74 protein-coding genes and 1 tRNA gene are annotated in these 89725 nt (G+C 38.5%); 39 read left to right on the top strand and 36 right to left on the bottom strand.

Features of this window, described 5'->3' with window-relative positions; genetic code table 11:
* The 6 genes from BM107_RS22585 to BM107_RS22560 all read left to right on the top strand — a co-directional run.
* Nucleotides 1-1544 (top strand): thioesterase domain-containing protein (locus BM107_RS22585; protein ID WP_139222325.1); only part of this gene is annotated, 1544 nt, incomplete at its 5' end.
* 347 nt (nucleotides 1545-1891) lie between these two features.
* A complete protein-coding gene (locus BM107_RS22580) occupies nucleotides 1892-4990 on the top strand; it encodes a cyclic peptide export ABC transporter (protein ID WP_090987584.1) in 3099 nt (1032 codons plus the stop codon).
* A 41-nt stretch (nucleotides 4991-5031) separates the two neighbouring features.
* On the top strand, nucleotides 5032-6546 hold the full coding sequence (locus tag BM107_RS22575) for a serine hydrolase domain-containing protein (RefSeq protein ID WP_090987582.1): 1515 nt from the start codon (nucleotides 5032-5034) through the stop codon (nucleotides 6544-6546).
* A gap of 38 nt (nucleotides 6547-6584) precedes the next feature.
* Nucleotides 6585-7523 (top strand): TauD/TfdA family dioxygenase, encoded by a 939-nt coding sequence (locus BM107_RS22570; protein WP_090987580.1) that lies wholly within the window; start codon nucleotides 6585-6587, stop codon nucleotides 7521-7523.
* Nucleotides 7524-7545: 22 nt separating this feature from the next.
* Nucleotides 7546-8301: an aspartate/glutamate racemase family protein gene (locus BM107_RS22565; RefSeq protein ID WP_090987578.1), complete on the top strand. Its 756-nt coding sequence runs from the start codon at nucleotides 7546-7548 to the stop codon at nucleotides 8299-8301.
* 30 nt (nucleotides 8302-8331) lie between these two features.
* Complete coding sequence (locus BM107_RS22560; protein ID WP_090987576.1) at nucleotides 8332-9045, top strand: thioesterase II family protein; 714 nt, start codon at nucleotides 8332-8334, stop codon at nucleotides 9043-9045.
* 363 nt (nucleotides 9046-9408) lie between these two features.
* On the opposite strand, the gene BM107_RS22555 is transcribed toward BM107_RS22560, so the two are convergent.
* Nucleotides 9409-9480 (bottom strand) — tRNA-Arg (locus tag BM107_RS22555).
* A gap of 223 nt (nucleotides 9481-9703) precedes the next feature.
* Nucleotides 9704-10444 (bottom strand): LytR/AlgR family response regulator transcription factor, encoded by a 741-nt coding sequence (locus BM107_RS22550; protein ID WP_145860651.1) that lies wholly within the window; start codon nucleotides 10442-10444, stop codon nucleotides 9704-9706.
* 387 nt (nucleotides 10445-10831) lie between these two features.
* Between BM107_RS22550 and mgtE the strand changes: the two genes are divergently transcribed.
* Together mgtE and BM107_RS22540 are read left to right on the top strand one after the other, a co-directional pair.
* Nucleotides 10832-12208, top strand: a complete 1377-nt coding sequence (gene mgtE / locus BM107_RS22545) for a magnesium transporter (protein WP_090987572.1) — start codon at nucleotides 10832-10834, stop codon at nucleotides 12206-12208.
* Nucleotides 12209-12217: 9 nt separating this feature from the next.
* Nucleotides 12218-12832, top strand: a complete 615-nt coding sequence (locus BM107_RS22540; protein WP_090987571.1) for an HAD hydrolase-like protein — start codon at nucleotides 12218-12220, stop codon at nucleotides 12830-12832.
* Between the two features lie 514 nt (nucleotides 12833-13346).
* Here BM107_RS22540 and ychF read toward each other — a convergent pair.
* Nucleotides 13347-14447, bottom strand: coding sequence for a redox-regulated ATPase YchF (gene ychF / locus BM107_RS22535; protein WP_090987569.1), 1101 nt, complete (start codon nucleotides 14445-14447; stop codon nucleotides 13347-13349).
* Nucleotides 14448-14732: 285 nt separating this feature from the next.
* Between ychF and BM107_RS22530 the strand changes: the two genes are divergently transcribed.
* Nucleotides 14733-15197, top strand: a complete 465-nt coding sequence (locus BM107_RS22530; RefSeq protein ID WP_090987567.1) for a hypothetical protein — start codon at nucleotides 14733-14735, stop codon at nucleotides 15195-15197.
* Between the two features lie 69 nt (nucleotides 15198-15266).
* Here BM107_RS22530 and BM107_RS22525 read toward each other — a convergent pair whose 3' ends face one another.
* On the bottom strand, nucleotides 15267-15590 hold the full coding sequence (locus tag BM107_RS22525) for a DUF3276 family protein (protein WP_090987565.1): 324 nt from the start codon (nucleotides 15588-15590) through the stop codon (nucleotides 15267-15269).
* A 79-nt stretch (nucleotides 15591-15669) separates the two neighbouring features.
* The gene (locus BM107_RS22520) at nucleotides 15670-17460 is read right to left on the bottom strand and encodes an ABC transporter ATP-binding protein (RefSeq protein WP_090987562.1); all 1791 of its coding nucleotides are present in this window, start codon (nucleotides 17458-17460) and stop codon (nucleotides 15670-15672) included.
* A 676-nt stretch (nucleotides 17461-18136) separates the two neighbouring features.
* Here BM107_RS22520 and BM107_RS22515 point away from each other — a divergent pair.
* From BM107_RS22515 to BM107_RS24825, 8 genes are all read left to right on the top strand, one after another.
* Nucleotides 18137-19225 (top strand): Glu/Leu/Phe/Val family dehydrogenase, encoded by a 1089-nt coding sequence (locus BM107_RS22515; RefSeq protein ID WP_090987560.1) that lies wholly within the window; start codon nucleotides 18137-18139, stop codon nucleotides 19223-19225.
* Between the two features lie 49 nt (nucleotides 19226-19274).
* Nucleotides 19275-20225 carry a transcription antitermination factor NusB gene (gene nusB / locus BM107_RS22510; RefSeq protein ID WP_090987558.1) on the top strand — a complete coding sequence of 317 codons (951 nt, stop codon included), beginning with the start codon at nucleotides 19275-19277 and terminating at the stop codon, nucleotides 20223-20225.
* 2 nt (nucleotides 20226-20227) lie between these two features.
* Nucleotides 20228-20686, top strand: a complete 459-nt coding sequence (locus BM107_RS22505) for a DUF1573 domain-containing protein (protein ID WP_090987557.1) — start codon at nucleotides 20228-20230, stop codon at nucleotides 20684-20686.
* Nucleotides 20687-20751: 65 nt separating this feature from the next.
* Entirely contained in the window at nucleotides 20752-21069 is a 318-nt protein-coding gene (yajC, locus tag BM107_RS22500; RefSeq protein WP_090987555.1) for a preprotein translocase subunit YajC, read from the top strand.
* A gap of 121 nt (nucleotides 21070-21190) precedes the next feature.
* Nucleotides 21191-22138: a YbbR-like domain-containing protein gene (locus tag BM107_RS22495; protein WP_244278890.1), complete on the top strand. Its 948-nt coding sequence runs from the start codon at nucleotides 21191-21193 to the stop codon at nucleotides 22136-22138.
* Nucleotides 22138-22755: a dephospho-CoA kinase gene (coaE, locus tag BM107_RS22490; protein ID WP_090987554.1), complete on the top strand. Its 618-nt coding sequence runs from the start codon at nucleotides 22138-22140 to the stop codon at nucleotides 22753-22755. Before BM107_RS22495 ends, coaE begins: the two co-directional genes overlap by 1 nt.
* A gap of 44 nt (nucleotides 22756-22799) precedes the next feature.
* A complete protein-coding gene (locus BM107_RS22485; RefSeq protein WP_090987551.1) occupies nucleotides 22800-23741 on the top strand; it encodes an exonuclease in 942 nt (313 codons plus the stop codon).
* Between the two features lie 107 nt (nucleotides 23742-23848).
* Nucleotides 23849-23992, top strand: a complete 144-nt coding sequence (locus BM107_RS24825) for a C1orf53 family protein (protein ID WP_159435302.1) — start codon at nucleotides 23849-23851, stop codon at nucleotides 23990-23992.
* A 66-nt stretch (nucleotides 23993-24058) separates the two neighbouring features.
* Here the strand turns inward: BM107_RS24825 and BM107_RS22480 are convergent, their stop codons facing one another.
* From BM107_RS22480 to BM107_RS22465, 4 genes are all read right to left on the bottom strand, one after another.
* Nucleotides 24059-24658: a Uma2 family endonuclease gene (locus BM107_RS22480; protein WP_090987549.1), complete on the bottom strand. Its 600-nt coding sequence runs from the start codon at nucleotides 24656-24658 to the stop codon at nucleotides 24059-24061.
* A gap of 253 nt (nucleotides 24659-24911) precedes the next feature.
* Nucleotides 24912-25628, bottom strand: coding sequence for a ZIP family metal transporter (locus BM107_RS22475; protein WP_090987547.1), 717 nt, complete (start codon nucleotides 25626-25628; stop codon nucleotides 24912-24914).
* A 3-nt stretch (nucleotides 25629-25631) separates the two neighbouring features.
* Complete coding sequence (locus tag BM107_RS22470) at nucleotides 25632-26195, bottom strand: phosphatase PAP2 family protein (protein WP_090987545.1); 564 nt, start codon at nucleotides 26193-26195, stop codon at nucleotides 25632-25634.
* Nucleotides 26192-26923, bottom strand: coding sequence for a class I SAM-dependent methyltransferase (locus tag BM107_RS22465; protein ID WP_090987543.1), 732 nt, complete (start codon nucleotides 26921-26923; stop codon nucleotides 26192-26194). Before BM107_RS22465 ends, BM107_RS22470 begins: the two co-directional genes overlap by 4 nt.
* Before the next feature lie 332 nt (nucleotides 26924-27255).
* On the opposite strand from BM107_RS22465, the gene glmM reads away from it, so the two are divergent.
* Nucleotides 27256-28641, top strand: a complete 1386-nt coding sequence (gene glmM / locus BM107_RS22460; RefSeq protein ID WP_090987541.1) for a phosphoglucosamine mutase — start codon at nucleotides 27256-27258, stop codon at nucleotides 28639-28641.
* A 130-nt stretch (nucleotides 28642-28771) separates the two neighbouring features.
* Complete coding sequence (locus BM107_RS22455; RefSeq protein WP_090987539.1) at nucleotides 28772-29920, top strand: cysteine desulfurase family protein; 1149 nt, start codon at nucleotides 28772-28774, stop codon at nucleotides 29918-29920.
* 112 nt (nucleotides 29921-30032) lie between these two features.
* Here BM107_RS22455 and BM107_RS22450 read toward each other — a convergent pair whose 3' ends face one another.
* A complete protein-coding gene (locus BM107_RS22450; RefSeq protein ID WP_208864444.1) occupies nucleotides 30033-30449 on the bottom strand; it encodes a transposase in 417 nt (138 codons plus the stop codon).
* Nucleotides 30450-31567: 1118 nt separating this feature from the next.
* On the opposite strand from BM107_RS22450, the gene BM107_RS22440 reads away from it, so the two are divergent.
* From BM107_RS22440 to BM107_RS22425, 4 genes are all read left to right on the top strand, one after another.
* Entirely contained in the window at nucleotides 31568-31771 is a 204-nt protein-coding gene (locus tag BM107_RS22440; protein WP_090987535.1) for a hypothetical protein, read from the top strand.
* A 74-nt stretch (nucleotides 31772-31845) separates the two neighbouring features.
* Complete coding sequence (locus BM107_RS22435; protein ID WP_090987533.1) at nucleotides 31846-32745, top strand: MBL fold metallo-hydrolase; 900 nt, start codon at nucleotides 31846-31848, stop codon at nucleotides 32743-32745.
* 311 nt (nucleotides 32746-33056) lie between these two features.
* Nucleotides 33057-34391 (top strand): cytochrome ubiquinol oxidase subunit I, encoded by a 1335-nt coding sequence (locus tag BM107_RS22430; protein WP_090987531.1) that lies wholly within the window; start codon nucleotides 33057-33059, stop codon nucleotides 34389-34391.
* 67 nt (nucleotides 34392-34458) lie between these two features.
* On the top strand, nucleotides 34459-35463 hold the full coding sequence (locus tag BM107_RS22425) for a cytochrome d ubiquinol oxidase subunit II (protein ID WP_090987598.1): 1005 nt from the start codon (nucleotides 34459-34461) through the stop codon (nucleotides 35461-35463).
* A 124-nt stretch (nucleotides 35464-35587) separates the two neighbouring features.
* On the opposite strand, the gene BM107_RS22420 is transcribed toward BM107_RS22425, so the two are convergent.
* The 3 genes from BM107_RS22420 to accD all read right to left on the bottom strand — a co-directional run bounded on the left by BM107_RS22420 (nucleotide 35588) and on the right by accD (nucleotide 39776).
* On the bottom strand, nucleotides 35588-36802 hold the full coding sequence (locus BM107_RS22420) for a S41 family peptidase (RefSeq protein WP_134203275.1): 1215 nt from the start codon (nucleotides 36800-36802) through the stop codon (nucleotides 35588-35590).
* A gap of 120 nt (nucleotides 36803-36922) precedes the next feature.
* Entirely contained in the window at nucleotides 36923-38470 is a 1548-nt protein-coding gene (locus BM107_RS22415; protein WP_090987527.1) for a M20/M25/M40 family metallo-hydrolase, read from the bottom strand.
* 460 nt (nucleotides 38471-38930) lie between these two features.
* The gene (accD, locus tag BM107_RS22410) at nucleotides 38931-39776 is read right to left on the bottom strand and encodes an acetyl-CoA carboxylase, carboxyltransferase subunit beta (protein WP_090987525.1); all 846 of its coding nucleotides are present in this window, start codon (nucleotides 39774-39776) and stop codon (nucleotides 38931-38933) included.
* A 358-nt stretch (nucleotides 39777-40134) separates the two neighbouring features.
* Here accD and fbaA point away from each other — a divergent pair, with 358 nt between their 5' ends.
* From fbaA to BM107_RS22390, 4 genes are all read left to right on the top strand, one after another.
* A complete protein-coding gene (gene fbaA / locus BM107_RS22405) occupies nucleotides 40135-41214 on the top strand; it encodes a class II fructose-bisphosphate aldolase (RefSeq protein WP_090987523.1) in 1080 nt (359 codons plus the stop codon).
* Between the two features lie 135 nt (nucleotides 41215-41349).
* Nucleotides 41350-41856 carry a low affinity iron permease family protein gene (locus BM107_RS22400; RefSeq protein ID WP_090987596.1) on the top strand — a complete coding sequence of 169 codons (507 nt, stop codon included), beginning with the start codon at nucleotides 41350-41352 and terminating at the stop codon, nucleotides 41854-41856.
* A complete protein-coding gene (locus tag BM107_RS22395) occupies nucleotides 41831-42253 on the top strand; it encodes a GNAT family N-acetyltransferase (protein WP_090987521.1) in 423 nt (140 codons plus the stop codon). Before BM107_RS22400 ends, BM107_RS22395 begins: the two co-directional genes overlap by 26 nt.
* Before the next feature lie 84 nt (nucleotides 42254-42337).
* A complete protein-coding gene (locus BM107_RS22390) occupies nucleotides 42338-42634 on the top strand; it encodes a GIY-YIG nuclease family protein (protein ID WP_090987519.1) in 297 nt (98 codons plus the stop codon).
* Between the two features lie 164 nt (nucleotides 42635-42798).
* Here the strand turns inward: BM107_RS22390 and BM107_RS22385 are convergent, their stop codons facing one another.
* From BM107_RS22385 to BM107_RS22365, 5 genes are all read right to left on the bottom strand, one after another.
* Nucleotides 42799-43659: a hydroxymethylglutaryl-CoA lyase gene (locus tag BM107_RS22385; protein WP_090987517.1), complete on the bottom strand. Its 861-nt coding sequence runs from the start codon at nucleotides 43657-43659 to the stop codon at nucleotides 42799-42801.
* An 83-nt stretch (nucleotides 43660-43742) separates the two neighbouring features.
* On the bottom strand, nucleotides 43743-45077 hold the full coding sequence (locus tag BM107_RS22380; RefSeq protein ID WP_090987515.1) for an NAD(P)/FAD-dependent oxidoreductase: 1335 nt from the start codon (nucleotides 45075-45077) through the stop codon (nucleotides 43743-43745).
* A 466-nt stretch (nucleotides 45078-45543) separates the two neighbouring features.
* Nucleotides 45544-48525, bottom strand: a complete 2982-nt coding sequence (gene secDF, locus BM107_RS22375; protein ID WP_090987513.1) for a protein translocase subunit SecDF — start codon at nucleotides 48523-48525, stop codon at nucleotides 45544-45546.
* Between the two features lie 503 nt (nucleotides 48526-49028).
* Nucleotides 49029-49532, bottom strand: a complete 504-nt coding sequence (locus tag BM107_RS22370) for a dihydrofolate reductase (protein ID WP_090987511.1) — start codon at nucleotides 49530-49532, stop codon at nucleotides 49029-49031.
* Between the two features lie 167 nt (nucleotides 49533-49699).
* Nucleotides 49700-50494 (bottom strand): thymidylate synthase, encoded by a 795-nt coding sequence (locus BM107_RS22365; protein ID WP_090987509.1) that lies wholly within the window; start codon nucleotides 50492-50494, stop codon nucleotides 49700-49702.
* A gap of 226 nt (nucleotides 50495-50720) precedes the next feature.
* Between BM107_RS22365 and ispE the strand changes: the two genes are divergently transcribed.
* The 3 genes from ispE to BM107_RS22350 all read left to right on the top strand — a co-directional run bounded on the left by ispE (nucleotide 50721) and on the right by BM107_RS22350 (nucleotide 53270).
* The gene (ispE, locus tag BM107_RS22360) at nucleotides 50721-51524 is read left to right on the top strand and encodes a 4-(cytidine 5'-diphospho)-2-C-methyl-D-erythritol kinase (protein WP_090987507.1); all 804 of its coding nucleotides are present in this window, start codon (nucleotides 50721-50723) and stop codon (nucleotides 51522-51524) included.
* Nucleotides 51525-51603: 79 nt separating this feature from the next.
* Complete coding sequence (locus BM107_RS22355; protein WP_090987505.1) at nucleotides 51604-52023, top strand: OsmC family protein; 420 nt, start codon at nucleotides 51604-51606, stop codon at nucleotides 52021-52023.
* Between the two features lie 80 nt (nucleotides 52024-52103).
* Nucleotides 52104-53270 carry a trans-sulfuration enzyme family protein gene (locus tag BM107_RS22350; RefSeq protein WP_090987503.1) on the top strand — a complete coding sequence of 389 codons (1167 nt, stop codon included), beginning with the start codon at nucleotides 52104-52106 and terminating at the stop codon, nucleotides 53268-53270.
* 73 nt (nucleotides 53271-53343) lie between these two features.
* Here the strand turns inward: BM107_RS22350 and BM107_RS22345 are convergent, their stop codons facing one another.
* Nucleotides 53344-54600 carry a hypothetical protein gene (locus BM107_RS22345; RefSeq protein WP_090987501.1) on the bottom strand — a complete coding sequence of 419 codons (1257 nt, stop codon included), beginning with the start codon at nucleotides 54598-54600 and terminating at the stop codon, nucleotides 53344-53346.
* Nucleotides 54601-54913: 313 nt separating this feature from the next.
* On the opposite strand from BM107_RS22345, the gene BM107_RS22340 reads away from it, so the two are divergent.
* Complete coding sequence (locus BM107_RS22340) at nucleotides 54914-55636, top strand: pirin family protein (RefSeq protein ID WP_090987499.1); 723 nt, start codon at nucleotides 54914-54916, stop codon at nucleotides 55634-55636.
* 57 nt (nucleotides 55637-55693) lie between these two features.
* A complete protein-coding gene (locus tag BM107_RS22335; protein ID WP_090987497.1) occupies nucleotides 55694-55987 on the top strand; it encodes a response regulator in 294 nt (97 codons plus the stop codon).
* Between the two features lie 204 nt (nucleotides 55988-56191).
* Here the strand turns inward: BM107_RS22335 and BM107_RS22330 are convergent, their stop codons facing one another.
* From BM107_RS22330 to tgt, 5 genes are all read right to left on the bottom strand, one after another.
* A complete protein-coding gene (locus tag BM107_RS22330; protein ID WP_090987495.1) occupies nucleotides 56192-56476 on the bottom strand; it encodes a LapA family protein in 285 nt (94 codons plus the stop codon).
* 2 nt (nucleotides 56477-56478) lie between these two features.
* Nucleotides 56479-59283 carry a TolB family protein gene (locus BM107_RS22325; protein ID WP_090987493.1) on the bottom strand — a complete coding sequence of 935 codons (2805 nt, stop codon included), beginning with the start codon at nucleotides 59281-59283 and terminating at the stop codon, nucleotides 56479-56481.
* Nucleotides 59284-61480: 2197 nt separating this feature from the next.
* On the bottom strand, nucleotides 61481-62359 hold the full coding sequence (locus tag BM107_RS22320) for a DMT family transporter (RefSeq protein WP_090987491.1): 879 nt from the start codon (nucleotides 62357-62359) through the stop codon (nucleotides 61481-61483).
* A gap of 2 nt (nucleotides 62360-62361) precedes the next feature.
* On the bottom strand, nucleotides 62362-63465 hold the full coding sequence (locus BM107_RS22315) for an LptF/LptG family permease (protein ID WP_090987489.1): 1104 nt from the start codon (nucleotides 63463-63465) through the stop codon (nucleotides 62362-62364).
* A gap of 1 nt (nucleotide 63466) precedes the next feature.
* The gene (gene tgt / locus BM107_RS22310) at nucleotides 63467-64597 is read right to left on the bottom strand and encodes a tRNA guanosine(34) transglycosylase Tgt (protein WP_090987487.1); all 1131 of its coding nucleotides are present in this window, start codon (nucleotides 64595-64597) and stop codon (nucleotides 63467-63469) included.
* Between the two features lie 42 nt (nucleotides 64598-64639).
* On the opposite strand from tgt, the gene BM107_RS22305 reads away from it, so the two are divergent.
* Nucleotides 64640-65857, top strand: coding sequence for a glycosyltransferase (locus BM107_RS22305; RefSeq protein ID WP_244278889.1), 1218 nt, complete (start codon nucleotides 64640-64642; stop codon nucleotides 65855-65857).
* A 25-nt stretch (nucleotides 65858-65882) separates the two neighbouring features.
* Nucleotides 65883-66518, top strand: a complete 636-nt coding sequence (rsmG, locus tag BM107_RS22300) for a 16S rRNA (guanine(527)-N(7))-methyltransferase RsmG (RefSeq protein ID WP_090987485.1) — start codon at nucleotides 65883-65885, stop codon at nucleotides 66516-66518.
* Nucleotides 66519-66526: 8 nt separating this feature from the next.
* On the opposite strand, the gene BM107_RS24820 is transcribed toward rsmG, so the two are convergent.
* From BM107_RS24820 to BM107_RS22270, 7 genes are all read right to left on the bottom strand, one after another.
* Nucleotides 66527-67330 (bottom strand): M56 family metallopeptidase, encoded by an 804-nt coding sequence (locus tag BM107_RS24820; RefSeq protein ID WP_159435301.1) that lies wholly within the window; start codon nucleotides 67328-67330, stop codon nucleotides 66527-66529.
* Nucleotides 67331-67776: 446 nt separating this feature from the next.
* The gene (locus BM107_RS22290) at nucleotides 67777-68148 is read right to left on the bottom strand and encodes a BlaI/MecI/CopY family transcriptional regulator (protein ID WP_090987592.1); all 372 of its coding nucleotides are present in this window, start codon (nucleotides 68146-68148) and stop codon (nucleotides 67777-67779) included.
* Nucleotides 68149-68325: 177 nt separating this feature from the next.
* Complete coding sequence (locus tag BM107_RS22285; RefSeq protein WP_090987481.1) at nucleotides 68326-69420, bottom strand: TlpA disulfide reductase family protein; 1095 nt, start codon at nucleotides 69418-69420, stop codon at nucleotides 68326-68328.
* Between the two features lie 28 nt (nucleotides 69421-69448).
* Nucleotides 69449-69769: a M28 family peptidase gene (locus BM107_RS25250; protein WP_262987394.1), complete on the bottom strand. Its 321-nt coding sequence runs from the start codon at nucleotides 69767-69769 to the stop codon at nucleotides 69449-69451.
* On the bottom strand, nucleotides 69750-70463 hold the full coding sequence (locus BM107_RS25245) for a M28 family peptidase (RefSeq protein ID WP_262987393.1): 714 nt from the start codon (nucleotides 70461-70463) through the stop codon (nucleotides 69750-69752). Before BM107_RS25245 ends, BM107_RS25250 begins: the two co-directional genes overlap by 20 nt.
* Before the next feature lie 298 nt (nucleotides 70464-70761).
* Nucleotides 70762-74301 carry a chromosome segregation protein SMC gene (gene smc / locus BM107_RS22275; RefSeq protein WP_090987479.1) on the bottom strand — a complete coding sequence of 1180 codons (3540 nt, stop codon included), beginning with the start codon at nucleotides 74299-74301 and terminating at the stop codon, nucleotides 70762-70764.
* A gap of 457 nt (nucleotides 74302-74758) precedes the next feature.
* Nucleotides 74759-77062: an ATP-dependent helicase gene (locus BM107_RS22270; protein ID WP_090987590.1), complete on the bottom strand. Its 2304-nt coding sequence runs from the start codon at nucleotides 77060-77062 to the stop codon at nucleotides 74759-74761.
* A 93-nt stretch (nucleotides 77063-77155) separates the two neighbouring features.
* Here BM107_RS22270 and BM107_RS22265 point away from each other — a divergent pair, with 93 nt between their 5' ends.
* Together BM107_RS22265 and BM107_RS22260 are read left to right on the top strand one after the other, a co-directional pair.
* The gene (locus tag BM107_RS22265) at nucleotides 77156-77440 is read left to right on the top strand and encodes a hypothetical protein (protein ID WP_090987478.1); all 285 of its coding nucleotides are present in this window, start codon (nucleotides 77156-77158) and stop codon (nucleotides 77438-77440) included.
* Nucleotides 77441-78073: 633 nt separating this feature from the next.
* Nucleotides 78074-78397: a DUF493 family protein gene (locus BM107_RS22260; protein ID WP_090987476.1), complete on the top strand. Its 324-nt coding sequence runs from the start codon at nucleotides 78074-78076 to the stop codon at nucleotides 78395-78397.
* Between the two features lie 95 nt (nucleotides 78398-78492).
* On the opposite strand, the gene BM107_RS22255 is transcribed toward BM107_RS22260, so the two are convergent.
* A complete protein-coding gene (locus BM107_RS22255; protein WP_090987473.1) occupies nucleotides 78493-78846 on the bottom strand; it encodes a winged helix-turn-helix transcriptional regulator in 354 nt (117 codons plus the stop codon).
* 80 nt (nucleotides 78847-78926) lie between these two features.
* Here BM107_RS22255 and BM107_RS22250 point away from each other — a divergent pair, with 80 nt between their 5' ends.
* Entirely contained in the window at nucleotides 78927-79811 is an 885-nt protein-coding gene (locus tag BM107_RS22250; RefSeq protein ID WP_090987471.1) for an NmrA family NAD(P)-binding protein, read from the top strand.
* A 48-nt stretch (nucleotides 79812-79859) separates the two neighbouring features.
* Here BM107_RS22250 and BM107_RS22245 read toward each other — a convergent pair whose 3' ends face one another.
* From BM107_RS22245 to BM107_RS22235, 3 genes are read right to left on the bottom strand one after another with little or no spacing between them, the layout of a single operon-like run.
* Entirely contained in the window at nucleotides 79860-81365 is a 1506-nt protein-coding gene (locus tag BM107_RS22245) for a PH domain-containing protein (protein ID WP_090987469.1), read from the bottom strand.
* On the bottom strand, nucleotides 81358-81912 hold the full coding sequence (locus tag BM107_RS22240) for a PH domain-containing protein (protein WP_090987467.1): 555 nt from the start codon (nucleotides 81910-81912) through the stop codon (nucleotides 81358-81360). Before BM107_RS22240 ends, BM107_RS22245 begins: the two co-directional genes overlap by 8 nt.
* A 54-nt stretch (nucleotides 81913-81966) precedes the next feature.
* Nucleotides 81967-82944 (bottom strand): SGNH/GDSL hydrolase family protein, encoded by a 978-nt coding sequence (locus BM107_RS22235; RefSeq protein ID WP_159435300.1) that lies wholly within the window; start codon nucleotides 82942-82944, stop codon nucleotides 81967-81969.
* A 282-nt stretch (nucleotides 82945-83226) separates the two neighbouring features.
* Here BM107_RS22235 and BM107_RS22230 point away from each other — a divergent pair, with 282 nt between their 5' ends.
* Nucleotides 83227-84597: a dipeptidase gene (locus tag BM107_RS22230; RefSeq protein WP_090987588.1), complete on the top strand. Its 1371-nt coding sequence runs from the start codon at nucleotides 83227-83229 to the stop codon at nucleotides 84595-84597.
* Nucleotides 84598-85451: 854 nt separating this feature from the next.
* The gene (locus BM107_RS22220) at nucleotides 85452-86432 is read left to right on the top strand and encodes a glycoside hydrolase family 43 protein (RefSeq protein WP_090987460.1); all 981 of its coding nucleotides are present in this window, start codon (nucleotides 85452-85454) and stop codon (nucleotides 86430-86432) included.
* Nucleotides 86433-86485: 53 nt separating this feature from the next.
* Here the strand turns inward: BM107_RS22220 and BM107_RS22215 are convergent, their stop codons facing one another.
* On the bottom strand, nucleotides 86486-87712 hold the full coding sequence (locus BM107_RS22215; RefSeq protein ID WP_090987458.1) for an MFS transporter: 1227 nt from the start codon (nucleotides 87710-87712) through the stop codon (nucleotides 86486-86488).
* Nucleotides 87713-89725 lie beyond the last annotated feature (2013 nt).

The raw sequence follows: 89725 nt of genomic DNA, 5'->3' as shown, positions 1-89725 counted from the left end.
TAACCCGAGAGAAGTTTGTGGCGAATCCTTTCGAAGAAAACAGCCTGATGTACCGTACCGGTGACCTTGTTCGCTGGGGACCGGGCGGCAACCTGGAGTTTCTGGGCCGGGTTGATGACCAGGTAAAGATCCGCGGTTACCGGATCGAGCCCGGTGAGATCGAGGTGGTGATGGGTGGCCTGGAGGGTGTTGGCCAGGTGCTGGTTGTGGCAAGGGGTGATGGCGGGGAGAAGGCCCTTGTGGCTTATTATACCACCCAGAGCGGAGCGGCCGTTCCGGATTTAAAGGAGCGTGCGCAGGAGCTGCTTCCCGATTACATGCTTCCCTCGTATTATGTTCATCTGTCTTCTTTTCCTTTGACGGTAAACGGGAAGATCGACCGCAGGGGGCTCCCCGAAGTTGACCTTTCGGCGGAGGATCACTATGTTGCGGCCCGTGGAGCGATGGAGGAACTGTTGGTTTCGATCTGGTCCGATGTACTGAAGCTGCCGCCTGATCGGATCAGTGTGACGCGGAGTTTCTTCGACCTTGGCGGCCATTCGCTGAAAGCGATGAAGGTAATTGCCCAGATTAATAAAAAAATCGAAAAAGAAATAGGCTTAGTTGATCTATTTAGGTCGACAACAATAAGCGCACTTGCTGAAGTGATTACGCATAAGGAGCATCCGGAGGTTATTGGGGATGAAAATCTGGTTTTACTAAAAAAACATGAAAATGCTGTAGAAAACCTGTTTTTTATACATGAAGTTAGTGGCGATGTTAATAGCTATATCGAATTAGCTGAATTAATGGACCAATACAATTGCTGGGGGCTAAGAAGCGACTTGCTAAACCTGTTATATCCTCAAAATCCAGAGATTAAAGAAATAGCTTCCAAATACATCCATAAACTGAAGGTTGTTCAAAAAAACGGACCTTATAAAATTGCTGGTTGGAGTTTGGGTGGTGTTATTGCAATGGAAATGGTACGGCAACTGGAAACCAGGGGTGAAAAATGTACCACATTAATTATGATTGATTCACCTTTACCTCTATTCCAAAAGGGTAATTTTGAAGTCAATACAAATAAAATTGTCAATACGACATTCGACATAAATGAAGAAAAAAAACTGATCGGGGGAATTGAAGAAAAGCTAATCAATTCTTTAACTCATCTGCAAACCGTTAGCGAATGTTGGGAATTAGCTGCCAAATACTTCGAAAAGGAAGGAGATCCGGAATATATTGTAAGTAAATTACCAAAGGAAATGTTAATGCTTATTCCTGTTAAGGATGTTTTTGGTAGTGTAAGTGATATCATTAAATCAGTCAACACAACTAGGTCATTAAGTCAGGCACTTCAGACTTTTAATTACCAGGTCGATAAAAAACTCGCTACACAATTGCTTTACATAAAAGCGGAAACATCAGATATTGATTTCGATCAGTTTCAGGACGCTTTCGATAAAAAAATTACTACCGTTAAACTACCAGGAACCCATTTTGATCTTCTTAAAATACCAAACGTTATCACTGTAGTAAAGCAATTAAAAAAATACCTGTAATAATAGCCGGTAACTGAATAAGCTAAGCGAGGTTCTTGCTGTAGTATGTTTTGTAATACATTTTTATTTAATTTTTACCTGTTAATATTTTAAATATTTGATATTTTACCTGTGTGTAAAATGATTTAAATGATGTCGTTAAAAGAATACTTTAAGGTATTTTAATTGACTGTGTTAAATTATTTCAGGACATATAATATTTGTGTTTTATTAAAATAGGTTACCCTTGGTAAGGTGCTCAAGATTCTTTTCAATGAATTTAGCCTCAAATCATAAATTAAATTTAAAATCATACTAAAAGGATAAATGCCATTTGATTACTGTTAACACTATTTAAAGTACAATTAATGAGAAATAATAAGTTATATGTCCTTTTGATCTCAATTATTTTTGGTTTAGGTATCTACTCGCCATTGTTCGCACAATTGAGTGATAAAACCGCTGTAGATAAAATCAATAGCCAGGTATCTGAACTTACGGAAAAGGGAGATATTCCTGGTTTAAGTATAGTGGTAATTGAAAATAATCAGTCTTTAATAAAGAGTTATGGTTATGCCGATGCTGAACTTAAAAAGCCTGTAATTCCAAAAACCTTATTTCAAATTGGTTCATGTAGTAAAGCATTTACGGCACTTGCAATAGCGCAATTGATTCGTCAGGAGAAAATTAATCCTCAAGCATACGTTACTGACTATATTCCCTGGTTTCATCCTCTCTATAAGAAAAAAGCTGTTGGAATAACAGTGAATCAATTACTGCATCATACCAGTGGGATTGCCTGGAGTACCATTTCCAGTATTCCGCAGTCTGATGATAAAAACGCGCTTGAAAAAACAATTAGAATTGTTGCAGAACTTCCACTAAATAGATTGCCGGGAGAAAAATATGAATATGCAACAGTCAATTACGATGTATTGGCATTAATTATCGAAAAAGTAACCGGACAAACATTTGAGCACTATATGCAGCAAAACATCATCAACGAATTAAGGTTACAGTATACAACAGTTGGAAAGCCTGTAGATAATAAATTAATGTCTAAGGGATATAAAATAGGGTTTTTTAAGGCCAGGTTTTATGAAGCTCCCGTATTCAAGGGCAACAACGCAGCCGGGTATGTCACCACCAATGCAATTGATATGGCCGAATGGCTTAAGTTTCAGCTGGGGATGAAAGTTTCAAATCTTTATCCTTTAGCTAAAAATAACCATAACAGGGATGAAACAGTTCCGCTGCATGGAATGGATGCTTATGCAGAAGGCTGGGAGGTAGCGCTGAACGGAACCAGGGAGATATTTCATGGCGGGCTTAATCCAAATTTCAGTGCTCATATTTTATTAAGGCCTGACCGTAAACTTGCAGTAGCAGTAATTGCCAATTCAAACAGTACTTATACGCCGGTTATTGCAAAAAAAATAATGCAGTTGTTAACTGCTGAAAAGAAGGAAAATGAACCAGGACCAGGAGATAATAACGACACGATATATGCTATGATCTTTTTTGGTTTAATGTGTTATCTGTTCATAACGATCTTGTTTATCACTTCTCTGATTAAAGATCTGGTTAAAAAAGAACGTTCATATCGGAATATTTCATTTGCAATGATAGCTCATTTTTTACTCGCGATATGTTTTATACTACCTTTTCTATATGGCTTTTACTTCCTTCCCAAAGCATTTCTGGGCTTTAATTGGGAATCTATTTTTGTTTGGTCGCCCATAAGTCTCAGCTATTTAATTGCCGCAGGATCTGCTGTCATCATTTTAACTTACGTTGCCTATTTTCTGAACAGTTGTTTTCCTGCTGAGCATAAACAAAAAGAGGTGATTCCTGGCGTTGTATTATTCAGTTTGCTGTCAGGGTTAGCCAATGTGATTTTAATTGTCCTGGTTACCTCATTAGTGGGATCAAAAATTCCTTTGCATTATATACTTTCTTATTATGCGCTGATACTAATTGTTTATTTATTTGGAAGAAGATTCGTGCAGATGAATCTGACCAAACTAACAAGAGGTATAGTTTATGATTTGAAGGTAAAATTGCTTTCGAAGATTTTCACTACTTCTTATCAACATTTTGAAAAAATAGACAGGGGTAAAATTTATACGGCATTGAATGATGATGTAGATTTGATTGGCCAGTCGGCAAGTACCCTGGTATCATTGGTTACCAGCATTATTACAACAATAGGTGTTTTTGTTTACCTGGGTTCTATTTCCTTGGAGGTAACAATTGCTGTTATAGTGTTGTTTATAGTATTCTCACTGGCCTATTACCTTGTTGTACAGCGTACAAATGTCTATTTTAAAGAAGCACGCGAAGAACGTAACGTTTATATGCGCTTGATTAGTGGAATTGTTGATGGATTTAAAGAATTAAGCCTGCAGGTAAACAAAAAGATATTGTACAGAAACGAAGTCATTAACAGTGCCAAAGCCTACAGAAATAAAAGGTCAGTGGCAGATATCAGATTTATTAATGCTTTTTTAGTTGGCGAATCATTACTATTAGTGTTACTGGCAGTAGTGGCATTCTGTGTGCCAAAGCTCTATCCTGAAATTCCGGTATATACCGCACTTAATTTTGTAATCATCCTGTTGTATATGATCGGTCCGATCAATACCATTTTAGGTGCTGTTCCACAGCTGTTGCAATTTAAAATAGCCTGGCAAAAAATACAGACCTTTCTCGCCCAGATACCCGCCAATCAGGAGCTCAATAAAAAAGTTGAGGGAACAACAGCAAGCCGGGTAAAATCTATCAGACTTGAACAGGTGAGATTTCATTATAAAAACGCACAAAATACTGATTTCGGTATAGGCCCCATTAATCTGGAAATTAAAAGTGGCCAGATCATATTTATTATTGGCGGTAATGGAAGTGGAAAAACCACATTAGCAAAACTCATAACAGGTTTATACGCACCAGACGATGGTACGGTACTGATCAATAACGAGAAAATAGACAGCCATAATCTGGGAGAATATTTCTCAACCGTATTCAGTCCTTTTCATTTATTCGAAAAACTGTATAATATCGATTGTGCAGACAAAGGTGAATCCATTCAGAAATACCTGGAGTTACTGGATCTGGAGAAAAAAGTAACCATCAGCGACAACAAGTACAGCTCCATTAATTTATCGGCAGGACAGCGGAAAAGACTTGCACTCTTACAATGCTACCTGGAGGATTCGCCAATCTATTTATTCGATGAATGGGCAGCCGACCAGGATCCATCTTACCGGCTTTTCTTTTATAGAAAATTATTGCCAGAAATGAAAAAATCAGGAAAAATTGTAATTGCGATCACCCATGATGATCATTATTTTGATGTTGCCGATCATGTTTTCAAAATGGACGATGGCAAAATGTCAATAGTGGAAATAGGGACAGGAAATGAAAATCCAAAAGACCATTATGGATACAAAACCCCGTCACTGTCCTGAAATATCCCTTAAAACTTAACCAAATAACCCTATATCATGCCATGAAAAAACTAAAGTGCTTATTTCAGCGAAAATTATTAACCATACCAGTTACTTTATTTATATATATTACCGGAATATCTCTGTCTGTCACGCTCATTCTGCTGTCTTCTTCAGGTGTTTTCGCGCAGCCTCGTTCCTTTCTTTCGAAAGGTAAACCGGTTAATGTTAAATATTTTAATGCGCATATTAACAAGTTTATGGAGGAAACTGGAATACCCGGAGCTTCCATTGCAATTATTGAAGACAATAAAGTGATATTCTCTAATTTTTACGGTTACCGAAACACAGGAACAAAAACCAGGGTCGATTCTGCCACGCTGTTCGAAGCATGTTCTTTATCAAAAATATACCTGCTTGATCTCGTTTATAAATTGGTGGAAGAAGGCAGGTTAGATTTGAATAAACCCATGTATACCTATCTTGAAAATGAAAGATTGGCACATGACCCCAGATATAAGCGCATCACGCCAAAGATGATCATCAATCATACTTCAGGTATCGAAAATTGGCAAAGACTGAATAACAGGGATGTATTGGAAATACTCAGTAACCCTGGTGAAAAATATGTATACTCCGGAGAAGGGTACCATTACCTGGCCGAAGTAATTGCCACGAGACTGAATGAACCCTATCAAAGCTACATTTCCAGGCTGATACTTACTCCTGAAACACGCAGTAGCACCAGGCTTAACTATGTAGTTGCCGATTCAAGCAATAATATATCAAGGGGACATGACGATATGGGCAAAACATTGGATAAATGGATAACCAATGAACCATGGCCGGCATCCTCTGTCCATACCAATGCAAAACCATTTTCATCACTTCTCCTGGGAATGTTTAATGGTCAGTTTCTAACAGATAAGAGTGTGAAAGAAATGACAGCCGATATGAAACTGATCAGTAACGACAGTACATCCCAATACAGCATTGGGAATGGCTTTTTTGTACTTACAAGTAAGCATGACACTATTTTCAATTTTGCCGGGCAGAATACCGGATTCAGATGCGATATGTTTTATTCAAAAGTTAAAAAAAGAGGTTTTGTGTTTTTTACAAATAGCGATTTGGGACTTTTAATGGGGCCGATAATTAACGATTTAACCACCAAATTAGAACTTTCACTCTATTTTAATAACCCGGGATTCAAGTCTGATAATTATGTGTCTGCCCTTCTTAAAATAAAAAATAAAGCCGGGATTGAAGCAATGACCAAAGAAATCGATAAAAGGGCCGAAAAAGGAGAGTTATATATTGATGTATTAGTTGATCTGATGATTCAAATGTATAAAATTGATAAAGAAACAGGAGGGAAACTGGCGCTTAGTGTGGTTAAATATAAACCTGAATCCAGTATTGCCAACGCGATCCTGGGAACTGTAAACTTAAAAATATACCATGATTATGCCTTGGCTAAAAGCTACCTCATCAAAGCCAAGGCATTAAACTACGGCGGAATACAGATTGATGAGTTTATAAAAGAATGCAACGATAAGTTATCCGCAAATAAATAGCAAACCCTATCAATGAAAATCTTCTAGACATTGTTAAAATGGAAAAAAAAATAAATCTTCCGCTCATTTTAGAGTTAAGTGATGTTGATTCAGTAAATTTTGTTTCCTATTATCAGGCTAACAAAATTGAAATAGAAAAACAATTAACCCAGGTTGGAGCCATAAAATTTCAAAATATAAGTATTTCGTCCCTTCAGGATTTCCAGAACATTGTAAATGCCATATCGGATAAGTTTTTGAGTTACGTTGATGGAAATTCTCCGCGTACTAAGCTAACGGATAACGTGTATACCTCCACAGAATACGATAAAAACCAGAAAATTACAATGCATAATGAACTGTCTTATTCTGCGCAATGGCCAAATAAATTGTTTTTTTCCTGTTTAATTCCAAGTGAAACAGGTGGAGAAACTTTATTGGCAGATAGCAGGGAAATTGTAAAAGCGATGAACCCACAAATTGTGGAAGAGATACAAAGAAAAGGAATTACTTATATTAGAAACCTGCACGGAGGATTAGGATTAGGGCCATCCTGGCAAGATACATTCGAAACTTCTGATTCACATCAGGTTGAAACATACTGTAAAAATTATAACATTACTTACCAATGGAGCGAAAACGGAAGTTTGCGACTTTTGCAGCCCAGTAGAGGTATAATTTATCATAGAACAACAGGTGAATGTGTATGGTTCAATCAGATAGATCAATTTCATCCGGTACATCTAGGAGATGAATTATATGAGATTATGCAATCCATGTATGAATCTACTGAGGATTTTCCGATGAACGTTAAATTTGGCGATGACACACCTATAGAGGAGGCTATGGTTCATGAGATTCTGCATACAATAGAAGAAGTTACTGTTGCCCCCACATGGAGTATAAATGAATTTCTTGTTGTTGATAATGAGTTGATTAGTCATGGTAGAAACCAGTTTTCGGGTGAGCGGAAAGTTTTGGTTTCAATGAGTAAATAATAAACTTCTAAATATACTGCAAATGCATTTTAAAGAAGATAAAACAATTGGAATAGTAGGTGGAATGGGCCCTCATTCCGGACTCACACTATTTAACCATATTTTATCCAATACTAAAGCGAAGACAGACCAGGAGCACGCCTCTGTAATCATGATGTCTTTCCCTAAACATATTGTAGACCGAACCTCATTTCTGGAAGGTGATACAGAAATAAACCCAGGGTACAATATTGCACAGGTGATTTTAAACCTTGATAAGTCGGGGGCTAAAGTAGTTGGTATTGCTTGTAATACGGCACACTCTCAAATCATTTTCGATGTTATTGTTGATGAACTGGTGAAAGCGCAAAGCAAAGTCAAATTAATCAATATGCCTTTAGAAACTTGTCGTTATTTAAAATCAAATAGCGTTGGAATATCACGGGTTGGCCTGATGGCAACGAATGGGACATATAAATCAGGCGTGTACAAAGAAGCACTCGAAAATTCAGGTTATGAAGTAGTTATTCCCGATATGGTTTTCCAGAATGAAGTGATCCATAAAATGATCTACGATGATGAATTTGGAATAAAGGCATTTCCAAATAATCTGAATGCTAATGTTCAGCAATTGATGAATGAAGCCCTAGTATATTTTAAAGAAAATGATGTTGATGCTGTTATATTGGGTTGTACCGAGCTCTCTATGATTTTTAAAGAAAGAGAATTTGAAGGCATCCCAATTGTAGACCCTACAGAAATCCTGGCACTGGCATTACTACGTGAAATCGATATTTAATAGAAAAATAATTATAAATCAAATTTAGTTATGGAGAACCCTGTTTCCAAACCACAAATATTTTTAGTTCATTTTGCCGGTGGTAACGTATATTCATTTCAATTTATGAAACAATATTTCCATGAATATGACTTTATTCCTCTTGAACTCCCTGGCCGAGGCAATAGGATTAAAGAACGAATTTTGCAAAATTTTACAGCAGCAGCTAAGGATATTCATGAACAGATTGTATCTAAATTAAAATCCAAAAAATTTCTGCTTTATGGCCATAGCATGGGGGCATTACTTGTTCTAAGAGTTGCAGGTTTGCTAGAGTTAGATGGTCATATTCCGCACGCAATCGTTATCTCTGGTAATCCTGGCCCAGGAGTTTTCAGTTCAAAAATCAGGCATCTGCTTCCTGATGAACAATTCAAGGATGAGTTAAAAATATTGGGAGGTATGCCGGATGAAATTTTAAATAATAAAGAACTTTATGAATTCGTAGAACCCATCATTCGCGCAGATTTTAAGATTGCAGAAACGAGCCAACGGGAAGAAGTATTTATCCCAATAAAAAGTCCTATTTATGCATTGATGGGTGATCAGGAATCAAAATCAGATAAAATTGAGAATTGGAAAACATTTACAACTTCTACTTTTGGATATGAAGTTCTCCAAGGAGATCACTTCTTTATTTATAATCACGCTTTAGGACTTAGTAATTTAATGAAAAGGGCAATATCCACTAGTTGTTCAACATAACGGTGCTTATATCGTGTGTTTTTTTGAAAATGGTTTTTTCCTACACGTAATGGTAATTATCAAAAATATCAAGTAAATCCTTATTGAAATAGACCTCGCTGATATCACTATATTAAAGCAAATGTTTTCTCCCGATTGGCAATTCCATCACTATTTGTAATCTTAACTTTCCATTTTTGACAATAAGCAATATGAGTGAGAATTTTCCGAATGTATGGATAGTGTGGGTGTAGAATTCAATTTCTGGTATTGCTGCGCTGTGGCAGGGTAGACTTCGGGTGTTATTCGGGATGGGTGAATTATTAGCTTAGACAGTTTTCCAATATAAAAAAAGGAAGTAGCTGATATAGTTACTTCCTTAAGTGCTCCCGACGAGATTCGAACTCATATCGATGGTACCGGAAACCATAATTCTATCCATTGAACTACGGGAGCAAGGCTGCAAATATAGGATTTGAAAACATATTTTTTTTGCATTTTTAATAAAAAAATACAGTTATTCAGATCGACCCTTTGCTACAATTGTTCAGAGCGGAGAAAGGGTTTTAATTGCTTCGCAGTCCCTTAGGCCAACATCAAGCCCTGAATAGGCTCAGCCTGAGTTTACAAAGTAGATTGATCATCTCCATAACGAGCCATCCGACCTTCAAAACTCGGGTTAATTTCTGCCTGATAATAAAAAACGTTCTTCAATAAACTTGCTGAAAGCTGCCTTGTAATGGGCCGCCATCAATACCTCATACTTTCCGAGGTTTATCTTATTACCTTCAATTTTCTTTACGTAAGCCGAATTGATGATGTAAGATTTGTGTACCCTGAAAAAGCTTGTATTGTATTTAAGTTTTTCTTCCATCTCCTTAATGGTCATGTAAACAGAGTAATTTTCAGTAGGAGTGTATAGGTGGATATGATTATTTGAACCCTGGATATAAATAATGTCAGTTTTTTGCACGGTTAAGATTGTGCTTTTATCACTGGACTTTCTAAAATAGAAAACATCTTCACTATCTCCTTCAAAATTGTGGCTTCCGTAGCATTCTTTTAATACATCATTGACCACTTTTGCAAATTCTGAAAGATCAAATGGCTTAAGAAGATAATGCTTTGCCCTGACTTTGAAAGCATCTATCGCATATTGCGGGTAGGAGGTGATAAAAATAATATTGTGCGGTTCGCCCTTTAGATTTTCTGCCAGGTCAATGCCTGAAAGATTTGGCATATCGATATCTGTGAAGATGATGTGGCTTTGCTTCAGCATGGTGATATCGTTTAAAGCTGAAACTGATTTTGTGTAGGTGAATTCTAATCTTAGCCTTGGAAATGCCGAGATAAATTCTTGAAGAATGTCAATAGCTGACTGGTCATCATCGATAATGATGCAGGGGATTGTGTTATTCATGAGAGATATATTAGATATGACAAGATACAAAATATTCCTGATTAGAATCAAATACATTTGAAAGCTTTTTACGCGTTGGTTTTTGTCCCCTAGCCAATACATGTTCAGGAAAGATCTCAGTTGGATAATTCAATTACAGAGATTGTTGTTAATCCTACTACCATTTCTGCATCCCGACCCTCCTCTTTCAAGTTGATGATTTTGATGTTAACAAACGATTAAATCATTGCCTAAACATGCCCTTGTATTGACTTTATGCTTCTGTAATTTTAATTTAGGCTGTCTGCTATACTGATTTTAGGGGCTTAGGTTGGCTTTTTAAGAAATAAAATGCACCTTTGCGAACCGTTAAATAGGTTTAAGCATGTAACAAATAAATAGCTGTGTATGGAAGAAATGGTTGTGGAAGAAATTCAGGAACTACTTGAAAAAGAGAACGACAAAGCATTAAAACAATATCTGGATCAACTGAATATATCAGATGTTGAAGAACTGATAGATGAACTCCCACAACACGCAGCTAAATTTATTGAAACCTTATCCCTCAATAGGGCAGTAAATGTATTCAGGATCCTCGATTTTCCTACACAGGAACGGATCATTAAAAAACTTTCAGGCAATAAACTTAATCAGATCATTAAAGACCTGCCACCTGACGACCGTACCGCACTTTTCAGTGAGTTAAAAGGAGATGTGGTTAAAAAAATGATCACCCTTTTGCCGCCGGAAGAACGTAAAGAATCGCTTGCGCTTTTAGGCTATAAAGAGGATAGTATCGGTCGTTTAATGACGCCTGATTACATTGCTGTGAAACCCGAATGGTCTATCAGCAGGGTTTTGGCGCATATCAGGCGTTACGGGAAAAACTCAGAAACCATCGATGTGGTATATGTAATCAATAAGGATGGGGTGCTGTTGGATGATATCAGGATACGGGAAGTTTTGTTGGCCGATCCCGAAGCCATTATAGGCGAATTGACCGATAAACGTTTCATTGCCTTAAAAGCAAACGACCCCCAGGAAGATGCAATCAACATCTTTAGGATGAATAACCGCGTGGCTTTACCCGTGGTGGATGAGCATAATATCCTCCTGGGTATCGTTACCGTTGATGATATTTTGTGGATTGCCAATGAAGAATATACTGAAGATATGCACAAAATCGGGGGTACCGAGGCTTTGGACGAACCTTACCTGGATATTCCGATTTTTAAACTGGTAAAAAAACGTGCCGGTTGGCTAATTGTACTGTTTTTAGGCGAAATGTTAACCGCAACAGCCATGCAGCATTTCGAAATCGAACTTGAAAAAGCAGTGGTACTGTCTCTTTTTATTCCTTTGATTATGAGTAGTGGCGGTAATAGTGGTTCACAGGCATCTACCCTAATCATCCAGGCCATGGCCTTAGGTGAAGTAACCATTGCAGAATGGTGGAGGGTAATGCGCCGCGAACTTGTTTCAGGGGCTTTACTCGGCATCATTCTGGGAACTATTGGTTTTGTCCGTATTGTAACCTGGCAAGAGTTACACCTTTATAATTATGGGCCACATTGGTTTTTAATTGCTACTACTATATTCTTTACACTTGTTGGCATTGTACTTTGGGGCAGTTTAATCGGTTCGATGATGCCAATTATCCTGAAAAAACTGAGACTTGATCCTGCAACCTCATCGGCACCATTTGTAGCCACTATGGTAGATGTAACTGGAATTGTTATTTATTTTAGTGTAGCCGTATTGATTTTGAAAGGCGTTTTACTTTAAATTTAAATCATGCAAAAGAAAATCACCACACTTTTTACCGATATCGGTGGCGTTTTATTGACAAATGGCTGGGATAGGCAGGCAAGGGGAGAGGCTTCAGTAATTTTTAACCTCGATTCCGTTGATCTCGAAGAACGGCATCACCTTACTTTCGATACCTATGAAGTGGGCAAATTAACGCTTGATGAATACCTGGAACGTATCGTTTTCTTCAAAGAACGCAATTTTACCTACGATGATTTTAAGGAATTCATGTTCAAAAAATCACTTCCTTATCCGGAGATGATCCAATTGATCTGTAATTTAAAAAAGAAATACAAATTAAAGGTCGCCGTTATCAGCAATGAAGGCCGGGAACTCAACCAGTATCGCATTAATACTTTCAAACTGAATGAGTTTGTCGATTTTTTTGTGTCGTCAAGTTTCGTGCATTTCCGTAAGCCCGATGCCGATATTTTTAAAGTAGCCATTGATATTTCGCAGAGTGACGTAGAAACGAGCTTGTATATTGATGACAGGATGTTATTTGTGCAGGTTGCCGAAGGTTTGGGCTTAAAGGGCATTCATCATACCGATTATGAAGATACCAAAGCGCAATTGGCTGCTCATGGGTTGGAGGTTTAATTGAAAACCGTCTTTGAGAGGAGAAACGACGAAGCGCCCGCAAAAGGCAGGCAATCTCACTAATTTAGGTTGTATCGACTAAATTTTATTGTATCAATTAGTTCGATGTAACTTAATTTAGGTGTTATTTCTTTTAATACCTCGCTTATCGTAGCAAGCAGATTGTATGTATTTTCTTATCTGTTCGTCATCCTGAATTTATTTCAGGATCTTTTGTAAATATTCAGAGTTGTTACCTTTTAAGAAATATAAGTTCATTTAAGCTTACGGGTTTGAGTGACAAGCCAGCTTGGTAAAAGGTTAAAAAGGATGTGCTACACTCCATTATCCGTGTTTATGCGTGCACATCCGAAGTTAATACCTAAATGCTACTAACTGTGTCTGACAACGTAACATCTTCCGTGTTTTCCGGGCTTCCGTGGCAAAACCTTCAGTGGCGAGGCTTTATAAATAAAAAAGCCATTCTTGCGAATGGCCCTAAGTTTTTTAAAGTCCCCTATAGTGATTTGGATGTTTAAACATTAAACCTGAAGTGCATGATGTCACCATCTTCCACTACATAGGTTTTTCCCTCCACACCCAATTTTCCAGCCTCTTTACAGGCATTTTCAGAGCCCAGGGTTACAAAATCGTTATACTTGATCACCTCTGCGCGGATAAATCCTTTTTCGAAATCGGTATGGATTACCCCTGCAGCTTGCGGCGCCGTAAAACCTTTGGTAATGGTCCATGCCCTTACCTCTTGTACGCCCGCAGTGAAATAAGTATACAGGTTTAATAATTTATAAGCTGCACGGATCAGTTTATTTACGCCAGATTCAGTTAAACCTAAGTCGGCTAAAAACTCCTGGCGCTCTTCGTAACTGTCCAGTTCGGCAATTTCTGACTCAATTTTAGCAGAGATTACCAAAACTTCGGCATTTTCATCAGCAACATTCGCTTTCACTAGGGCAACATATTTGTTTCCGGTAACTACCGATGCTTCATCCACATTACAAACATACATGACCGGTTTTTGAGTGAGTAGGCCTAAATCCAGGATAAACTCGAAATCTTCTGTTACCAATGGTGCAGTACGAACAGATTTACCGCTTTCTAAATGAGATTTAACCACGGTTAAGATTTCATAAGTACGTTTAGCGTCTTTATCTCCACCTGTTTTAGCCATTTTTTCAACTTTTTGAATACGTTTTTCAACAGTATCCAAGTCTTTAAGCTGTAACTCCGTATCAATAATTTCACGGTCGCGGATCGGGTCAACAGAACCATCTACGTGGATAACATTCCCATCATCAAAGCAACGTAGAACGTGGATAATGGCATTGGTTGCACGGATGTTTCCTAAAAACTGGTTTCCTAAGCCTTCACCTTTCGATGCACCTTTTACCAAACCGGCAATGTCTACAATCTCGATGGTGTTCGGTTGTACTTTGTTTGGCTTAACCAACTCCGCCAGTTTGGTTAACCTGTCATCAGGTACTGTAATTACACCAACATTGGGTTCAATTGTGCAAAAGGGAAAGTTTGCAGCCTGCGCTTTTGCGTTCGATAAACAGTTAAAAAGAGTCGATTTTCCCACATTTGGTAAACCCACTATACCACATTGTAATGCCATTATTTATTAGTCTTTATGTCTAGTTCCGGGCTACTGATTCATAATAAGGTCAATAGCCCTATGCTCGTTTTTTGATCTTTAGTTTGGGCGCTTTGGCCATGATCTATTAAACCATCAACCATTTTACCTTTTTCCGCTTTCCGCTTTCCGCTTTCCGCTTTCCGCTTTCCGCTTTCCGCCCTAAATTCCGCGCAAAGATAAGCTTTTAAAACCTTTATTTAAACCCTTGCTCTTGTATCAAATCTATATTTTATCTAAGTTTAGCCCAAAATACATAGAGATTAAATGGAAGATTTTGAAAAAGAAGTGCCTCAGGAAGTGAAGTTGGTTGTTACGGAAGAAATGCGTAGCTATTTTTACGATATGAGTAAATGGGCAAGATTTCTATCGGTTGTAGGTTTTATTGTCTCTGCATTTTTAACCTTGAGCTCATTTGGGATAGGGGCCGCAATATCTGCAAACCCAGCAATGCTTAATCAATTAGGGCCATTGGCCGGTATTGGTGCAACAGGCATCACCATATTTTACCTGCTATTAGCCTTACTCTTTTTTTACCCAAGTTTATTGCTCTTGCGTTTTTCGGCCAAGGGCAAGCAAGGTGTGCTGTTTGGCGATCAGGAGACTTTTAACGATGCCATTTCAAGTGTAAAATCACTGTTTAAATTTTGGGGCATACTCACCATTATCTTTTTGGTAAGCTATTTTCTGTTAATTCTCGCCGTAGCAGTAAGCGGTGCAGGTATAAAATAGAAATATCAAACGATAAAAAAAAGCCTCCGGATTATTAAATAAGGAGGCTTTTTATTGAAATTATATTACTTAAAAAGTAAAATCGTCGCTTGTTTTCGTGCTATGTTCTCCATTTTCAGAATATTCATAACGTTTTTCAACCACATCCTGATGAGTTTTGATATAATCTACAGTTTCATTTAATCCTTCTGCAAATTTTTCGAAATCTTCTTTGTATAAAAAGATTTTATGTTTTACAAACACACCGTCTTCTAATCTTTTCTTGCTCTCGGTAACTGTTAAATAGTAATCACCCGATCTTGTAGCCTTCACGTCGAAGAAATAAGTTCTCTTTCCTGCTCTTACTTTCTTTGAAAAAACTTCTTCTCTTTCCTTGTTGTCGAATTCTCCCATGGTTGGTATTGATGTTGGTTTTTGGTTTCGGTAAATATAAAGCAAATATTTAAAGTTCAAAATACAATTTTAATACAATTTAAATCGTTCGCGTTTCCTCTTCCAAAAGTTGGTTGTTATAAAGCTCCTTATAACTGCCATTTAGGCTAAGTAATTCATTGTGTGTGCCTTGTTCAATGATTTTTCCGTTGTCCAGCACCAGAATCTTATCTGCATTTTTAATGGTCGAAATTCTGTGGGCAATTAAAATACTGGTTTTCCCGGCCATGATTTTACCCAGGTTTTGTAGTATTTCCTCCTCTGTTTTCGTATCGACAGCCGAAAGGCAATCGTCGAAAATGAGGATCTTAGGCGATTTAATCAAGGCTCTGGCGATAGATACACGCTGTTTTTGTCCTCCCGAAAGGGTTATTCCCCGCTCACCCAGCATCGTCTCGAATTTTTCTTCGAAATCAATAATATTGGTGTAAACCGAGGCATTTTTTGCGGCTGTATGTACTTCTTCATCCGTAACCGCATCTAAGCCAAAGGCAATATTGTTTTTTATGGTATCCGAAAAGAGAAAAACTTCCTGCGGTACAAAGCCAACCTGGCCGCGATAATCTTTAAGGTTTAGTGTTTTTATATTTTTTTTATCGATGTTTATTGCACCATTTTCTACATCATACATCCGCATCATCAGGTTCGCCAAAGTTGACTTTCCCGATCCCGTCTTGCCGATAATGGCTACAAATTCGCCGGCATTAACTTCAAAGCTCACATTTTTCAAAGCTTCAATGCCTGTATCCGGATAGGTAAAACTCACATTATCGAATCTGATATTACCCTTCAGCTCGATTTCTGCTGTTTCGTTAGATTGAATATCTGATGGGATGTCTAAAAACTCATTTATCCTTTTTTGCGATGCAGCAGCCCGCTGGATTAAAGAAGTAACCCAGCCCAGCATGGTTACGGGAAATGTTAATTGATTAATGTAAATGATAAATTCGGCAATGTTCCCTGCAGTAATGCTGCCGTTCATCACCTGTATACCACCTATATATATGGTTAAAATGGTGCTCAATCCTATTAACAGCAACATGGTAGGGTAAAATAAAGCCGATACTTTAACCAGGCTCATGGAGTCTTTTTTATAATCATTGCTCTGGATCTCAAACATGTTGCGGGTATAATCTTCTCGCACATATGATTTGATAATCCTGATTCCCGAGAAACGCTCTTGTACAAAACTGGAAAGATCTGATAAACGCTCCTGGATCTTCCCGCTTTTTTTAAAAATCAGGGTGTTTACGTAATAAATGATCACCACCAGAAAAGGCAGGGGCAATAAACAATAAATAGCCAGTTTGGAATTTACATCAAACATCGACCAGATAATGAGTACAGATAAAACAAATGTGTTAATTGTATACATAATTGCCGGTCCAACGTACATCCTTACCCGGTTCACATCCTCTGTTGCGCGATTCATCAAATCGCCGGTATTATTTCTGCGGTAAAAACCTAAGCTCAGCTCCTGGTAATGCTGATAAATATCATTCTTCATATCAAACTCTATATGCCGCGACATCAAGATAATGGTTTGGCGCATAAAGAAAAGGAACAGTCCCCGCAATAAATAAAGCGCAATAACCAGTAAACCAAAAAATAACAGGTTACTGCTAAAAATATTATAAATAATGGCCTGACGATCAAAACCAGCAAAAAGGTTAAACAGCTGAATGTTTTCGCTAATTAAATCAACTGCATAACCGATTACCTGTGCCGGTACTACACCGAAGATATTAGAAATCACCACAAAAATACTTCCGGGTATAATCCACCATTTGTATTTAAGAAAGTATTTGTTTAATCGGCTCAGATGTTTCATGTTCTACAAACTTAGATAAATTTGTTATTTCATACCACTTATTTGTCCATTCGAAATTGAGCTTTAATAATTAATGACATTTTGAGTGCAAATGCCGTTCGTTGTCCATCTGTTCTGTTTTTGAAATGTATGGTATGCCTTTCATAGCAACTATAGTTCTGCTGTTGATTTCAAGCCTGTTGAATGACTGGACTTTATATTATGTCAGTTACAGATCTTTTGTGTGCAGTTTTCGTGGTGTCGGATGTTTCCATCTGACACTGCTATATTTCTCCAGTCCCTCATTTTTCGTGGTGTTTGATGTTTCCATCTGGCACTGCAATATTTCTCCAGTCCCTCATTTTTCGCGGTGTCTGATGTTTCCATCTGGCACTGCAATATTTCTCCAGTGCCTCATTTAATTCAGCATGATCTTCAACCCGCTCAGATGGGAAAAATCAATCTGGATTAATAAAATCTATCTGCGCGATAGACCTGCTCAGCAATGATAATGATGTGGATAAATTCATGGATAGCAGAATAATAGACTTTTTAATAGGTTACAGATCTTTCGTACGCAAAGTGACGATTGGAAGGAGATTGCGGCCTTAACGAATAAATTTTGTCATAGTTTTCTTAAATACGTGTAATAATCGTTTTTTATTTTAATTTTGCAGCAGGTTATCCGAACGTTCATATGCCAGCAAATTCTCCGTCAGATTCATCAATTTTAGATCAATTAAGTGCTTACGGGCACAAAAAATTGGTTTTCTGTAATGATCCAGATACAGGTTTAAAAGCAATTATTGCTATACATGATACCACATTAGGCCCTGCTTTAGGTGGAACACGTATGTGGAGTTATAGCACGGAAAGCGAAGCATTGGAAGATGCATTGCGGTTATCCCGCGGAATGACCTATAAAGCTGCAATCACCGGTCTAAACCTGGGCGGCGGAAAAGGTGTGATTATTGGCGATTCCAGAAAAGACAAAACCGAAACTTTAATGCGTAGCTATGGCAGGTTTATCAAAAACCTGAATGGCGAATTTATTACCGCAGAAGAAATGGGTACCAATACTCGCGATATGGAATATATCCGTATGGAAACCAATTATGTTACAGGTGTTCCCGAATCGATCGGTGGCGCGGGTAATCCGGCTCCTTTTACTGCGCAAGGTGTTTATTTAGGTATTAAAGCGAGTGTTAAAGAGGTTTTTGGTACAGATATGCTTGCCGGAAGAACCATCGTAGTGCAAGGAATTGGAAATGTTGGTGAACACCTGGTTGCCTTATTAAGAAAAGAAAATGCTGAAGTTTTGATCAGCGATATTAACCAGGAACAACTAACTTATGTTGCCCGGAAGTATAAAGCAAAACCGATCGAGGCAGATAAAATTTTCACCACCGATGCCGATGTTTATGCGCCATGTGCAATGGGTGCTACTGTTAATAACAAAACCATCGAAAAAATGAAATTTGCAATTATTGCAGGTTCTGCTAATAACCAGTTAAAAGATGAGGTTCTGGATAGCGAATTACTCTTAAAAAAAGGGATTTTATTTGCGCCTGATTACCTGATTAACGCAGGTGGATTAATTTCCTGTTATTCGGAGTTAACGGGCTTCGGCAAAAAGCGTACCGTACAGCTTACTGAGAATATTTATGATGCTACACGCAGTGTAATCAAATTAAGTAAAGCAGAAAATATATCAACAAACATTGCCGCAAACCGGATTGCCGAGAAACGGATTGCAGATATTAAAAAAATTAAATCGTCATATTAAATCATAATTATTAAAACAGGTTTTAATAACCGCACTCGTTCTTACATTCATGTTAAACAGAAGGCACTTAAGAATCAAAGCTTTGCAAAATATTTTTGCTTGGCACATGGCAGACAAAAAAGACATTAAAGGAGATTTAAAAACTTTAATGCAAAGCATCGATAGCGTGTATGAAATGTACATCTGGATGCTATCTTTAATGGTAGAGGTTACAGAATTTACCGCTAACGACGCGGCAGAGCGCGCAAATAAGTTTATCAAAACAGCAGAGGATATCAATCCCAACATGAAATTGCTACACAATAAGTTTAGCGTTTTATTGCAGCAGAATCCTGAATATGCTTCCGCAATTAAAAAATATAAGGTTGATTGGGGGTTCGATCCTGAAATCCGTAAAACCGTTTACAATTCTTTAAAGGCGTCAAAAGAATATGCTGAGTATCTGGCCGATCCAAACGAAAGTTTAGAATCATCAAAAGACATCATTAAATATATTTTTCGTAAAATCATCTTGAAAAATCAGGCTATTATCCAGGTTTTTGAAGAGAAATTTATCAATTGGCAGGTAGATCATGAAGTGATGAAGGGGATGGTAGCCAAAACCTTGAAAAACTTTACATCCGAAGATCCTTTCAAAAACAAATTAACCGAAATTAGTGCCGATTGGGTTGAAGACAGCAAATTTGTTCAGGATTTATTTGTGCATACCCTACAGAATGATGCGAAATACCAGGAAATGATTGCTGATCGCACTAAAAACTGGGAATCGGAGCGTATTGCTTTGATGGACACGATCTTAATGAAAATGGCCATTTGCGAGCTGTTAAATTTTCCATCTATTCCGGTTAAAGTAACTATTAATGAGTACTTAGAGTTGTCAAAAGATTACAGTACACCGAAAAGTAATTCATTTATTAACGGTATTTTAGACAAAATTTTAGGCGATCTGAAGAAAAGCAATACCATTAAAAAGATCGGCCGCGGATTAATCGAAGATTAAAAATGAAAAGAACATTTATCCTGGCTATTGCTGCGCTTTCATTCGTAGCCTGTCGCAATGAAAATAATCAAACCAGCGAAACTGCTTCGGCTGTTTCGGTTGGCAATGACACTTCAAAAACAGCTAAAGTTGCCCCGGCAGATGCACCTGTTATCGTTTTCGAACGCGATATTTTTGATTTTGGTAAAATCACACAAGGTGAAAAAGTTAAACACGATTTCAAATTTAAAAATACAGGTAAGAGTCCGCTCATTGTTTCCAATGCAACGGCAACCTGTGGCTGCACCATTCCGCAGGTACCTGGCGAACCTATTTTACCAGGTAAAGAAGGTATCATCAGTGTAGTTTTCAATAGCGAAGGCAAAATGGGGATGCAGGATAAGGTGATAACGGTAACATCTAATGCGAAGCCAACCGTAAGTACCGTCCATCTGGTAGGAGAGGTGCTGGAAAAAAAATAAATCGGTTTGGTGGCTTGGGCATCATCCTTAACGATCAAAATTCATAATAAACAAATAAAAAAGAAATGATATCAACAGTAATATTACAAGCAGCAGGCGGAAGTAGCACATTAACTACAATTGTACCAATGGTACTGATCATGGTAGTTTTCTACTTTTTCATGATCCGTCCGCAGGTTAAAAAAGCTAAAGACCATAAAAAATTGGTTGAAGAATTGAAAAAGGGAGATAAAATTGTAACGACTGCTGGTATCCACGGCCGTATTGCAGATATGAATGAAACTACTTTTTTAATTGAGGTTGAAGGTGGTGTGAAGATCCGTTTCGATAAATCGGCAGTTTCATTAGATGCAACCAAAGCGGTGATTACGCCTAAAGCATAATAAACTAATAAAATTTAAGTGCAGTCCCGAAAACTTTCGGGACTGTTTTTGTTTTATTACATTTGATTAAATGCATTTTGGAAAATTATTTTTCCGGATCATAGTCCATATTTAATTTATTATGCCCTTCATTACATTAACGAAGATTGAAAAAAGACGTGTATTTAGCTTACTGGCCTGCCTGTTGCTGGCCATAGCCGCATGGCTTTTTATGGCATTAAATAATAAGTATGTTTATGTTGCTAAAACCGTATTGGTTTTTAAAAACAGTCCCACCAAAAGAGCATTTTATCCTTTACAGTCTGATACGATAGATTTACAGGTAGAAGGGACGGGCTGGCAGCTGCTTTTTGCCCGTTTAAGAATCAATCCACCTTCTGTTTCTGTTAGTTTGAGCCAGCTCAATACCAAAGATTTTATCGTTTTTTCCGATCAGCTTTTTAATATCAACAGGCAGTTGGAAAGTACGCAGAAAGTAATTTCAGTTAAGCCCGATACCCTTTATTTCGATTTTACCAAACGCGTAGTAAAAAAAGTTCCTGTAAAATTGATTGATAAATTAGGGTTTGCAAAACAATATGGCAGGTCAAGTGACGTGATCCTCAATCCAAAATATGTAAAGGTTGCCGGCCCCTTGGAAGAACTTTCTAAAATAACATTTTGGCCAACTGATACACTTAAACAGGATAAAATACAGAACAGTATTACCGCAAGGGTAGCTCTTCAGCACAGCATTCATAAAAACGTAAGTATTTACCCATCATCTGTTGAAGTTAAAGTGCCCGTTGATGAGTTTACGGAAAAGACCATTGAAGTGCCTTTAAAAATCATCAATAACCGGAGTTATAACAGCATTAAACTTTATCCTAAAAAAGTTAAGGTTACTTTTTTAGTTGCTTTGAGTAATTACGATCAGGTTGATGAAAGTTTTATTACTGCAACTGTTGATGTTGGTGAATGGAAGGATTTAGGGCATCGTCAGTTTACGGTGAAGATAACCGAATTTCCCGACTACTGTAAATTGGTTAGCGTAAAACCTTCAAAAATAGATTTCATTGTAGAGAAATAATGTATAAAGTAGGCATAACAGGTGGCATAGGCAGTGGCAAAACAACGGCCTGCAAGGTTTTTGAGATACTGGGCATTCCGGTATTTTACGCTGATGCGGTTGCTAAGGAGATCATGTGCAAAGATGTTTTGTTGGTTGCCGGAATCAAATCTGCTTTTGGTGAAGAAAGTTATTTTGCAGATGGAAAACTGAACAATAAACATATTGCCGGCATAGTTTTTAATAATGAAGAAGCGCTGGCAAAATTAAATGCGTTAGTTCATCCGGCCGTTTTTAGGGCATTTGATGCCTGGGAAGAGACCACACCAAAAACTGTTCCTTACACGCTTAAAGAGGCAGCTCTGCTTTTTGAAAGTGGTTCTTACAAGATGTGCGATGCCACTGTTCTGGTTACTGCACCATATGAAATGAAGCTAAAAAGGGTAATGCAGCGCGACAGTGTTTCGGCAGAACAGGTTAAAGCGCGCATGGACAAACAATTTAGTGACGAAGAGAAATCTAAACTAGCCGGACATTTTATTGTAAATGATGAACAACAATCCATCATCGGGCAGGTATTAACCTTGCATCAGCAGTTTCTAAAGGCTGCAGAAGCCCTTAAGCTTGCCAATGTATAACGATCTACTCCAATCATATCATTCTTAAATCCTTTCATTTCAATATGATTTTAGCAGATTTTATTACCATTACCCCAACGGGCTTATATTGTATTTACGGGGATTTTTATCTTGATCCACAGCAACCGGTTAAAGAAGCGGTTGTTTCGCATGCCCATGGCGATCATGCTATCGGTGGGAGCCAGAACGTGTACTGCACTGCTGCTACTGCGACTTTTATGAAACACCGGTACCGTAAATTTGCAGCGGTTGATTTTTTTACCAAAAATTATCACGAATCTTTTAAAATAAAGGATATTACCATCACTTTTTATTCTGCCGGACATATTTTAGGTTCGGCACAGGTATTAATGGAATATAACGGTGTAAAGTATCTGTATACTGGTGATTATAAAATTGAACCTGATGGTTCTTGCGCACCTTTTGAATTTGTAGAGGCTGATGTTTTAATTACAGAAAGCACCTTCGCCAATCCGGAAACCAAACATCCTTCTCCCATAGCAGAAATTAAAAAGCTCAACGAAACCCATTCGAATATCATGCTGGGTGCTTATGCCTTAGGTAAAAGCCAGCGGATAATCCAGTTGCTCAACCAGCATTGCCCTACAAAAAACATTATGGTTCACCATAGCATTATGCCTTTTGTTAAAATATATGAAGATTATGGCGTGAAAGTAGGGAATTACAAAATGTATGATAGGAAGGTGATGAAAAATAATCAGGAACATCAGGTTTACATTGTGCCGCCGATGGTGTTCCATAGTTACCATAAGGCCATTAATGTAGTCCGTGCCTTTGCGTCAGGATGGAAGAACCTGCAGCAGCGAAACGGAATATCACTTTATATTTCTGATCATGCCGATTGGGATGCGATTCTGGAAACCATAGAAAAAGTTAAACCCAGGCAGGTTTGGACTTTGCACGGTGATGGTAGGCAGCTTAAAGATTATTTTAAAGATAAACTGGAGCTTAAAATATTAAATTAATCAGCGTTCGTCATTCTGAACCTGTTTCGGCATCCTTAGCTATTAAATGAACACTCAATCATCATTATTCGCTCAATCATTCAAAATTCAATCATTCAATATTGGCTATGAAAGAAGGCGAAGACTTTTATTTCAATGAAAACGGACTAATGGTTTTTACAGAAGCCTACCATTTAAAACGTGGTTATTGCTGTAAAAATAAATGTAAACACTGCCCCTGGAGTTATGGGAAGAAAAAAGAGAAAAAGTAATCAGTTGGCGATTTGCAGTTTTCAATTGGCTGAAAATAGGCTAATTGGTACTGCATTTTTCTGAGTTCAATTGTTAAAACGGACAAAATAGTAGATGTCGCTTAGTGCCATGTCAAATCCCATTGAAACAAGGGTTAGTGTATCAGAAATCTCTTTGTATTCTCTTAACAGCCAATTTCTATTTTCATTAATGTGATACGATTGTACAAAAACAGATTCCGAATCAATCATGATGTATTCTTTTAAGGATGGAATATCTTTATACAGTTTGAATTTTTTATTCTTGTCGTAATTTTTGGTTGAAGGAGAAAGAATTTCAATAATCGCAGTTGGTAAAATGGAAGTGTCTTTATCAAAATTACTATGTGTTGAACCATTGCAATAAATGGAAATGTCCGGATAGGTAAACAAAGTGTTTTCCGGAATATTCATTCGTTTATCACTTCCGTAAGGTCTGCAGGGCTTGCCTTTAAGCTTGTTGCCTATTTCTCCAAAAACATTACTGAAAATCTCATTGTGATTCTCTCCGGCACCAGACATTGCAAAGATTTCTCCCTGGTAATACTCATGTTTCACTGTTGATGATTTTTCCATCTCCAGGTATTCTTCAATAGTATAATGCCTTTTTTGATAGGCTATGGCCGGTTCATTTACGATTTTATCCATATCTAAATTTACAGATGTTTTCCCGTAAAGATTGAATAAATAAACGATTTAAACGTTTAAAACGGCTTAAGGACTAACAGTTGAGTGGTCTAACCGATTAATCGCCAACCAAGAGCTTTAAACTGAGAATTGTAAACTGCCAATTGTAAACTGTTAACTGAAAACTGCTAACTGAAAACTGCTAACTGAAAACTGCTAACTGAAAACTGCTAACTGAAAACTGCTAACTGAAAACTGCCAACTGCCAACTGAATTAGTGTCCGGCAAAGAAACCGATTAATGCTACGCCAATTCCTAACAAAACAGCAATCATTTTGCGGGTGTTGATTTTATGATCAGCGCTTGATTCAAACAGGATCGTAGTAGAAATGTGTAAGAAAATACCAATTACAATCCCCATAATTTTATTAAAATAAGCATCAATGCCCCCAATAGTGCCGTTGCTTAAACCAACACTTACATAAAAGCCCAGTGGAGCCATAATGGCAAACACAATGAGGTAAAAAATAATACTGCTTTTTTTGAAATGATTCTGCATCAATATGCTTGCCAATGCAAAGGCAGCAGGAATATGATGTAGCGAAATCCCAAAAATCAATTCGTTGTGCTGTTCTTTGGCCAAGGGCATACCCTCTAAAAAGGCATGTAAACACAAGCTGATCATCACCCCAAACGGAAATACATGCCCATCGTGTTGTTTATGGATATGGCCATGCTCTACACCTTCTGAAAACTGTTCTAAGAAAATTTGTAATAAAAAACCGATAAGAATAAAAATGCCAATCTGCCCTTTGTCTGGTCCGCTGTAGGCATCAGGAATTAAATGTAAAACGGTTATGGCAAATAAATAGGCGCCGCTGAAAGATAAAATCAGCTTGAGCAATTTAGATTTATCACTTTTAACCAAAAAGATAGCCGTTCCGCCTAAAAAGGCACAGAAAAAGAGTACGCAGAGTTTCCAGATTTCCATAGGTTAAAAATCAGGTTGTAATTTTTTAAATATTCTTGAACAGATCACGCCTATTACTATTCCTAATAAAGCGCCGGTAGTTACATCAACGGGGTAATGGACGCCAACATATACCTGTGCAAAGCTGATGATAAATGCCCAGAACAAACCAATGGGTAGGATCGGTTTCCATCTGCTGTAAAAAATGCAGATCAAAAAAACAGCTATAGCAAAATGATTGGTAGCGTGTGCCGAAGGAAAACTCAAACCACTTCCGCAGGGTACACGATGGATGATATCATTAGCCAAACTTAAATCATTGCAAGGCCTCACGCGTGATATCCAGGGTTTTAAAAGCCTGGAGGCGATTAAATCGCCCATGGCGAAAGTAAAAAGCACCATGCCTATGATATAATAGCCTTGTTTTTTATACTGCCTGATGCAAAAAATAACAATAAACAGGTAAAGCGGCGACCAAAAGAAACGGTTGCGCATAAGGGGCATCAGCCAATCAAAAAAGCCGTTTGAAAGTCCGCGGTGAATTTTCAAAAACAATTCTACATCAAATTGCTGTATGCTTTCGATCATGCTTTTTTACAGATTAAAATTAACCGGTCTGAATTAGTTTTGTCAAAATCAGCTAAGTCGTAATTGCCAAAGGTTTTCTGGATAACCATTCCCGCTTTTCCCAGCATGCGTTCAAAATCTTCAAAACTAAATGCCTGTACCCGCTCTTCGAAATGATATACCCTTTGTTGATCTTCGAAATCGATCTTTTTAATGATTTTCCCATCAACAACACTTTTGGTGATTTGAAAAGTGATGCCGTCCAGTGATTTCGTTTCGCAGGAATTTAAATTCCGGATGATCTTCTCGGTATTGAAATAATCCAGCACCAGAATCCCCTCAGCAGTTAAACATTTGCGGAAAGTTTTAAGTGCATTTACGTGTTCTTTTTCTGTATCAAAATAACCAAAACTGGTAAACAGATTTAAAGCGACATCAAAATAATTGATGTAAAACAGCCTCCGCATATCATGCACCAGAAAGTGTAATTTGCTGTTCTCAAATTGCTTTGCGTATTTTATACTCTGTTCAGATAAATCAATACCTGTAACATCAAAGCCTTTTTTATTCAGGTAAATAGAATGCCGGCCTTTTCCGCAGGCAATATCAAGCATTTTGGCATCAGCTTCAGGATTTAAAAAAGAGGTAAGCTTATCAATAAAAAATTCGGCCTCAGCATCATTTCTTTGTTGGTAAAGAATATGATAATATGGCGAATTGAACCAATATTGAAACCACTTGCGCTGCATATAAAAGCTGTTTGTATCTTTAAAAAGATGCAAATATAAGGTTTTACAATCGCTAGTAAAGTTAGAATGTGCTTTTATGCAATAATGTTGCAAAAATATTATTGGGTTGATTTTTTATATCAAGTAATTCAACCTCTTATGTAAGCACCTGAAAAGATCCACTGTAAGGAATTTAGTTACACGCCATTTTATTGTGAAGCGCTACACTGCTCTATTAAATTGACCGCGTAGGTAGACATAAGGGCTACATAAATTCAGGTATATAGCCAGGTTTAAATAGTAGCTATCTTGTTTTTTTTCTTATTTTTGGAGCCTCTAATAAATTATAAGAAGTGACTCTAATAAAATCGATTTCAGGAATACGGGGAACCATTGGTGGAAGGGCAGGAGCGGGCTTAACTCCATTTGATATTGTAAAATTTACAGCTGCCTTTGGTAGCTGGGTGGTAAATAAAACCGGCAATAAAAGGATTGTTTTAGGCCGCGATGCGAGGATTTCCGGCGAGATGGTCAACAACCTGGTTATTGGAACCTTGCAAGGCCTTGGTATTGAAGTAATCGATTTAGGCTTATCAACCACGCCAACTGTTGAGGTGGCTGTTCCTGATGAAAATGCAGGAGGTGGGATTATTTTAACTGCTAGCCATAACCCTAAGCAATGGAATGCCCTGAAATTACTAAATGACAGTGGGGAGTTTATTAGCGATGCTGATGGAAAAGAAGTTTTAGATTTAGCAGAAAGTGCTGATTTTGATTTTGCCGAGGTAGATAAGCTAGGGAAAGTGATTAAAAATGATACTTACCTGCAAAAACACATCGATAAAGTTTTGGCTTTGCCATTGGTTGATGTTGAAGCAATAAAAAAGGCTGATTTTAAAGTGGTAATTGATTGTGTAAATTCTACAGGCGGTATTTTTATCCCGGCATTATTAAAAGCCTTGGGCGTAAGTAAGGTGGTAGAATTGTACTGCACGCCAGACGGACACTTCCCGCACAATCCTGAACCTTTACCAGAAAACTTAACTGAAATATCGAAAGAAGTACAGAAACAGCATGCTGATTTAGGCATTGTAGTAGATCCTGATGTTGATCGGTTATGTTTTGTGAATGAAGATGGCAGCATGTTTGGCGAAGAGTATACCTTGGTAGCCGTAGCTGATTATGTATTAAAAAATACGCCTGGAAATACCGTTTCAAATCTTTCATCAACCCGTGCCTTACGCGATGTAACCGAAAAAGCAGGATCATCATATCATGCTTCGGCTGTAGGTGAGGTAAACGTGGTTAACAGAATGAAAGCTACCCAAGCCATTATTGGCGGTGAAGGAAACGGAGGGATTATTTATCCCGAATCGCACTATGGACGGGATGCCTTGGTGGGAATTGCCTTGTTTTTAACGCATTTAGCTAAATTTGGTAAATCTATTTCGGTACTCAGGGCCAGCTATCCGCAATACCATATCTCTAAAAATAAGATTACCCTTACACCTGAAATGGATATCGATTATTTATTAAAGCAGGTAGAAGAGAAGTATAAAAATCAACCTTACAGCACAATTGATGGTTTGAAGATCGAATTTGATAAAACTTGGGTACATTTGCGCCGCTCTAATACCGAACCGATCATCAGGATTTATAGTGAGGCAGAAAATGAAACCATTGCCGAAAATTTGGCAAACAAAATTATCTCTGATATTAAAGAAATATTACACCTTTAATCTCTAATACGGATTCTGGGATCAGGCATACCTGTTCAGGATTTAATAAAACGATTAAATCCTGAACATTTAAACAGGGCGGACCTTAACCAGGCAGCTTTGCAACACTAACTTTTTAAATATTCATAAAATGAAAAGGGTCTATTTAGATAATGCGGCCACAACGCCATTAGATCAGGCGGTAATCGCGGAGATGACAAACGTGATGGAAAACTATTTTGGTAATCCGTCTGCCATTCATGCACTTGGCCGCGAGGTGAGAACATTGGTTGAGAAGGCCCGTAAAACTGTTGCCGGTCTTTTAAATGCGTCTCCATCTGAAATATTTTTTACATCCGGTGGCACGGAGGCAGATAATACCGCTATCCGCTGCGGCATTTCAGCCTATGGTATTAAACATGCCATCACTTCGAAAATAGAACACCACGCCGTTGAGCATACTTTAAATACAATGCTCAAAAATGGCGAAATTGATAAGTTAAGTTTCGTCAATATCGACGAGAAAGGCAATATAGATTACAACCATTTAGAAGAATTGCTTCAAAATAACGAACGTACTTTCGTTTCGTTAATGCATGCCAATAATGAGTTAGGCACGCTAACAGATATGGTGAAAGTTGGCGATATCTGCGAAAAATACAATGCCATTTACCATGCCGATACTGTTCAAACCATGGGGCACTATCCACATAATGTACGCGAGCTTAAAGCGCATTTTATCGTATGCGCTGCGCATAAACTCCACGGACCTAAAGGTGTTGGCTTTTTATATGTAAATAGCAATATTAAAATTCCGCCTATGATTTATGGTGGCGCACAAGAGCGCAATATGCGTGGTGGTACCGAAAATGTATATGGCATTGTAGGCTTAGCGAAGGCCCTGGAAATTGCCTATGCGGAGATGGATGAGCATCAATCTTATATTCAGGGCTTAAAAGATTATCTGAAAACACAACTAATTGCCGAAATCCCGGGGATTGCTTTTAATGGAGAAACGGATGCCGATAAAAGTCTTTATACCGTGCTGAACGTTTCGTTCCCGGAAATGGATATGGCAGATATGTTATTGTTCAATTTGGATATCAACGGTATCTGCGCTTCCGGGGGTAGTGCCTGTTCATCGGGTTCAAATATAGGCTCACATGTGCTAAATGGTATTAAGGCCGATCCGAATCGTCCTTCAGTACGTTTTTCATTCAGTAAATACACCACTAAAGAAGATTTGGATTACGTAATCGAAAAAGTTAAAATGGTAGTGAAGCAGAATGCTTTAGCTTAAAATACTATTCCCTGGCTGGTGACGCACCAGCCATAATATTTATCACATTTCTAAGGTTGGTGGTTCACCAACCATAAAATATTCGTGTTTAGTGGGCCAGTAAATATGAAGATTAGAATATATCTCTGTAATCGGTTAGTATATTAAAATCATCTACGCCAGTTTTGTAAAACCTTGAAGAAGACCAATAATAATCTTCAGTGTTTTGCGCCAAACACCATCTCGCTTGTAATGGGTTATGATGGATATAATTTAGCTTTTGCTCCAATATATTGAGATCTAACATATTGATTGCAAGGGGATCACGTTGCCATATCCGATATTTACGATCAGATTCTGTTACCTCGAAAAGTCTTAAAAAATTAGGATTGTTGACCATAAGGTCTTTTCTTAATTCGTGGGAGGTATCCTTCAAAAAACTAACATTCGGTTTTTCTTTACCGTTTGGTTTTAAAATTTTTAAAATCAAATGGATATGGTTTGGCATAATTACAAAGCCATACACCTCTATAAAATTATTTACAAGCAATTAGTTTTAAAGAATTTAAAACTAATTGCTTGTAATTTAGTGGTTCTAACAAGTTCAACCAATCCTTAATCGTGCAAGTCCAAAAGTAAGTTTCATTATAGTCAATGAATGATTTTCTTCTATCTTTAAAAATATCGGAATTCATGTGATTATATTTTTATCAAGATAATAATAAATTGTTTGATTCTCATTTGGTGAGTTTCATATTGTGTTTGGTGAGTCGCCAAACATTGAAAGCGCGCCCATCAACCCCAAATAGTATTCCTTGCCGTGCCACTAAACCTGATCGGAACGAACACGTAGCACGGCGTAGTAAAGTGGAGAGCAGGACTGTGTTGAGCTAAGTATTATTGCCATTGCCTTCCAAAAAAAATGATTTAGGAAAAACTAAGATTAAATACATCTGCGCACAAAAATTAACTTGCAAAACCCGAAAAATAAACTTATATTTAATCAAACGTATGGCAATCCACGCCATTTAACCTATTGTTGCGTCACGAAACCTTATCAGATTCCCATGGTATAAGGTTAAGCAAATTTTAAAAAAGCTTTTAATCATTATTAAAATTGTTAACCCTGAAAGCCTGCAAGGTTTTCAATAAATTTATGTCAACATGGAAACGAACTACAACACTCAAAATCAGGAAAACGCTAAATTGGAAGAAAAATCAAATGAAGAAAGAAAACACATTTACAGGTTTATCTTCAGTCCGTTTTCATTTGAGTCCTCAAACCATTTTAATAAAATCCATAAAAGGAAGTTTCATTCATTCGGTTGCATTCATGAGTTAGGGAAATTGCCCGGGGCAATGTTGTAAAACGTAACAGGAGACGTTGGATGAGGTAGTAAAGTTCTACGCCTAACAGTCATTTCGAGCGGAGTGCAACGGAGCCGAGAGCCACGGAGTGTTAGCGCAGCTAAATCTGCATAGACAAGTCTCTCCATTTCACTGCGTTTCAGTCGGGATGACCACAGTTATTAATAGCATTTTATAGAAATCAAGTATCTTATTCATGGCTCACCAACAATAATATCGATCAAATCCCATTCCCGCGAGGATTAATAAAAACAATCTCATTTTTTGCTTGTTCCTATAGTACATCAATTTACAATTACTATGGAAACGAATAAAGAACAAGGTAAAGTTGTTGAGAACGATTTACTGGATAAAACTGTAGAAGATATTAAAGAAGATAGAACTTTAGATGAGAATAAATCATCAAAAGTAACTACCAATCTGTTTAACAAAGATAAAGACAGGAAGAATAATTCATTCGGTCCCGGACATGAACCGGGTACTACGCCAGGTGCAGGTATATAATTTGCTATTTTGGCATGTAAATCATTAAATTTAAACCACAGCATTTGCTGTGGTTTTTTAGCATCATCCCGAAAATGGAAAGAAGAAACTTTATTAAAAATTCAGCGCTTGCTATGGCCTTGCTATCAGTTTATAAAACCGATGTTTTTGCTCAGCAAGATTTATTGCGCGCTTATGATTTTAAGCCGCTCCGTAATAATGTTGGTATATTTACCGAGCAGGGTGGGACCATTGGCTGGTTAAATTCAAGCAGCGGTTTTGTAGTAGTGGATGCGCAATTCCCAAATACGGCACCGCATGTGATTGATGAATTGAAAAAGTTAGGTGAAAAACCTTTTAAATACCTGATCAATACACACCACCACGGTGATCATACCGCAGGGAATATTTCTTTTAAAGGATTGGCAGAAAAAGTCGTGGCTCACCAAAATTCACTGGTCAACCAAAAAAGAGGAGCAGAGAAAGCCAATAATTTAGATAAACAGCTTTTGCCTGATAGCACTTTTGGCACAAGATGGAGCGCTAAAGTAGGCGACGAAAATATAAAGGCTTATTACTATGGCTCTGGTCACACCAACGGTGATGCCGTTTATCATTTCGAAAACGCCAATATCGTGCATGTAGGCGATCTGGTATTCAACCGTAAATTTCCATATATTGATCGTGAAAATGGTGCCCACATCGGTAACTGGATCACTGCTTTGGATAAGATTCAGAATCAGTTTGATAGTGATACCTTGTTTATCTGGGGACATAGTCTTGATCCGGAAAAAGTAACCGGAAGTAAAGCTGATGTTAAAGCTTATCAAAATTACCTTCAAAACCTTTTAACCTATGTAGGCGGCGAAATTAAAGCAGGTAAAAGCAAAGAACATATTTTAAAAACCACTACCATCCCAAATGCACCCGAATGGAAAGGAGAAGGCATTGAAAGGAGCTTAACCGCTGCTTATGATGAATTGAAAGGAGCCTAACCTCATATTGCATAAGAAAAGTCGTCTCGACTGAAGCGCAGTCCCGAATATTCGGGAGAGAGATCTGTCTTGACAGATTTAGCTTCGCTGAGCCTTCGGGTTCTCGACTACGTTGCACTCCGTTCGAAATGACTATATCTGCCTGTATTCATCTGTGGCAAAGAAAAATATGGTTCCTTTACGACAACCCTCCAAATCTTTTTTCAATTTATAAACGTTCTATATTTTAAATAATCCTTTCAACGTCATTGAATTACCATAGGCTTTAATCATTAAGAACTATATTTGTTACCATACAAAATCTACAGCCCATGGATGATTTTATCGCAGCCCGCTCGCAAATGGCCTTGTCACTAGGCTTCCACATTATTTTTTCCTGTATTGGTATGGTGATGCCTTTCTTTATGGCCGTATCTCATTATAAGTGGCTTAAAACTAACGATGAGATGTATAAAAACCTGACTAAAGCCTGGAGTAAAGGGGTGGCCATATTCTTCGCAACTGGAGCGGTATCCGGTACCATGTTGTCATTTGAACTGGGCCTTTTATGGCCCAAATTTATGGATCATGCCGGACCAATATTCGGAATGCCTTTTTCGCTTGAAGGAACGGCCTTTTTTATTGAGGCTATAGCGCTCGGTTTTTTTCTTTATGGCTGGAATAAGTTAAATAAGTGGTTCCATTGGTTTACAGGAATGGTGGTAGGGGTAAGCGGTTTGGCCTCGGGTATATTGGTGGTTGCCGCCAACGCCTGGATGAATAGTCCGGCAGGATTTGATTTTGTAAACGGACAATACCTTAATATCGATCCTATCCAGGCCATGTTCAATAAAGCCTGGTTTACTCAGGCGCTGCATATGTGTTTAGCCGCATTTACAGCAACTGGTTTTGCTGTGGCAGGCGTACATGCATTAATGATTTTAAGGGACAGAAATACCTATTTTCATTTAAAAGCTTTTAAAATAGCGGCCGTATTTGCCTGTATTGCGGCATTGTTACAGCCCCTGAGTGGCGATATTTCTGCGAAAGACGTCGCCAAACGCCAACCGGCAAAACTGGCGGCGATGGAAGCATTGTACAAAACCGAAAAGCCAGCGCCGCTATTGATTGGTGGTATCGTAAATGAAAAAGATAAATCGGTAACAGGCGCAATCAAAATTCCGGGGGCATTGAGTTTTCTGGCACATGGCAATTTTAAAGCTGAAGTTAAAGGGCTGGATCAGATTCCTGAAAACGAGCATCCTCCGGTAGCCATTACCCATTATGCTTTTCAGATCATGGTGGGGATTGGTACATTATTGCTGTTTATATCTTTAACCTATTTTTTTACCCTGCTCAAAAAGAAGTCCTTAATAGAAAAAAGATGGCTTTTAAAACTATTTGTTTTGGCCATTCCGCTTGGTTACCTTGCTTTAGAGGCTGGTTGGGTAGTTACAGAGGTAGGGCGTCAACCGTGGATTATTTATGGTATTATGCGTACCAGGGATGCGGTTACCCCAATGCCCGGTATTGCGTATTCCTTTTATATTTTCACCGCCATTTACCTGTCGTTAAGCATAATAGTAACGTTTTTGCTTTACCGGCAGATTAAAATGGTACCGGTGTTATATGATAAAGTCGAATCCAATACTCATTTGCATAGCTAAGTATGAACAACACGAAGCAAATCTCATTAATCAGTATAATCAAAATACCGGTGTAATCATATTGAATATGAAAGAAGTAGTAATCACATTTTTATGTATGGCCATTCTGCTTTACTTTTTATTGGGTGGAGCCGATTTCGGTGCAGGAATCATAGAACTCTTTACCTCAACAAAAAATAGGAGCCGAACACGTAAAACCATGTATCATGCCATTGGTCCGGTATGGGAGGCTAACCACATGTGGCTGATTATTGCGATTGTAATCCTCTTTGTTGGTTTTCCGTTTATTTACACCACCATGTCGGTTTACCTGCATATCCCATTGGCCATTATGCTCATCGGAATTATAGCCCGTGGTACCGCTTTTGTATTTCGCCATTATGATGCTGTAAAAGATGATATGCAATGGTTATACAACCGGATATTTAGGTATTCAAGCTTTATAACCGCTTTATTTTTGGGCATCATTGCAGGAAGTTTAATTTCAGGACATATTGATGCGCAGGCTACCGATTTTTATACAGCCTATATTTCGGGCTGGTTAAACTGGTTTTCTGTTGCTGTGGGTTTCTTTACGGTTTCACTTTGCGGTTTCCTTGCGGCCATTTATCTCATCGGCGAAACAACAGAAACCCATGATAAGCGTCGGTTTATAAAAAAGGCAATGTTTATGAATGTGGCAGCGGTGGTTTTTGGTGCAATGGTATTTGTTGCTGCGCAACGGGATAAAATTCCATTGATTGATTGGGTTTTTAAGAGCCAGGTGGGTTTATCAGCCATTATTTTAGCCAGTTTATCGCTTATGCTGTTATGGTACCTGTTAATTAAAGGAAAGACTAAGGTTTTACGCATCTTAGCGGGCTTTCAGGTAACGATGATCCTGTTGGCGATAAGTTATGCCCACTTTCCAAATTTTATCCGTTTAAAAAGCGGAGATTCGATTTCGTTACTCGAAACTGCGGGACCGGACAAAACGATTTATAGTTTGGGTTTAGCTTTATTGTTAGGTAGTGTTTTAATTTTGCCTTTTCTGGGGTATTTGTTCTATAAATTTCAGAAGAAAGAGGAGTAAGTTCTCAACTGAAAGCCGTTTGTTTATAATATTTAATTCATAGGACTTTTATCAAGTATGATTTTTGTTATTATAAAGTGCTAAGACTCGCTTTTATAAAGTCTTTTTATAACGCCAACCTCTTTTAAATTTTGTTCACTGCTATCAGCGCTTCATCTTTGCCTTGTATATAATTTTTAATTGAATACTTAATTCTCACATCGGGCCTTAATGGACCGTTTTTACCTTTCCAGTTTTCCCAATATCTGGTAGAATAAGCAATAATTATCTTTGATTTTGGCAATTTAAAGCCTCTAACTTCTCCATAATGATTAATATTCCCGCTGGTTACCTCACCTATAAATGTGGCGTTGGTATTTTTTTTCAACTCTACGGCATTCATTACAGCTGATGAAAAAGTTTTTTTGCCAATGAGTACAAAGAACTTTCCTTTTTTATTGAGGTAGCTTTTCTTGATTTCAATTATAAATGGCCATAGAATACCCGAATTTCCTCCACTGTTTTCCCGTATGTCAAGCACTAGCTTTTCTGGTTGATATTGATTAATGGTTTTAAATAATTCGTCGTTAAACTGCAAAAAAGGATTGCCAGGATCTTCCTTACATTCATTATAATTGACATATACGGTTTTGAGACTTGGATTAAAGTCGAACCAGTAATGACCTTTTTTCTCTTGAACGCGTAAAGCAGTACTGCCTTTGTCCAATTGCAGGTCCATAATGTTATTGCTAGTAATCGCATTAAGCGTTATCTTTTTAGTTATATTATTTTTATCGATTAAAGTAAATTCTGCTTTCTGGTCGGAATTTAAAATCCCTAAACCCTTTAAAAATGTAGGATTATTAAGATATCGCAAAAGGTGATCGTTAAAGTAAGATTGATTTTCACTCAATATAACTTCTTTAAATAAGTTAATTATCTTAATAACGGGTATGTTGTTGATGGCAAATAACTTCGAGTATAACATCGCTTTATTTGTAGCATCAATCCTTTTTACATAGATACCTTCTTTGAACAACTCAAACTCAATCGGGAGTATTTTAGTGAATTTTCGTTCTATGAAAGTGTGTTCATCACCAATTGCAACAGTGAGCTTAAACAATTCAGCACTAAATGATTCATAATCTAAAGAACCCGTCTTGATTTCAATCATGTCAATCTTTTTAATGAATGCCAAAGAATCTATTTTGGCAAAAAGATTGGTGTGTTTGCTTGGTAAAGTTTTTTTAATGTACTCCAGGTCTTCGATAAAATCATTTTGCGATAGCGACTGCGAAAAGCACATGTTACTGGTGAAAACGAATAAAAGAGAGAGTAGTATTTTACTTATATTTTTCATCCTATTTTTTGTTTAAAAGACGACCCTTTTTTAAATAATGTTGCACGTCGCATTTTTCTGAAAAAAACCAAAAGAGCATCTGTTTCCAAATGCTCCTTTAATTATATTAAAATTCTTGCTCTACAACCCACCTTTTCTGTTTGATTTTGTTTGTACCGGCCAGGTTGCTGGTTTTCCAGTACGCTCATTTACAGGTAAATCGGTTGCTTTTTCGGTTGAGGTTTTCTCAGGATCTTCACAAGCCATATAAACCATGATGGCAGCCAGAATTACGTTACTTCTGATTTCGTCGAAAACCAGTTTATCATAACTATCGCGGTTGGTATGCCAGGTATAAGTGCCATAATCCCAACTGGTTGAACCTAAAGAATAACCTAATGCTCCGGCAGCAACAAATGAAGCAAAGTCAGAGCCGCCTGCGCCCGGTGTCCCCGGAAAACTGGTTTTGATCTGATTTTTAATAGTATCTGGTACGGCTGCCAACCAACGGGTAATGTACTCTTTTGATTTTGCAAAACCCTGTCCGCCAATGTTAACCACACGGCCCGTACCGTTATCCTGGTTAAACAGCGCCTGCAGGTTGTTCACGATTTCCGGATGATCTTCTACAAATGCCCTCGAACCATTTAATCCTTGCTCTTCGCTGCCCCAATGCCCCACTAAAATGGTGCGTTTTGGGTTGGGGTAAAATTTCTTTAAAATGCGCATGGCTTCCATCATTAAAATGGTACCCGAACCATTATCTGTTGCACCACTTGCTCCATCCCACGAATCGAAATGTGCCGAGAGCATCACATATTCATTTGGTTTTTGCTTGCCCTTTAACTCCGCTATGGTATTAAAGGTTGGTACAGTTCCCAGTTTTTTTGATTCTGATTCAATTTTAAGCATCGGTTTGTTGCCATTTAAAGCCAAACGATATACCAAACCGTAATCTTCGACAGATAAATCTAATGTTGGCACCTTAGTGGTATTGGCGCCAAAAATCTTGTCTACACCGAAGCCCTGCGACCAGTTATTGATGACCACAGCCACCGCACCAGCATTTTCTAAAGCTACAGGAAGTGTTCTTGCGGTAAGACCTGTTTTAGCTAAATTGGCCGTCCATGCTTTTGCTGCATTGGCTTTTTCTTTCTTAAATTTTTCAAAAAGATCTTTTGTAGCAAACTCTTCCCAGTTTTTTTCTGGTCGCCCAGATATTTGGTTCATTGAAATTAAAACAATTTTACCTTTTACGTTGGGTAACCATTTCTGAAAAGATGCAGAATCTGTAATTTCCGGAAGGATAATGGCTTCTGCATTAATGGTTTTACCATTGGTTGATGGGCTCCAGGCTAATTGTGTGCCTTCTAACGTCCGAACCCTCGGACTTACTAAATCAATGTGTGTAATGCCGCGTTCCCAACCGGCCCATTCGCCCCACTTTTCGTTTTTAGCCGAAATGCCCCAGTCGCTATATTTTTTTACCGCCCAGTCGTTAGCTTGTTTCATCTGTGGCGAACCAACCAATCGTGGTCCAACAACATCCAAAAGTTCGTGCGCCAGTTTCTCCAATTGAGAATTTTCGTTTACTTCTTTAATGATATTATCAATTACTTTCCGGTCTTGTGCAAAAAGACTGGTCGAAGCACAAAGAAACAGTGCAGAAAACAGTAGTTGTTTATTCATAATTAGTTAAAGTTAATGAGTTGAGGCTAATTTATGAAATATGAGGTAGGGTTGTGAGATGTTAATGGAAATGTTGCAAGACACATTCTATTATCGAGTCATACTGACGCGTAAGGCAAGTAACTGAGTTCATCTAAATAAATAATAGCTTTGCCTTTGTGGCTTAAAGCCTTTGTAGTAAATGCACTCGCTGGAAAAAATTATCAAAAGAATTACTAGTTCATGTTAAATAAATGTGATTGCCATGAAAAGCCCGGAGTGTAGCGTGTGCTTAAAGCAAAAAGCAGGACTGATTTAACCTAAGTTATTCAAATCCTACTTTTTTTATAATGTCTATTTATTCATTGGAGACTTTCACTAATCACCAATAAAGCAATGACTAATGGACCAATGACCAATTAACTAATGACCTAATGACCAATAAACCAATGACTAATGAACTACTAGACTACTGAACCAACTAATTGTTCATCATTTTTACAAATGCGCCCAATTTAGCTTTCATGGCCCTTCTATCTACTATAAAATCCAGGAAGCCATGTTCCAACACAAATTCTGAAGTTTGGAAACCTTTAGGCAGATCTTTTTTTATGGTTTCTTTAATTACCCGCGGACCTGCAAAACCGATTAATGCGCCTGGTTCTGCAATATTGATATCGCCTAACATGGCATAAGAAGCCGTTACACCGCCAGTAGTTGGATCGGTTAATAAAGAGATGTATGGAATTTTTGCCTGACTTAATAAAGCCAGTTTCGCTGACGTTTTAGCCATTTGCATTAACGAAAATGCAGCTTCCATCATCCGTGCACCACCTGATTTTGAGATCATGAGGAACGGAACTTTATGTTTAATGCTATAATCGATCGATCTTGCGATCTTTTCACCTACAACTGAGCCCATTGAACCGCCAATAAAAGCAAAATCCATGCAGGCAATCACGATGTCTTCTCCCTCAATTTTACCAACCGCCGAACGGATCGCATCTTTTAAGCCTGTTTTAGCCTGGCTTTCTTTAATTCTATCGGTATAAGGTTTGTTATCGTTAAAATTTAAAGGGTCGCCCGAAGTGAGGTTAGGAAACAACTCTTTAAACTGATTATTATCAAATAAAACCTCGAAATATTCTTTAGAGCCTACTCTCAGATGGTAGCTGCAATAGTGGCAAACATATTTGTTTTCCTGAAGCTCTGCCTGATGTAGCGGTTTTTTGCAATTCGGACATTTATTCCACAACCCATCCGGTGCTTCTTTTTTCTCCTCTGTTGTAGTAATGATACCTTTTTTTTCTCTCTTAAACCAAGCCATATAATTTTTTGAAGAATTGGATTGCAAAGAAACGAAAAATAAAATTAAGATAAAGAATTACCAATGATCAAATCGCAATGATCAATAATTAATGATCAATATTCAAATCACAATGATTAAACTCGTAAATCGGAACATTAATTGTTGGCATTTGATCATTGTACGCTGGATTTTGGTTGTTTGTTAAAATTCCTTGTAAATTGATTATTTCTAAAGGTGTGTCTTTTTTACACTAAGGATAATGTGTTTTTTACACTAAACAGGCTTTGTTTTGCTTTTAGGCAGATAATTCTGTTGTTACAAAAGCTGGTAATGTTAATTTTTTTTATAACTTCGGACTTAATAAAATTAACAAGAAATGAGTTTAAAAGGCTACAAAGGCGTAATTTACGGAGATGCCGTTCAAGAATTATTTGAGCAGGCTAAAAAACATCAGTTTGCTTTACCAGCAGTAAATGTTACCGGTACCAATACGGTAAATGCGGTAATGGAAACTGCAAAGGCAGTAAATTCGCCTGTTATGATTCAACTATCTAATGGTGGTGCCCAGTTTTATGCTGGTAAATCGTTGGATAATGAGAAATTACAAGCATGCATTCTAGGTGCTGTATCAGCAGCTAAACATGTACATTTATTGGCAGAACATTATGGGGTTGCGGTGGTATTACACACTGACCACGCAGCTAAAAAATTGTTGCCATGGATTGATGGATTATTGGATCACGGCGAAAAATTCTTCGCTGAAACCGGCAAGCCTTTGTTTTCATCTCATATGTTAGATTTATCGGAAGAGTCTATCGAAGAAAACATGGAAATTTCTGCTAAATACTTAGCACGTATGGCTAAAATGAACATGACTATCGAAATCGAGCTTGGTGTAACAGGTGGTGAAGAAGATGGTGTGGATAATAGCGATGTTGACAGCTCGAAATTATATACACAGCCTAGTGAAGTAGCTTATGCTTATGAAGAGTTAAGCAAAGTTTCTCCTCGTTTTACGGTTGCTGCAGCTTTTGGTAACGTACATGGAGTTTATAAACCGGGTAACGTAAAATTGCAACCGGTAATTTTGAAAAACTCTCAGGATTTTATCAAAGAAAAATTCAATTTAACAGCCGAAAAACCAATCAATTTCGTATTCCACGGTGGTTCCGGTTCATCTCAGGAAGAGATCAGGGAAGCCATTTCTTATGGTGCAATTAAAATGAATATTGATACGGATATGCAATGGGCATTCTGGGAAGGTATTTTAGAATATTACAAAAAGAATGAAGGTTATCTTCAAGGCCAGATCGGTAATCCTGACGGCGATGATAAGCCAAACAAAAAATATTACGATCCACGTGTATGGTTACGTAAAGGAGAAGAGGCTTTTGTTAAGCGTTTAACTACCGCTTTTGAAGACTTAAACTGTATCAACGTTAACGATAAGCTCTAAGAGCTTAAACGTTAAAAGGTTGTAACGTTGCAACTTTTCAATCTTTTAATATTACAACATTAGCGAAAGCGCCACAGGTTTAAAACTTATGGCGCTTTTGTTTGTTTTATGGTATCTTTAAGCGAACAAATGGTGATGACAAAATCTAAAAGCAATAATAAAAGCAACAATTTTTTTGAAAAATTTGCTAACGCGGCAACCAAGTTTACCGGGAGTTCTGCGGCATTTATCAGTGCAACAGCAATTGTTGTAATTTGGGCGGTGAGTGGCCCTATATTCAATTACTCTGAAACATGGCAACTGGTAATTAATACCGGAACAACAATTATTACCTTTTTAATGGTATTTCTAATCCAGAAAGCGCAGAATAAAGACGGGAAAGCGATCCAGCTAAAATTGAATGAGTTAATTGCCGCGCAACAAGGTGCGAGTAACCGCATGGTAGATATTGAAGACCTGAGCGAAAAAGAATTGGATCAATTGCATAAATTTTACGTTGCGATTGCTGCACTTGCCAAAAAAGAGGCCGATATTCATTGCTCGCATTCAATAGATGTTGCGAAGCAATTGAATGAAATAAAAGTAAAGTCAAATAAACACTTTAAAAAACACGATAATGAGTCTGCACGTTCAAAAAGTTAACCATCCCGAAGATTTAGATAAAGTATTTGCGATCCGTAAAATTGTTTTTGTAGATGAACAGAATTGTCCGCCAGAGCTGGAATGGGAGCATGAGGACGAATCAGTACATTTTCTGGCCACCAATAACGGACAGCCTTGTGGTGCATGTAGGTGGCGTAAAACGGACAACGGTTATAAATTAGAGCGTTTTGCTGTTTTAAAGGAGTTTAGAGGGCAAGGGGTAGGCCGGGCACTGATCGCTGAGGCTTTATCTGATTTGCCGGAAGATGCACATTATATTTATTTAAACTCGCAACTGGATGCCATGAGTTTGTATGCCAAGTTCGGCTTTGTTGCAGAGGGTGAGCAATTTGAGGAGGCTGGTATACAACACTTTAAAATGGTGAAGCAAGTTTGAAAATTGTATCGTCATTGCGAGGAACGAAGCAATCTTAATGCGATCGCTAGACCACTCATTAGTTAATTACTAAACAGAACTAATATGGAAAGAGGAGGCTGCATATATATCATGGCAAATTCTTTTAATACCGTATTTTACATGGGCGTAACTTCTGATTTACAGGGTAGGGTATGGCAACATAAAAATAACGAGTTTTCAAATAGCTTTACTTCAAGATATAAATGTTGTAAATTGGTTTATTATGCATTTTTTTTCGGAATTGAAGAGGCTATTAATGAGGAAAAAAGAATAAAAGAGGGAAACCGACAACAGAAAATAGATTTAATTGTATCCAAAAATCCAAATTGGATTGATTTATATGATGGATTGGATGCGTAGTTTCCGTCATTTCGAGGATGCTTTTTCTGCCAACGAAGTCTGCTGGCAACAGGCTGGCAATCTTAAAGTGATAGCCGTATCAATTTATCTACCCAACCAAAGTAGTAGGATTGCTTCGTGCCTCGCAATGACGAATTTTTGTTATGGGGTGGATCAAAAATTACCTACCCAAATATTTTAACAGAGAAAGCAATTGCCTCCTTCCATTTATCCATATTGAGATTTAGAATTTCTTCTTTCGAGTTCAGATAGCTAATTACATCTTCCGTAGCAATATTTCCGGTGAGATCATCGGCAGCCATAGGGCAGCCGCCAAATCCTTTCAATGCAGAATCTATGCGGGTTACGCCTGAACGATAAGCAGCCTCAATTTTCTCGAAACGATCGGCGGGAATGGAGTGTAAATGAATGCCGATCTCGGTATTTTTGAATTTTGAAATCAGTTCTGGTAATATGTTTTCTATCTTTTCTGGTGTGGAAACGCCTACCGTATCAGCAAGCGATAGAATTTCCGCTCCTTTGCCCACTAATACATCAGCCCATTGTTCTACAATCCCGTAATTCCATTCATCACCATAAGGATTTCCAAAACCCATAGATAGATAAATGACCGCCTTCTTATTGTTTTTTGCACAAAGTGAAAGCATTTCTTCAACCGTATTTAAAGATTGCGTTATGCTGGAATTGGTATTGCGCTGTTGAAAGGTTTCAGAGATCGAAAATGGAAATCCGAGGTAATCAACTGCTTCATGCTTTATTGCATCTTCTACACCCCTTAAATTCGCTACAATAGCCAACAGTTTAGTATTTGTATTGCTTAAATCCAGCTGTGCTAAAACTTCAGCGGTGTCGGCCATCTGCGGAATGGCTTTGGGAGAAACAAAACTTCCAAAATCAAGCGTATCAAAACCGACCTGAAGCAGTAGGTTTAAATATTCAACTTTAAGCTCGGTCGGAATGAAATTGTGCAATCCCTGCATGGCATCGCGCGGACATTCAATCAATTTGAAATTGTTTTGGCTCATATTTTCGGTTTAACCGCAAATTGCGCAAAGTTTTCCGTTAAGAAAAGAAGAAAAAATTTTTAACCCAAAACTCCTCTTAAATACTAAAACACCTTGACTTCATCTTTTACAGAGGGTACTTCGGCTCTGTAATCCACACTTCTATCCTTTGCAAACGTTCTGATAATTAAACGTGTTCCCCGATCATAACTGAAATAACTCCAAACCCAATTGACAAAAACAATAATCTTATTTCTGAAGCCTACCAAAGTCATTAAGTGGACAAACATCCAGGTAAACCAGGCGAATACCCCTTGAAAGCGGATTTTGCCTATATCAACAACTGCTTTGTTTCTGCCAACTGTAGCCATTGAGCCTTTATCGAAATATTTGAATTTCTCTAAAGGTTTATTTTCTTTAATGTTGATCAGGTTTTTGGCCAGATGATGTCCCTGTTGGATGGCTGCCGGCGCAACTCCCGGGTGACCATTAGGTGTTTCTTCGTCAATAATAGCGGCTACGTCGCCAATGGCATATACGTTTTGATAACCTACCACTAAATTTTGAGTGTCGGTTTTCAACCGGCCTCCACGAACAACTTCTGCCCGGTCTAAACCGGCCAATAGTTCTCCTTTTACTCCAGCACTCCAGATTACCGTAGAACTTAAAATAGGCGCTTTATCCTGTAAGCTGAGTTTTAGTCCGTCATAACCTAATACCCGGGTTTCGTTCATAATCTGTACACCCATATCGGTAAGGAAATCTTTAGCTTTTTTCTGTGCCTGTGGAGACATTACACCCAATAATTCCGGCGAGTTTTCAATCAGGTATATATTAACCTTGCTTAAATCCATTTCCGGATAATCGTTTGGAATAACATGTCTTTTAAGCTCTGCAATGGCACCGGAGGTTTCAACGCCTGTTGGGCCACCGCCAACCACCACAAAGTTTAACAGTGCATTTTTCTTATCCGGATCTTTTTCGATCAGCGATTTTTCGAAATTCTGTAGAATCAAACTTCTCAAATCCAGTGCTTCCGGTATAGATTTCATGGGCATTGAATTGGCCTCGATCTCTTTATTACCAAAAAAATTACTGGTAGAACCTGTAGCGATAACCAGATAATCATATTTAATTCTGCCAATATCAGTTTGTAAACAGTTTTCTGCTGCATTCACTTCCGTAACTTTGGTTACGCGAAAAATCAGGTTCTTTTGACCCTTAAAAATCTTTCTTAGCGGGAACGCGATCGAATCGGCTTCTAAACCTCCTGTAGCTACCTGATAGAGTAGGGGTTGGAACGTGTGATAATTATGCTTATCAAGCATCACAACCTGAAAAGGTTTGTTCTTTAAACGTTTTGCTAATTCAATACCACCAAATCCACCGCCAACTATAACTACTCTCGGGTACTCGCTTTTAGGAAGTTGTAAATCCATTTTTATCTCCTTGTATCTAATGCTAACGTAACAAAAAAATAGCTAAAAGGTTTATTAAATGAGGTTTTTTGGCAGTATCAATCATTCTTTTGCCACATATATAACGTTTCCATGACGAAGGGGGATTTGCAGGTGTTTACACCACCTTAAATGATTTAAACCTGATAGAAATGGAAATCCTTTTTAATTTGCAACAGCCCTGAATCTGCTGTCATGCTGAGGGACGAAGCATCTGTAACCGATGAAACACGTGCTTCGCACTCCGGTATAACAGTGCGTATTAAAAAGATTGGAATGCATAGCAGGGCTATCGGAACCGAAGAATTACAGGACTTGCTTTTCGAAAGAAATAAAAAGCTTTGAAACTTTTATCTTTTAAACCTGATAGGTTTTAAAACCTATCAGGTTTAGCACAAAAAAAGCGCCCCGATTTCCCGAGGCGCTTGTATATTTTAAGATTTTGATCTTATTTCTTCTCTGCAGAACTACCTAAATCGATTACGATAGGAGTAGAAATACATAGTGATGAGTACGTACCGATGATACGGCCAATTAACAAGGCGAATATAAATCCGCGGATGCTATCGCCACCGAAAATGAAGATTACCAATAATACAAAGAATACGGTTAATGAAGTTAAAATGGTACGGCTTAAGGTACTGTTCAACGCGAAGTTGATTAAGTTGTTACGCGCTTCGCCATGTAAATCTTCTTTGCCAGACTCTTTTAATTTCTCGCGGATACGGTCGAATACAACAACGGTTTCTGTCATGGTGTAACCCATTACCGTTAAAATTGCGGCGATAAAATCCTGACCAATTTCCAATGAGAACGGCATCACACCATCTAAAATAGTATAGAAAGACAATACCATTAAAACGTCGTGGAATAATGCGATTACCGCACCCAAACCATATTGCCATTTTTTGAATCGCACGACAATGTAGATAAACATGAACAAACACGAAATCAATACTGCGTAGAAAGCACCGTTTACAATATCACTTGCAATGATAGGCGTTACTTTTTGTGAACTTACAATTTCATATTTTGAACCTGCTAATCCTTTATTTAAAGCATCTTCTACAACTTTATCCGTTTTAATGTCCTGATCTTCGATGTGGAAAGTAGTAGTGATTTTTACCTGACTATCTTCACCTGCAGTTTTCACCTCTGGCGTTTCGTTACCAAAAACCGGGTTTAACTTGGTTTTTAAATCTTCAGTATTAACAGCTTTATCAAAGTGAACTAAATAAGTTCTACCTCCTTTAAAATCAACACCTAAGTTTAAACCACCATTTTTGAAGTACATACCGATACCTGCAACAATGATGATGGTAGAGATAATGTAATAGATTTTACGACGGCCAACAAAGTTGAAGGCTAAGTTTTTAAATGCATTACGGGTAAGGCTGTTATCGAAACTTACATCAATTTTGCGGTTTAACAATGATTCGAAAACTACTCTCGAAATGGCTACAGCTGCAAATAATGAAGATAGGATACCAATACATAATGTAGTGGCAAAACCCTGAACCGGACCGCTACCGAAAACGTAAAGAATCGCACCTAAAATAAACAAGGTTACGTTTGAGTCGATAATGGAAGGCATCGCATGTTTGAAACCTTCTTGAATTGCTGAAGCAGTATTCTTGCCATGTGCAAGCTCTTCACGTACACGTTCAAAAATAAGGATGTTCGCATCTACCGATAAACCAATGGTTAATACGATACCGGCAATACCAGGTAAGGTTAATACTGCACCAAGTGATACCAGGATACCAATGATGAAGAATAAGTTGATTAACAAGGCAAAGTTAGCCACCCAGCCTGCACGGTGATAGTATAACGCCATGAAGATCAGGATAACGATAAAGGCAATTACAAATGAGATTAATCCATCATGAATAGCCTGTGCACCTAATGTTGGACCAACGATGTAGCTACCGGCAATACGTGCAGGAGCAGGTAATTTACCCGCTTTTAAGATGTTTGATAAATCTTTGGTATCGGCCTGTGTAAAGTTACCGGTGATTGATGAAACGCCACCGGCAATCTCGTTTTGTACGGTAGGGGCAGAATAAACCTGATTATCCAATACAATGGCGATTGATTTTTTGTTATTTGGATCAGCTGCAGCTTCAGCAGTAATTTTTTTCCATTTTGCAGCACCTTCGCTGGTCATGTACATGGTTACTTCCGGTTTGCCTTTTTGGTCAAAGTCAGCACGCGAATCACTGATTGCCTCACCACCTAAGTCTGGTTTACCATCTGCACTAACCATTTTAATGGCATATAATTCAAAAACTTTCGAGCCTTCCCGAGGTTTAACGCTCCACATGAATTTCATCGTTGATGGAATAGATGCAGCAACTTCAGGAAGTTTTAGGTAAGCATTAACCTTTGCAGTATCTTTTTGTAAAGACATACCTACAACTGCGCCCGGCATTAACTGCTGTTGTCCGTTTTCGCCTTGATAAATAGGAAGGTTAAGAACAGCATACAATGGGTTGGATTTTATCAATTCGGCTCTAACAGCACTCGAATCTTTTTTGCCCAGGCCGGCAAGTTTGCCGCCTTTAGCTGAAGAATCTTTAGCAGCGGCTTTTTCTAAGCCCGCCAATTTACCGCCAGCGGCAGGAGCAGCGGTGGTATCTTTAGCTGCCGGAGCATCGGTTTTTAATGTTGCCGCTAAAATTTTATTAATGTTTTCTAACAATGGTGCAACTTCCTGTACCTGGTATACCTGCCAGAATTGTAATTCGGCAGAACCCTGTAAAAGTTTAGCAATACGTTCTTTATCTTGTACACCAGGCATTTCGATTAAGATCCGGTTACTGCCTTCTTGTTTTTGCATGTTCGGACTAACTACCCCGAAACCATCAATACGTGAACGTAAAACAGTAAATGAACGATCGATAGCACTGGTTGCTTCTTTTTCCAAGAAAGATTCAACTTCATTATTGCTTGCATTAGGTTTTAACTGAGATGCGTTATCCTGATTAGAAAAATAATCTGCAAGTTTTACTCCAGGACTTAATTTTTCGAATTCATCAACAAAAATTTTGATGTAATCTTTACCGCCGGCATTTAATTTGATCTGCGCGTTTTGAATTGCTTTGTTGAAATTTGCATCAGTAGGGTTGCCTGCCAATGATTTAACCAACTCTGCTAACGATATCTCCATCGTTACGTTCATTCCGCCTTTCAAGTCCAGACCCAAATTAATCTCTTTCGCTTTTACCTCTTGATAAGTAAACCCAACAACTGGATAAACTTTTTCGGTACTCATCGAATCTAAGTAAGCCTTTTCTTTGGCTAAGTCACCTTTCGCATAGTTTTTCGCGTCTTTTTCTACCTTGGATGCCACCAAAGTAAAAGAAAGTGCATACGCACAAACGATAGCCAATACTATCGCTATAAACTTAATAAAACCTTTTCCTTGCATTGTTTGTTTAAAATAATTTGTCTTTCGCTGTTTTTTAACAAGTCGGCAAATCTAATTAAATTTTTAAATTATAGAACCCCTTAATTGATAATTTATTAAGATTAATTTTTGCGGGGCAATATTCCTTTAAGATTCATTACGCAGAATTCATTTCAGATGACCAGATTTAAAATGAAATTGATTTCAAAAGCATTTGTGACAGCTTTTTAGGATTAGGTTTCCACAGCTGATGCAGCCACTTTTTCAACAGTTGTCATGCCGGGGCACGAAGCATCTTTTCGTTTATAAGTTCTAAGCGGGTTAAAGATCTTTTATTGAAAAGCAATACCTGTGTTTCTTAGGCTCCGAAAGTCCCGCTGTCCATTTTATTTCGCTGCGCTTCATGCTCACTGCCATCGGGTTTAGATGGCAGGGGTAATGGTTCTATTCGCAAAGGATAACTGGTAAAGAAGATGCTCTGCGTTCTTTGCGAAAATCTCTGTGTTCTTTGCGGTTAACTTGAACTAAATTCTTTCTAAAACCTCAAAAGTATAATCATACTTATTTTTTTCGTCGGCTTTATGGGCTTCGCTGCTGATCACCTTCCATTCTTTCCGATCAATTTCCGGGAAAAAAGTATCGGCCTCAAAATGATGGTGAATGGTCGTTAAATAAAGTGTTTGCGTTTTAGGTAGTGCTTGTTTGTAAATCTCCGCCCCTCCAACAATGAATACTGGTTTTTCTTCTGTCTTGCTGATTGCTAAAGCTTCATCTAAGCTATTTACCACTTCAACACCTTCAATTTTTAATTCAGTATCTCTGGTAATCACAATGTTCCTGCGGTTTGGTAGAGGTTTACCTACAGAATCGAACGTTTTGCGGCCCATGATCACGGTGTGTCCAGATGTTGTTTGTTTAAAAAACCTTAAATCAGCAGGCATGTGCCACAAAAGCTGGTTATTTTTACCTATTGCGTAATTTTCGCCTATTGCTACGGCGATGGAGAGGTTTTTCGGTTTATTTGTCATAAATTGTAGACTAAAGTGTTATGACTGATTATGTCATGTTTTAAAAAGATTGCTTCGTCGTTCCTCCTCGCAATGACGACAATCAGAGCGTCATTGCGAACTGAGGCAAGGGATGTGAAGAGGGGGGTGAAGCAATCTATTTAGTTGATCAATATTTTTTAATAAGTTTACACCGCAACAATACCTTTAATATGAGGATGCGCTTCATAATTCTCCAATGTGAAATCTTCAAACTTAAAATCAAAAATGCTTTTTACTTCGGGATTGATTTTCATTGTTGGAAGTGGTTTAGGCACCCGGCTTAACTGAAGGTTAGCCTGTTCAATATGGTTATTGTACAAATGCGCATCGCCCAGGGTGTGGATAAAATCTCCGGCTTCAAGACCGCAAACCTGAGCCACCATCATGGTGAGTAGCGCATAAGAAGCAATGTTAAAAGGTACACCCAGAAAAATGTCGGCACTTCGCTGATATAACTGGCAGCTTAATTTTCCATCAGCCACATAGAATTGAAAAAAAGCGTGACAAGGAGGCAAAGCCATATGTTCTATTTCAGCTACATTCCAGGCAGAAACAATAATCCTGCGAGAATCGGGATTGTTTTTTATGGTGTTAATGATATTGGTAATCTGATCGATGTGCTGTCCGTCTGGCGTGGGCCAGCTTCTCCATTGCGAACCATAAACTGGTCCCAGGTTACCGTTTTCGTCAGCCCATTCATCCCAGATGCGCACACCATTGTCTCTCAGGTATTTAATATTGGTGTCGCCACTTAAAAACCAGATCAGTTCGTGGATAATAGATTTTAAGTGCAGTTTTTTAGTCGTCACCATAGGAAAGCCTTCCTGAAGGTTAAAACGCATCTGATAGCCGAAAACGCTTATGGTTCCGGTGCCCGTACGGTCGTGCTTTTGCGCGCCATGATCAAGCACATGCTGCATTAAATCTAAATATTGTTTCATACACCCCAAACCCCTTTTGGGGCTTTAAATTCTAAATAAATTCTAAATAAATAATTAATTACAAATATCTAAAATTTATCAGGTGTTGGGAATCATTTTTATGCACACTTATAAATTACTAACATGGGTTACTTTAATATGGGTAGTCCCAGCGTGAAGCCGGGACCTACTACATAAAATTTGTATGTTTGCAATTAGGACTTACGACTCACGACTCTGGACTAATATGCTATCTTTCCCAAACGCAAAAATCAACCTAGGTTTAAATATCACCGAAAAACGTGCCGATGGTTACCATAACCTAGAAACGGTATTTTATCCGATCAACATTAAGGACGCGGTTGAGATTACCGATGCAGCAGTAACTTCCTGCAAAATTCATGGTATTGATATCCCCGGCGATCCGAATGATAACCTGTGTTTCAAAGCTTATCAGTTAGTGAAAAAGGATTATGATATTCCTGCTCAGCAAATTAATTTGTTAAAAAACATTCCGGTTGGCGCAGGTTTGGGTGGCGGATCAGCAGATTGTGCTTTTCTGATCAAACTTTTAAATGATAAATTCAGTTTGGCGCTGTCTGTTGATAAAATGGAAGGTTATGCTCGTCAATTAGGCGCTGACTGTGCATTTTTTATTGAAAACAAACCTGTTTATGCCTTTGGTAAGGGGGATGAATTTGAAAAGTGCGAAGTAGATTTGTCAGCCTGGTTTAAAGTTTTGGTGAAGCCGCCTGTACATGTCAGCACGGCCGATGCCTACGCCCATGTAAAACCGCAAAAACCTTTGCAATCGTTAAAAGAAATGATACATTTGCATCCAACAACATGGAAAAATAAGGTTATCAACGATTTCGAGCCATCGGTATTCGCAAAGTATCCCCAAATTCGTCAAATAAAAACCAGTTTATACGATGCAGGCGCAACATTCGCATTAATGAGTGGTAGCGGTTCGTCGGTTTTTGCAATGTTCGACCATCCGGTTAAATTGCCTGAACTGGAAGAAAACAATATAGTTTATTATAATATTTAAATAGAGCTTATAGGTTAAAGCAGAAAGACTAAAGCAAATGCGTCTTGATTCTTGATACTAAATACTCGATACTAACAAAATGAATATAAATCTAGTCCGCAAAAGCGGGAAATTTAATTTTGAAGCAGAAAACGAAAACGGTTTTACGGTAGAGCTGGATGCAAAAGCGGCTATTGGTGGCGAGGGAAAAGGTTTCAGGCCGATGGAAATGTTACTTATTGGTTTAGGGGGCTGTAGTGGCATTGATATGGTAAATGTGCTTACCAAGCAGAAGGAGCCGCTTGATGATATTAAAATTGCTATAAATGCCACAAGAAAAGACGAAGAAATGCCGCCGATTTTTGATGTAATTAATATCCGCTTCGATTTATTCGGTGATTTAAGCATCCAGAAAGTGGAGCGTGCATTAGCCATGACTTTCGATAAATACTGCTCCGTATCGAATATTCTAGGCCGTTCAGCCACAATTAATTTTACTTATACCATTAATAAGGGGTAAAAAAGGTTTATGGTGTAGGGTTTAGGGTGAAAATCTCCTGTCTAACATCTCAAATCTCATATCTCACATCTCACAATAAAATGAAATCCGAAAATTTTGAAACCATAGCTATACGCACACAAACCGAACGCAGTTTACATAAGGAGCATTCATCGCCGATTTATCTAACTTCGAGTTATAAGTTCGATGATGCAGAAGAGATGCGTGCATTGTTTGCCAATGAAAAGGAGGGGAATGTTTATAGCCGTTATTCAAATCCAAATACTTCAGAGTTTATCGAAAAAATGTGTCTTTTGGAAGGGGCAGAAGATGGATTTGCTACAGCGACTGGTATGGCGGCAATTTTTACCACGTTTGGTGCATTTTTGAAAAATGGCGACCATCTGGTATCAAGCCGTTCTGTTTTTGGTTCTACACACCAGTTGTTAACCAATGTTTTTTCGAATTGGGGCGTAACTTTTGATTATGCCGATCTGGATAAACCACAGGATTGGGAGGCCTTGATTAAGCCTAATACCAAAATGATTTTTGTTGAAACCCCATCCAATCCTGGTATTGATATTATTGATCTGGAGTTCCTGGGGAACCTGGCTAAAAAACATCACCTGTTGCTGGTTGTGGATAATTGCTTCGCCACGCCATATCTGCAGCAGCCAATTAAGTTGGGTGCTCACATTTCCATTCATTCGGCTACCAAATACATCGATGGACAAGGCCGTGTATTGGGAGGGATTATTTTAGGTGCTAAAGAACTGATTGCCGATGTGATTGGTTTTGCCCGTCACAGCGGACCAGCATTGTCGCCTTTCAATGCCTGGGTATTGTCTAAAAGTTTAGAAACCCTGGCCATCCGTATGGACCGCCATTGCGAAAATGCTTTGAAAGTTGCTGAATATTTAGAAAAGCACCCGAAAATTAAGCTGGTTAAATATCCTTTTTTACCATCGCACCCTCAATATGATATTGCTAAAAAGCAAATGAAACAAGGCGGGGGCATTGTAACCATCGTTGTTGAAGGCGGTATCGATGCCGCACGTAAATTTATGGATGGTTTGCAGCTGTTTTCGATCTCGGCAAATCTGGCTGATACCCGTTCCATTGCGACGCATCCTGCAACAAGTACGCACAGCAAACTTACTGAAGAGCAACGCAATGAAGTAGGAATTGAACAAGGATCTATCCGTTTATCTATTGGGTTGGAGCATATTAACGATATTTTGGCTGATATTGAGCAGGCATTGGCTTAGCTTAATCTCAAAAATAAATGATGAAAAAGGGAGGTTTATTAACATCTCCCTTTTTTTGCTTTGAGTCAATATCTTATTCATATTTGGAGAAATCAACTGCAAATATGCAACGGTTAACCTGACTTCCATTATTGGCACCAGCGTTGGGTTCAAATTCTGTTAAACTCCATAAATATCCATATTGCGTTTCAAGATATAAGGATTCGGCTCCATAAGGCCACCGGTATCTTACCGTATTGGTATCGCCATCGGTGTATCTGGCCAGGCGGGCGGTAGATCCGTATGATTCGCTGGGCGATCCTGTGCAGGAGAGCCATGTTCTGTTGCCTTTTCTGAAAACGCCCTGTATGCCATGTGCATGATCGGAAGCAAACAAACTGTTTTTAGGGATCACGGTTTGTATACCCGAATTTTGCAATTCTCCGGAGCTGTCAATTGGAAATCCAAATATTTTAGGTACAATTGAGGCATCGGCACTGCCAGCATAATACTGACCCGTCCATAGTCGGTTATTTTCGTAATTTACCTGAACAGTAGAAAACGGACTTGCGTCATTGATTTTATAGTAACCTATCTGTGGGAGAATATACCTGTAATTAAAAGCATAAAGATTGCCACCGGCATCTTTGCCGCATTTATTTTCGGTGCCGGTTCCAGAGCTTACTTCGATGATTTTATCTAAATCGAATACCCTTAGGCCTAAACTCGTGCTGCTTAAATAAATTTTTCCATTAAAATAAGCGATTCCACCTGCATGTACATTTAATGGCGCATACGAACCGTATTGTGTATAGTCTAACGTCCCGGTTGGTAGGGTAGGCTGTACCAGTAAAATGTGTCTGTAAGTTAAGTAAGTACCGGAACTTGGACTAATGTCGATAAGGCTTATCCTTGATCCTTTACTCTCAGCTGCATCTTTGGCATACCAGCTCACCAGCAAATAACGCGCCCCATTTCTGGAAAAACCTGCAATACCCTGTGGCCGCCAGATAGAAGTGGTTTCATCATCTTCATTCCATCTAATCCCGCTTACCCGGTTTTCTTCCGGCACATTAAAGCCATATACTTCAGTATAGGCATTACCACCAATGGCCTGGCGGTTTTTATCAATTTGTGTAGGGTTTAAAAATGAAAAACCGGAGCTGATGTAAGCCGATGTATTAGAATAAGTATTTACGCTTGCAGCAGCGCTAACTGCGGCCGTACCAACCGTCAGCATGTTTTTGTCTTGATTTGTCGTAATGGTCTGATCTGCTGTCAAGGTATTCTTTTCACAGGAAAATGTAAATAGGCAGGACACCAATAGCATCCCGATCATGTTTTTTTGCATGAGTTTATAAGGTTGATTGTTCTGGTTAAATTGGTGCAAGTTTAAGGGGTACAGATAAACTTAAAACTGAAACCATGTTAAGGATAAATTATCTTTAATGATTTGAATTTATATGCCTTTCAATTGATGTGGAAAGAATTTCAAATGCTATGACGTGCTTAACCGAGGCAGTATACCTGCAAAGCTGAATGCTTAGTTAAATCAATCCCAGAGGTTCTGCGCTCTCCGCTCCGCGCCAAACTTTCTTACCCTACATCAATGCCTGCTAAACATCACTGCTGTAAATTTGTATCATAAATAAGAAAGGAAATTTATGTCACAGTTTATTTTGCACAAAGCAAACACCCGGGGTCATGCCAATCATGGCTGGTTAAATGCGCATCACTCATTCAGTTTTGCTAATTACTACAATCCGGAAAGAATGCATTTCGGGGTTTTAAGGGTTTTAAATGATGACTTGATTGATGGTGGTATGGGTTTTGGTACCCATCCGCACGATAACATGGAAATTATTACCATTCCGTTAGCCGGTGCAATTGCACACAAAGATAGTATGGGTAATTCGGCCGTTATTAAAAACGGAGAAATCCAGGTGATGAGTGCCGGAACAGGTGTAAGCCATAGTGAGTTTAATGCCAATGCAGATGAGCAGCTAAATTTACTGCAGATCTGGTTATTTCCGAATAAGAAAAATGTTACGCCACGTTACGATCAGCAAACATTGGATGTGGAAGCCAGACACAATAACTTCCAGCAGATTTTATCGCCAAACGCAGATGATGCCGGTGTATGGATCCATCAGGATGCCTGGTTTTCATTAGGTAAATTCAATGCAGGATTTGAAACTGAATACAAAATCAAAAAAGCTGGCAACGGTGTTTATGCTTTTGTGATCAATGGCGAAGTAACCATAAACGGACAAGTGTTGAGCAAAAGAGATGGTCTGGGTGTTTGGGATACCGATAAAATCAGTTTTAAAGCCAATACTGCAGATGCAGAGGTATTGTTAATGGATGTGCCGATGGAATTGAATTAAAATAATTTAACCAAACCCCGCAGAATTTAAACCTACGGGGTTTATTTATGTGAAAATATGCAAACTACCATACTTTATATCGGCAGGAATACCGAAATTACGACTGTGATGAACCGATTGTTAAATGCCAGACCGGAGTGGAAAGGTATCTGCGTGTGTTCAGATGATGAAGCTATCGAGATTTGCCAAACAAATGAAATAGATTTGGTCCTCTTAGGGAACGGTATTGATGCAGCATGCGAAAAAGCATTAAGAGCAAGACTGACAGGAATAAAAACTGAATTGAAAATTATCCAGCATTATGGTGGTGGAAGCGGGCTTCTTTATGGAGAAATTATGACGGCACTTTAAATAATATCCCGTCATTGCGAGAAGGCTTTTTCAGCCGACGAAGCAATCTTTCTACGAATGATAACTTAGTATAAAATATAAAAAATTGTTTCGTCTCTCCTTCTCGCAAAGACGAGGATTCTATTGGATTCTGTTATGCTTAATGTACGAAGCATCTGCCACCCGATGAAAAAGATTGCTTCGTGCCTCGCAATGACGATTGAACTAACTTATATACTCCCTGTCCTCGTCGCTTAAAGTATTTTTCTTTTCTATTGTAGTTTGATTCCTTTCGATCTCGTCATCATAGCTGCTAACTGTTTTTTTCGGTCTGCCTACCACAAAACCAATAATGAAACCGACGATGATACAAACACCGATAACGATCAGTTTGGAAACCTGAACATCGTTTGCGACGATAAAGTTAAATGGCACCTCATCACTGTTCAAAAATAAGAAGGCGGTTAATAAGGCCGTTAATATGATTATCGAAATTGTTTTTGCGCTCATGTTTAAAAACTATAGTTGAATGAAAACTCTAATATCGGATTTTGATTGTAAATCTGATTAACAAAAACCAATCTTGCCCCTAAATCTACAACAGGTTGGTAGCGTAAAATGTTTACACTGGTGTTTAATTCTACCCCATATGTTTTCGGATCGTTAAAGGTTGTGCCGCTACCGATATTTTCATAATGGCAGAATAGCCCGGCCCTGAAATTTCTCACGTAAGCCAACGGACCTAACTCCCAGTCTGGAAAGGCGAAGGGAAAGCGGTAATTGAAAAGCAGGCTGTTTTGTAGTTTACTTTTAGCTAAAATATTGTTGTACCCATAAACAGTTGCAATCTCCGTTGCGTACTGATTTACCCCGATTGCTTTTTGATAATTGAAGCTCGCCAGGAAAGAATGGTTTTTTGCAAAACCTGGAAAGTAAAGGAAGCTTTCGAGCGCTAAAATTTCTCCTTTTAAATTTTGATCAAAGGGCTGGTGATTGTAAGTTGCCCTGAACACCTGCCCCCATCTGGGTGCAATGTCTCTCTCGGTCGTGCGTACGCTGTGGTTAAAAGTAAAATTATACTCCATTGGAAATTTAAGCTCGCGTATAAAACCGGCAGGCATGTTTTCAGGCATGTACCTTTGCGTAAAACTGGTTGCTGTATTCAGGGTAAAACTATAGTTGTTATTGCGTGCATTAAACGATAATGGAAGGGATGCGTTAAGTTTAATGTAGTTCTCCCGCCAATCGCCTTGTTGTACGGTGTTTTTAGCGCGGTAGAACGTGCGTTTAGGTCTGTCTCGGTATAAGATGCTCAATACAGGATAAAGTGCCTTATAGCTGATATCTGCAGTGTATTCAAAACGCCTTAAATCCCGGTGGTATTTTGCACCAGAATAAAAATCCATTGTGTTAAGCAGGTTGTTTGATTGCAGTTCTAAACCAAAAACATATTCGTTGTCAATTATCGGAACAATACTGTGGATGTTGAAAAGATTTAACGCTGTATGGTATCGCTTCGATGGGTAGATGCTATCCGGAATGTTTTGAAAAACATTTCCAACATTTTCCTGCTTTTCTGCTGCTGCCGAAAAATCTACAAAGTTATTTTCGCCAACTGGTTTTTCTACAACTGTGGTCTCGGCAATTTCATAACCATTGATTTTGTAATCATTAAATATGATTTTTCCGTCACCGCTTTCCGTAGCGTTGAAGGCTCCATATTTTGATGCGCTAAGTGCTGTGATTTTTTTTGAAACGGGATCTATTTCGTAAATATTATCGATGCCGTTAAAGTGTGCATTGAAAACAATTTTATCTTGAATAAAAACCGGTCGGCTGAGTTGTTGTCGGCTGTTGGAGATGAGTATGGATTTTTTCTCTCCGTCAACGAGCCATAAACTTTTTCCTTTCTCGCTTACGCTGATGTAAGCTACCTTATTTCCTGAACGGTCAAAAGAAGGTGTTTGCAGGATTTCGTTTTCAGGGTTTGCATAAGTCTTTAAAATCTTTCCTGAGCTGGCATCGATCTCTGCTAAATTAAATTGATTATTAAGTTCAACCTTAGCTGCAATAATTTTCTTTCCGTCCTCAGATAGGCTGGGAGAGAAGAGCCTGCTTTTGCTACTTAATTTATTGAATTTTTTGGTCTTTAAATTATACGAACAGATCACACTGTAACTCCGCTGTTTGTACCTGGGGTCATATCGGATTTCATCCCAAACCAAAAGATCATTTTTTAAGCTAAACCAAGGTTGTTCCTGATAACCGATTCCGAATAGTTTTTGCTCCGATTGATCCTCATTAATGATGACGAAATATCGCGCATCAGTTTTACTTTCTTTGAGGGCTAAAATCTGATTTTTATTTAATCTTACCGGTAAGAAATAGTGTGTTGCTATTTTTGTTTTTTTATTTAAGCTTTCATAGTTTTCTTTGGAAGATTTTTCTTCCTGTTTTTTCCACGTTTCTGCCAGCTTGTTCTGGGTAGATAAAAAATATTGCCGCGTATTTTCTCCGGTATATTTTTTTAAGCTTTTCGAAAATGGATACGGTCTCCATGGTCTTTTCCTGATGTCGCCAAGTAAGCTGTCTGAAATGAACTGACCATATTTTTCCTTCATGTCAGATACCATCAAATAGCCTGTTTGATAATAACCTGGCGTTAATTCTTTGTTCGATCCAAAATAGGCTTTGCTGTAGGTAAATTTTTTTCCTTCCAGAAGTGAAGCCCGGTAAGGCATGATCCAGTTTGGCTGTCGGCCCCTGCCCGAATTGGTCAAAGCAGTTTCGTTCACCACAGCATCGCCCTCGAAAAACCAAATCGGTATACCCGCACCAAAGTATGCGAAGTAAACCAGTTCAGGAAAAGGGTGTGCCTGTGTTCCTGTCAATTTGTCAAACTGTGCAATGTGCCTGAGTTCATGCACGGCAAGGTTGTTCAGCCAATCCTGGCTGTCAAAAAACTGTGGAGGCGTAGCATAAAACTCCGACTTCTTTGGCCCTAGCTGGACAAAGCCATTAGCTACCGTCCCCCGGTTCTGTAAAAGTAGTGGGATAGAGGTTTGTTGCTGGTTCAGGCCCACCCCGATTTTGCTATAGATAAAGGGTAGGGTGTTAGCCATTCTTTGGGCTTCTTTTTCCAGTTCCTTAGGATAGATGATTTTGAAGCCGCCGGATGAAATGTAGTTCCATTTTACACTAAGTGGGTTTTGCGCAGTGCTGAAAATCTGTCCAGAAACAGATAATGAAACAAAACTTAAAGTGATTGTACTTAAATAACTGATAATTAGTTTTTTGTTTGATTTTTTTAAGCTCATCTAAAATCTTTGCTAAAATATTTAGTTTTTTGAAATTTATAGTTGTTTGAAGATTTGAATTTTTAATTTATATAAATTTATTTAAACATCTGATTTATAAATATTATTGTAATTTAATTGAATTGATAAAATGTTCGTTTATGAATAAAAATTCGCGCAAATGTACTACTGGTTGTTGCTTAAATGGCTATTTTTATTTTAATCAGTTTTATCCAATTAATTTACACTTATTAATCGATTTTCCTGGAAATTTTTTCCTCCATTTTTAAATTATGTATGACTGGCAGAAGATGATCGCAGTTCTAGATGCTAAGCCAAGCGCTATCGAATTTACAGTGTCAATGGATGATTGGGAAAGATTAACAAACGTCCGGTAAATAAAAGGAATGCTCGACAGGGGAGTTCCTTTTTTGAATACCGAAAATTGCCCCGGATCAATCAATGATTGAAACATTTGTTGTGTTAGATTTTAAAATTTTTGGGAAACGGAAAAAATCAGATTATGGCGGGCGAAGATTTTTATAATGACATAATGTCTGTTTTTTTGCTAGAATATCAGCTTAATTTTAAGGTATTTTGAATCCCGATTTTGGCTGAATTAACCGGCTTTGCATCAGTTTAAAAAATTAAGATGGAAGTTTACGTATTCCTAAAAGAGTAATTTTTGAGTACCAAATTCAGGTTTTGGAGCTTAAATTTTCGTTATAAATTAGGCTCAAATTTTAATGATCTGTATATTTTTTGTTGACTTCAAGCCTGAAAAACCGTAACATTTTGCCTGGATAATGCGGTTTCCTTGCGATATTCGTGAATAAAGGCGTTTTCGGGATATTTTATCGAAATTTTATTTTTTGAAGTAAAAAGTGGCTTTATTGTGGTTTGAACGCATTTTTTTTGATCAATATGTATTTTCAGATCGTAATAGTGGGATCTGAAAATTTTTCATCTTTAGGCGTGAAAAGTGGTCCAGCAATTTAGTTTTACCGCTCAATTTTTAGTGTTTTGATAATGATTAATTCCAAAAAACTACGCTGTTTTGTGGCTGCATAGTAACTGTTTGTACTGCAAATTGAAAGCTATGCTGAGACCGCGTATATCGTCTTTAAGATGGTTCTATCTTATTTCAGGACGATACGTTAGCATTACTTATATGAATTTTAGTATAAAAATCTCTGGATTTAATATTGTTTTATCGCTGCTTTTTTAAGATGTAAATTGTATTTTTTATTTGGGATTCAAACGAGTTTTTTGTAAGGTTTTTTCGCTAATAAATCCTTAGTTTTTTCAGTATTTCTATGTTAGGTTTTTGGTGGTTTTTATTGTTGACTTGAAGCTGTTTTGTCGGTGATTTTTTCATTTAAAAAATTAATCTTTTAACTTTTATATTTTCCCGGTTTCGTGCCTGTTTTTAGCGTATGTTGATTGATCATTTGTAATCTATTTTATGCTCAAAATTTGTGTTTTATTGGCTTTATATTTAGCCTATTTTTTAAAGGTTTATTTAGATGGCCATCAAAGGAATTTCGTTCATAAAATATTCATTTTTGATAAGTTGAAATTATATTTTAAAGCTTGGTTTATAGTTCTGTTTTGAGGTTGATCCAGATGGTATCTTTTACGTATTTGCTCATCTGATATTGCTGAATCCTTCATAAGTTTTATCGCTCAAAAAGGTATAATCTAAGGATATAGAAATTCAGCTTTATTATGCTGTAATTGTAGCTTCAGACAGTTAATTGATATCGCCTTTTTCTGAATGGAAGGTAGGATCGAAGCAGGTATTTTTGGCAAACGTATTCTTCTTTCGAGATGGCAAAGTGGCCGCGAAATAGAGGTGTTTTAGATTCCTCTACTGTCGGGAAATTGCATTTTTTAAATCGTAGTTTTCTTTTTTATTTACGCTTGTTTATATGGAACTGTTATCGCTTGGATAAATTATTTTACTAGGCTCTAACGATTAGTTTTTGACAAGTTTGGGTACTTCTAAATTGGTATTGTGATAATTTGTTTTGAGCCGTTTGCAGCTTATGTTCTGCGCTATCTTTTAAAGATTTTTGATCATGCTTTAGTTGGGAATCAGATCTGAATAAAAAAATCGAGCCGTTAAAATATAGGGATACAATAGATCGTTCAGCTTAATTATCTTAATAAAAACGGTTGGCTTTTTCACAAATATATCTTATTACAGGGCTTTGTTTTAGAGCTGGTTCTTTCTCTTTTTATAAATGGGATAAAGAAAAATTGAGGCCAATATAATGGTTGCCCCGATATAAAATCCACCTGTCATTTGCTCTTTGCTTTGAAAAAAAATAAAGGCCAATACGATGCCGTACACAGGCTCAAGATTGGTAATTAAAGCAACTCTAAACGCGGATAAAGTTCTCATTACGGCAACACCTGCAACGTATGCAACAGATGTGCAAAGCGTGCCCAGCAGCGCAAGGTAGAACCAGTTTTGAGCGCTAAGATTGAATCCTGTATTCAGCAGCGAACCATCATATAAACGATATAGTGTGATCCAGAAAAATGCCCCAACAAGTTCATAAAAGCTGATGATGGAAGGTTCGCTTTTTTGTACCAGCGTGGAATTTATGGTTGAGAAAAGACTGGATGCAACTGCAGCCAGAAGACCAAAAATTATTCCTAATGTATACTGACCTTCGAATTTAAAGATCATATATATTCCCAAAATAATGAGTAAGCCGATTAAAATATCGCCAAGTTGTATGGGTTGTTTTTTGATCAACGGTTCTAAAATTGCCGTAAATAAAGTAAAAGAAGACAGGCAAACCAGGGTTACCGAAACCGTAGAAACTTTAATGGCATGGAAAAAAAATATCCAATGGATAGCTACAGCTCCGCCTGTTAAAAAGAATTGGATGAACTGTTTTTTGCTGATCTTAATGTTCTTTTTGGTAATTAAAAACCATGCTAAGAGTGTGGCTGCGGCAATCATTACACGGTACCAAACCATGGGTACTGCATCAATGGAAATCAACTTGCCGAGTACGCCTGTAAAGCCCCAAACAAATACGGTAAGATGGAGGATGAGTAAATTCTTTTTGGTAATGTCCATCGTTATTTTGGTGCTTTTCTTAGCAGGTAAAAACCTAGTAAGCCAAAGAATAGTGTAGGCATGATAACGGCTGCGAAAGGAGGTAATCCGCCCTTGGTCGAAAACATTTGTGTAAACTGGTTAAACACGATGTAAGCAAAGCTAATGAAGATTCCGATACCTAAAGATACACCAACCCCACCGCGAACTTTACGCGAGGAGAGTGCAACACCGATCAGCGTTAACACATAAGCCGAAAGTGGATGCAGGTAACGTTTGTATTTTTCAAACTGAAGGTCGTTCATTACGCCTGTGCCACGGATTTTTTCTTTCCTGATCTTCTCTGAAAGTTCTTTGGTCGTTAAGTTTTGCACCACGTTATCATAGGCAGAAAAATCATCAGGACGCATATCCAGAATGGTATCTTTAAGTTTGCCGTTACCATAAATCATGGTTTCTTTCAGACCATCAATCTTACGGATAGAGTAATTGCTCAACTGCCATTTACGCTTAAGCGAGTCCCATTTTATATTTTCTGCAACGATTTTTTTGGTCAGTACATCTCCGCTAAAATTATCCAAAGAAAACCGATATCCTGAATTCGTTTTGTTGTCGAAATTATCAATATAAATATAGGTTTTGTCGTCCAGTTTCATGTGGATTTTGGACTTTGTGGAAGGATCATTACGCTTTACATACGTATTCTCGAAGCTATTTTTTAAGGTATTGGTATAGGGAAGAAGGTATAAGTTGGAAAGTAAATTGGCCGAAAAAATAATGGAGGCCGACACCAGGTAAGGAAATAAAAACCGGTTAAAACTCACACCACCACTTAAAATCGGCACAATCTCGGTCTGATCGGCCATTTTAGCCGTAAAGAAAATTACGGCAATGAAATTAATCAGTGGCGAAAGCATATTCACATAAAAAGGAATGGAGCCAGCGTAATATTTGGAAAGGATTCCCCAAAAACTTAGACCGCTTTTCATAAAATCATCCATTTTTTCCGACAGGTCAAAAACAACAATAATGATCACGAAAATGGCAAGGGTATAAATAAATGTACCCAGGTATTTCCCGATGATATACTGATCGATGATTTTTATTCTCCCTTTTAACAGATTCATTTTATAGCTTATTGCCTAACACTTTAACCATTTTGTTTTTCCACTCATAAAATTCGCCTGCAATGATTTTTTCCCTGGCGTGTTTGACCAGCCAAAGATAGAAATGCAGGTTATGTAAGGTAGCAATTTGAGCGCCAAGCATTTCATTGCTATGTACCAGGTGCCTTAAATAAGCTTTTGTGGTTACCTGATCGGCATGCAGATCGCTTTCTGCATCCAAAGGAGAAAAATCATTTTCCCATTTTTTATTCCTGATGTTGATAATACCATTCCTGGTAAATAACATGCCATTTCTTGCATTTCTTGTGGGCATTACACAATCGAACATATCGATGCCCAATGCAATATTTTCTAATATATTGATGGGTGTACCAACGCCCATTAAATAACGTGGTTTTTCAGCAGGTAATATATCGCATACCACTTCCGTCATGGCGTACATCTCTTCCGCAGGCTCACCTACCGATAAGCCTCCTATCGCATTGCCCTCACGATTCATACCGGCAATAAATTCTGCCGATTTAATTCTTAAATCTTTATATACAGAGCCCTGAACGATAGGGAAAAGTGTTTGGTCGAAACCATATTTAGGCTGCGTATTGTCAAAATGGGTACAGCAGCGCTCTAACCAGCGGTGGGTCATTTTGATCGATTTGGCCGCATAGGTATAGTCGCATGGATACGGGGTACATTCATCAAAGGCCATAATGATATCGGCACCAATGGTGCGCTGGATATCCATGGCATATTCAGGGGTAAAAAGGTGCTTTGATCCATCAATGTGAGAACGGAAAGTAACACCTTCTTCCTTAATTTTACGTACCTGACTTAATGAATATACCTGATAACCTCCACTATCAGTTAAAATCGGGCGGTCCCAACCAATAAATTTGTGCAAACCTCCTGCCTTTTCAAGAATATCAAGTCCTGGTCTTAAATAAAGGTGATAAGTATTTCCGAGAATGATTTTTGCGTCAATATCATTTTTAAGCTCACGTTGATGTACGGCTTTCACCGTTCCGGCAGTACCCACAGGCATAAAAATAGGTGTTTGTATTTCGCCGTGAGCAGTGGTTACTGTTCCGGCCCTGGCTTTAGATAGGGGGTCGTTAGCCTGTAAACTAAATTTCATAATATATTTTCCTCGTCAAAAATCTGCCAAAAATAGCAAAAATTGAGGGCATATTTTTGTTTAATTTTTTATCCACATAAAAGTGATTTACAGATTAAAAATGAGAAATTTGTGCCTATTTATTTTACCATCGTGATATTAACCCCGCTTGAAATTATTCTGCTCTCCATATTGGTTTTTTGCCTTTTGGTTCAGCTTTATTATGTATTGTTTGTTCATTTGAAGCTGGCCAGGGTAAGCGTTGAAGAAGTGCCGTTTTCGGCGCGTAAACCGATCAGTGTTATTGTTTGTGCGCGAAATGAAATTGTTAATCTGGAAAAATATCTTCCTTCGTTATTCAGCCAAAATTATCCTGAATTTGAGGTGGTGGTGGTCAATGATCGTTCCTGGGATGGAACCGAGGACTTTTTAGAAGCTTTAGAAAAGCAGCATCGTAATATCAAGGTAGTTAAAATTTTAGATAACGATAAATTTATTGCCGGTAAAAAGTTCGCCGTTACCATGGGCATAAAAGCAGCCAAATATGATTGGCTGGTATTTACAGATGCCGATTGTATGCCGGCATCTGACAACTGGCTGATGGATATGCAGCAACCCGCTGATGAGCAAACGGAAATTATATTGGGGTATTCGCCTTATATGAAAAAGCGCAGCCTGTTAAATGCTTTGATCCGGTTCGAAACCTTTTTTACTGCGGTTAACTACCTTTCTTTTGCCCTGAAAGGCATGCCTTATATGGGGGTTGGGCGGAATATGGCTTATAAAAAATCGCTGTTTTTTAAAAATAAGGGCTTCGCAGCGCATATGCATATTCCATCCGGGGATGATGATTTGTTTGTAAATGCACACGCCAACAGCGATAATACCGAGATTCGCATACATCCGGATAGCCACGTGTGGAGTGAGCCAAATAAAAACTGGGCAGGTTATTTGAGACAGAAAAAACGCCATTTTGGTGCTGGCAAATTTTATAAACCGAAACATAAATTTATTTTGAGCCTTCAGATTATTTCCCAGTTTCTGTTTTATGCCTTTTTTGCTGCTTGTATGTTTTTAAGTCGCGAAGCGCAATATGTAGCACTTGGCATCCTCGGATTAAGCATTGTGATCAGGTGTTTTATCTATCCTAAATTACTTAAACGGTTAAACTATGGCGATTTACGTTGGTGGTTCCCGATTTTAGATATACTTTTGTTTCTGTTTTTAACCTTAAACGGATTTTTATCCATGTTTGGGAAGAAAAATGTAAAATGGAAATAGTTCATAATCCTTTAGTTATTGCAATATGCCTGATGTAAAGCCAGATATCATTTTAAAATATTTTCCCGATCTAACTGAAAAACAGCTTGGGCAGTTTTCCCGGTTGTTTGAGTTATATAGCTTCTGGAATGCACAGATCAATGTAATTTCGAGAAAAGATATTGAAGAATTATACGAGCGCCATGTGCTCCATTCATTGGGAATAGCTAAAATCTGTACCTTTAAAGCAGGAGAGTCTGTGCTGGATGTAGGAACTGGAGGCGGCTTTCCGGGTATTCCTTTAGCTATTTTATTCCCTGAAACGCAGTTTTACCTGGTTGATTCTATCGGGAAAAAAATCAAAGTGGTAAAAGAAGTGGCTTCGGCACTTGGACTGGATAATTTGCGTGCCGATCATTTAAGGGCTGAGCAGGTTAAAGAAAAATTCAATTTTATAGTATCAAGGGCGGTGACCCGTTTAGGCGAATTTTACCCATGGATACAGGGAAAGTTTAAAAAAGATTCAATAAATGCCATTCCAAATGGAATTCTGTACCTGAAAGGTGGAGATTTGGCAGAAGAGATCAGGGAATCGAAACTGAAAGCAGAATTATATCCGCTTTCAGCTTATTTTGAGGAAGATTTCTTTGAAACAAAATATGTGGTTTATGTACCGCAGTAAGAATTATATTAACCCTTCTTAGCTGGCTTTGTCTCGGTTGGAGTTGGTGCATCTAAGGTGATTCTAAGTACTTCACCTTTTGTTGTTTTTGGTTCTACAGGCGGCGGCGGTGGTGGTACTGGTAAGTTATTTTTATCTTTTTTAACAGCAGGAGAAGCAAATCGAATTTTATTTACTTTTGATTCGTTATTCTTTTTTGCTTTTAAAGGAACTGGTTCTACTGGGGGCGGCGGTGGTAATCTTTTATCATACTTGATGATAACAGGCTCATTTATCCTTATCTCCTTTGTCTTTTTGACTTTGGCTGGGCTTGGTTCTTTTGGAGGTGGGGGAGGCAGTCTCTTTTTATCCGATTTTTTCTTCGTCGTATCCTGTAAAACAATGGTTAAGCTTTCCTTTTTCTGTCCAAATTGGATGGTAGCATAATCTTTTGTAAATGCCATTGTAGATAAGCAAAGCATAAATCCGGTTAACGGAAGTACCAATAACAATCTGAGCCTGGCCCATTTTGCTGATTTTTTTTGATTTAACATAGTTATTCTATTTTTTAGTAATGAGGAATTAAAAAGATGGTTACTAAGGGTAATCTTGTCATTCCCGTACGAGTTTTGGATCAGAAACAACGCATACTCATATTTTGCGATGTCTTTTCTGGTAGTAGCCTCATCAGCAAGGTATTCATGCACAAGCCTGATATCGTTCTTAATGAAATAAATAATCGGATTGAACCAACTGGAAATCTGTATGAGTTCAAATAACAGGATATCAAGGCTATGTTTTTGTTTGATATGGACCATTTCGTGTTTTAACACGGTAGCTTTTTGGTTCATCTCCGGATCCATAAAAACTAGATTGAAGAATGAAAATGCCGCTTTTGAATTTTTGATGTCAATAACGGTGATGTTATCTTCCTTGCGCTTATGGGCATTTCGCATTAATTTTGCAAGGTGCCTTAGCCCCCATAAAAATTTTAGTATTAAAATTGAGGAAATTACCAGATATGATACTAAAAGGACGTTTTCTGGCGTAAAATAGGATGTAGGTTCGTCAATCCGGATAGATCCTGTATAGTGGAAAACCATTTCCTTCTTTAAGAACCCCAGCTGAACAAACGGAAGTGTAAAAGCCAGCATCGAACTGAAAATGAGGTAAGATCTGTTTAAAACATAAAAGGTTTCCCTGTGGAGAAATAATCTATAAAATCCATAAAACAGGATAAGGTATAGATTTGCTTCGAGTAAATAATATAGCCAGCTCATCACTTGTCTTTTTTAAGTTTCTCTGCCAATTGAATAATTTCGTTGAGCTCTTCGTTACTCATACTTTTTTCTTTCACCAGGAATGAAACCAGGCTTTCATAAGAGTTTTCGAAGTAATTGTTCATTACCTTATCGAATGCAAAACGTTTGTAATCATTTTCTTTAATGATAGGGTAGTAGATATGTGTATTACCGATCGCCTTATGGTCAACAAAGCCTTTACTTTCCAGCACCCTGATTACGGTCGAAACCGTGTTGTAAGCGGGTTTGGGTTCATTCATTTTTTCAATGACCTCTTTTACCAGGGCTTCGCCCATTTCCCAAAGGATAAGCATCACCTGTTCTTCTGCTTTTGTGAGTTCTTTTATCATAGCAACTATTTTTGTAGTTTGGTTAATTGAAGTTACCACTATAAAAATAGTTTTCAAACTATTTTTATAGTTTATTTTATAACTGTTTGATAAACAGATAAATAATTTTTATTTGGATTTTGTAAAGCATAAAAAAACCTGCCAACAGGCAGGTAGCTCATAAATTAAGGTTATAAATTAATTTAAAAGCTCTTTTAGTTTGTTGTTTAATTTTTCGCCTCTTAACCCTATGGCGACAACTATTCCATTTTCGTCGATCAGAAAATTTCTCGGGATAGCTGATACGCCATAAATTAAGGCTGCGCTATTTTGAAAACCTTTAAGATCACTAACATTTTTCCAGGGCAACTTGTCCTCGGCAATAGCATAAAGCCAATCTTCTTTTTTACTGTCTAAAGAAACAGCCAGGATATCAAAGCCCTTATCTTTGAATTCATTATATGAGTTTATCAATTCAGGGTTTTCTCTTCGACATGGTGTACACCAGGCAGCCCAAAACTCTAGCAAAAGGTATTTGGCTTTTATTGAAGAAAGCTTGACTAATTCTCCTGTAGTTGTGGGCTGTTCAAAATCTATGAATTTTTTACCGACAACTATTTCTCCGTTAAGGGTTATCGTTTGAAGAATTTCTCGCCCATACCGCGTTTCTTGAATAGCTTTGCTAAGCAATTTGTATAGCCTGGTAGATTCTGTTTTTCCATAAGTTGTAGCATAAGCAGCCAGTATAGAAGCGGAAACTATTGAATTGGGGTGCGTTTCAATATGTTTGATATATGCATTTTTCTCCTTCTCCCTTGATTTGAATATTTGGCCCATTATCCCATTCCTGTCAGGTTTTCCCTTTAAATTCAAAGCTCTTAGTTTTTTATCCCAAACTTCCTGCTCTGCTTCAATTGCATATATTGACTTAAACAATTGAGAATACTCATTCAAAATCGGTCCACCTTTTATACTAGCCTGATGGAAATTTTTATTGATACCATTAAGTATAATAGGCACGTTTTCCAGCCACAAAAAAATATAATTAGTATAAGATTTATCATGTAAAATAGCTTCAACAGGGGAGTCATTTATTTTTCCGTTTAATGCGAATTTTTCATTTTTAATCTGTACTGAGTCTATAATCTTGTCAGAATCTTTAATTCTTAAAAATAACCAAACATCATCTTTAGCTCCTTTTAAAGTTCCGGTAATTTTATAACTACCTGCAAATGACTGTATCGAAATTAAACTCAATAAAGAAATTATGGCGAGTTTAAAGCTATTTCTCATGTATTGATACTTATCTGGGATAATATTTTTAGAACTTTTGTTGCTTTCGCGGGTTATCCATCATGATCATTTTATTTTTTAACAACTGCTGTAAACCGGTTTGTTTGTCGATGTTTTTAACAACATCCAATACGGCACTTGCTGCATGGCTGAAAAATTGCTTGGTGATTGTAGAATATTCATCACTGGCTTTATGGTAATCTTTATGGTCTTCTACGCCGAAGTATAAGAATGGAATATTTTTAGCATTAAAAGCACCCTGATCGCTTTGATTGGTCCAGTCATCATGGCCAAGTTTAGGATCGTCGTGGCCTAAACTTACTTTTATATCAGTCCGTGTGGTTATCAATGTATTGCTTTAAATCCGGATACCTGAAAGTTCCGCATACATAAAGTTCACCCTTATCACTATGGCTGATCATATCCATGTTTAAATCAATGGCAATAGTATTAATAGGTACTGGTGGATTGCCTACAAATGCCTTAGCACCTTGTAAACCCATTTCTTCAGCATCAAAAGCAGCAAAAATAATGGTGTTATTGGGTTTATTCTTTGAAAAATAAGCTGCAATCTTCAATAAACCTGCCGTTCCCGATGCATTATCATCAGCACCATTAAAAACTTCATTTTTTATCACGCCTAAATGATCGTAATGCGCAGAAACAACAATTACATTGGTTCCTTTGCCTGGAATGTAACCAATAACATTGGTGCCGTTTACTTTCGCACTATTTCTATCATTAAAGGTGAATTCCTGGGCATAATTTACATGTTGAGGATAAGATTTTAAACCTAATTTTTTAAATCTTTCTATAATATAAGCCCTGGCCATTTCTGCACCCTTAGTGCCCGTTTTACGCCCCTGATAAGCGTCTGATGATAATACTTCAACATCTTTGAGCAATTGGTTGTCTAATTTGCCAGAAGCAGTATTATTTTGATTTTTTACGGATGAACAGCAGCTGAGCATCACGGCTAAGGGAATGATATAAAGGATTTTCATGGTTTTATTGGCAATAAGTTTAGGGGCGTCATCCTGCATAAATTATAGGTATAGATTTCTCGACTACGTTGCACTTCGCTCGAAATGACGATTAATTGTTTAAAATTTCCTAAAGATATTAATTATTGGATATAGAAAGGAAATCGTGGTTTAGTTTGCTGTAATGCGTTCTAAATTTTATGTTTATTTGCAACAAGCCTAAATATGCGGTTATGCTGAGGTACGAAATAGCTAAAACTTATGAAACAGATGCTCCGTGCATCAGCATAACAAAAAATATATCAATGTAGGAAGCGGTGGGTTTTGCTTTGCTCTTTCAGCTTTTTCCTTTCAGCTTTTAGGCTGCTACCTCTCTTAAATCTACCGCAACAACCCGGGAAACACCTTGTTCTACCATGGTTACGCCATAAATAATATCAGTGCTGGCAATGGTGCGTTTGTTGTGCGATACGATGATAAATTGCGACTGATCGGAGAATTTACGAATGATATTATTGAATTTATCAATGTTGGTGTCATCCAGGGGTGCATCAACCTCATCAAAAATACAGAAAGGCGCAGGTTTTAGGAGGTAAAGCGAAAATAACAGCGCGGTAGCCGTTAACGTTTTCTCGCCACCGGATAGCTGATTGATCGACAATGGCCTTTTGCCTTTCGGACGGGCAACAATATCAATGTCAGCTTCTAAAGGATTATTGATATCGGATAAAATCAAGTCGCAGCTGTCTTCTTCATTAAATAAGGAGCGGAAAACCACGATAAAATGTTCACGGGCCTGTGTAAAAGCCTGCATAAACTTATCTTTTGCAGTATCGTCTATCTCCTTAATGGTTTGTAAAAGATCAGTTTTGGCTGCATTAAGGTCTTTTTTCTGGTTCTGGATGAAAGTATAACGCTCTTCCATTTCCTTAAAGGCCTCCATGGCCATAGAGTTGATGGCGCCAAATTCGTCCAGCTGGCGTTTCATTTTTTCTACTTTCTGGCGGATTTCAAATTCACTTTCCAGCGCTTCAACAGCAGTATCTGTTTCTAAAAGATCGTTGATATCAATGTTGAATTCTACCGCTAAGCGCTCTTTTAAAGCATTAAGGTCGATTTTTAAAGCATTCTTTTTATCCTTGATCTCGGTTAAAAGGAAATCGGTTTCTTCGCGGTTTTTGCGGATGTTGGTTAAATCGGTTTCTACCTGGTTAATACTGCCCTTAATTTCGAAATACTCTTTTTCTGCCTCTGCAAGCCCTTTTTCCATCTCCTCCCGTTGCTGATACATCTCTAAAAGGGTATCATCGCTCAGATCGGTGTGCTGCAAAGTTGCCGTTATTTGAACCAGGGTTTCCTGTAATTCTTTATCGTTTTGGGCGATGCGCTTATTTAAAGCTTCTTCCTGTACAAAGCGGTAATCTAAATCTTTTTCTAAGCCCGATAACTTATTTTGTTGTTGGTGAAAACGGATATTGTCCTGGTTGTACTTTCCCGCGCTTTCATTTACCTGATCGGCAATTTCCTGATAATTGAGTTGCTGCTCCTGTAAATTAACATGCGCTTGCTGCTGATCCTTTTGCAATTGAACCAGGGCCGGTAACTTCTCCGATAAAGCTTTCTCTATTGATACGATTTTTTGTGCGATATCTGTTTTCCGGTTTTCACTGGTGGTAATAAACTCCTGGTACTGATCACGACGCGTTTGTACAGAAATATGCTCGTTATTTAAGCGGTTCATCTCTTGCTGCAAAGCATTGATCTGATTGATTTTTGAAGCTTCTTTTAAGTTGAAAATCTGATCGGTTTCTGCTTTAATGGCCTCGTTGTACTTATTGATCAGCGATTCTGAAGCTTTAATTTCTTTTGCCAGATTCTCTAAATTCTTGGCGCGGCCAATCCTTTTACCTTCGAACAAACCTACTGAACCACCCGCCAGAGTAAATTTGGTTTGTGCATATTTACCATTTTTGGCTAATACGGTTAAACTGTCAGTCGGCGTGTTTTTAAACCGGTTTTCTTGTTCGTTTTCAGCGATGTAAACATTTTGCAAAAGTAAATTGCAGAGGTTCTGGTATTTTTTATCAACCTCTACTACTGATAAAGCGGATATCAGCCCTTCATAACTGCCGACAACCGGATTTTTATCCGGAACATTTGCTAAAATGAAAAAGTTAGCCCTTCCACGGCTGGCATCGGTTAAGAGGTTAATCGCCTGAACGGCATCTGTATACAGGTCAACCACATAATGGTTCATTACCGGTTCAAGATAGTTCTCAATGGCAATGCGATAATCTTCGTTACAGAATAAAATATCAGAAAGAAGTAAGGCACTTTTGGCAAAAGCATTGCTTTTCTTTAAAAAGCGGATCGATTCAGGAAAACCTTCCAGGCTGTCAACCAAAGATTTAGTAAGATTATATTCGTTTTGCTTGGCATCTTTTTTACGGTTTTCGGCCATTAGTTTTTCCTTGTTCGAACTCAGGTTAGCTTCTGTGGTAGCCAATTGTATTTTTAACAGCTCTTCTGCTTCGGTAAGGTTTTTAATATTGGCCTGTTTTTCACGCACCTGGATATCAAGCTCAGCCAGCGCATGATCAAAAGCCTTTAATTCCAGCGTTTTCGTTTCGGTATCATCTACATTGCGGTTGCTTTCCTGTACCAGGGCATCTTTCTGGATGTTCAGGATATCAATTTCCTTTTGCGATTGATAAACGGTATTCTGCAGTTCGCTAACCGATTTGATCAGGTTATCAATCCGGTTTTTTTCAATCTGCTGCTGCTCGCGCAAAGTATCTAATGTTGATTTAAGTTGCTTTAAATCAGCTTCCAGACGGTTAAATACTTCGGTTTCTGTTACCACTTCTTCATTTAAACGTTTGATGTTGTATTTGATGTGGTTAACCTGGTTTTTATCTTTTTCTAGTTCGCCCGATAAACGCGTTTCTTTTTCCTGCAGAAAACGCATCTGCTCGTTTTTTACCTTTTTCTCACTTTCGTAAGCGCGGATTTTGGAAACAAACTCGTTGGTGGCTTTTTGCTGTACGGAAAGGTTTTTCTCCTGGCTGATGCTACCGAGTTTCAGTTTTTGCAGTTCGGCTTCACCGGTATCTATTTTGGTGCTTAGCTCGGTGCGGTTTAGCATTTGCTGCTGCTCCTGGGTCTCCAGTGCAGTTAAATCAGTACGGAAAAAAGCAATGCGATGCGTGGCCAGTTGTACACTTAACTCACGGTACTGTTCTTTGAGTTTATAATAACGCTCTGCCTTGCGTGCCTGGTTTTCTAAGGTCTTAAGGTTTTTTTCGATTTCGAAAAGCAGATCTTCTACCCGTTCTAAATCGGCTTCTGTATCTTTTAATTTGGTGAAAGTCTGTCTCTTACGAAGCTTGTATTTTGAAATGCCGGATGCTTCCTCAAACAGCGACCTGCGGCTATGCTCTTTGTTGGTGATAATTTCATCTACCATTTTCAGCTCGATAATCGAGTAACTATCAGAGCCGATCCCGGTATCCAGAAAAAGGTCGGTAATATCTTTTAACCTGCACTGCACGTCGTTTAAGCGGTATTCGCTATCGCCATTGCGGTAAAGTTTGCGTGTTACAGTGACCTGAGAATAAGCAGTAGGAAGAATATTTTTGGTGTTATCAAAGCTTAATGAGACCTCGGCAAGCTGTGCCTGCTTACGGTTTTTCGTGCCGTTGAAAATGATGTTTTCCATCTTTTCAGAACGTAAAGCTTTGGTACTCTGTTCGCCCAGCACCCAACGCATGGCATCAATTACATTCGATTTTCCACAACCATTAGGTCCTACAATAGCCGTAACCCCTTCATTAAAGTTGATGGTCACTTTATCGCCAAAGCTTTTAAAGCCTTTAATTTCTAACCTGGTAAGTTGCATGGTTTGTAATCGGGAGAACCGGACCCAATATTAAGGATAAATTTGGGTTTTTTCAACTTTTTACCCCTGGTGTTTTAACCGTAATGAACGCGAAGAGAAAAGAGAGGATTGGACCGAATTGGTTAATTTTAAGTAGCAATTCCGTCATGCTGAACTTGATTCAGCATCTTTTGTTTTACCTTTAAAAGATCCTGAAACAAGTACCATTGACATACTCCTCAAAAAAATCGTCATCTCGACTGTAGCGAAGCGAAATGGAGAGATCTTTGAGCCGAGTTATTAAAATCTGGTTTAAAGATTTCTCCACTGCGGTCGAAATGACGATACTTTTAGGCCATTTAAACTTCTTTGTACATCCATCACTCATATTGTTTTTAAACCATAAATTATCTCTCAAGATGAAGAATCTTGTTGTTTCAGCGTCTCTGAATTTCGGCGGCTAAATCTAAATCCTTACTTATTTAACAATCATCAATTTGGCAAACTTGAGAAGCAGTTGCTTGTTGCCCAAACCCTGAAAAAATACCGTTGCTTTTACATCTGGCAGCGTGCCTTCTAGGCTGATAATTTTTCCAAAGCCAAATTTTTCATGTTCCACTTCCATACCGCCCTGAAATTCATGTGGCTGTGATGGCGTAAAACCAGGTGTTGGCACATGCGCTTTGGCTAGCAGTGAAGTTGTTTTCGGACGCGCAGGTGGGGCAGAAGTAGTTGCTCCGGCCGCCGGTTTGGGTTTACTTATGAAATCGCGTGGCTGCGATGTCCACGATTTACGCTCGCTGTCAAAACTGCCATCAAAACTGGTTGATTTGGCTGGTTTAACATCCAGTTCTAGAAATTTCGGGTTAATCTCGTTAATGAAACGGCTGGGTTCGCAATTGGTTAAAGTACCCCAACGATAGCGTGAAGTGGCATAAGTGATGGTCAGTTTTACTTCTGCACGGGTAATGGCCACATAAAACAAACGACGCTCTTCTTCCAAATCGGTGCGGTTGGTTAACGACATCTGTGATGGGAACAGGTTTTCCTCCAATCCCACAATAAATACGTTTTTAAACTCCAAACCTTTGGCCGAGTGGATCGTCATTAAAGAAACGGTATCCTTATTTTTATCGCCGTCCTTATCATCATTGGTTAAAAGCGCAACATCCTGCATAAAAATATCAAGGCCTTTTTCCTCAATATCTTCACGTTCCGCAAATTCTTTAATACCGTTTAATAATTCCTGGATATTTTCATATCTCGCACGTCCTTCAACACTGTCATCAGTATAAAGTTCTTTTAAAATCCCTGCATGCTGGGCAATAAACAGCGCCGAATCGTAGGCATCAAGTTTTTTAGCCTCTGCCTGGAAACTTTGCACCATCATGGCGAAATCATTGAGTTGATTGGCCAAACGCCCGTCAACATACTGGTGCGCATTCGAAATCACATCCCACATGGTGAGGTTATGCTGATCGGCCGCAACAATGATTTTATCGATTGAGGTATCGCCAATACCACGTTTTGGATAGTTGATTACCCGTTTAATGGCCTCTTCATCTTTAGGATTAAAAGTTAAACGGAAATAAGCAATTAAATCTTTAATCTCTTTACGTTGATAGAAAGAGGTACCCCCGTAAATTTTATATGGGATATTCAGCTTACGCAAACCTTCCTCCATCGCCCTGCTTTGCGCATTGGTACGGTAAAGAATGGCGAAATCGTGATAAGTATAACCTTTTAAGCTGCGCTCCTGGATAATGGATTCGGCAACCAGTTTTCCTTCTTCATTATCAGTAAAAGCACGGGCAACTTTAATCCTGTCGCCCGGATCATTTTCGGAAAATACATTTTTTTCCAATTGGTTTTTGTTGTTGGCAATAATACTGCTTGCTGCATCAACAATATTCTGGGTAGAACGGTAATTCTGTTCCAGTTTGTAAACCTTTAAATCTGGATAATCGCGCTCAAAATTCAGGATGTTCTGGATATTGGCACCACGGAAAGCATAAATACTCTGTGCATCATCACCCACCACACAAATGTTCTGATAAGCAGCAGCCAGTTTTTTCACAATCGTATACTGTGAAAAGTTGGTATCCTGGTACTCATCTACCATCAGGTACCTGAATTTTTGCTGGTATTTATTTAAAACATCCGGATGTTCTTTTAACAGGATATTGGTTTTAAACAATAAATCATCAAAATCCATTGCGCCAGCCCTGAAACAGCGTTTGGCATAGGTTTCATAAATCTGGCCCAACAGCGGACGTTTATTCTGGATATCTTCAGCCTGGATCTGATCATTAGCCTGGTATTCTCCCCAGGAAATGAGGTTGTTTTTTGCCGAAGAAATACGGCCGTAAACAAAATTTGGCGCATATAATTTATCATCCAGCTGCATTTCCTTCAAAATTGCACGGATTACACTTTTGCTATCATCGGTATCGTAAATGGTAAAATTGTTCGGATAACCGATTTTTTCAGCCTCTACACGTAAGATTTTTGCAAAAACAGAGTGAAAAGTGCCCATCCAAATGTTTTTTGCTTCTGCACCAACCACTTTACTGATCCGCTCGCGCATATCCTTACTCGCTTTGTTGGTAAAGGTTAAAACCAGGATGTTAAACGGATCGGTACCAGTCTGGATCAGGTGGGCTACACGAAAAGTAATTACCCTGGTTTTGCCCGAACCTGCACCTGCAACAATCATTACCGGTCCTTTTGTGTTCTCTACTGCTGCTCTTTGTTGTGGGTTTAATCCTGCTAAATAATCCAAATCGGCTCCTGTTTTTTTGAGGTTCAAAAATAACAATTCTTAGGGCTTTTTGCCAAAGGTGTTGGTAATTAGTTAAAAATCTAATCGGTCGTCATGCTGAACTTGGTTTATTCGCTGTTCTTATTTTTTTTAGGCTACTTCGTGGTCAGCATCCATCCGGTACTTCCTTTTCAGTTTGATTATAAAATCAGTCTTAATCGCAAATTTGCATTGGCAGGTCAAATCCATCATTTTTGCTTTCAGAAAAGCAGTGACAGTATTTCATTGGCATTGTTAGTCCTTTGCTCTGCTCATACGCCTGCAGGCCTTATGCACCAGGCCGGTATCCGCTGCGCCAAGGTTTATGTAATGGAGTTTGTGCTATTATTGGGGGTTTAAAACCCAAAGTGATATCTATCGTGATCTTTTAAAACTTGTTTGGTGTTCAAAGCATTCGTCTTGCTGAACTTGTTTTACAAGTAGAAATAGTATTTTTAATGGTCTTGTAGCTACTTCGTGGTCAGCATCTTTTGTTGTCTAGCTTATTATGGGAACTTCTATGTCTTGTATGGTTAGAGCAGTGTACAATGGATGTAAGCACAAAAGGTGTTTGAGTTAATTGATTAAGTAAAGCAATAGCAGCATTTCATTGGCATTGTTAGTCCTTTGCTCTGCTCATACGCCTGCAGGCCTTATGCACCAGGCCGGTATCCGCTCCGCCAAGGTTTATGTAATGGAGTATGTGCTGGTATTGAAGGTTTTAAACCCAAAGTTATATCCATCTTTATCTTTTAAAACTTGTTTGGTTTTCTGGATATTCATCTTGCTGAACTTGTTTTACAAGTAGAAATAGTATTTTTAATGGTCTTGTAGCTACTTCGTGGTCAGCATCTTTTGCTGTCTAGCTTATATGGGAACTTCTATGTTAAGGCTTTCGATTAGCTATGCCCGCCAAAAATCTTCGGGTTAAAGCCATTTGCTGTCAGATTTACATGCTTATTTTTTAGGTATAGAATTTGAGACAGTGCAATAATGGAAGAGAAAAAAACAAATAAGGATATTGAATTTACCGATATCCCTGAGGGGACCAGCCAGGATATCTATGTGAACTTAAAAGAGAAACTCGAAAGTGTAGAAAAATTTCCAGGTGTTTACAATTTTAAATTCATCATCACGGGTGGCCTAGAAAAAATACAGGATTTACGTAACATCTTACCTAATGATGAGTTTATTGAGCAACCTTCAAAAACAGGGAAATATGTTTCCATCACGGTAAAAAAACCAGTACAAAATGCTGATGAGGTGATTGCTGTTTATAAGCAGGCAGGCAGCATCAAAGGAATTATGATATTATAGGTTATTACTTCTAGATAATTTTAGCTGGATTATTGTCATCCTGTAATATACTTTGCCAGCGATTCGGTTTAACTTATAACCTTATTTTAATTGAGTTAAACCGATCCGTTTTTAATAGCCCAATCAACCATCGAATCTAATACCTGAAACAGATCCTCTCCGGATTTTGTAAGGCTGTACGTCACCACGGGCGGAATAACAGCTTGTGCATCACGATGAACAAGGTCATCATTTTGCAGTTGCTTTAAATGTTGTATCAGCATTTTCTCCGTAATCTGTGGTATAGCACGTTTTAACTCGCTGTAACGTTTTGGCCCACTCATTAAATGAAAAATAATAATCGGTTTCCAATAACCACCAATTTTTTCCATTACAAAAGTAACAGGGCAACTGGTTAGCGCTACACCTTTATTAAAATTACGGGTCGAACTTTCTTTAACGGCTGTCATAGTTACATACTTTGGGGTAAGTACTTGTATAAAAGTAAGTGCAAATATAACTTTGTATTCAATAATTAAAAGCAGAAATCATGAAAATAACATTAACAGGATCAACAGGTAATATTACAAAGCCATTAGCTGAAATATTGGTGGCTAAAGGCCATGAGGTAAAAGTAATTAGCAGCAATGCAGATCGCGCTGAAGAAATTAAAGCATTGGGTGCAAATCCTTTAATTGGTAGTGTGAGCGATACCGAATTTTTAACAAATGCTTTCGCAGGGGCTGATGCCATTTATACCATGGTTCCGCCAAATTTTGCTGCGCCAAAATTTAGGGAATATATTAAAGGTATCGGCGAAAATTATGCAGCTGCCATAAAAGCATCTGGTGTTAAAAAGGTAGTGAATTTAAGTAGTGTAGGGGCAGATCTGCCAGACGGAACCGGCCCGATTGCAGGTTTGCATGACGTAGAAAATATTTTTGCCGAACTAAATGGGGTAGCGGTAAAACATTTGCGCGCTGGTTACTTCTATATCAACTTCCTGGCCAACATCGATATGGTTAAACATGCAAATATATTAGGATCTAATTTCGGTGCCGATGCCAAAATTGTTTTGGTACATCCGCAAAACATTTCAGAAGTAGCAGCTGAGGCATTGGAAAGCGATTTTACAGGTAAAACTGTACAGTATGTAGCCAGTGATGATGAAAGTACTCCTGCTGATGTGGCCAAAGCCATTGGTAATGCAGTGGGTAAGCCCGAATTACCCTGGGTAGAATTTAGTGATGAAGATGCCTTTAACGGAATGGTAGGGGCAGGTTTGCCTGAAGAAATAGCCAAAAACTATGTAGAAATGGGCGATGCGATCAGAAGTAATAAACTTTTTGTAGATTATTATAAAAACAGACCTGTTTTAGGTAACATTAAACTTAAAGATTTTGCCATAGACTTCGCCGAGGCATACCATAGCTAATTAAAGCCTTACAGTTGTTCGGTTTAGCAGCCGGACAACTTTGTTTAACTACATCCAATTCTCATTTCTGCTTTCTATCTGGTACAGCCAGTAATTTACAAGTTGCTTAATTTCGGTATAATTGCCGTATTTAAAATGAATCTGACCAGCAGCCGTATGTAACGTGAGGTGGCCAACATCCACCGCTTTATGCCAGGGATATTGAAAAGTAGTAATGGACTGAATTTTATTTGGCACTACAATTTCATTCGAAATGTCCCAGATTCCGCTGGTTTTGATAATAAAATCCTGATTTACTGAAATCCGGTGCCGGCGGTAGCTAACGTAGATCATGAATATGCCTATAAGCAGATAGGCGATCGCAAATCCCATATAAGGTTTCACTTCCGGGGTATTAAAAGCAATGATCAAAAAGATTGATACGGGTAAAATTAGTTTAAAGAAAACAGGCAGGTTTAAAAAACGCCAGTCTGGAACAAAGGTCCTTTGCTTTAGTGGCACCTTGCCCAATATCATTTTCAGCAATTCGTCGCGTTCGCCAGCACTACAACCTGGAATTTCTAACGTGTTTCCCTGCATTTCGTGCCCTTTTTTACTCTGGCCAAAATGAGCCTGCTTTAAACTCATATTTAGCAAGTTGAGTTTTTTCTGAAAGTAATTTTGGCTGTAGGTTGTAATCTGAACTTTATTTGGACTAACCAATGTGTTTTTCTTGGCAATCAGTCCCGAAGAGAGCAGGAGCGTGCTGCTATGTTCACTAATTTCCAGTTCGAAATATTTGTAAAAGGTTCTCACCAGGTTAACAATTAGCAGTATAATTAAAAGGCATGCTATTAAAATAAAAACCGTAACAATGGTTAACATGCTGGTTACCGTGCTCTGGATTTCATCTTTATCAATTTTAAAAGCGTCAAGTAACTGCCTGCCTTCATATATAACAGTGTAAAAAAAAGCAATAAGTAAAGCTAAGCTTTGTCCGTAGTTGGAGGTTAATCCAACTTTAAACAATGTCCACGAGCTTAATTTTAAAAATGGTTTTTCTGCTGTCTTGTTGTTTTCCAGTTCAACTTCCTGTTGCGTTCCACTCGTACTTTCTCCATTTAACAGGTGTTCCTTAAGGATATAGGCAGAGGTTTCGTCAATAGCTTTTATGCTCACTTCCTCTCCATGGGCGCCGGCGGTATCTATTTTTAATCCATAAACACCAATAATTTTCTGTAAAATATTCTGGTTGATGTTAACCTGCTGTATTTTATCAAGCTGAATAATAACCTGATCGCGATTGAATATGCCTTTATTGACTATAAATTCCTGCTTTTCTTTATCCAAAAAGAAGGTGAACTTTAAATACCATAAATAAGCAAAAATAAAGCTGAATACCATTAATGCCGAAATACCCAGCATAAGGTAGAAGAAAGAAGTGCCAGACATCTTGACGAAAACAATGACTAACAAGAAAAAAGCTGCCTTGCCAATTTTGAGCATGGTATGCGCACCCATGATAATAATACCAAGGGCCGATTCGCGCTGCGGTTTACTGAAATCATTATTCATTGGTATTCAATGCTGTTGTTGTGGTTTCAAGCTGCTCTAATTTGTTCAATAGCAAGTCTCTGATGCGTTTGGCCTCGTCAATTGCAATTCCTGAAATATGGATATGGCCGGTTTGTCCACCTGCGGTAAATAACTGTAGCGATCCCAGCTTGTACATTCTTGAAAATAGACCTTCATTTAATTCAATATGTTGAATCCGGTTTAGCGGAACAATTGTGGTCGACTCGGCAATAATTCCACTTTTATAAATTACATCGTGGGTTCGGATCGCATATCCCCGTTTTTTAAAACTCAGCCTAAAAAGCAAAAAGAAGCTAACCAAAAGTACCGGATAAAGGGGAATCATCCACATAGCAATTGGTTTTAACTCATCAATAAAAAACAACAGCATACTCAGTAGAATGCCCAGCAAACCCAAAAAGATCGTCAGATTGATACAAATGATTTTCCAATAATCCCGATGTGGCCGGTTCAGCTGAATGTGCTCATATTTTGGAAGAAGGTCGAGATTTATAACTTCGTTGGTGAAAGTGGTATCCGTGTGCATAGTTAAAGGTATAAAACATATTCCCTGGATATAGACTCCTATTCAAATCTTTTGTTACCTCGCCACAATAAACTTTTTGGTGGTGTTGTATTGGCCGGAATCAGAAGAAATCTTAAAGAAATAAATGCCTGGAACAAAGGTAGAGGTATTGATGTCTAAAGTATGTTTCCCTACATTAAGGTATTCATTTACGACTGTTTTAACCAATCTTCCCATTAAATCGTAAATCTGGACGTTAATTTTATCCGCTTCAGGCAATACAAGATCAATAAATGTTTGCATGGATGCAGGATTCGGGTAATTCTGCGTAACGGTAAATTTCAGGAATTTATCAAAAATTGCCTTGTTGATCGCGTCGAAAATGACATAACTGATCAATCTGTAACCGCGTGCATTCGGGTGAAATGGATCCTGATAAAGTGAAAAATCCCTTCTCATGGCTGCATTTACGTCAGCCAGGTATATTTTATATTCTGCCGCTAATTTTCTGTAAGCCGCATTAATATTCCTGATGTTGATATTTACCGCAATATTACCTTTAATGGTTCTGTCATCCACAAACTGTAGCGTGCACAAAATAGGAACCAGCTTCTGTTTAAGGCTCACGGTAATCAACGACCGCATATTGGCAACGGTTTCGGCTACGCTTCCTTTACCCATAGTCATGGCAATAGCATCGTTAATCCCCATATCAATTACGATAAAACCCGTTCTGTTGGCTATGGCGTTGTCTATTCTGAGTAATCCCTGAAAAGTAGTCTGACCACCGATACCATGATTGGTAATATCCACTATTTTGTTGGTATAACAATTGATAAAATTGTTCTGGAGCATGGTCTGGAAACCAAGCCCTTTTACACCCTCTACGGTGCTGGCGCCAAAAGTTACAATATTGATACTGTCTTTTGAATAGTATTGCGCGGCTTCCGGGCAACTAACCCGATTTGGAGGTGTTGATCCCTGTGCGAATAAAGAAATACGGGCGAAAAGAAGCAGCAGCAATGATAGAAATACTTTCGCGCTAAACTTCATCGTTAAAAATTCTTTCGTGCAGGATTTAAGGATATTTTTAATTGCGCAATTTACTAAAAAGTAAATATAAATAATATTTGTGCTCTTATTTTTTACAAACATAAAACGATTTGTATCTTTTAAAAGACGTTTTCAGCCATTGGCCTGTTGGCCTATTTTCGCGCTGAATATTAATCGTAGCATATCTCATCTTCCATACAAGTTTACGTTATGAATGATAATTTAATCGTTTACTGTGCCTTTTATCTGCTAAAGCCTATATTTGCCCAAACTAATTTTGTTATGCAAGAGATTAAAAAATACGTAGAAACGCACAAACAGCGTTTTTTAGATGAATTGTTTGAGTTATTGCGTTTTCCATCGGTTAGTGCCGATCCTAAATACAAAGACGATGTTTTAAAAACGGCCGATTATGTAGCACAAAAATTAAAGGATGCAGGAGCTGACCACGTAGAAATCTGCCCAACAGCAGGATACCCTATCGTATATGGCGAAAAAATTATCGATGCTGCTTTACCAACGGTTTTAATATACGGCCACTATGATGTTCAGCCTGCTGATCCGTTAGAACTTTGGCATACCCCACCTTTTGAGCCAACCGTGCGCGATGGCAAAATTTACGCCCGTGGCGCCTGCGACGATAAAGGACAGTTTTACATGCATGTAAAAGCTTTCGAACTGATGATGGAAACCAATACTTTGGCTTGTAACGTTAAGTTCATGATTGAAGGCGAAGAAGAAGTAGGTTCTGCCAACCTGGGTATTTTTGTAAATGAAAACAAGGAACGTTTAAAAGCAGATGTGGTTTTAATTTCTGATACTTCAATGATCAGCATGGAGCATCCTTCAATCGAAACCGGTTTGCGTGGTCTGGCTTATATGGAAGTTGAGGTTGTTGGTCCGAACCGCGATTTACACTCCGGTGTTTATGGTGGCGCAGTAGCCAATCCGGCAACCATTCTGTGTAAAATGATTGCTTCTTTACACGATGAAAACAACCATATTACGATCCCTGCTTTCTACGATAAGGTGGTAGAATTATCAGATGAGGACAAAAAAGCATTAAATGCCGCACCGTATGATGAAGCTGAATATAAAAAAGATCTTGATATCGAAGAAGTTTGGGGCGAAAAAGGTTATTCTACCTTAGAGCGTACCGGTACACGCCCAACCTTGGAAGTTAATGGAATCTGGAGCGGTTATATTGGCGAAGGCGCTAAAACCGTATTGCCAAGTAAAGCCAATGCCAAAATTTCGATGCGTTTGGTACCCAACCAAAGCTCAGAAGAAATTGCTGAGATTTTTACCAAACATTTCGAAAGCATTGCCCCTAAAAATGTAAAGGTGAAGGTTACGCCGCACCACGGTGGCGAGCCTGTAGTAACCCCAACAGATAGTATTGCTTACAAAGCTGCTGAAAAAGCCATTGAAGATAGTTTCGGTAAAACCGCTATTCCAACCCGTGGTGGCGGCAGTATTCCAATTGTAGCACTGTTTGAGGATGTATTAGGTATTAAATCGGTACTTTTTGGTTTCGGTTTAGATAGCGATGCACTACATTCTCCGAATGAGAAATATGATATTTATAATTATTACAAAGGAATAGAGACTTTGCCGTTGTTCCACAAATATTTCGCGGAGTTGAGCAGATAAAGCAATAGATCGTCATTTCGAGCGGAGTGCAACGCAGTCGAGAAATCTATTTTTAACAGATTTCTCTCCAGAAAGTTCGGGTTTGCGCTTCGATTGAGATGACGATTTTTTTTGAAAACGAACGGTCTGTGTTCCATAGTTGCTTTCGTCCCGCCATTCGCTTATAGTCCTCATTTCGTTTCCCTCCATTCCGGGCTATCCGCTGCTGTCGGGTTTATATAACTGCGGGCTGTTCTTCTGAAGCAAAGCCTGTTCCTTGCATTTGCTATAAAAACTTTAAGAGTATTGCCGGTCTTGCCACCTAAACCCGATCTAAGTGGATGCTCCCGATTCTTCATAGGAGCAGGAACGGGAGCGGGGCTGGCGAAACCGACGGACACTGCCATTGCTTTCCAAAACCATTCTTAAAGCTTAAACTTAGTGTTCTCCGCGCCTTTTTTTCGCATTCTCTGCAGTTAAATTTGCTCAATTTCATACCTACGGGCAGGCTCAGTGCACTTTGTGTCTTCTCTGTTTACTCTGTGGTTAAAACAATATCCTCCCAACTTTAGCATTCTTTGCGTTTCTTCTTAGCGCCCTTTGCGGTTAAATCACCTTTATGGCCAATCTCAGTTTTCTCTGTGTCTTTTTCTCTGTTTCCTCTGTGGTTAAAACAGTATCCTCCCCACTTTACATTCTTTGCGTTTCTTCTTAGCGCCCTTTGCGGTTAAATCGCCTTTATGGCCAATCTCAGTTTTCTCTGTGCTTCATCTCTGTTAACTCGGTGGTTAAAAATGTGCTCCCAACTTTGCATTCTTTGCGGTTAAAAAGAACCTCAAATTTTTAAACCACATATTTTTTTCTAAATTGTACCCATGAAATATTTATTCTCATCTCTTTTACTTTTATCGGCGTTTACTTCTTTTGCGCAGGATACTAAAACGATTAAGCAATCTGGAAATCCTATATTTCCCGGATGGTATGCAGACCCTGAAGCTGCTGTTTTCAATAATAAATACTGGGTTTACCCAACCTACTCTGCAAAGTATAAGGAACAGGTTTATTTAGATGCTTTTTCATCTGATGACCTGGTAAAATGGAAAAAACACCCTCATGTTTTAGATACCGCTGCGGTTAAATGGGCCAATAAAGCCATGTGGGCACCGGCCATTGTGCAAAAAGATAAAAAATACTATCTGTTTTTCGGTGCTAACGATATCCAGAGCGATAATGAGGTGGGCGGAATCGGTGTTGCAGTGGCTGATAAACCGGAAGGACCGTTTAAAGATCATTTAGGGAAACCTTTGGTAGATAAGTTTTATAACGGGGCACAACCGATTGATCAGTTTGTGTTTAAAGATAAAGACGGTCAGTATTATTTAATTTATGGCGGATGGAAACACTGCAATATAGCCAAACTGAATAACGATTTTACCGGCTTTTTACCTTTCGACGATGGTACCATCTTTAAAGAAATCACGCCCGATAATTATGTAGAAGGACCTTATATGTTCATCAGGAATGGTAAATACTATTTTATGTGGAGCGAAGGTGGCTGGACCGGCCCGGATTATTCTGTAGCCTACGCGGTAAGCGATTCGCCATTTGGTCCGTTTAAAAGAGTCGGTAAAATTTTACAGCAGGATGCAAGTATTGCAAGAGGGGCAGGGCACCATTCTTTAATCATCAACGAGAAGAAAAATAAATATTACATTGTTTACCACCGCAGGCCATTAACCGAAACGGATGGTAACCACCGCGAAACCTGTATTGATGAAATGAAATTTGATGCAGACGGTATGATTTTACCTGTAAAAATTACCAAAGAAGGCGTTAAGGCACAGAAATTTAAATAGTTATTTGCAGCTTACCGTTTTTAGTTTACAGTTGGCAATTTGTCAATTGTAAACTAATTCGCTTCTAATACCGTTTGTTGCTGGCGTTTATCCATTACGCTAAAACCATAGGCACAAAGCAATAAAATACAGGCCAACCCAAACCAGAGCCAGTTATAACCCAGGTGTTTGGCTATATAAAAACCCGCCAGTGGGCCAACCACTTGTGCGCAAGACCAGCTTAAGGTATAACCGGCAGCATATAAACCACGGTTATGTTCGTTGCTTCTGCTAATGACAACGGTATTGATAAACGGGAGCACAAACATTTCGCCAACCGTAAAGGTAACAATGGTTAACACGGCCGATACCACATGGAAAATAATCGGTGCGCTTAACAACAGGTAAGATACCGCAAAGAAAATGGAGCCGATAACAATGAAAAACATGGGCGATCTTTTCTTTTCAATCTTATTGATCATAATCATTTCGAACAGCGCAATGATGGCCCCGTTTAAGCCGATAATAATCCCAATGGCAAATTCATCGATATGCCATTCCTCTTTAAAAAATACCGGTACCACCCTGAACATCAAAAAAGCACAGGTAATAAAAAGGGTAGTTAAAAGAATAAACTTTACGTAAAAGGTATCTTCCCAGGGTTTCAAAATTACCATGGTGCTGCGGGTTTCTTTTGCTTTTTTGATAAAATCCTGCACTTTAGGCAGTAAAAACAAAATCGAAAGCCCTACGAGGATACTTACCGATCCTTCTACTATAAATAAAAGTTTGTAATTAATGGAGGCTATAATCCCTGCCATGCTAATCCCTGCAGACCAACCGATATTAACCGCCAGCCGGTTAAGTGAGTAGGAGCGGGTAATGGTATTTTCTTTTGCATAGTGGGCCACAGCGGTGAAATTGGCCGGACGGAAAGCTTCAGAAAAGAAACTAATCACCACAGCCAGCACACACAGCGTAGAAAAATGGCTGATGGTTGAGAATAAGATAAACAGCAATCCGCCAATAATGGAGGAGAGGATTTGTACCGGCCTAAAGCCGATCATATCGGTTAGTTTCCCTCCCGTTGCCGAACCTAAAATAGAGCCTACACCAAATAAGGTGATAATTAAACCAGCATCCATTTCAGACCGGTGTAAACTTTGGGTAACGTACAAGCCCATAAAAGGTACAGCCATGCTGCCGCAACGGTTAAACATCATTACGATACTTAAAAGCCAGGTTTCTTTGCTTAATCCGCTGAATGATGTTTTGTAAGTGTTGTAGATAAGTTTGAACATGGTGTGTTTAGATGTGGTAAAAGTACCAAAAGTTGAGGGTTAGTTGATCATCTTAATTCAATAACATCCATGGAATAATCGTTTTGAAACTATGAGGGGAACTCCCCTCCTGATTTAGGAGGGGCGGGGGTGGTTAGGGAATGATATTTTTGGGTTTGCCTCATTATTCTTTCATCCTGAGGTACGCAAGATTTTTTAATTGCCGTTATCGCGAAAAATCCGTCATTTCGACCGTAGCGGAGAAATCTTTAAATTAGTTTACTAGCTACATTTTTCTCCATTCGCTCAGCCTTGCCTCGGCTCACCGCCGCCGAAGGGCTTTTACCTTTTTCTTGATAAAAAGGTAACCAAAAATCAAGGCTTACATCCTTCCTTGTAAAAAGCTACGGAAATCTTGATAGCGGCAGCATCGAGGCTCTTACCCATTGCTTTTCCCACCGCTCCCACTTTGATCCTGCCTTGGGCTGTGGGGTATGAAGGGGAACTGCAAAGATTTCCGTGCTTTTTCCGGCGGAAATCTGCGAGGCCAGGTAGCCGGGTGCAGATAGCATGGTGCGGAAATGACATTCGTGTATTGATCACTGTGAAACTATGAGGGGAACTCCCCTCCTGATTTAGGAGGGGTGGGGGTGGTTAGGGAATGATATTTTTGGGTTTGCCTCATTATTCTTTCATCCTGAGGTACGAAAGATTTTTTAATTGCCGTTATCGCGAAAAATCCGTCATTTCGACCGTAGTGGAGAAATCTTTAAATTAGTTTACTAGCTACAGTTTTCTCCATCACGCTGGCTTGCCTCGGCTCACCGCCGCCGATGGGCTCTTTCTTTTTTCAGTGTTGTTTATGTTTTTATTGGCCTTCAAGCTTGCTTCGCAGGTTGGCTTGGCCCAAAAGAAACAAACCTGAGCGCAGCAAAAGCATGCCTGTCGTTAAAAACAACAAACACAAAGGCATAACTGAAAGGCTTGCATCGTTTTTTATAAGATCATGTTGTTTTTATTGGTATAAAAGATTGCTACGCAATTCCTTGTAAAAAGCTACGGAAATCTTGATAGCGGCAGCATCGAGGCTCTCATCCCTTGCTTTGTCCCACCGCTCCCGCTTTGATCCTGCCTTGGGCTGTGGAGTATGAGGGGGAACTGCAAAGATTTCCGTGCTTTTTCCGGCGGAAATCTGCGAGGCCGGGCAGCAGGGCGCAGACAGCATAGTGTATAGAATAGTTTCTAATATGGTCTTTGTTCCATCACAATAAATCCGTCATTTCGACCGTAGCGGAGAAATCTTTTAAGTTAGTTACTAGCTACAGTTTCCTCTCTTGCTCAGCCTTGCCTCGGTTAGCCACCGAAGGGCTCTTACTTTTTTCAGTGTTGTTTATGTTTTTATTGGCCTTCAGGCTTGCTTCGCAGGTTGGCTTGGCCCAAAAGTAACAAACCTGAGCGCAGCAAAAGCATGCCTGCCGTTAAAAACAACAAACACAAAGGCATAACTCAAAGGCTTGCATCGTTTTTTATGTGATAATATTGTTTTTTATAGGTATAAAAGAATGCTGTGCAATTCCTTGTAAAAAGCTACGGAAATCTTGATTGCGGCAGCATCGAGGCTCTCATCCTTTGCTTTATTCCACCGCTCTCGCTTTGATCCTGCCTTGGGCTGTGGGGTTATGAGGGGAAGTGCAAAGCTTTCCGTGCTTTTTCCGGCGGAAATCTGTGAGGCCGGATAGCGTGGTGCAGATAGCACAGTGCGGAAAAATATTTATAGATTGATTACTTTGAAACTATGAGGGGAACTCCCTCCTGATTTAGGAGGGGCGGGGGTGGTTATGAGGATAGTTCTCTTTCAGTCCTTTCCCTTGCAGGGGAAAGGTGCCGATAGGCGGATAGGGGTTTAGGGCGCTCGCTATAATACGGTCGTCATTCCCGCGCAGGCGGGAATCTTAATGCTTTCGCTGTATTTGCCTCATTGTTTTCTGTCATCCTGAGGGATAATTTATGATATAAAAATCAATATGATTGACG

The sequence above is a fragment of the Pedobacter suwonensis genome (assembly GCF_900111825.1).
Lineage (GTDB): Bacteria > Bacteroidota > Bacteroidia > Sphingobacteriales > Sphingobacteriaceae > Pedobacter > Pedobacter suwonensis.
The sequence above is the reverse complement of the archived record's forward strand: the minus strand, read 5'-3'. Positions and strand labels throughout refer to the sequence as shown.

Coding starts and splice junctions, on each gene's coding strand:
- BM107_RS22580 (WP_090987584.1), top strand. CDS start 1,892: ATGAGAAATAATAAGTTATATGTCCTTTTGATCTCAATTATTTTTGGT.
- BM107_RS22575 (WP_090987582.1), top strand. CDS start 5,032: ATGAAAAAACTAAAGTGCTTATTTCAGCGAAAATTATTAACCATACCA.
- BM107_RS22570 (WP_090987580.1), top strand. CDS start 6,585: ATGGAAAAAAAAATAAATCTTCCGCTCATTTTAGAGTTAAGTGATGTT.
- BM107_RS22565 (WP_090987578.1), top strand. CDS start 7,546: ATGCATTTTAAAGAAGATAAAACAATTGGAATAGTAGGTGGAATGGGC.
- BM107_RS22560 (WP_090987576.1), top strand. CDS start 8,332: ATGGAGAACCCTGTTTCCAAACCACAAATATTTTTAGTTCATTTTGCC.
- BM107_RS22550 (WP_145860651.1), bottom strand. CDS start 10,444: ATGAATAACACAATCCCCTGCATCATTATCGATGATGACCAGTCAGCT.
- mgtE (WP_090987572.1), top strand. CDS start 10,832: ATGGAAGAAATGGTTGTGGAAGAAATTCAGGAACTACTTGAAAAAGAG.
- BM107_RS22540 (WP_090987571.1), top strand. CDS start 12,218: ATGCAAAAGAAAATCACCACACTTTTTACCGATATCGGTGGCGTTTTA.
- ychF (WP_090987569.1), bottom strand. CDS start 14,447: ATGGCATTACAATGTGGTATAGTGGGTTTACCAAATGTGGGAAAATCG.
- BM107_RS22530 (WP_090987567.1), top strand. CDS start 14,733: ATGGAAGATTTTGAAAAAGAAGTGCCTCAGGAAGTGAAGTTGGTTGTT.
- BM107_RS22525 (WP_090987565.1), bottom strand. CDS start 15,590: ATGGGAGAATTCGACAACAAGGAAAGAGAAGAAGTTTTTTCAAAGAAA.
- BM107_RS22520 (WP_090987562.1), bottom strand. CDS start 17,460: ATGAAACATCTGAGCCGATTAAACAAATACTTTCTTAAATACAAATGG.
- BM107_RS22515 (WP_090987560.1), top strand. CDS start 18,137: ATGCCAGCAAATTCTCCGTCAGATTCATCAATTTTAGATCAATTAAGT.
- nusB (WP_090987558.1), top strand. CDS start 19,275: ATGTTAAACAGAAGGCACTTAAGAATCAAAGCTTTGCAAAATATTTTT.
- BM107_RS22505 (WP_090987557.1), top strand. CDS start 20,228: ATGAAAAGAACATTTATCCTGGCTATTGCTGCGCTTTCATTCGTAGCC.
- yajC (WP_090987555.1), top strand. CDS start 20,752: ATGATATCAACAGTAATATTACAAGCAGCAGGCGGAAGTAGCACATTA.
- BM107_RS22495 (WP_244278890.1), top strand. CDS start 21,191: ATGCCCTTCATTACATTAACGAAGATTGAAAAAAGACGTGTATTTAGC.
- coaE (WP_090987554.1), top strand. CDS start 22,138: ATGTATAAAGTAGGCATAACAGGTGGCATAGGCAGTGGCAAAACAACG.
- BM107_RS22485 (WP_090987551.1), top strand. CDS start 22,800: ATGATTTTAGCAGATTTTATTACCATTACCCCAACGGGCTTATATTGT.
- BM107_RS24825 (WP_159435302.1), top strand. CDS start 23,849: ATGAAAGAAGGCGAAGACTTTTATTTCAATGAAAACGGACTAATGGTT.
- BM107_RS22480 (WP_090987549.1), bottom strand. CDS start 24,658: ATGGATAAAATCGTAAATGAACCGGCCATAGCCTATCAAAAAAGGCAT.
- BM107_RS22475 (WP_090987547.1), bottom strand. CDS start 25,628: ATGGAAATCTGGAAACTCTGCGTACTCTTTTTCTGTGCCTTTTTAGGC.
- BM107_RS22470 (WP_090987545.1), bottom strand. CDS start 26,195: ATGATCGAAAGCATACAGCAATTTGATGTAGAATTGTTTTTGAAAATT.
- BM107_RS22465 (WP_090987543.1), bottom strand. CDS start 26,923: ATGCAGCGCAAGTGGTTTCAATATTGGTTCAATTCGCCATATTATCAT.
- BM107_RS22455 (WP_090987539.1), top strand. CDS start 28,772: ATGAAAAGGGTCTATTTAGATAATGCGGCCACAACGCCATTAGATCAG.
- BM107_RS22440 (WP_090987535.1), top strand. CDS start 31,568: ATGGAAACGAATAAAGAACAAGGTAAAGTTGTTGAGAACGATTTACTG.
- BM107_RS22435 (WP_090987533.1), top strand. CDS start 31,846: ATGGAAAGAAGAAACTTTATTAAAAATTCAGCGCTTGCTATGGCCTTG.
- BM107_RS22430 (WP_090987531.1), top strand. CDS start 33,057: ATGGATGATTTTATCGCAGCCCGCTCGCAAATGGCCTTGTCACTAGGC.
- BM107_RS22425 (WP_090987598.1), top strand. CDS start 34,459: ATGAAAGAAGTAGTAATCACATTTTTATGTATGGCCATTCTGCTTTAC.
- BM107_RS22420 (WP_134203275.1), bottom strand. CDS start 36,802: ATGAAAAATATAAGTAAAATACTACTCTCTCTTTTATTCGTTTTCACC.
- BM107_RS22415 (WP_090987527.1), bottom strand. CDS start 38,470: ATGAATAAACAACTACTGTTTTCTGCACTGTTTCTTTGTGCTTCGACC.
- accD (WP_090987525.1), bottom strand. CDS start 39,776: ATGGCTTGGTTTAAGAGAGAAAAAAAAGGTATCATTACTACAACAGAG.
- fbaA (WP_090987523.1), top strand. CDS start 40,135: ATGAGTTTAAAAGGCTACAAAGGCGTAATTTACGGAGATGCCGTTCAA.
- BM107_RS22400 (WP_090987596.1), top strand. CDS start 41,350: ATGACAAAATCTAAAAGCAATAATAAAAGCAACAATTTTTTTGAAAAA.
- BM107_RS22395 (WP_090987521.1), top strand. CDS start 41,831: ATGAGTCTGCACGTTCAAAAAGTTAACCATCCCGAAGATTTAGATAAA.
- BM107_RS22390 (WP_090987519.1), top strand. CDS start 42,338: ATGGAAAGAGGAGGCTGCATATATATCATGGCAAATTCTTTTAATACC.
- BM107_RS22385 (WP_090987517.1), bottom strand. CDS start 43,659: ATGAGCCAAAACAATTTCAAATTGATTGAATGTCCGCGCGATGCCATG.
- BM107_RS22380 (WP_090987515.1), bottom strand. CDS start 45,077: ATGGATTTACAACTTCCTAAAAGCGAGTACCCGAGAGTAGTTATAGTT.
- secDF (WP_090987513.1), bottom strand. CDS start 48,525: ATGCAAGGAAAAGGTTTTATTAAGTTTATAGCGATAGTATTGGCTATC.
- BM107_RS22370 (WP_090987511.1), bottom strand. CDS start 49,532: ATGACAAATAAACCGAAAAACCTCTCCATCGCCGTAGCAATAGGCGAA.
- BM107_RS22365 (WP_090987509.1), bottom strand. CDS start 50,494: ATGAAACAATATTTAGATTTAATGCAGCATGTGCTTGATCATGGCGCG.
- ispE (WP_090987507.1), top strand. CDS start 50,721: ATGCTATCTTTCCCAAACGCAAAAATCAACCTAGGTTTAAATATCACC.
- BM107_RS22355 (WP_090987505.1), top strand. CDS start 51,604: ATGAATATAAATCTAGTCCGCAAAAGCGGGAAATTTAATTTTGAAGCA.
- BM107_RS22350 (WP_090987503.1), top strand. CDS start 52,104: ATGAAATCCGAAAATTTTGAAACCATAGCTATACGCACACAAACCGAA.
- BM107_RS22345 (WP_090987501.1), bottom strand. CDS start 54,600: ATGCAAAAAAACATGATCGGGATGCTATTGGTGTCCTGCCTATTTACA.
- BM107_RS22340 (WP_090987499.1), top strand. CDS start 54,914: ATGTCACAGTTTATTTTGCACAAAGCAAACACCCGGGGTCATGCCAAT.
- BM107_RS22335 (WP_090987497.1), top strand. CDS start 55,694: ATGCAAACTACCATACTTTATATCGGCAGGAATACCGAAATTACGACT.
- BM107_RS22330 (WP_090987495.1), bottom strand. CDS start 56,476: ATGAGCGCAAAAACAATTTCGATAATCATATTAACGGCCTTATTAACC.
- BM107_RS22325 (WP_090987493.1), bottom strand. CDS start 59,283: ATGAGCTTAAAAAAATCAAACAAAAAACTAATTATCAGTTATTTAAGT.
- BM107_RS22320 (WP_090987491.1), bottom strand. CDS start 62,359: ATGGACATTACCAAAAAGAATTTACTCATCCTCCATCTTACCGTATTT.
- BM107_RS22315 (WP_090987489.1), bottom strand. CDS start 63,465: ATGAATCTGTTAAAAGGGAGAATAAAAATCATCGATCAGTATATCATC.
- tgt (WP_090987487.1), bottom strand. CDS start 64,597: ATGAAATTTAGTTTACAGGCTAACGACCCCCTATCTAAAGCCAGGGCC.
- rsmG (WP_090987485.1), top strand. CDS start 65,883: ATGCCTGATGTAAAGCCAGATATCATTTTAAAATATTTTCCCGATCTA.
- BM107_RS22290 (WP_090987592.1), bottom strand. CDS start 68,148: ATGATAAAAGAACTCACAAAAGCAGAAGAACAGGTGATGCTTATCCTT.
- BM107_RS22285 (WP_090987481.1), bottom strand. CDS start 69,420: ATGAGAAATAGCTTTAAACTCGCCATAATTTCTTTATTGAGTTTAATT.
- BM107_RS25245 (WP_262987393.1), bottom strand. CDS start 70,463: ATGCAGGATGACGCCCCTAAACTTATTGCCAATAAAACCATGAAAATC.
- smc (WP_090987479.1), bottom strand. CDS start 74,301: ATGCAACTTACCAGGTTAGAAATTAAAGGCTTTAAAAGCTTTGGCGAT.
- BM107_RS22265 (WP_090987478.1), top strand. CDS start 77,156: ATGCTGAACTTGGTTTATTCGCTGTTCTTATTTTTTTTAGGCTACTTC.
- BM107_RS22260 (WP_090987476.1), top strand. CDS start 78,074: ATGGAAGAGAAAAAAACAAATAAGGATATTGAATTTACCGATATCCCT.
- BM107_RS22255 (WP_090987473.1), bottom strand. CDS start 78,846: ATGACAGCCGTTAAAGAAAGTTCGACCCGTAATTTTAATAAAGGTGTA.
- BM107_RS22250 (WP_090987471.1), top strand. CDS start 78,927: ATGAAAATAACATTAACAGGATCAACAGGTAATATTACAAAGCCATTA.
- BM107_RS22245 (WP_090987469.1), bottom strand. CDS start 81,365: ATGAATAATGATTTCAGTAAACCGCAGCGCGAATCGGCCCTTGGTATT.
- BM107_RS22240 (WP_090987467.1), bottom strand. CDS start 81,912: ATGCACACGGATACCACTTTCACCAACGAAGTTATAAATCTCGACCTT.
- BM107_RS22235 (WP_159435300.1), bottom strand. CDS start 82,944: ATGAAGTTTAGCGCGAAAGTATTTCTATCATTGCTGCTGCTTCTTTTC.
- BM107_RS22230 (WP_090987588.1), top strand. CDS start 83,227: ATGCAAGAGATTAAAAAATACGTAGAAACGCACAAACAGCGTTTTTTA.
- BM107_RS22220 (WP_090987460.1), top strand. CDS start 85,452: ATGAAATATTTATTCTCATCTCTTTTACTTTTATCGGCGTTTACTTCT.
- BM107_RS22215 (WP_090987458.1), bottom strand. CDS start 87,712: ATGTTCAAACTTATCTACAACACTTACAAAACATCATTCAGCGGATTA.